The sequence below is a fragment of the Phaeobacter italicus genome (genome assembly GCF_019801785.1).
Classification (GTDB): Bacteria; Pseudomonadota; Alphaproteobacteria; order Rhodobacterales; family Rhodobacteraceae; genus Phaeobacter; species Phaeobacter italicus.
Map to the genome: position 1 here is coordinate 1 of NZ_JAHVIJ010000003.1, position 111248 is coordinate 111248.

The following is a 111248-nucleotide window of genomic DNA, read 5'->3' on the forward strand; positions in this document are numbered from 1 at the left end:
ACCTAGAAAAATCCTCAATACAATTCCAAAAACAACAAACACCGCGGGATGGAGCAGCCAGGTAGCTCGTCAGGCTCATAACCTGAAGGTCGTAGGTTCAAATCCTACTCCCGCAACCAATATACCACAAAATATCAATGCCCATAACCTCGCTTCCGCGGGGTTTGCCTGTTTGTGAAGGCCAACAAGGCGCACTCAACCCCCAAGACACGCAGCCTAATGGTCGAGCGCCGCACACAGCCAGGGGCGGACAGGGGCGAAGCTGCGCTCCTCTTTCTTAATTCATCGGGCTCTGCTAACGTAAACACAACAATAATGCCAAGGCAGGCAAAAGAGCAGATGGGAACGGGCTTTAACGGCACCTACGTGATTGCGTGGGCGCAGACCGAGGTGGATGGTCTGCGTGCGGCTTTGCCTTGCGCGCTGGCAGCTGGTGCCACTTGGCGTTGGACTGGCGAGGCGGTCCGGGTGGATGGCCCGAGTGACGTTCTTCAACTGGCACCTTCCGGCGATGCGCAGGCGTTGCGCAGACGTGCAGCACGATCCGTCAGGCGGCTGGTCGGCTTGGCAACTGCTGCGGAGGATCCGCGCACCGAGGAAGATGACACCGCGCCCTTGCGGGATCGCCATTTCGTCGTCACTGACGGGCTGAAAAATTTTATCGTCACCCTGATTGATGTGGGGGCAGGGAGCCGACCACTCCTGATGTTCGTAGACAGTGTCCCGCCGCGGAACCGGGATTTGTGGATCGCTGAGCTGCGTCTTGGCGGTGGGCCGGACATGGGCGCACCTGCTGAGGGTGGGGTGATCTGCTTCACGCCGGGCACGTTGCTGCGCACGCCATCGGGAGGGGTACCGGTTGAGATGCTCCAGGAAGGTGATTGGATCCAGACCCGCGATAGTGGCGCCCAGCAGATCCAGTGGATCGGGCGTCGACGGATGAGCGGCGCGCGCTTGTTTGTCATGCCGAAGTTGCGACCGATCCGGATCCGGGGGGGCGCATTGGGGATGGCACGCCCTGACGCGGATTTGCTGGTCTCCCCGAGCCATCGGATGCTGGTCGCTGGCAAGGCGGTGCAGAGCCTTTTCAACACACCGGAAGTTTTGGTGACAGCACGCGATCTGGTCGATGGTCACGGCGTCAGTGTGGATACATCGCTGCGGGAGGTCACCTATATTCATCTTCTGTTGGCAAACCATCAGGTCCTTTGGGCCAATGGCGTTGAGACAGAGAGTTTCCATCCGGCGCAGGCGGCTCTGGATGTGCTTGGAGCAGAGGATCGCAGCAGGCTTTTGGCCCTCTTGCCGGATCTGGCTGTCGACCCCATGCGCTATGGTGATTTTGCCCGTCGCAACCTCAGCATGCCGGAGGCTGCGATCCTCAGGCATGCTGCCTGAACTGGCCCAGATCTGACAGCCGGGCAGGATCCGGAATGGGCGTGAAAAATCGGTGTTGACTCCCCAAACCGCTCGTCTATACACGCGGCTTCATTGGTGTTGGTGGCCCCCGCAAGGGGATGCCTGTCGACTCGGTCAAACCCGGGGAGAGGACAACGCCCTTCGAAACCATATACGAAGGAGATCAGCCGTGACCAAACGCACGTCTGCCAAGTACAAAATTGACCGCCGTATGGGCGAAAACATCTGGGGTCGTCCGAAGTCCCCGGTGAACCGTCGTGAATATGGCCCCGGCCAGCACGGTCAGCGCCGTAAGGGCAAACTGTCCGATTTCGGTATCCAGCTGCGCGCCAAGCAGAAGCTCAAGGGCTACTACGGCGACCTGACCGAGAAGCAGTTCCGCCGCATCTATGGTGAAGCTGAGCGTGTTAAAGGCGATACCGGTGAAAACCTGATCGGCCTGCTGGAGCGCCGCCTGGACGCAGTCGTATACCGCGCCAAATTCGTTCCCACCGTTTTTGCTGCACGTCAGTTCGTGAACCACGGTCACGTTCTGGTCAACGGCAAGCGCGTGAACATCCCCTCCTACCGCGTGAAAGAGGGTGACGTGATCGAAGTTCGTGAGAAGTCCAAGCAAATGACCGCCCTGCTGGAAGCTGTTCAGCTCGCAGAGCGTGACGTGCCGGATTACATCGAAGCCGACCACTCCAAAATGACCGCAACTTTTGTTCGCGCACCCGGCCTGGCCGACGTGCCGTACCCGGTTGTCATGGAACCGAACCTGGTCGTCGAATTCTACGCCAAAAACTAAGTCCTTCCTTTTGGAAACGGATTTTCGGGGTCGCCATCTTGGCGGCCCTTTCTCGTTTATGGCTTGCCGAAGACGAGATGGGTTGGCGATGACCATGTGATCACTTTTTGCCCACGCCTGACTTTCCGTTTGTCATTGCAGCCGATTGCCACCTATCCTGCCGACAGACGCCCGTTCAGAGGCGAAGTTCAGGAAGGTAGACCCATGTCATTCACCCGTATTCTGGGGCTGGCCGCAGCAGCGGCGATCAGTCTTTCCGCAAGCGCTACGCTGTCGCTTGCAGCTCCTCTCCAGCTCAAGCCTGCGGATCCGCAGCCGAAGGGGCTGAAGCCGGGCCTGTCGGTGCGCTATGCCTATCCAAGTGATGTTAAGACGCTGCGCGCTGCAGCCAAGGCACTTGAGGCAGGCGCAGAGGCGGGCCCTCCTCTCAAGGGGTTGGACTACCGTGACACCAACATCGGGGAAAATGCGCTCACATCAAAGCAATCCGAAATGGTCGCGGCAGACATCCGTGGCTATGTCAAATTTGATGCGCCCGGCGTTTATACCATTGATTTCCTGACCAACGATGGGCTGCGCGCTACAATTGGCGGTCAGGTGGTTGGTAAGTTTGACGGGCGTCAGCCGTGCGAACCGACGTTCGCGGAAGAGGTCCAAGTGCCCAAGGCGGGCTGGTACCCGGTCCATATTCTGTATTTCCAACGGCTCAACACATCCTGCCTGCACATGCGCATGGCGCCAAAAGGCAGCCGTCCGACTTGGATGGCAAACAGAGCATTTGGTCGGTGAAAAGGCCGCAACCATGAAACGCGACGGGCGGACCTGCCGTTACAGCGGCAGAGGACGTCCCTCTGCTATCGCCTCCATCGCGAAATAGGACGTGACGCTGTCCAGCTCGACGCCCGAAATCAGGCGTTGATATACCCGATCATAGCTTGCCATATCTTCTGTCACGACCTTCAGCTGATAGTCGTAGTCGCCACCAATTCTGTGGAAATCGACGACCTCGGGAATTGTCAGAACATGGCGTCGGAACGTCTGCAGCCAATCGGCGGAATGGTGGCGGGTCCGCAACATCACAAAAACCACCAGATCCAGGCCGAGCTGTTTGCGGTCAAGCCGAACGGTAGAGCCTTGCAACAACCCGCTTTCGTTCAGCGCCTTCAATCTGCGCCAGCAAGCGTTTTGCGACAGTCCGACCTGTTCCGCGAGATCGCGCTGTGACAGGCTGGCATCTTTCTGCAGGGCGCGCAGGAGGGAAAGGTCGATCTGGTCTAGCTTATGGTTCATGAGCGCGATCATAGGCCGCGCTGAAAGCCAAGTTCAATGCACCTCTGTTGCGGTGCTGCACGATGGTCGTCGCTCGAAGCACTGGGGAGGGCGTCTTGTCGCTTTCCCATTTGATGCAGGGCGGTTATTACGATCCCGCATCAAGGAGCATATATCATGACCCACATCGCGCCGCAGCCAGGCATTATGGATATCGCCCTCTATGAGGGTGGGGCTGCCCATGTGAAGGGGATGAGCAATGTGACCAAGCTCTCCTCCAACGAAAACCCCCTCGGGCCGAGCCCCAAGGCGATTGAGGCGATGCAGGCTGCCGTCGCTCAGATGCACCGCTATCCGAGCTCAGATCATGCGTCCTTGCGCGGGGCGATTGGCGACGTTTATGGGCTTCCGGCCGAGCAGATTATTTGCGGGGCGGGCAGCGACGAGATCATCGCGTTTCTCTGCCAGGCTTATGCCGGTCCCGGCGATGAAGTGCTGTTCACCGAACACGGATTTGCGATGTACCGCATTAGCGCCTTGGCCGCGGGGGCTACTCCGGTCGAAGTGCGCGAAAGAGAGCGCGTGACCGATGTCGATGCCCTGATCGAGGGCTGCACGGACCGCACGCGGCTGGTGTTTATTGCAAACCCCAACAACCCGACCGGCACGATGATCAGCACGGCTGAACTTGCCCGCCTTGCGGATGGGATTCCGAAACAGGCGATCCTGGTTCTGGATGGGGCCTATGCCGAGTATGTAGAAGGCTACGACGCAGGCGCATCGCTTGTTGCAAGTCGCGACAATGTTGTGATGACGCGCACCTTTTCAAAGATCTACGGCCTTGGTGGTGCCCGCGTAGGGTGGGGATACGCCCCCAAGCCGATCATCGATGTGCTGAACCGAATTCGCGGCCCCTTTAACCTGTCATCGACCGCCTTGGCAGCTGCCGAAGCCGCGGTGCGTGACACGGCGTACACAGAACATTGCCGCAAGGAAAACGCGACCTGGCGGAGCTGGCTGGCGGAGGCGTTGGCCGAACTCGGCATTCCGTCGGACACGTCTTGCGCCAATTTCATTCTGGCCCGTTTCGCAAGCGCGCAAGAGGCTGAAAGCTGTGATGCCTATTTGCAGAGCCGTGGTTTGATCGTGCGGCGTGTGGCAGGCTACAAACTACCGGCGGCTCTTCGGATGACTGTCGGGGATGAGGCGTCCTGCCGCGCACTGGCGGCGGCCGTCAAGGATTTCAAGGACACTCATTCATGACCCAACCCGTTTATGACCGTATTGCGCTGATTGGTCTCGGCCTTATTGCCTCCTCGATGGCGCACGCCATCCGCCGCGGAAATCTGGCCGGAGAGATCACGGGCTATGCGCGCAGTGAAGCCACCCGCGAAACCGCCCGCCGGATCAACCTGTGTGATCGGATCTGCGATACCGCAGCGGACGCCGTAGAGGATGCAGATCTTGTCGTGCTTTGCGTGCCGGTCGGGGCGATGGGCCCGGTCATGGAAGAAATCGCCCCCAAGCTGAAGCCCGGCGCGACGGTTTCCGATGTGGGCTCTGTCAAACGCCATGTCATCGAGGCGGTTCAGCCCCATATTCCGCAGGGCGTGCATTTCGTACCCGCACACCCATTGGCAGGGACCGAGCATTCCGGCCCGGAGGCGGGTTTTGCTGAGCTTTATGACAACCGCTGGTGTCTGTTGGTCCCTGTGGAGGGAACGGATCCGGACGCGGTGGAGCGCCTGCGGACCCTTTGGGAAGGGATGGGCGCAAATGTCGATGAGATGGACGCAGACCACCATGATCTGGTGCTGGCTGTGACGTCTCATGCGCCGCACCTCATTGCCTATACAATGGTGGGTGTTGCGGATGATTTGCGCCGTGTCACAGATAGTGAGGTCATCAAGTACTCGGCCGCGGGTTTCAGGGATTTCACTCGAATTGCGGCGTCGGATCCGACCATGTGGCGGGATGTTTTCCTGACAAACAAGGATGCGACGCTCGAAATCCTCGGGCGTTTCACCGAAGAACTCTTTGCCCTGCAACGGGCGATCCGGACCGGTGACGGGGAACATCTGCACGACTATTTCACACGCACCCGTGCCATTCGGCGTGGCATCATCGAAGCGGGGCAGGATACTGCTGCGCCGAACTTTGGTCGCGGAACCAAGTCCTGATGCGCGGCCTGGGTGGAATGCGCGTGTTGGCCGGGGTGATCCTGACCTGTTTCGCCATCCCGGCGCTGGCAGATGCCCCCGCTCAGTCACTGCGCCCGGAAATCCGCCCTACGGCGGTGCTGGCTTCGGTGGTTGAACCGCTCCTTCGCCCACAGCTGCGTCCGCTGTCTGAACAGGGCATCGCACTGGCCGCGCTGGAACTGCCCGTTGGCAATGCCGGGCCTGATATCTCGCTGCGCCCTGTGGTCCGTCCCGAGGCTCTGGCAGAGCAGATTTTGTTCGGCAAACGCAAACTGCGCAAAACGTCCGTGTGTGGTGACATCGACATTCAAGGTGAAAAGGTCGGGACCGTGCCGGGGCGGCTGAAGGGCTGTGGTGCGAAAAATGCAGTTCGGGTCAAATCGATCGCGGGTGTAACGCTCAGCCAGCAGTCGGTCATGACTTGCGAAACGGCCAAGGCGCTCAAGAAATGGGTCGATCGGGATGTGATCAAGGCCTTTGGTCGACGCGATCAGGTGGTCAGCCTTCGGGTCGCCTCTCACTACTCTTGCAGGACACGCAACAATCTGCCCGGCGCGCGCATTTCCGAACACGGGCGGGGCAAGGCAATTGATATTTCCGGTTTCGTTCTAGAAAGCGGGCGCGTCGTCACTGTGCTGAATGGCTGGGGCGCACGTGACACCCGAAAGGGGCTGCGCAATATCTGGAAAGCGGCCTGCGGACCTTTTGGTACAGTTTTGGGCCCGCAATCAGATCGGTTCCACCGCGATCACTTTCACCTTGATGTGGCGCGCCATCGCGGCGGGGCCTATTGCCGCTAACCCCGATCAGCGCAGGACAAGGCGCGGAGCGGGGCCAATCGGCAGAGGGCCAAGCGCAACGTAGCCCGATTTGAACGTCAAAGGCAGGTCGAGATCCCGGTGATTGCCACCGAGGCCGGCAAAGACGCGCAGCACACGTTCGACGCCCGCGCGGGTTTGAGGGCCAAGCAACTGGGCGGCTTCGGCCATGTGCAGGATATCCTGCCAGTTTTCGATCTGCAGGGCGATATCCCCTTCGGGAATGCCGGTCTCGTCGATGCGCAGGCCGCCAGTGGCCTTGATCCGCATGGGGCCCCAGCGCGCTTCTGCAAGGTGAAGGGCAATGTTGCGCGGCTGCGGGCGACGCAGCTCAAGAGCCTTACGGTCCCAAGCCGTATCAAACTGGACATCCATATCAACGGCAACTGTGTCCAGACGCTGAGGGAGCCCGTCAGCTGCGGCCAGCTGCTGGCGCAGCACGGCACTGGGCAGGACGCCACTGGCCTCGGCGGTGATGGCGTAAGACGCCGGATCACCCTGCTGGCGCATTTCCAGATCAAGCGCGTGCCCCTCAAGCCAGGGGGTCTTGTCCAGATCAAGCTGCCAAGCAGCTGATGAAACCCCCAAATGCTCCAGCTGCAGCGCGAGACCCGGTGCGAGCTGTAGTGATGCCTCCAGCGCTTCGGCCTGCAAGGCAACGGTCTGGTCCAGATAGGAAACCCGCTGCGGCGTAGAGGGAAATGCCAAAGTCAGATCGCCGGGCCAAATTGCAGGGCTGATCAATTCCAGCCATTCAGCCCGCCACGCGGTTCCCGTGCCAGGATCAGCCAGCACAGGTGCCGTGATCCGATTGCGCAACTCCAGGGGAAAGCCGGTCGTTTCCAGATTGGCGAACTCAGCCTGCCAGCCCTGACGCCGTTGTTCCGCGAACCAGGCAGACACGCCCTGCCTGACGCCCCAGCTCGCTGTCAACCAATAAAGCGTCAGCGCAATGGCGGCGAGGAATGCGATTTTTGTACCGCGGATCATCATTCGGCCTCTTTTCTGGCGATCAGAATTGATGTTTATAGGCCGCGTTCAAAAAAGGGCCAGCGTCATGACCATGTGGGTATTCGGATATGGATCTTTGTTGTGGAACCCGGGCTTTCCGGTTGCCCGCCGCGAGGTCGCGACCTTGCCCGGCTACGCGCGTTCTTTTTGCATGAAATCCATCCATCACCGCGGCAGCGTCGAAAAGCCCGGGTTGGTGCTTGCATTGGATGCCATTGAAGGCGCTGCCTGCACCGGTCTTGCTCTGGCCGTCGAAACGGGCCACGAAGAGCAGACCCTGGACGAGTTGCGCGCCCGCGAGCTGATTTCCTCGGCTTACGTCGAACGCGATCTCACCGTATCGCTGGCCAGCGGCGGAGAGGTGACGGCAGTGACCTATGTCATCGACCCCGATCATGACCAGTATTGCGGTGGTCTCAGCCTGGAAACTCAGGCGCATATCATTGCAGGTGCGATTGGCGGGCGGGGGCCGAACCCGGAATATCTCTATAATACTGCCGATCACCTGGCCGAGATTGGTTTGCGTGACCCGGATCTTGACTGGCTGTCTGCCCGAGTGCGTGATTTGGCGTCATAAAGCCTTGGCTCTTTTGAGGTTTTGTCTATAGGCTGCTGTTCTGGAAGAACACCTTAACGTGTCAGGAGCCACAGAACATGGCGCAGCCAGACCGCGAGAGCAAACCGCAGTTTTCCCAACCGGTACGTCAGATCATTTTGATGCTGATTGCCCTTGGCCTCTCCGGGTTTGGTGCCTTTGTCGCGCTGCCGCGCGTGCTGCCGGTGTTCGAGGCAAATCCCTGGCTTAACGGGTTTATCCTGTTGGTGTTCGTGTTCGGCGTGCTGGCCTGTTTCTGGCAGGTTCTGCAGCTTATTGGTTCGGTGCGCTGGATCGAAGGTTTTGCCGCAGGGGTTACGCGCGAGGATGATCGCCCGCCCTCCATGCTGGCGCCACTTGCATCGCTGTTGCGTTCACGCGGGGCACGGATGCAGCTGGGGTCGTCTTCGACCCGCTCCATTCTCGACTCTGTCGCTACTCGGATCGATGAAGAGCGTGAAATCACACGCTATATCGTCAATCTGCTGATCTTTCTTGGCCTTCTAGGGACGTTCTACGGTCTGGCCACCACCGTGCCTGCCGTTGTTGACACCATTCGCAGCCTTGCCCCGCAAGAGGGAGAGGAAGGGATCGCCGTATTCAACCGCCTCATGACCGGGCTCGAGGCGCAGTTGGGGGGCATGGGCGTTGCTTTTGCGTCGTCGCTCCTTGGTCTCGCGGGCTCTCTGATTGTGGGTTTGCTCGAACTGTTCGCAGGGCACGGCCAAAACCGTTTTTATCGCGAGCTTGAGGAATGGCTGTCGTCATTTACCCGCGTCAGCCTGTCCTCGGAGGAAGGTGGCAGCGGCGAAACCGGGGCGATCTCCGGGGTGCTCGACACGATGACCGAACAGATGGACGCGTTGCAGGGCATGTTCGTGCAGTCTTCGCAGGCGCGCGCAGAGGTCGATCAGAAACTGTCTGCGCTGGTCGATGCGATCACTGATATGAACCAACGACAGGCCCAGTCCGAAGGTGTCACTGCAGCGCTGGAACGGGTAGCTGTTGGTCAGGAGGCACTGACAGAACTGATGCGCGCGCACGGCGATAGCGGTCTTGACGCTGAAAGCCGGATGCGACTGCGGTCCATCGATGTTCAGATGCTGCGGATCCTGGAAGAGATCTCAGCGGGCCGTCAGGAAAGTCTCGCGGAATTGCGCAAGGACATCGACCTGTTGGTCAAGGCCTTTGCACGCCCGCAAGGGCTCGGCCGGACGCCGCGCAGCGGCCACGAGGGCTAGGCCATGGCGCTTTCCCGTCGTACAGGTCAGCGTTTCCAGGCATCGATCTGGCCGGGATTTGTGGATGCGATGACGGGCCTTCTGCTCGTTTTGATGTTCCTGCTGACCATTTTCATGGTGGTGCAATTCGTGCTGCGGGAGACGATTTCCGGGCAGGAAAGTCAGCTGGACGAACTGGCAGCTGAAGTTGGTGCACTGGCTGATGCGCTTGGGCTTGAAGAACGGGAAAACAGTCAGCTGCAGGCTCGATTGGGGGCGCTGTCTGCCACTCTTGGCAGCACCCAGGATACGCTGGAACAGGCGCAGGCTGATCTGGTCGAAGCCCGCGGGCAGATCAGCGATTTCGAGGCCCAGGTCGCCAGTCTGCTTCAGCGCCAGCAGCAGGCAGAAGCCACGATCGCCGGTCTGACGACAGAACGCGATCAGCTGGCCGAAGAGCGCGCCACCCTGGAAGGTGAACGCGACAGTCTTTCGCAGGCGCTGGCGGCCAGCCGTGAAGAAATTGACGCACAAGTCGAAGCGGCGCGTCTTGCCGCCGCAAAGCGCGAGGCGCTGGAGGCGTTGATTGCGGATCTGGAAGCGGAGACCGAAGCACAGGCTGCGACGGTGGGCTCGCTTGAGGCTGAGTTGAGCGCGACCGAAGCGGAACGCCTGGCCGAAGCCGCTGCTGCAGAGGCACTGCGCAACCGGCTTCAGAATGCGGATGCCGAACTCACGGCGATGACCCTCGCGCTGGAAGAACAGCGGCAGGCGGCTGAGGACACATTGACGTTGCTCGCTGCAGCCGAGAGCGCAAAAACGCAGTTGGATGCCCGACTGGCAGAGGTATTGAACGCGCTTGACGCTGCCAAGGCCACAGCCCGCGATCGTGATGAGCTGGCCGAACGGCTGACCCGTGTTCTGGCGCAGATGGATGTGTCCGAGGCCGCGGCCAATGATCGGATCGCCACTTTGGAAGCAGAGCTTTCCGATCTGCAGCAGCAGCGTGATCAGGCGCAGTCTGCCCTGGATACCGTCACAGACGACAAGGCCGACACCGAAGAGAAACTGCTGGCCGCTCTTGAACAGCTTGAGCTTGCAAATGCTGCGGCTGCGGACAGGGATGTGCTGCAGCAGCGTCTCTTGGCGGCCCTGAGCGACAGGGAAGACGCCAGCGCAAAGGCGAGCGATCTCGCCTCATTGGCTGAACAGCGCGCCGCACTTCTGGCGCAGGCCCGAGAAAGCCTGAGCCAAGAGCAGGAAATTTCGCAGGAGGCGCAGCGCCAGACCGCTTTGCTGAACCAACAGGTTGCGGCCCTACGTGAACAGCTGGGCAGTTTGCAGGCCTTGCTGGATGACTACAAGGCGCGTGACGTTGCACAGCAGGTGCAGATGCAGAACCTTGGTCAGGATCTCAACGCAGCTCTTGCGCGGGCCGCCGCAGAGGAGCGCCGCCGCCGGATCCTTGAAGAGGAGGAGCGAAAGCGACTGGAGGCCGAGGCCGCGCAGCTGAGTGACAAGGCCCAGGATCTGGAACAATACCGGTCAGAATTCTTTGGGCGTCTGCGCGATGTCCTTGGCAATCAGGAAGGGGTCCGAATTGAAGGCGACCGTTTCGTCTTTGCCTCTGAGGTGTTGTTTGCGCCAGGCAGTGCAGATCTGTCGCCCGAGGGCCGTGCGGAAATCGCCAAGGTTGCCCGTATTCTGCAAACCGTCGCCGCCGCCATTCCGCAGGGGATCAACTGGATCATCCGGGTTGATGGGCACACCGATGACACGCCGCTTGGGGCTCATCCGAAGTTTGCCGATAACTGGGAGCTGAGCCAGGGAAGGGCATTGTCTGTCGTCCGCTATATGGTGCAGGCGCTGGGGATCCCGCCCGAGCGCCTGTCAGCCAATGGCTTTGGCGAATATCAGCCAGTCAACCCGGCGGAAACGCCGGAGGCGCGCGCTCAGAACCGCCGGATCGAGCTGAAATTCACCGAACGCTGACTGGTGCGGCCCAGCGAGGGCGCAGCCGGGATATCAGTGCCAGGGCCTCTTGCGGTGGCGCCTGTTCCCGACGCTGATAGTTGCTGCCATCCCGCTCGCGCTGCAGCAGCCCGCAAGAAATCATTGTTCGCCGTAGCGTCGCGGGATCTTCAAAGCTGTGCATCTCGTTCAGGCGTGTGTTGATGTCTTTCTCGCTTATTGCAGTAGCCGCAGGTATCCGTGACCACAGCACAAAGAGCGCAAGTGTCTGGACTGATCTGCGCGATGGCCATTGGCGCAGCCGTCCCGCATCGTCGAACTGGGCCAGGGTGCGCTCGATCAACCGTTGGTCCGTGGCATTTGTTTGCTCAGACGGTACAGCCGATTGGGCCAAACGTACGCCCGCTGCCGTGCTCGAGCGCAGGTGTTGATGGTTCTGGTAGCCACCCGCGCGGGCCAGCATATTCATCAAGGTCAGATGGGACGGGGCCGCATCGCCAAGTTGGCGAGAGAGGTGTCGGGTGAATTGAGACAGATCCCCGATGGTAAGCGGGAGAGGTGATTTCGTCATGCTGCATCCATTGCGGCGCCAGCCAATGTCGTTGGTCGCTGTCCTGACGACGGGCGCCTGTGCATGAGACACGGGAAACCAATCAGATCATGGCAGGTTTAGCATCCCCTGAAGAGGGGCAGCGACGCCTCGGTGTCTGCCGACCGTTCAAGCAACGTACCCCCAACCATGGCCGAGGCCAAGAGGGGCTTGGGCTTTACTCTACGATCATTTGCCGGGTTTCGCGATCAATCACTTCCCCTGCGCGGCTGAGTGTAGCAGTTGCGCTGTAGGTTCCTGCCGGTAGCCCGGTGCCGCGCATGCGCTTGCCCGTCGCACGAAACAGCTGGGCCTGACCTTTCTCAAGCAGGTCGGTCTGTTCAATGATGACCCCATCTGGCCCATCGATCCGCAATGTCATGCTGTCTCCACTGCGGCTGCCAAAGGCATAGACCCAGAAAACCAGCGCCGAGGATCCGGCAGGAAGGGGGGAAAGATCTGCCTCTCCGGCTTTGATGGCGCCGAATTTGGGGATCTGGTTGGAAAAGCCGCTGCCAAGAAATCCGCCTGCCTGATACGGGATCTGCTCCCGCCACAGGGCATCTGTGCCGCCCGAAGGGGCACATTTCGCGATCATGTCAGGGGTGAAGGGATCAACCGGCCTGCCGTCCAAGCGAACCGACAGGTGGAGGTGCGGAAACTGCGTGCTCCCCGAGAGGCCCACCTGGCCCAAAGGCGTTCCACTTTTGACCTTGTCACCTGTGGCGACCTGGATAGAGCCGTTTTTCATGTGGCAATATTGGGTTTCCCAGCCGCCGGGGTGGCGCAGCAATACCCCGTTGCCGCATTCACGCCCTGCAATCGCGGGATCGTCTCGACCGAGAGAGTAGCGATCCGTCATCCCGTCGCGCGCACCAACGACGGTGCCGTCCGCTGCTGCCAGAACAGACACGCCATCAACCATATCGCTGAGGTAGGGCAGGGCGATATCCGTGCCCTTGTGACCATCGTAGGTCAGCCCGTTGCAGGTATAATCCCGCATCGACGCGCCGGGGTCATGGTCGACGTATTGTTGGATGTGGCAGGTCTCGCCGAGCGTACAGCCCAGCGGCCAGTCCAGAACAAGTTCGCTCGCCGCGACGGGCGCGGCGAGCGATGTGGCAAATGCCAAAATAGGCAGTCGGTGCATTCCGGTTTTACTCAGCAGTCAAAAGCGGAGGTTTGTCGCCCGAAATCTGTGGCTTTCCGGGGCCTTCGATCCGTAGATCAAGCTTGCCGTCCTTGATGCCGACCTTGACGAGCCCGCCCTTGGACAGCTTGCCAAACAGCAGCTCCTCGGCCAGTGGCTTCTTGATGTGCTCCTGGATCACCCGGCCGAGTGGGCGGGCGCCCATGCGATCATCATAGCCCTTGTCTGCCAGCCACTCTGCCGCCTTGCGGGTCAGCTCGATAGAGACATTGCGATCCATCAGCTGTGCCTCAAGCTGCAGCACGAATTTCTCGACGACCTGCAGGATCACCTCTTTCGGCAGTGCACCGAAGGAGATCACCGCGTCCAGGCGGTTGCGGAATTCAGGGCTGAATGTCCGCTCGATTGCTGCCGTATCCTCGCCTTCGCGACGGTCGCGGCCAAAGCCGATGGCGGCCTTTGCCTGTTCCGACGCGCCGGCGTTGGAGGTCATGATCAGCACCACGTTGCGGAAATTGACAGTCCGGCCGTTGTGATCGGTCAGCTGGCCGTTGTCCATCACCTGCAACAGGATGTTGAACACGTCCGGGTGCGCCTTTTCGATCTCGTCCAGAAGCAGCACACAGTGAGGGTGCTGGTCGACACCATCCGTGAGCAGGCCACCCTGATCAAACCCGACATAGCCGGGAGGGGCGCCAATCAGGCGGGAAACGGCGTGTTTCTCCATGTATTCCGACATATCAAAACGCAGCAGTTCAACACCCAGTGTATCCGCCAACTGCTTGGCCACCTCGGTTTTGCCGACGCCGGTCGGGCCCGCAAAGAGATAGTTGCCGATTGGTTTTTCCGGTTCGCGCAGACCGGCACGGGCCAGTTTGATCGCACTGGACAGGGCTTCGATCGCGGCGTCCTGACCAAAGACCACCCGCTTGAGCGAGCGTTCCAGATCCTTCAGCACCTCTGCGTCGTCCTTGGAGACGTTTTTGGGCGGAATGCGGGCAATCTTGGCCACAACGGCTTCGATTTCTTTCACGCCGATGGTCTTGCGCCGTTTGCTTTCCGCGACGAGATGTTGGGCTGCACCTGCCTCGTCGATGACGTCGATCGCCTTGTCCGGGAGTTTGCGGTCATTGATGTAGCGCGCCGACAGCTCCACCGCGGATTTGATCGCATCCGAGGTGAACTTGATCCCGTGATGATCCTCGAAATAGGGCTTCAGGCCTTTCAGGATCTGGATCGAGTCCTCAACAGAAGGTTCGTTCACGTCGATTTTCTGGAACCGGCGCGACAAAGCGCGATCTTTTTCAAAGTGCTGGCGGAACTCCTTGTAGGTCGTGGAGCCCATGGTCCGCAGCTTGCCCCCCTGCAGCGCAGGCTTCAAAAGGTTCGATGCATCCATCGCACCGCCAGAGGTGGCGCCCGCACCGATCACGGTGTGGATTTCGTCGATGAACAGAACCGCGTCAGGGTGCTCTTCCAGTTCGGTGACTACGGCCTTCAGTCGTTCTTCAAAGTCACCGCGATAGCGGGTGCCGGCCAGCAGCGCGCCCATGTCGAGAGAGTAGATGGTGGTATTTGCAAGCACCTCTGGCGTTTCGCCAGCGACGATCTTGCGCGCCAGCCCTTCGGCAATCGCGGTTTTGCCCACACCAGGATCGCCAACCAGCAGCGGGTTGTTCTTGCGACGGCGGCACAGCACCTGGATGCAGCGTTCCACTTCGTGGCTGCGGCCGATCAGCGGGTCAATGTCGCCTTCTCGCGATTTTGCGTTCAGATCGACGCAGTACTTCGCAAGGGCACTCTCTTTCTTGTCGCCATCTGTTGTGGCCTGCTGCTCTTCCTCGATTTCGGGAGAGCCGGACACGTGACGTGTTTCGCCAAATGCGGGATCCTTCGCCACACCATGGGCGATGAAATTCACCGCGTCATAGCGGGTCATGTCCTGATCCTGCAGGAAGTACGCGGCATCGCTTTCGCGTTCGGCAAAGATTGCCACCAGAACGTTGGCGCCGGTTACTTCGGTGCGGCCAGAGGATTGAACGTGAATTGCAGCACGCTGAATGACGCGTTGAAAGGCCGCCGTTGGCACGGCTTCGGAGCCGTCAATATCCGTCACCAGATTGGCGAGGTCTTCGTCAATGAATTCTACCAGGGTTGCACGCAGTTCTGAAAGATCGACGCTGCAGGCGCGCATGACGCGTGCGGCTTCGGGCTCGTCCAGCAGGGCAAGCAGCAGATGCTCCAGAGTTGCGAATTCGTGACGCCGTTCATTTGCCAGCGCAAGCGCGGCGTGAATGGCCTGTTCCAAAGTGCTCGAGAATGAAGGCACGGGCGTGCTCCTCTTGGTCTTGGGTTGGCTGTGAGGCTGTGGTGGAATTGCCTTGCCGTCCACAGTCCAACCATGTCCTGATAGTATTAGAGTTTGGTTGATAGCTGCCCGGCTTCAAGTTCTTTCTTGCAATTTCATGTCACATTTATCGTGACTGTGCCGTGAAAAGGCAGCGCATCAGCTCAGAAGTTGTCCTTTCTGCTGCGGATTTCGGCAAAGACTTCCGCATCTTGCGCATGGGCCATTCCCAGCGCATTTTTCACCTCTGCCAGATCCGCACGCAGAAACGGGTTGGTGTCCTTTTCTTCCTGCAATGTAGAGGGCACGGTGGGCCGACCTTCGGCGCGCGCGTTGTCGATTGCGTTTGCCCGCAGACGAAGCGCCTTGTTATCGGGCTCAATCGTGATTGCAAAGCGGGCATTTGACTGGGTGTACTCGTGGCCGGAATAGACAGTGGTTTCGCTCGGCAGGGCCTTCAGTTTCTGCAGGCTGGCCCACATCTGTTCCGGGGTGCCCTCGAACAATCTGCCGCAGCCAAGCGCCATCAGACTGTCCGCGGTAAAAAGTGCCTTTTCGCTAGGCAGGTGAAAGGCGATGTGCCCGACGGTATGGCCTGACACATCAAGGACCTCCACCTCAGCCCCAAGGCAGTCAAACCGGTCTCCCTCGCTCACGGACAGATCCAGATCCGGGAGGCGATGGGCATCGGCGCTGGCTCCAACAACCTTTGCGCCAAAGGCGGCGCGCAGCGCATCGACGCCATCGACGTGGTCCCAGTGGTGGTGTGTGAGCAGGATCAGATCAAGCCCCCAGCCGCGCTTGTCCAGTTCGGCTTTGATCGCTGCCTCCTCTGGTGCGTCGACGAGTGCCGTCTGGCCGGTGTCGTCATTGTGCAGCAAAAAGGCATAGTTGTCAGACAGGCAGGGCAGGGTGATGATCTCAAGGGGCATGGTCATTCGCTTCTCGATGGGTAAACTGACGGCGACTGGCCTCAGATTGGCCCAAGCAACGGACGCCCGCAATGCATCTTGATGTTCAGGATCTGAGGAACTTTTACTACCGTAGCACGCTGGGGCGCGCTGCCCAGGCGTCGATCCGGGGGCGTTTGCGGGATCTTTGGCCGGAGGCCACAGGGCAGACCGTCGCGGGCTTCGGCTTTGCTGCGCCGCTTCTGCGACCCTATCTCAAGGATGCGCGCCGCGTCATGGCGCTGATGCCGGGCCCGCAGGGGGTGATGCAATGGCCTGCCGGAATGGCGAATGTCTCTGTCCTGTGCGAGGAAACGGCCTGGCCTATCGAGACGGGCCATGTGGATCGGTTGGTCCTGCTGCACGGGTTGGAGACATCTGATCGTCCTTCACATCTGCTGGAGGAGTGTTGGCGCGTTCTGGGCCCCGGCGGGCGGGCGGTTTTTGTTGTGCCCAATCGTTCGGGGCTCTGGGCGCGATCGGATGATACGCCGTTTGGCTTTGGGCGGCCCTATACACTGAGCCAGGTCGAGAACCAGCTGCGGCTTCATCAGTTCACCATCGAACGCCATTTGGGCGCGCTTTACCTGCCGCCGAGTCAACGTCGGTTCTGGCTGCGGGCGGGGCCGTTGTTCGAACGCTTGGGAGATCGTTTGCCTGCGATGCTTGGGGGCGGTGTCTTTTTGGTCGAGGTGAGCAAGCAGACCCACATTCAACGTGGTGAGATGACACGCCTCAAGCCGCCAAATCCGATCCGGGTGCTGGAAGGGCTTTCAAACCCCATGCCTGAGCCGGCCTGACCCACGCCAGAATTCGAGCTTCTTAAACTTGACCTCCGGCAGCGGGTGTTTGGTCTGTGGGTGCCCTCAGGTCATGATTCCCCGCCGATTGCTCAAATCCGCGCTTTCGGCGCTCATTTTCGACGGTTTCGCGGTTTTTGGGCCTCGCAGCGCCGTTTTTCACTGTTTTGGAATCGCAAAATTGACCCCTAAAGTTGGTTTTTTTGCCGCATGTTCTGCCTGTTCCCGGCGGAATATCGCCTACACCATTGAAATCAAACAATTGTTTGATTTCGACGCGGGTTTTCAAGGCAGTTGATAGGTTGCCATCCCTCTGCTACATCCACGCTGATTTTGACGCCCCACCGAATTGTGGGGAGACCTCACGCCCCCGGACGCAACTTAGCGGTCGCCAACCGGGGCCAATATCGGAAGGGTGGACGTGTCCGAACCAGCTTCGATTTCCGCAGGCATTGCTGCGCGCTATGCCACCGCGATCTTTGAGATCGCCGAAGAAAGCAAGGCGCTTGATAGCCTTGAATCCAGCATCAACGATCTGTCCGCCGCGCTGGCGGACAGCGAGGATCTCCGCGATCTGATCACGTCACCTGTGGTGTCGCGTGACGAGCAGGAGACCGCAATCAGCGCCGTTGCTGCCAAGATGGGTGTCGCACCCGTTCTGGCAAATTCCCTGGCTCTGATGGCGCAAAAGCGTCGCCTGTTCGTGCTGCCCGCGCTGATCGAAGCGCTGCGTGCACGCCTTGCAGAGACCCGCGGTGAGATCACTGCCGATGTCACATCGGCAAAAGCGCTGACCAAAACCCAGAGCGAAAAGCTGGCCAAGACCCTGGCAGAGCGCACTGGCAAGAAGGTCGTTATCAATGCAACCGTCGATGAGAGCATCATTGGCGGTCTTGTCGTTAAAGTGGGCTCGAAGATGATCGACAACTCGATCCGCTCCAAGCTCAACTCCCTACAGAACGCAATGAAAGAGGTCGGATAAATGGGTATCCAAGCAGCAGAGATTTCTGCGATCCTGAAAGACCAGATCAAGAATTTTGGTCAAGAAGCCGAGGTGGCAGAAATTGGCCGCGTGCTGTCCGTTGGTGACGGTATTGCCCGCGTCTATGGCCTCGACAACGTTCAGGCCGGTGAAATGGTTGAGTTCCCCGGCGGCATCATGGGTATGGCGCTGAACCTGGAAGCCGACAACGTTGGTGTTGTTATCTTCGGTTCCGACCGCGACATTAAAGAAGGTGACACTGTAAAGCGCACCAACTCGATCGTGGACGTTCCCGCTGGCCCCGAGCTGCTGGGTCGCGTTGTGGACGGTCTTGGCAACCCGCTGGACGGCAAAGGCCCGATCAACGCTGCCGAGCGTAAAGTGGCAGACGTCAAAGCGCCGGGCATCATCCCGCGTAAATCGGTTCACGAGCCGATGGCAACCGGCCTGAAGTCCGTTGACGCGATGATCCCGATCGGCCGTGGCCAGCGAGAGCTGATCATTGGCGACCGTCAGACCGGTAAAACAGCCGTTGCTCTGGACGCGATCCTGAACCAGAAAGTCTACAACGACGCAGCTGGCGACGACGACTCCAAGAAACTGTACTGCGTTTACGTTGCTGTTGGTCAGAAACGTTCGACCGTGGCACAGCTGGTGAAGAAGCTGGAAGAAACCGGCGCGATGGAATACTCCATCGTTGTTGCAGCAACCGCATCCGAGCCTGCACCGCTGCAGTTCCTGGCACCTTATGCCGCGACCGCAATGGCCGAGTACTTCCGCGACAGCGGCAAACACGCCCTGATCATCTATGATGACCTGTCCAAGCAGGCTGTTGCTTATCGTCAGATGTCCCTGCTGCTGCGTCGTCCGCCGGGCCGCGAAGCGTATCCTGGTGACGTTTTCTACCTGCACTCCCGTCTGCTGGAGCGTTCCGCGAAACTGAACGAAGAGTTCGGCGCGGGCTCCCTGACTGCTCTGCCGGTTATCGAAACCCAGGGCGGCGACGTTTCCGCGTTTATTCCGACCAACGTGATCTCGATCACCGACGGCCAGATCTTCCTGGAAACCGAACTGTTCTACCAGGGTATCCGTCCTGCTGTGAACACCGGTCTGTCGGTTTCGCGTGTGGGCTCCTCGGCTCAGACCAACGCAATGAAATCCGTTGCTGGTCCGGTTAAGCTGGAACTCGCTCAGTACCGCGAAATGGCTGCCTTTGCTCAGTTCGGCTCCGACCTTGATGCCGCAACCCAGCAGCTGCTGAACCGTGGTGCACGTCTGACCGAGCTGATGAAACAGCCGCAGTACGCACCGCTGACCAACGCTGAAATCGTCTGCGTGATCTTTGCGGGCACCAACGGCTACCTCGACAAAGTCGACGTTAAGGACGTTGGCCGCTACGAAGCTGGCCTGCTGGCGCACCTGCGTGGCAAGCACCAGGACCTGCTGGATTGGATCACCAACGAAGATCCGAAGATCAAAGGCGATGCCGCCGACAAGATCAAAGCAGCTCTGGACGCGTTCGCCGCTGACTTCGCTTAAGGGGGGACGAGGCGATGCCGAGTCTTAAGGACCTTAAAATCAGGATCGAGTCGGTCAAATCGACCCGCAAGATCACCAAAGCCATGCAGATGGTGGCCGCGGCGAAACTTCGCCGCGCCCAGGAAGCTGCCGAAGATGCGCGTCCCTACGCCGAGCGGTTCAATGCCGTGATGGCCGGTCTCGCCGCTTCTGTCGGTGGCAGCGATTCTGCACCCAAACTGCTTGCCGGCACCGGTAACGACCAGGTTCACCTCCTGGTCGTGATGACTGCCGAACGCGGGCTCTGCGGGGGCTTCAACTCCAACATCGCCAAGCTGGCCCGGGTGAAAGCCCAGGAGCTGGTCGCGGCAGGCAAGACCGTCAAGATCCTGACAGTCGGCAAAAAAGGCCGGGACGCGCTGAAGCGTGACCTGGGCGATCATTTTGTCGGTCACGTGGATCTGAGCGAAGTCAAGCGCGTGGGCTATGCCAACGCACAAGACATCGCCAAGGACGTGCTGGCCCGCTTCGACGGTGGGGAATTCGACGTTGCGACGATCTTCTACGCGAAGTTCGTGAACGTCGTGACCCAGGTTCCGACCGCCCAGCAGGTGATCCCGGCGTCCTTTGAGGCCGCGGAAGACGGTGCTGCATCTGGTACTGCTGACTACGACTACGAGCCCGGTGAAGAGGCCATCTTGGCTGACTTGCTGCCGCGTGGCGTTGCAACGCAGATCTTTGCAGCTCTGCTGGAGAATGGGGCTTCCGAACAGGGTGCCCGGATGAGCGCGATGGACAATGCGACCCGCAACGCGGGCGACATGATCGACAAGCTGACCATCGAGTTCAACCGCTCGCGTCAGGCCGTGATCACCAACGAGCTGATTGAAATTATTTCGGGCGCCGAGGCGCTCTAAGAGACAACCGGAGACGAAACATGGCACAAGCAAAAGGCAAGGTGACCCAGATCATCGGCGCCGTTGTGGACGTTCAATTCGACGACCACCTGCCCGCAATTCTGAACGCGCTGACCACCGACAACAACGGCAAGCAGCTGGTTCTGGAAGTTGCACAGCACCTGGGCGAAAACACCGTCCGTACCATCGCGATGGACGCGACCGAAGGTCTGGTTCGCGGTCAAGCCGTAGCCGACACCGGCGCGCCGATCTCGATCCCCGTCGGCAACGCGACCCTGGGCCGCATCCTGAACGTCGTGGGCGAGCCCGTTGACGAACAGGGCCCCGTCGTGGCCGCGGAAACCCGCGCAATCCACCAGCCTGCTCCGGAATTCAGCGACCAGTCGACTGAATCCGAAGTTCTGGTAACCGGCATCAAAGTTATCGACCTGCTGGCCCCCTACGCGAAGGGTGGTAAGATTGGTCTGTTCGGCGGTGCGGGCGTTGGTAAAACCGTTCTCATCATGGAACTCATCAACAACATCGCAAAAGTGCACTCGGGCTTCTCCGTGTTCGCTGGTGTTGGTGAACGGACCCGTGAAGGTAACGACCTCTACCACGAGATGATCGAATCCAACGTTATCAAGCCCGATAACCTGGAAGAATCGCAGGTTGCTCTGGTTTATGGCCAGATGAACGAGCCTCCGGGTGCGCGTGCACGCGTTGCTCTGACCGGTCTGACCCTCGCGGAGCAGTTCCGTGACCAGTCCGGTACCGACGTTCTGTTCTTCGTCGACAACATCTTCCGCTTCACTCAGGCGGGTTCCGAGGTGTCCGCTCTGCTCGGTCGTATTCCTTCGGCGGTGGGCTACCAGCCGACCCTGGCGACCGACATGGGTGCGATGCAGGAACGTATTACCTCCACCAAGAACGGCTCGATCACCTCGATCCAGGCTGTTTACGTTCCCGCGGACGACCTTACCGACCCCGCACCGGCAACCACCTTTGCTCACCTCGATGCGACCACCGTTCTGAACCGTGCGATCTCCGAGCTGGGCATCTACCCGGCGGTTGACCCGCTGGACTCCACTTCCCGCCTGATGGACCCGTCCATCGTGGGTGAGGAGCACTACAAGGTGGCATCCGACGTTCAGCAGATCCTTCAGCGCTACAAGTCGCTGCAAGACATCATCGCGATCCTCGGCATGGACGAACTGTCCGAAGAGGATAAGCTGACCGTGAGCCGCGCGCGTAAGATCCAGCGCTTCCTGTCCCAGCCGTTCGACGTTGCAAAGGTCTTCACCGGCGCAGACGGCAAACAGGTTCCGCTGGAAGACACCATCGCGTCGTTCAAAGCTGTTGTGGCTGGCGAATACGACCACCTGCCCGAAGGCGCCTTCTACATGGTTGGCGGCATCGATGAGGTGATCGCAAAAGCCGAGAAAATGGCTGCTGACGCGGCCTAAGGAGGGCCCTGATGGCTGATACGATGCAATTCGACCTCGTTAGCCCGGAGCGCCGCTTGGCGTCGCTCCCGGTGACGGCGGTAATGATCCCCGGCGCGGAAGGCGACATGACGGCAATGGCCAACCATGCGCCGACCATCACCACGCTGCGCCCGGGTGTCCTGCGGGTCGAGAGCCCCGAAGGCACATCCGAGTATCTGGTGACTGGTGGGTTTGCTGAAATCGGCGCTGACGGTCTGTCTGTCCTTGCTGAGAAGGCAATCCCGATGGATCAGATGACACGTGCTCATCTGGACGAGCTGATCGAGGAAGCCCGCACGACCTACAAAACCGTGCAGGAAACCGATCAACCGCATGGCCTGGTGGAAGATGCCGCCAAGCTGCTCGCTGATATGGAAGCCCTTGGCACCCATATGAGCCTCTGATCCAGACGGTCTCTACTGCTTTTGAAACCGGCCCCTTGCGGGCCGGTTTTGTTTTTTGGCATCCTGTGGTTGATCGGGGTCAGACCCGGACCAGAAAAGGGCGGCCATCGGTCGTAAAGCGCATGCAGCGGATAGACAGCCCTCGGATCGGGGTGGATCAGGGCGACATTGAGATTTTCTCCGAGTTCGAAGAGGGCGGCGCCATGTGGGCCGGTGATGGCCCGCGTGAGCGTCGGCGTCATGTCCGCTTTGGCGAAAGCTTCAGCGCGCCACCTGTTGTGCATATCTCGACCTCTCTCGTCGACATGGCGGCTGGCACGGCGTTTCGCAGCGAGCTGGTGGCCGAAGACATCACGGTCGATGGTTTCGACATTGTCTTCCGGACCTGGAACGACACCCGTGTCGCCCGCATCCGTGCGGCGTGGATGGCGATTGGCAATCTCCCCTTCGGAGATGACTGGGATGTGTCCTAAGGTGTCCTAAGGGTCCTGACGGTTCTTTGGGTAGCGGGTGGTCCCGGAGAAGGGTGGCAACCAGTCTTCCCGGCTCCTGCACCACAGCTCATAATCCGGCCTGAGCCCGTCGGAGCTGGCCATTGAGCCCAGATGGATTTCAATCTCTTCCCCGGTTTCGGCAAAGACGGAAGACCCACAGTTGGGGCAGAAATGGCGCCCGTTGTAATGGCTGGACGCACCGCTCACGCGCACGGCTGATGCAGGAAAGATCGCGGCGGCATAAAACAGCGCCCCGTGATGGCGCCGACAGTCCTTGCAGTGACATATTCCCACCCGAAGCGGGCTGCCCTCTGCGCGGAGGCGAATGGCTCCGCACAGGCAGGCTGCGTCGTAATGCTCTGCCATCTCTGACTCCTTCGGCTGCTGGTGCTTAACCTAGGGGAGTGCGCGCGCGTCTGTCCATCGCAGGACGAGATCGCAAAGAAAAACCCCCGCGACTTGCGCGAGGGTTTGAAAGGCAATCGGTACGCATCGATGTCTTGCGTATCGCGAACGCTCAACCGCCGTGGGTGAGCGACTCGTAGATCGGCAACAGGGTCTTGTCTTCAAACAGCGAGGACACAGATGTGCCGTGCCAAATGTTCAGGATCGCCTGCGTGAACAGGGGGGCCGTTGGCAGAATGCGGATATTCGGCGCGGCAAGAACGGCTTCGGTCGGCTGAATGGTATCGGTGAGAACCAGCGATTTCATGACCGAGTTGGTGACACGCTCAACCGCAGGGCCGCTCATGACGCCGTGTGTGATATAGGCGTGGACTTCACGTGCGCCATTATCCAACAGAACCTGTGCCGCCTTGCAAAGCGTGCCGGCGGTGTCGCACATGTCGTCAACGATAAGGCAGATCTTGTCGGTCACGTCACCAATCACGGTCATCTCGGCAACTTCACCGGGCTTCTCGCGGCGCTTGTCCACGATGGAGAGAGGCGCATTGATGCGTTTTGCCAATTCGCGAGCACGGGCAACGCCGCCGACGTCCGGCGAGACCACCATGATATCGCTGAGGCTGTCCTTGAATTGGTTTTTCACATCCAGCGCAAAGATCGGCGAGGCGTAGAGGTTGTCGACGGGAATGTCGAAGAACCCCTGGATCTGAGCGGCGTGCAGATCCATGGTCAGGATCCGCTCAATGCCGGCGCCGGTCAGCATGTTGGCGACCAGCTTTGCCGAAATCGGTGTCCGTGCCTTTGTGCGGCGGTCCTGGCGGGCGTAGCCGAAGTAGGGGATCACAGCGGTGATACGTTGGGCCGAGGAGCGACGCAGGGCATCGGCGATGATCAGCAGCTCCATCAGGTTGTCATTGGCCGGGTTCGAAGTCGGCTGAATGATGAACATGTCCTCGCCGCGGACGTTTTCATAGACTTCTACGAAAATCTCGCCGTCGTTGAAGCGTTCGACGCGGGCATCTACCAGCCCTTGATCGACGCCCCGGTGCATGGACATGCGGCGCGTAATGGATTGGGCGAGCGGAAGGTTGGCGTTCCCAGCGATCAGCTTGGGTTCGTTCAAGGTCGGCATTGGCTGTTATCCCCAGGCAGCAATGGCAGTGTGACAGATTCGTGATGGTGGCCTCCGCTTAACATGCACGTAACGTCGCGCATAGAATTAAAGCGGAAGATCTGCCCTGCTGTTGCGTTCACAAAACGACAAATTACAAGTGCTTGCATATCTGATGCAGGCATTTGGCAATCGAGAGGTCTTTCCTGGTGAATGAAATCATTGGCAATCTACCCCAGGGGGTTTTTGCCCGCAGCTTCGGCTCAGGGGCGCGTCCGGTGCTTGCGGTTCATTGTTCGCTTGCGCATTCCGGTGCTTGGCGGGCGCTTGGCGCAGAACTGGAGAGTGAGGCGACATTGCATGGCTTTGATCTCTTGTCTCACGGGCGCAGCCCCGACTGGGATGGCGAGGGTATCCTGCAGTTGCGCAACCGGGACGCGGGCTTGGCATTGATTGACGCGATGGGCCTTGCAGACCGCGGACCGATCGACCTTGTCGGGCATTCATTCGGCGCGACTGTCGCGCTCGCAATGGCACAGGCGCGCCCTGAGTTGGTACGCAGCCTCACCATGATCGAGCCGGTATTGTTCGCCTCTGCTGGCATGGACGACCCGGCGGCGCTAGAGGCGATGCGCGAGGCTCATCTTGAAGTGCGCTCGACCTTTGCCGCTGGGGATTTGGAGCAGGCAACACGTCTGTTCAACCGCGCCTGGGGAACGGGCCATCCGAAATGGGCTGATCTTCCTGAACAGAGCCGGGCGGCCATGATGCGCAGTTTTCCGGGCGTCATGGCGTGCGACAGTCAGGTCTATGATGACGAAGCCGGTCTGGTGGCCGAAGGCCAGTTGGAGAAACTCCAGATGCCGGTAATGGTGATTGACGGGAGCGAGACGCAGCCAATCATGCATGTCGTGAGCAAAGCGCTTAGCTCACGGATTGGCGATGTGACCTTCCACAGGATTGCGGGGGCAGAGCATATGGTGCCGATTACCCATGCACCGGACGTTGCGGACCTGCTGCGCGCATTCTGGAACTGATCCGAAAAGAAAAAGCGACGCGGCCGGGCTGCGTCGCTTTTGCGTCTGAACAGTGATCTGAAGGCTCAGAGAAGGTTGAGAAAACCCTCGATCTGATCGTCACCAATCGACCAGTCACAAACAAACCGCGCGGTGACAGTTTCATCCGCAGGGCCGTCAAGATCACCATCCCAAAGGTGATAGACGGCGCCCGCATCAAACAGTTTCTGATGGGTCGCGCGGGGAAGGGCGGCAAAGATCATGTTGGCCTGGGGGTCATGACTGAAGTCAGCCCCCGCCGCGCGCAGCCCCTCGGCGAGACGGGCCGCTTTCGTGTTGGCGGTGCGAGCGTTCCTCAGCCAGAGATCATCCGTCAGATAGGCCAGCATCTGCGCCGACAGGTAGCGATGTTTAGAGAACAAATGCGCGCCACGCTTGCGGCGGTATTCAAATTCCTGCGCTTTGCTCGGATCAAAGAAGATCACGGCCTCTACACCCATGCAGCCGTTTTTGGTGCCGCCAAAAGACACGGCATCCACGCCTGCTTTCCAAGTCATCTCTGCCGGTGTGCAGCCAAGGGAAACCAAGGCATTTGCAAAGCGTGCACCATCAAGATGAACTGGCAAACCATAGGATTTTGCGACGTCACACAGCGCGCGCAGCTCTTCCTGAGAATAGACCGTACCGAATTCAGTGACCTGAGTGATCGACACCGGCCCTCGCTGGGGGCCGTGAACGCCACGGGTCTCTTCCCCTTCGATCGCCGCGCGCAGCGACGCAGGTGTCATCTTGTCTTCCTTGGTGACCAGCGTGAGCTTGGCGCCCCCGGCATAGAATTCCGGTGCATTGCACTCATCCATGTTGATGTGCGCAGGGCCGGTGCAAAAGATGGTCTGCCAGGGCTGGGTCAGGGTCGACAGGGCAAGCACATTGGCCGCCGTTCCGGTTGCAACGAGATAGACTGCGGCCTCGGGCGCCTCAAAGATATCACGGATACGAGCGGTGACCTGGGCCATTTCATCATCGGCGCCATAGCCCATCGCGTAGCCACTGTTGGCAGCGCCGAGGGCGGCCAGGATTTCGGGGCTGGCTGGGCCGGAGTTGTCTGAGGCAAAATGCATTAAATCGGCTCCTCGATAATGTGGTCTTCCCAGTCTTCTTCCGGGGTTTCAAATTCGGACACTGTCCAGCCGCGCACCGAGACGCCAGCATCATGAACCGTTTCAGGATTGCCTGTCAGCAGGGGGTGCCATTGTGGCAATGGCTTGCCTTCCCACAGCAGGCGATACGCGCAGGTCTGCGGCATCCAATAGGCGTGGGTGTCGAGATTGTCTGGTTTCAGGACGATGCATTCAGGCACGAATTGATGCCGGATCTCATAGTGAACACAGCGGCAGGTCGCATCGTCCAGCAGCCGACAGGCCACACGCGTCAGCGCGACTTCGCCTGTGTCTTCATCTTCCAGTTTGTTCAGGCAGCATTTGCCGCAGCCATCACAGAGCGCTTCCCACTCTTTGTCATTCAGCTGGCTGAGCGGTTTCTTTTCCCAGAACCGCTTGGCGAGCCCCTTGCGATCAATGCCCTCGCTCATAGCGCGCTCAGGATATTGCGGGCCTTCACGCAGTCGGCCTCCATCTGGGCGAGCAACCCATCGAGCCCGTCAAACGTCATTTCCGGGCGCAGGTAATCGACCAGTCCGACAGAGAGTGTCGCCCCGTAAAGGTTGCCGGTGAAGTCAAAGAGAAAGGTCTCGATATTCGGGTGGCTGCCATCAAACATGGGCCGCACTCCGACGGAGGCTGCGCCGTGATAACTGCCCTTGTTGGGGCCATCCAGAACATCAACAAGCACGGCATAGACGCCAAAGGCAGGCTGGTGCAGGCCATCGATGGACATGTTTGCCGTCGGATAGCCCAATTCGCGGCCGCGTTGCTCTCCTCCGATCACTTCGCCTTCGATGCGATGCCAATGGCCGAGCATATTCGCCGCATCGCGCGGGCGGCCGTCGCTCAGGGCTCGGCGGATCGCGGTAGAAGAGACCGTGTCCTCGGAATATTCCATCAACGGCGCAATGGTCACGCCAAACCCCATCTCGGCACCAAAACGCTGCAGGTCTTCTGCGGTCCCTGCACGGCCCTTGCCAAAGCAAAAATCCGATCCCACCACCACATGGCGCAGGCCCAGGCCGTCAGCGATGACTTTGCGGGCAAAGCCCTCTGGCGAAAGGCCGGACAGCGCGGCATTGAAGTTCAATTGATACAGTCGCTCCACGCCCAGCTTTTCCAGCCGAGAGGCGCGGGCCTCCGCGGACATCAGTCGAAATGCCGGGGCGTCGGGGGCAAAGAACTCACGCGGGTGGGGTTCAAATGTCATCACGCCCAGCGGGGCATCTGGCACCGCGTTGCGGGCAAGGTCGATCACGGATTGATGGCCGCGGTGGACACCATCAAAGTTGCCGATGGCGGCAGAAGCACCACGGTCCTGCGGGTCGACGAACTGGAAGTCACGGATAATGCGCATGGGCCTTGCCTAGCGGCGCGAGCACCCTGTTGCAAGGGCCATGCTTGGTTGCGGCCAGGTGACCTAGTCGAACTTGCGCGACGGCGCCATGACCATGGCCTCGCCGACAAGAACCTTTTTGCCCTCGACCATGCAGCGGCAGTCCAGCTTTACCCGGCGTTTGTCGATTTCGATGCCTGTGACCTCTACCTCGGCCAGAACCAGATCACCTGGCCGCACCGGTGCGAGAAACTTCAGCGACTGGCTCATGTAGATCGTGCCGTGGCCGGGCAGCTGCTCCCCGATCACCGCCGAGATCAGACCCGCAGTCAGCATGCCGTGGGCGATGCGGCCCTGAAACATGGTGTCCTGTGCATAGGATTCGTCCAGGTGAACGGGGTTGTGGTCGGTGGATACCTCCGCGAACATCTCAATGTCCTTGTCGGTGATCTCTTTGCGCAGATACCGCACCATCCCCATCTCGATATCTTCGATGCAGATTGTGCCGCGTGGAAAGTTGTCCAACATGTGCTTCTCCCGATTGTAGGTCTCCGGGAGAAGCGGGATCATGCCGCAACAAAATCACCCCAGATAATCCATTGGGGTAATTTTATTACTTCGCAGCTGCAGAAAATCAAGTGTTTTCTGCGTTAGCGCAATTTGCCGATCGAATAGGTCGGTGCAGATTTTTCTTTTTCCAGATAAGCGCTTAGCGCGTCTGCATCTGGTTGGTGGTCGGTTTTGGTTTCTTTGGCCGCAAGTCCACCTGTGATGAAGAGTGAGTCCAGACCCTCTCCCATCGCTCCGGCGATGTCGGTGTGGGGGCCGTCTCCGATCGCCATGATCTCGCTGTCGGCAATCTCCTGGCCCAGTTCCGCGAGGCGCCGGCGTGCCAAGTCGTAGATCGGCGGATGCGGTTTTCCAAAGTAGAGGCTTTCTCCGCCCATTTCGGTGTAAAGCTTGGCCAGGGCCCCTGCACACCATTCCCGCACCTCGCCACGATCAACCACGATGTCCGGGTTCGCGCACAGGAGTTTCATGCCCATCTGTTTGGCATACAGAAAATCAGCACGATTGACGTCTGGATCGGCCATCGTGTCAAAGGGGCCGCAGCAGACGATGCCTTCGGCGTCCTTCAGCGGCACGCGGGTGATTTCCACAGGGTTTTCGATCACTTTCATGGGTTCAAAGAAACCAGCGTCACGCTCCCACTCTCCCATGAAATAAACCTTCTCGCCCACTGCACCGCTCAACATCGCCGCGCGCGCAGAGTCGCCTGAGGTCGCAATGGTGTCATAGGCATCGGCCGGAACGCCAAATTCACCCAATTGTGCCGCAACGCCGGCGCGGGGCTTGGGGGAGTTGGTGACCAGTACGACGATGCCGCCATTGGCGCGATAGCTCTGCAGGGCAGCGACCGCCTCGGGGTAGGCTGTGATGCCGTTGTGAACACAGCCCCAAAGATCAACGAACAGGGCTTTGTATTGATGAGAGACCTCGGCAAGGGAGGAAATGATCTGTGTCATGAGCCAGGCTTTCGCGTTGCGGATTGTTTGGCTCAGCTATGGCAGAGTGGGGTGGATTTGACCAGCAATCGCGGGGTTTTCGGAATTTTAACTCTTCGGGTGCAGAGTCGCCATATCTCAACCTTGGGGTGTGTATGTTATGTTTCGATCAATTTCGATCCGTGCCCGTTTTGTATTGTCGGGCGTTGTTTCAGTTGCGGCCATCCTGATCCTTGCCGCAATCGCAGTTTACAGTCTCTGGCAAAGCGAGCAGGAGTTGGAACGCCAGATACGGGTGACTGATGCCGTCCGTAAGGAGCTCTCTGTGTCTCTCCTTGCAGAACGCCTGCATGGCGGTGTCGCGCTATTGGTGGCCAGTGGCGGTGACATGATTGCCGTTCAACGGCAGGAGGTTCGCAATTCAGTTGACCAGGCGGGTCGGCAGCTAACACAAGCGCTGACTGATTTGCGGGCCGCTGAATTGCCTGCGCAGGCGGAGGGCCAATTGGCGGGCCTCGTCTCCCTCGTGGATAAGTTGGTTGCAGAAGCAAACGCCATTGCGGCTCTTGCCATCAATGATCCGGCCGCTGCGGAGGCAAGAATGGGTGCATTTGAGGCTGAGTATACAGCATTCAAGGAGCGCTATTTGCCAATTGGCAAGGATATCGAGGCGAATGCGGAGATAACGGCAAAGTCGGCCCGCGCCCATGACATGGTGCTGCTTTACATTCTGCTTGGTGTGTCTGGGGTTCTGGTCGTGACTTCGATCTACAACGCCCGGAAAATGATCCTCAATATTGTCAGGCCGGTCGCCCGCATGCGTGCCGCGCTGCATGAGGTTGCTGAAGGCGATCTCGGCTTGAAGGTCGCAGATCGGATGCGTTCAGATGAATTTGGCCTGATCGCCCGCGACGTGGATCGTGTTTCTGGCCGTGTCATGGAAGAACTGGAGCGCCAGAGCGCCCTGCGCGCCGAAAACGAACGGGTGATTGGCCGACTGAAGAGGGGATTGCGCCGCCTCGCAGAGGGGGATTTCAGTCATCGCATCGATGAACAGTTCGAAGGCGACTATGATCAGCTTCGGCAGAATTACAACGAAACCGTAGATCAGTTGAATGCGGTTCTGGCGCGGGTCGTGCAGGCAGCTGCGGCCATTGACGCGCAGTCTGGCGATATTCGCTCCGCCTCCGACGATATGTCGGGCCGCACTGAAAGCCAGGCGGCAACGCTTGAACAGACTGCCGCCGCCCTGGAGGAGATGACAGCGAGCGTGCGCACATCTGCCGGAAATGCGGAAAAGGTCGAAGAGGCCGTTGGCACCGCCCGCAAAGATGTTGAGCACAGCGGTCAGGTGGTCGAGGGAGCCATGGAGGCAATGACCGAGATAGAACGGTCCTCTGGTCAGATTTCCCAAATCATCGGGGTGATCGATGATATCGCCTTTCAAACCAATCTTTTGGCGCTGAATGCGGGTGTTGAAGCTGCCCGTGCGGGTGAGGTGGGGCGCGGGTTCGCGGTGGTGGCCTCTGAAGTGCGGGCCTTGGCTCAGCGGTCCTCGGATGCTGCCAACGAGATCAAGCAACTGATCAGCTCAAGTGTGAAAACCGTTGAGGAAGGCGTTGAAAAGGTTGGCAGCGTGGGAACCGCACTTACGCAGGTGGTCGAACAGGTCAACAGCATTGCAGAGCTGATTTCCGGCATCTCCAGCGAAGCAGCAGATCAGGCACAGGGATTGAACGAGATCAATGTCGGCGTGGCACAGCTAGATACCGTGACCCAGCAAAATGCCGCGATGGTCGAGGAGGCAAGCGGCGCCATCCGTAAAATGAATGGTGAAACTCGGGCTCTCAATCAGATTGTCGGCCAATTCGTCTTGCTTGATGCGCCCGCATCAATTGAGCCTGCGTCTCGTTCTGGGGGACCTATTGCAACTGCGTCGCTGGCTCAGCCCTCTGCATCGGACCTGCCTGACCCGTTGGAAGAGCCGCGCTGGGAAGACTTCAATGAAGAGGGGGTCAGCTGGCCATTCGATGACCAACTGCAAGCGACAGGTGTCGCATGAGCGTGATGGGGAAAAGGTCGGGCCGACATGGATGAACTGCGTCGGTTTGAACTGCCACGGGAACGGGGGGCCGGTGGCTGCCACCTGCAACAATCCTTAAGGCCAGGTGAGAGCAGCCCTGGGAGGGGGCAGGGGATGCGCCCTTTCAGAGAGAAATGAACCCACGGGTCAGGGCAAGCGCCAGCGCATGTTCCCGCGTGCTTGCCCCTAGCGCCTTGCGTGCATTTGCGAAATGTAGGGATACGGCCGCCTCGGACAGCCCAAGTGTTTCTGCGATCCGCGCTGTCATCATTCCTTCGGCCAGAAGCGATAGAACCTCCCGCTGGCGCTGGGTCAATGGACTGGGGCGTGCGGGCTGGTACCCGTTGCCCGGTGCAACTGTGTCACGCTCAATGGTGCTCGCCAGAAGCGCAGAGAACAGTTGCAGTTCTACCTGACTGGCGGGTTGGTCTTCGAGGTGATGACCGTCGTAGGCCAGGGTGACGAACCGGTCGTAGCCCGTCGCGTCCTTGTAACAGCTGCAAAAAAGCGAGCCGAAACCAGCGGCCTTTAGTCCGTGGTTCAGATCCCACTCACGTTTGTCTGACGCATCGCCGCGGTGCAGGACGCCGCAGTCAACGCTCATGTTGCCCTTTTGTTTTGACAGGTTCAGAACCGGTGGATCCACTTCGACATATCCACAGGCGAGATATTCTTCGATCCAATCGCTGGGCATGTCGGTGTTCATCCAGCGAATATCTCCCTGAATTCCGACGGCTTGCGCGACAAGAATGCTCTTTACTCCGATCTTGTCAGCTGCGCGCTGGGCGGCATGCCAGCGGTCCTGCTGATCCTGCGAAAAGAGCAGCGCATCCAGGGTGTCAATCAACCCGTTTTTCATCACATCACCAAAACCAAAAGCACAAGTAACAAACAGGCCGAGAGAGCGCACGCCTTGGTGGATCTCGGCGGCCTATCAATATCCCTAGGTTGGCTGATCCGGGGCCGTTGGGCAATCTTTTCCTGTGGACAGGGGCTTGGCCCGTGCCACCTCTGACAGGCGCTGGTTGGCGGTGTGAGTGTGTTGCCTCCCATTTCCGAGGCTTTAACGAGTGGGCCTTGTGTTGTCTCTGGGCCGCCCGGCGCCTGTCAGCAGGTCCGGAGAGTGTATTGGTAAAGAGGTCAAGAATGACGATTGAGTTTAGGCATGGTCTGAAGATGTGTTTGGTGGTGGCTGCAGTGTCTGCTCTGTCGACGCCAGCGATGTCGGCCGGTGGCAAGCCGAAAGGTGCCCAGCCGACCCCGCCACAGGAAATCATTTCGCTTTATCGCGGCATGACGTCGACTTGGAACAGTGGTGGTTCAGTGTACTGGGCGCCGGACGGCACCTTTCAGGGGATCAATCGGCGCGAAGATGCGGTTGGTGTCGGCAAGTGGTTCGTCACGTCCAAAAGCAAACTATGCGCCGAGGTTACATGGAATGCGGTTGTGGCGGGAAAGCCCAAAACACTGGATGATGAGCAATGCTGGCAGTTCGTTACTGCGCCGGATGGCACCATCTGGGAGCGTTACCTGTCTGGCGACGACAGGAAATGGTACCGCCACAAGCGGGAAAAACAGTCCAAGGGCAACAGCCGCAAGCGGCTGTTTCAAAAGATCAGCGCGCAACTGGGGCTCTAGGCTCAGGTTGATAAGTGACAGCAGGGGAGATGTACCATCTGACACATTGGCCGGGGACATGAAAAAAGGCGCCCGATGGGGCGCCTTTTTGCTGTGTCAATGCAAGGAAGATCAGACCTTGAGGTTGGGGATGATCTGCTTTTTGCGCGACATCACGCCGGGCAGAACGACGGTGTCGCCTTCGGCGTTTGCCTCAAAGCTCTTGGCTGCGACGGTTTTGACCAGATCGTTCGGAACCAGCAGGGTTGCCTCTTCTTTCAGGATGTCGACGACAAACAGCAGAACCTGGTCGACACCATCTTCGCTTGCGACAGTGGTCATGGTTTCCATCAAAGATGCCTTGCGGTCCAGAACCACGGCAGGGGCAGTGGTTTCCAGAACAGAAACGCGGAATTTCGTGCCGTCTACGGCGTATTCCTTGGAATCCATGCGCAGCAGTTCAGCGTCCGAGAATGCCGAGACATCAGATTTCGCGGCAAACATTTCTGACGCATACTCAGCAATGTCGACGCCCAGATCTTCGGCCAGGCTGTAAGCGACAGCTTTGTCTTCCTGCGTGGTGGTCGGAGACCGGAACTCGAGCGTGTCGCTCAGGATGCAGGTAAGCATTGCGCCTTTGATTTCGCGTGGTGCCTGGGCCAGGTCCGCGCCGATCATTTTCCACATGATGGTTGCGGTGCAGGCGACGGGCTCGATGCGGATGTTGATCGGGCCTTTGGTTTCCAGGCCGCCAACCAGCTTGTGGTGGTCGATGATCTCGCGGATATCGGCACCATTGATGTTCGCGGGCAGTTCGGCGGGGTTGTTGGTGTCAACAATCACAACCGGCTGATCATCCGCCACGTCGGAGATGATTTCTGGCTTGTCCAGACCCCAGTGTTTCAGCATGAAGGCCGCTTCGGTGTTGGGCTCACCCAAGAGTTTCGGAGCAGCGTCTTCGCCTTTGATCTGGTTCAGATACCAGGACCAGATGATGGCAGAGCCGGTGGAGTCGGTGTCAGGGGATTTGTGGCCAAAGACGAAGGTGGTCATGAAGCGTGTCCTATGCAGATGCCGGAATTTTGCGCGTCTTATAGGCATGGGCAGGGGCCTTGTCACCCCGGCCCGTTGTCTCATCAATGCGGCTATGTCGTTTGTGCAAAACTCTGCTTGGCTGCGGGGGCTGTTCGATATGCCTGCCGTCACAGCGAACGGCTTTTCCTTCGGTGCAGTCGGGGATAGCATCCAGCCATGGACCGCGAAGATCAGCTTTATCCCCCCATCAAGGCACTCCTGGAAAGTCAGGGCTACACCGTCAAGGGAGAGGTCGGCGCAGCGGATGTGGTGGCCATCCGGGGCGAGGAGCCACCGGTTATCGTTGAACTCAAACTGCGGTTTTCGCTGTCGTTGTTTCATCAGGCTGTCACCAGGCTTGCTCTCAGCGATCATGTCTATGTCGCCGTGCCCAAACCGACGGGCCGTCAGGCGCGACGCATGCTTAAGGACAATCTGGCGCTATGCCGCCGCCTTGGTCTTGGGCTGATTACGGTTTTGAGCGATGGCCGGGCAGAGGTGCAATGCGATCCGGGGCCCTTTACGCCGCGCAAGTCAAAAAAGAAGCAGGCCCGCCTGCTGCGCGAGTTTCAGCGCCTTCAAGGGGATCCAAATGCAGGCGGTGCGACACGACACGGTATTGTCACGGCCTATCGCCAGGACGCCCTGCGCTGTGCTGCCTTTTTGGCAGAGCATGGTGCCAGCAAGGGGGCGACGGTCGCCAAGGGCGCCGAGGTCCCCCGGGCCACGCGTCTGATGGCGGATAATCACTACGGGTGGTTTGAACGGGTGGAAAAGGGCATCTATCAGCTGACATCCGCCGGCCGGGATGGGCTGATCCACTGGGCCTATAGTTTTGAGCCCGCTGCCCCTATGTAAGGGCAGGGCACCCCTTTGGCTGAGGCGGCTGCTTGGCAGGCGTAAAAAACCTGCGAAATGAGGTCAAAAAATCTCAACGACCCTGTTGACTCACCCAAACACCCTGCCTAGCTATTTCGTCGTTAGCACTCGGCAGTGGTGAGTGCTAACACTCCCTGCCAAGGGTAGGGGGAGGAGACAACAACCTTTGAGCCTTTAAGGAGCTACAAAGATGGCATTGAAACCGCTTCACGACCGCGTGCTGGTGCGTCGCACCGAAAGCGAAGAAAAAACCGCCGGTGGCCTGATCATCCCCGATTCCGCCAAAGAAAAGCCGAGCGAAGGCGTCGTCGTCGCAACCGGTGAAGGCGCACGCAAAGACAGCGGCGAGCTGATCGCCATGGCCGTCAAAGAAGGTGACAAGATCCTGTTCGGCAAATGGTCCGGCACCGAAGTCACCGTCGACGGCGAAGAGCTGCTGATGATGAAAGAAAGCGACATCATGGGTGTGATCGTCTGAGCCTGACGCTCCGACACATTCATCTTCGCATAAACAAGTATTCTCAAGGAGAGTGAACAATGGCTGCTAAGGACGTCAAATTCGACACCGATGCCCGCAACCGCATGCTGAAAGGCGTCAACATTCTGGCCGACGCCGTGAAAGTGACCCTGGGCCCCAAAGGCCGCAACGTGGTTCTGGACAAATCCTTTGGCGCACCGCGCATCACCAAGGACGGTGTGTCCGTGGCGAAGGAAATCGAACTGGAAGACAAGTTCGAGAACATGGGCGCCCAGATGGTGAAGGAAGTTGCTTCCCGCACCAACGACGAAGCCGGTGACGGCACCACCACTGCAACCGTTCTGGCTCAGGCGATTGTCAAAGAAGGCCTCAAGCAGGTTGCAGCCGGCCTGAACCCGATGGACCTGAAGCGCGGCATCGACCTGGCAACTGCCAAGGTTGTGGAAGCGATCAAGGCATCTGCACGTGACGTAAAAGACAGCGACGAAGTTGCGCAGGTTGGCACCATCTCCGCCAACGGCGAAGCAGAAATCGGCCGTCAGATTGCAGACGCGATGCAGAAAGTCGGCAACGAAGGCGTTATCACCGTCGAAGAAAACAAGGGTCTGGAAACAGAGACCACTGTTGTCGAAGGTATGCAGTTCGACCGCGGCTACCTGTCCCCCTACTTTGTCACCAACCCTGACAAGATGATTGCAGAACTCGACGACTGCATGATCCTGCTGCACGAGAAGAAACTCTCCTCGCTGCAAGCAATGGTTCCGCTGCTGGAGCAGGTGATCCAGTCGCAGAAGCCGCTGCTGATCATCGCAGAAGATGTTGAAGGCGAAGCGCTGGCAACTCTGGTTGTCAACAAACTGCGCGGCGGCCTGAAAATTGCTGCTGTCAAGGCGCCGGGCTTCGGCGATCGCCGCAAAGCCATGCTGCAGGACATCGCCATCCTGACCGGCGGTCAGGTCATCTCCGAAGATCTGGGCATGAAGCTCGAGTCCGTCACCATGGACATGCTGGGCACCGCCAAGAAAATCGAGATCACCAAAGACGAAACCACCATCGTTGACGGTGCAGGCGAGAAGGCCGAGATCGAAGCACGTGTTGCTCAGATCCGTACCCAGATCGAAGAAACCTCTTCCGACTACGACCGTGAAAAGCTGCAAGAGCGCGTTGCCAAACTGGCAGGCGGTGTTGCTGTTATCCGCGTCGGCGGCATGACCGAAGTGGAAGTGAAAGAGCGCAAAGACCGCGTTGACGATGCTCTGAACGCAACCCGCGCAGCTGTGCAGGAAGGCGTCATCGTTGGTGGTGGTGTTGCTCTGGTTCAGGCTGGCAAGGCACTGGACGGCGTTGAGGGTGCAAACTCTGACCAGAACGCTGGTATCGCCATCGTCCGCAAAGCCATCGAAGCGCCGCTGCGCCAGATCGCTGAAAACGCAGGTGTCGACGGTGCTGTCGTTGCAGGCAAGATCCGCGAATCCGCAGACACGTCCTTCGGCTACAACGCTCAGACCGACGAATATGGCGACATGTTCTCCTTCGGCGTGATCGACCCGGCAAAAGTGACCCGTACCGCTCTGGAAGATGCGGCATCGGTTGCTGGCCTGCTGATCACCACCGAAGCCATGGTTGCCGACAAGCCCGCCAAAGAAGGCGCGGCAGCTGGCGGCATGCCCGACATGGGCGGCATGGGCGGCATGGGCGGCATGATGTAATCACAAATCCCTCTGGGATTTGCGATGAGGCAAAAGGCGGTTGGTCATTTTGGCCAACCTTCCGAGAGCCCGCCGTTCAATACTGCAAGATCTGGGGCTGCCTTTGGGCGGCCCCTTTTCGTTTTCGGTATTTCCAACATATCGACCGTGGCCCGATGACCGCGGTCGCATGCGACACAAAGAATTCACTGGCGTGACATTTGCGGGCGCGATAGCAGCGTGACATGCGTTTGTTTCTGCTTGTCTCCCTCACCATGGTGGCCTTTGCCGCGAACTCCATTCTTGGCCGGATGGCGATTGGCGCTGGCCATATGGAGGCCACCAGTTTCGGCCTGTTGCGCCTGTTTTCCGGTGCCGTGACGCTGACGGTGCTTTGTCTGCTGAGCAAACTCTCGCTGCGTCGCGATCTGCGCCAGACCCTTTGGGGCGGGCTTGCCTTGACCGTCTATATCATCGGTTTTTCCGTGGCTTATAAGGATCTCGACGCCGGTCTTGGCGCGCTGATCCTGTTTGGAGTGGTACAGGTGTCGATGTTCCTATGGGGGGCTTTGCGGGGCAGCGCGGTATCCCTTGGCCAGATCAGCGGCGCGGTGATCGCGCTTGCAGGTCTCGCTGTGGTGGTCTGGCCGACTGACGGGGCGTCGGCTGCGCCGCTTGGGGCTTCGCTTTTGATGGCATTGGGAGGCCTCGGCTGGGCGGGCTACAGCCTGCTGGGGCGAAGGGCCAAGGCGCCTCTTGCTGCGACGGCGGTGAACTTTGCTGCTGCGACCGTGATGATGGTCCCCGGTGTGATGATCTTTGGGGCAGAAATTGTGGTGTCGCCAACCGGTGTCATCCTTGCCATCCTGTCAGGCGCGGTCACTTCGGGTCTTGGCTATGCGCTGTGGTACTACGTGTTGCCCCAGCTCGCGCCCGCAGTTGCCGCGACAGTTCAGTTGTCGGTGCCGGTGATTGCGATCCTTGCGGGCGCGGCTCTCTTGGGGGAGGTGATCGGTTTGCGCCTGACCATCGGCTCTGTCGCTGTGCTGGGCGGGATTGCGGTTGTGGTGCTGTCGGCCCCGGGGCGCAATCTGCGCGGCGCGCTTGGCTCGGCGAAAAACAACTGAGGCGCCACGTCATTGCACGGCAGGCCCCATTGGCACTTCACCTGATCGCACAACGCCCCTATCTGCGCTTGCAGAGGTCATTTCAAAGGTTCAGCACTATCATGTTCCGTTCTCTTGTTCCCGTTGCTCTGGCTGCCGCCACGGCTGGCCTGACAGCAACTGCAGCGCGCGCTGATTGCGTTGTCCTGCTGCACGGGCTTGCGCGTAGCGAGATCTCGCTGGCGGTGATGGAGCAGGTGCTGGAGGCCCGCGGGATCAAGGTTGTCACCCCTGGCTATCCGTCAACGGATAAACCGGTTGCAACCTTGGCAGCCGAGACACTGCCGTCCGCGATCGCGCAATGTCAGGCACAGATTTCAGACCCAGAGCGCATCCATTTTGTCACCCATTCGATGGGGGGGATACTGTTGCGCCACTGGCTGCAGGACAATCGGCCAGAGGCACTTGGCCGGACCGTGATGTTGGCTCCGCCAAATCACGGCAGCGAATTGGTCGATGAGCTGGGCGACTGGGAGGTCTTCGGGCTTTTGAATGGTCCCGCTGGCCTGCAGCTGGGCACCGGTGCCGAAAGCGTGCCAAACCAGCTCCCCGCCGCCAGTTTCCCGGTTGGAGTGATTGCAGGCGACTTCTCTCTCAACCCGGTGTTTTCGGCAATTATTCCGGGGCCAGATGACGGAAAGGTCTCAGTCCGCAGCACCTATCTCGATGGTATGAGCGACCACATCGTGTTGCCCGTCACCCATACCTTCATGATGAACAACCCGCAGGTTATTGCACAGGCGCTGCATTTCCTCGACACGGGGCGCTTTGATCCTGACCTGACGTGGCTTGATTCCATCACAGGCGAAATCGCTGACGCCTGCGCTGGTGGTCGCTGCAGCAGCGAGGGGGAACAGCCGCAAGAGGAGACGCAGCCATGACCATGCTGGAACTGACACTGACCGGAGCAGATGTGCTGCGCCCAGATGGGCTGGAACGTGGTGGCGAGCTGTCCTTTGCAGCGGGCCAGATCCAGACGGACCGGGCCGGGCGTCAGATCGACCTGTCTGACTATCGCATCCTTCCGGGGATCATTGATCTTCACGGGGACGGTTTCGAACGCCACCTGGCGCCACGTCGTGGCGCGATGAAGCAGATGACCGAAGGGGTTATTGCCGCCGAAGCCGAACTCGCCGCCAATGGCATCACGACTGGCGTTCTGGCGCAGTTCTACTCATGGGAGGGCGGTCTGCGCGGTCCTGAGTTCGCCGCCCAGGTGTTTGAGGGGATCAAGGCTGCGCGCCCTGCTGTGGTGACGGATCTGATCCCGCAACTGCGTTTTGAAATCCACCTTCTGGAGGCCTACGACAATCTGCCTGCGCAGATCGCAGAGTGGCAGGTGCCCTATGTGGTCTTCAACGATCACCTTCCGCATGAACGCCTCGCACAAGGAAAGAAACCCCCTCGGCTCACCGGCCAGGCGCTCAAGGCAGGGCGCAACCCGGAGGTGCACTGGCAGATGCTCAAGGACATGCACGCCCGACGACCAGAGGTGCCCGCAGCCCTCGACAAGCTGGCAGCGGCCCTTGGCGCGGCTGGGGTCTGTCTTGGCAGTCACGACGATCACACGGAAGAAGATCGGGTGATCTGGCGCAATCGCGGCGCACTGATTTCGGAGTTTCCCGAGACGATGGAGGCGGCGGAAGCTGCAAAATCCGCAGGTGACCACGTGATCCTCGGCTCTCCCAATGTGGTGCGGGGCGGCTCGCACAAGGGCAATGCCTCCGCTGTCGAGCTGATCGCGATGGGGCTTTGCGATGCGCTGGCGTCCGACTATCACTACCCAAGCCCCCGCCGTGCAGCGCTGATGTTGGAAAAGACCGGGCTCATGGATTTGTCGGCGGCTTGGGCACTGTTGTCTGAGGGCCCGGCAAGGATTTTGGGTCTTGATGATCGCGGTCGACTGGAAAGCGGAAAGCGCGCCGACATTCTGGTGCTGGACAAGCAGACCGACCGCGTTGCGGCAACGATCTCCGGCGGGCAGGTCAGCTATATGTCGGGAGAGATTGCAGGCCGTTTCCTGGCTTAACGGAGGGGCGCCGCGCATCAGGCCGGATGGCCCTCTTTACGGCGCGTGAAACCGGCGGGCCGGTTCCACAGGGCACGACAGTGTCGTGCCGGTTGTTTCTTCTGGCCGGAAATATCCCGGGGTTTGGGGCAGAGCCCCAAGTCGGCAATGGCTCTGGGGGCAGCGCCCCCAGCCCAGTCAGCCCAGCCCCTAGGCCTAGGCCTGCGCTTTCACCACCCGGTTTATATGGCCCATCTTGCGGCCCGCCTTGGCCTCGGCCTTGCCGTAAAGGTGGATGGCGCAATCGGCCTCCTTTGCCAGCTCCGGGATACGGTCCACGTCATCGCCGATCAGGTTTTCCATCACCACATCGGAATGGCGCTGACCGTCGCCGAGCGGCCAGCCCACAACGGCGCGGATGTGCTGTTCGAACTGATCCACGGTGCACCCATTCTGGGTCCAGTGGCCGGAGTTGTGCACGCGCGGGGCGATCTCGTTGACGATTAGTCCCTGGGGCGTGACGAAGAGCTCGACGCCGAGAACGCCGACATATTCGAGCGCGTTCAGGATCTTGCCAGCCATCAGCACTGCATCCATGCGCTGGCCGGTGCTGAGGCGCGCAGGCACGGTGGTGGTGTGCAGGATGCCGTCGCGGTGGACGTTCTCACCAGGATCGAAACAAGCGATTTCGCCACTGGTACCGCGGGCGGCAATCACCGAGACCTCGTGGCTGAAATTGACAAAACCTTCGAGGATTGAGGGCGCGCCTGCCATCGCCGCAAGGGCTTCGCCTGCGTCTTCCGGCGTCTTGATGCGGGCCTGGCCCTTGCCGTCATAGCCAAAGCGGCGGGTTTTCAGGATCGAGGGGGCGCCGATCTCTGCCAGCGCGGCGTCCAGGCTGGCCTGATCGGTGATGTCTGCAAAAGGCGCGGTTTGCAGGCCGAGGTCTTGCAGGAAGGTTTTCTCTGTCAGCCGGTCCTGGCTGATGCGCAGCGCCTCGCGGCCCGGGCGGATCGGTTTTTGCGATTCCAGCAGGTCAAGCGCGGAGGTCGGGATGTTCTCGAACTCATAGGTGATCACGTCGACCGAGGCGGCGAAGGCGGCCAGCGCTTCGGCGTCCTCGTAACCTGCGGTGGTCACGCGGTCGGCGACGTGGCCTGCGGGTGGGGTCGCGCTTGGTTCAAAGATATGGGTCTTGAAGCCGAGGCGGGAGGCCGCAACCGAGAGCATCCGCCCCAGCTGGCCGCCGCCGAGGATGCCGATGGTCGAACCGGGGGCAAGCACGTCAGTCATCAGAAGGTTCCTCCGGGATGGAGGCCGAAAGCGCGTCGCGCCAATCATCCAGTCGCTGGGCGAGGTCTGGATCCTGCAGGGCAAGGATGCCTGCGGCCATCAGGCCCGCGTTGGCCGCGCCAGCTGCGCCGATGGCCATAGTGGCAACCGGAAAGCCCTTGGGCATCTGCACGATGGAATAAAGCGAGTCGACACCGGACAGCGCCCGTGTCTGGACCGGTACACCGACCACCGGCACCCGGGTTTTCGAGGCGACCATGCCGGGCAGATGCGCGGCGCCACCGGCCCCTGCGATGATCACCTGCAGGCCGCGCTCAGCGGCGCTTTTGCCGTAGCTCCACAGACGGTCCGGGGTGCGGTGGGCAGAAACGATCTTGGCCTCATAGGCAACGCCCAGTTCATCAAGGATCGTTGCGGCTTCCTTCATGGTGGGCCAGTCGGACTGGCTTCCCATGATGATGCCTACTTTGATGTCGGCACCGTTCGAGTCGGGCATGGCTGGTGGCTCCTGTCGCGGCTTGTCGAGCGCGCACTATAGGGAAATTCGGATTTTCCGCAATGCGGCGTGCTGTGCACATACCTGTGCAGCGTATGAGGTGAAAAAGGGAGAGCGCGCTGCGGGGCGCGCTCTCCTTCAGCGGCTGTTGGATCAATCCCGCTGTTTGGGCAGGATCAGGTTCAGCACCAGACCTGCAACCCCGGAGAGGCCGATGCCTGCGAGGGTGAAGCCTTCGCCGAACTGCAGTGTCAGACCGCCAAGGCCGATGATCAGAACGGTGGAGATGATGACCATGTTGCGTGCCTCAGACAGCGCGTCGCCCAACTTGGACAGGACGGACAGGCCAACGACGGTGACCATGCCGAACAGCAGGATCATGATACCGCCCATGACAGGCATCGGAATGGTCGAGAGGGCACCAGACAGTTTGCCGACAAAAGACAGCGCGATGGCAAAGAGGGCAGCCCATGTCATGATCGCCGGGTTGAAGGCGCGGGTCAGTGTGACGGCACCTGTCACCTCGGAATAGGTGGTGTTGGGTGGCCCACCCAAAAGGCCTGCAGCAGCTGTCGCCAGGCCATCACCCAGCATGGTGTTCTGAATGCCGGGTTTTTCCATGTAGTCCCGCTTGGTCACGTTGGAGATCGCCAGGATGTCGCCGAAGTGTTCAATCGCGGGCGCGATGGCGACCGGCAGGATGAACAGAATGGCGGCGAGGTTGAATTCCGGCGCGACAAAGTTCGGAACATCAAACCAGGGGGCGTCCGCGATTGCAGCAGTGCTGATCAGGCTTTCACCCGTGATGGCGCCAATCACCAACGCGGCGATATAGCCGGCGGCCACACCGACGAGGATCGGAACGATTCTCATGATGCCGCGCCCAAGGATGGCGGTCAGCATGGTGGTGCCCAGGGCAATCGCTGCCAAAAGCAGCGCGGTGTTGCGCGGCATGATCTGGGTGTCACCCGCGAGGCCTGTTGCCATGTTGACGGCAACCGGGGCCAGAGACAGGCCGATCACCATGATGACCGGGCCCACGACAACCGGCGGCAGCAGCTTGTGCAGAAAGCCGGAGCCAAAGGCGCGGATCGCAAAGCTAAGCACCACATAGAGGAGGCCAGCCGCTGCAAGGCCGCCCGTGGTCGCGGCCATACCCCAGGTTTGAACGCCGTAGATGATGGGGGCGATGAAGGCAAAGGAGGACGCGAGGAACACGGGCACCTGTCCACGGGTCACGATCTGGAAAATCAGTGTGCCAAGGCCTGCGGTGAACAGCGCAACACTTGGGTCAAGCCCAGTCAAAAGCGGCACAAGCACCAATGCGCCAAAGGCGACAAACAGCATCTGCGCACCAGTAAGCGCTTGTTTGATCGAAAAATTGTAGTCGGTCCCCTGCAGGCTGGGGTCCGGGGTCTGTTCCCTCGTTGCGGTCATGTCCAGGCTCGTCTCGTTGTGAAGTGGCTTGTCCCTGCCGTGCCCTGTCGGAGGCCGACCGGAAACAATTCGGGCGGTCCTAGCGGGTAATGCAGCGTTTGACCATGCGTCATGGCCCAGAAACCAATCACCGGACGGTCGATTTTTCAGTGATAGCGCAAACTTGGCCTCGCCATACCCGTTCGCGCACCGAAACCTGCGCGCAGATGAGAGGCCTGAACTGTTTTGCCGTTCAGGCGATGATGTCCGGGGTCAGGCGGTCTTCGATCAAGGCGATCTTGTCCTTGAGGATCAGTTTTTGCTTTTTCAGGCGCTGAATGGTCAACTGATCGCTGGTTCCACGTTCCTGCAGCGCAGAGATCGCCTCGTCCAGATCGCGGTGTTGGGTTTTGAACACTTCAAGCTCCACCTTCAAAACATCGTCGGTTTTCATGGAGATATCTGTAGGAGCGTTCATTGGCGACTCGTCGGCTGGCGGGTGAAACTGGCCGGAGATTACGCTTTTGGTGCCGTTTGCGCCAGCGCTCTGGCGCCTTGGGCTTGTGAATTCGCATAAAACACCCATATTCTTAGGAAGTTGGTCGCCATAATGGGGCCACTCGCAGACGTCGCTTTGGAATCAAGGACGAAAAACGTGTCTAAACTTACACTTGGCTCGTATCCGCACATGTTGGGATTTGAGCAACTTGAACGCCTTCTGGAACGCTCGGCCAAATCCGGCAACGAGGGCTATCCCCCTTACAATATCGAACAGACCTCTGATCATTCCTATCGCATCACGCTGGCGGTTGCCGGTTTTGGCGAAGAGGATCTGGCAATCACCGTAGAGGACCGTCAACTGGTCATCCGGGGTCGTCAGGGCGATGACAGCGAAGGTCGTGTCTTCCTGCATCGTGGCATTGCCGCCCGTCAGTTCCAGCGCATGTTTGTGTTGGCCGATGGGGTCGAGGTCGGCGAGGCGGTCATGGAAAATGGCCTGCTGCATGTCGATCTCACACGCGCCCGACCGGAAACCGTGGTTCAGACAATCAACATCAAGAAGGGGTAAAAGACATGCACACAGCATACCAGTTCGACAAGACGGACAGCCGCATCGTCTATGTCAAAGCCGTTGATGTAGCCGATCTCCCCGAAGAGGTGCAGGCTGGCGCAGCGGGGCAGAAACAGCTCTACGCCGTTCATGATTCTGCGGGAGAGCAGCTGGCCCTGGTCAGTGACCGACGCATGGCATTTGTGCTGGCGCGCCAGCATGACTACGCACCGGTGCCAGTGCACTGACAATTGCGCACTGACCGTGCAGACAGGGCATCCGCAAGGGTGCCCTGTTTTATTTCTAAGTGTGCGCCAGACAAAGGGTGCGCCCGGGGGGAGACGGCGGCTTGTAGTCGAATGCCTTTCACAAAATGCAGTGCCGCCCTTGCAGACTGGGTGTCTGCGTGGTCTTGCTAGGGTCTGTGTTTTGGCGGGAGGGCCGTTTGATGCAATTTGATTTTGACTGGGTGGATGCATTTTCCGCCCGTGCCTTTGGCGGAAATGGATGTGCGGTGGTGCATGGTGGGGCGCATCTGCCCGTGGATGTTTGCACGGCCTATGTACGAGAGACATCTTTGGTTGAGTGCACCTTCACCGGTCCGTCCGATGTTGCGGACGTTCATGTGCGCTATTTCCTCGCCTCAAGAGAGATCCCCTTTGCAGGTCACCCCACCATCGCAACTGTCGCGGCGTTGCGGGACCGTGGCTTGATGCAGGGGACAGCGATTACGCTGGAAACCGGCGCCGGTTTGGTTCGGGTTACGGTTGACGGTGACATGATCGAGATGACCCAGATTGCCCCGGAATTCGGGGTGAAGGCGGATCCGGATCTTGTGGCAGCGGCGCTATCTTTGCCATCTGATGCGATTGTCGGGACGCCCCAGAAGGTTTCGACCGGCTTGCCATTCTGCGTGACGGTTGTGCGCGATCGGGCCGCCCTTGAGGCGGCAAAGCTGGATCTTCCCGCCCTTGCAGCACTCGGCAAGACCCTGGGCGCGGATGGGATTGATATGCTGGAACCTTTCGTTGTGCATTTGGGCGGAGCAACAGACGCCGGGGATACGTTCTCGCGCTTGCTGATGGCGCCGCCGTGCCCGCCTGAAGATCCGTTCACAGGCTCCGCCACCGGGGCGATGGCCGCTTATCTCTGGCATCATGGATTGATGGAAAAAGACCGCTTTGTGGCAGAGCAGGGTCACGGGATGGGGCGGCCGGGCCAGGCCGTTGTCACCCGTGTCGGTGACCGGCAGGCTCCTGATGGTATTCGCGTGGCAGGGCAGGGCTTCGTGCTGATGCGCGGCACTGTTGATCTGCCAGAAACACTCTAAGAGACGGATATGACACGACCAGCCGCCATTGCCGTGGTGCCATATGGCACCAAACTCAACAAAGGTTTCGCAGACATTGCGCTTGATCAGCTGGCCTGGCCGTTGGGTCAGCCGGATGAGTTGCGCGGAAAGACCATTCGCGACCTCGACGAGCAGGATCATCTGATCCTTTACATCAAGCGGGCGATGCATATCACGAGGGCCCGCAATTGCCGGGCGCAGATCTCTGTCATGGTGGCAGAGCCCAAGATCATGTCAGCACTGCACCACCGATTGCTGCCTTGGACAGCACGGCGGTTTTTCCGGGTGTTCACCTATGACGAGGAGTTGCTGGCGCGGCTACCCAATGGCGTTTTTCTTCCGTTTGGGACCACTTGGGTTCCGGAATGGCAAACCCTTGAACTGAACAAACAGGAGGACTTGTCACTCATCGCCTCGGCAAAGCGGGATCATCCCGGTCATAAGCTGCGTCATCGGATTGTTGAGCATCTCCAATCCGCGCGCCCAGACGCCGCGATCCTTGGCAAAGGGTACCAGGCGTTTGACGCCAAAGCGGATGGGCTGGCGCCCTATCGCTATAGTGTCGTGATCGAAAACGTACAGGAGAGAAACTATTTCTCGGAAAAGTTGATCGACGCCATTCTGTGCGAGACAGTGCCGATCTACTGGGGCTGCCCCAATATCAGTGATTTTTTCGACCCGACCGGCATGATGATTTGCGAAACAGAGGCAGAGTTGCGGGCGGCCATCGCGATGATGTCACAAGGGGACTACGCTGCGCGACTGCCTGCGTTGCGGGCGATCAAAGCAGAAGCCGCGAGATACGGCGATTTGGAACGTCGCGTCGCAGAGGCATTGCTGGCCAGTCTTTGATGCTCTCGGCTCAAACGAAAAAGGCCGCCCATCGGGGCGGCCTTTTCCTGTCTTGGGTCCGGATCAACCAGCGATCAGACCCATGTTTTCCAGTTTCAGCAGGACCTGATGTGCGCAGTTGTCGACGTCGACATTCTCGGTTTCGACAGACAGTTCAGGGTTCACTGGCACGTCGTAAGGATCGGAAATGCCGGTGAATTCCTTGATCTTGCCTTCGCGCGCCAGTTTGTACAGGCCCTTGCGGTCGCGGCGCTCGCATTCCTCGATCGAGGTTGCAACATGCACTTCAACAAAGGCGCCATACTGCTCGATCTCTTCACGCACATGGCGGCGGGTTGCCGCGTAGGGCGCAATCGGTGCACAGATCGCGATACCACCGTTCTTGGTGATCTCAGAGGCCACATAGCCGATGCGTTTGATGTTCAGGTCGCGGTGCTCCTTGGAGAAGCCCAGCTCGCTGGACAGGTTCTTCCGCACGATGTCGCCATCCAGAAGCGTCACAGGACGGCCACCCATCTCCATCAGCTTGACCATCAGGGCGTTCGCAATGGTGGATTTGCCGGACCCGGAGAAGCCGGTGAAGAACACGGTGAAACCCTGCTGCGAGCGCGGCGGCTTGGTGCGGCGCAGTTCTTTCACAACCTCGGGGAAGGAGAACCACTCGGGGATTTCCAGGCCCTCGGCCAGACGGCGGCGCAGTTCGGTGCCAGAGATGTTGAGAATGGTCACATCATCCTTGTCAGCGATTTCATCCGCTGGCTCGTATTGGGCGCGCTCCTGCACATAGACCATGTGCTTAAAGTCGACCATTTTGATGCCGATTTCTTCTTCGTGCTCACGGAACAGGTCCTGAGCGTCGTAGGGGCCGTAGAAATCTTCACCAGCAGAGTTCTTGCCCGGGCCTGCATGGTCGCGGCCAACGATGAAGTGGGTGCAGCCGTGGTTCTTGCGGATCAGGCCGTGCCAGACCGCTTCGCGCGGGCCAGCCATGCGCATCGCCAGATTGAGCAGTGACATTGAGGTGGTGGCCGCAGGGTATTTGTCCAGTACCGCCTCGTAGCAGCGCACGCGGGTGAAATGGTCCACATCGCCCGGTTTGGTCATGCCGACAACCGGGTGGATCAGCAGGTTGGCCTGTGCTTCGCGCGCAGCGCGGAAGGTCAGCTCCTGGTGGGCGCGGTGCAGCGGGTTGCGGGTCTGGAAGGCAACAACCTTGCGCCAGCCCATCTTGCGGAAGTAGGCGCGCAGCTCGTTCGGGGTATCCCGACGACCACGGAAATCATAGTGCACGGGTTGCTGGATGCCGGTTACCGGACCACCAAGGTAGATCTTGCCAGCCTGGTTGTGCAGGTAGTTGACGGCAGGATGTGCGTCATCGTCGGCGCCAAAGACTTTCTCGGCCTCGCGGGATTTGTTCGGCTCCCAGCGGTCGGTCACGGTCATGGTGGCCAGGATTACGCCTTCCTGATCGCGCAGCGCGATGTCCTGACCGATTTCCAGCGAGCTGGCGAAATCTTCGGTGACGTCCAGCGTGATGGGCATCGGCCACAGGGTGCCGTCAGCCAGGCGCATGTTTTCAACGACGCCATTGTAGTCTTCTTCGCTGAGAAAGCCCTTGAGCGGGTTGAAGCCACCGTTCATCAGCAGTTCCAGATCGCAGATCTGACGCGGGCTCAGGTCATGGCTGACCAGATCGGCCGCTTCGACCTTCAGTTTCTGGGCAGAGTCGTAGGAGACATAAAGCTCTGGGATTGGGGCAAGATTGTTTTGCATCAACTTGGTCCTGTACTTGAAAGGGACGAGGCCACTGGTTGTGCCGGTAAGTTCAGCATGAAGCGCGTCATACTCTGCGAACTTGCGGGCGAGAAACTGATCGGTGAGCCGGTTCTTTTCGGCTGCACCACGGGTGGTGAGGGCGTAGGCAAAGCGCTGGCGCTTGTCGGGGCCTGCACGTTCGCTGACCTTGACGAAACCGGCCTCTGCGGCAGCCCGGAGTTGTGCGTTGAGACGGCCAAGCGAAATCCCCACAGCCGTCGCCGTTGCCCGCTGGGACGCATCAGGCGCCTTGTCGAGCTGGCTGAGGATGCGAAAGAGCAGGTCTTCGTCCTCAAGACTGGGATTGGCGGGGGCGGATGGCATTGGTCGACTCAAAGTGTGTTCACGGGTGAACGCATTTCATGCTTTGCTGTCGTAGCAAAGCCCAAACCACCTTGGCGTGTATGAAAAAGACCGCCGTTCCCAATTTGCAACGCAGGCGGAACAGGCGGTCTTGTCGGGATCCTGCAGGGGAACAGGAATTTGAGCTGTGCGAGGCTGAACAGGGCTCAGCCCTCCGCAAACCCCCACCCATCCGGGCGAAATCCGTGGTCGATCGCGACGCGGGTTGCCACCTCTTCGACCATCCAGATCGCTGACGCGGACAGGATCTGATCCGGCATGGTCGCAATGAGCGTTGCGGGGTCGTCGCCTTCGGCCTCTGCCCATTGGGTGTGAAAGCCCAGATCCGCGAGCGCTTCGGCCAGTGGCATCCAGTCGCTGGTCCCGTCGCTGGACACAAAGAACAGGTCCAGATCTGCTTCAAACGGCAGATCGCCTTCGGCCTGAAGGTCCGAAAAGGCCGAGAATGTCTCGGCCTTTTGCGTGTCGAAATCATGCGCCACGGCGCTTACTCCTGTTCCGCCAGGAAGCGCTCAGCGTCCAGCGCGGCCATGCAGCCCATGCCTGCCGAGGTGACAGCCTGACGATACTTGTGGTCGGTCAGGTCGCCCGCTGCAAAAATACCCGGGATTGATGTTTCGGTGGTGCCGGGGGTAACCGTCACATAGCCGCCGTTGTGGGTTTCCAGAACATCTTTCACCAGTTCATTGGCGGGGGCATGCCCAATGGCGACAAACACGCCCTTGCAGGGGATTTCAGTAATCTCGCCGGTCTTCACGTTCTTCACGCGGACACCTTCGACGCCAAGCGGGTTTTCGGTGCCAACGACCTCTTCCAATTCGTGGAACCACAGGGGTTCGATCTTTGGGTTTTTCATCAGGCGGTCTTGCAGGATCTTCTCGGCGCGCAGTTCGTCGCGGCGGTGGATCAGCGTGACCTTGGAGGCAAAGTTGGTCAGGAACAGCGCCTCTTCAACAGCGGTATTGCCGCCGCCGATGACCACGATTTCCTGGCCGCGGTAAAAGAAGCCATCGCAGGTTGCGCAGGCCGAGACGCCAAACCCCTTGAACTTCTCTTCTGACGGCAGGCCAAGCCATTTGGCGCGGGCGCCTGTCGCCAGGATCACGGCATCGGCGGTATAGGTCGTGCCACTGTCGCCTTTGGCCACGAAGGGGCGGCTGCTGGTATCCAGTGAGGTGATGATGTCGCCGATGATCTCGGTGCCCATTGCTTTGGCGTGGGCTTCCATGTTGACCATCAGATCAGGGCCCTGGATTTCGGTGTGACCCGGCCAGTTCTCGACCTCGGTTGTCGTGGTCAGCTGACCGCCAGGCTCGATGCCCTGAACCAGGATCGGCTCCAGCATCGCGCGGCTCGCATAGACGCCTGCGGTGTAGCCCGCGGGGCCGGAGCCGATGATCAGAACCTTGGTATGGCGCGTTTCGCTCATCTTGTTTCCCCAATCGATGTATTGGCGGTCTTGCCGCCGTCAGGCAAAGCATATAGCTGCACGCCAAGCTGTCTTAAAGCCCCTCGGTGGCCCAAGACCGCAGTCTCGCCATGCAGGGATGTCTGGCCGCATGCGGGGCAAAGCCGGTATCCCAAAGGTGTTTGGCAAAGATTGTTGCGCAGTTATGAAAGATTATTGCGCGCGCCGTGGATGCTGGTATAACAAACGCAATCTTTTCACAGGAGCTCTCATATGGTCACAACACGCCTTGATCCGATTGATCGCAAGATTTTGTCGGAATTACAGGCCGACGGTCGCATGACCAATGTTGAACTGGCCAAGCGCGTGGGGATATCTGCGCCGCCGTGCCTGCGCCGTGTGCGCTCGCTCGAGGAGGCGGGGCTGATCCGTGGCTACCATGCCGAGGTCAATTCGCGCGAACTGGGGTTTGAGGTTCAGGTCTTTGCGATGGTTGGTTTGGAAAGCCAGGCGGAAGCAGAGCTGAGCGCCTTTGAGGCCAAGTGCCGTGAGTGGCCGCTTGTGCGTGAATGTCACATGCTGAACGGTGAAGTGGATTTCATCCTGAAATGCGTCTCGCCCGACCTCAGCACGTTCCAGAGCTTTTTGACCAGCGATCTGCTGACCACGCCCAATGTCGCGAGCGTCAAGACCTCGCTGGTGATCCGCGGTGCCAAGGACGAACCGGGTGTGCCGTTTGATGTGCTGGAGCAGAGGCTCGCGCGCGAAGCGTGACGCAACGCATCTTTTACGCAAGAAACGCGAAAGGCGCCGTGCATCCGCAGGCGCCTTTTTGCTGTCTTGCCCCCAAGTGCAACGCCTAGTTCATGTCGGGCTGTCGGATTTCCGCCCGCGGATAGGCGAGCGGGCCGAAACCTGAAACTGAGTCAACATGCGAAAACAGGTTCAAATAGAGCGTGCGGATCGCGTGACTGACCAGTTTCAACGCATCCGGGCCGGGGTGGTATGTCTCAAACGGCAACCCACCGACCTTGATCACTGCGTGGCGGGGCAGGCAGAGGTGATAAAGATCCACCGCCGTTGGCGGCGCCGTTTCCACGATGCTCATGCCGTCCTGGTATTGCTGTACCGGGACAAGCGTTGCGCCATGTTCTAGGCGAATGCCCGGCAGCGGTGCGCGCTGTAGCAGGCGGGCAGCGGGGCCTGCAACAACAGTCCCCATCGGTTTGGCATCGCCTAGGCTGTCGGCGGTGAAGCTGGTCAGCTGATGGCTGCGACCGGCCTTGTCGCTGCGAGAGGGAACCAGGCTGGTGGATCCCTTCCAAAGCAGGGTTTCGGCTGCGCCGTCCATCGTGATCAGCTGGTCGCCGGGCAAAAGATCCTCAACCGCGATTGGCCCCTGTGTGGTTTCGACCAATGCGCCGCGGCAAAATGCTGTGAACGCATTCTCAAACAAGGGGAGGGACGGCGCCACATGGCGGGTCTCGGTAATTGTTCCGTCGCTTTGCAGGCTCATCACATCATAGCGCCGCAACTGCGGGCGGACCCCGCTGCGGAGAGCTGCGGGATCTTTCAGAAGGGCGTTGGCTTCGACGGCATTGGCAGCTGCGCGTCGCAGTGACTGTGGAATGGTCATGGCTACCGGGCCTCTTTCATAACAACACAGATACAATTCCGACGTTTCAGCGAGCAGCTGCTAAAAGCCGGGGTCTTGGGCCGCATCCAAAAAAACGGCAGATGCGGGGGAATTCATGTCAGCCTTGAAACGGGCTGGGTCAGGCTGTTTTGGCCTGTTGTGTGGCGGTGCGGTCCTGCTGGCGACGTTCGATCATGGCCTGGCGGTTGGCGCCTCTGCTCCAGGGCAGCTCGACCTCTTCGTCCTTGGCAGCTGCCACGATGGATTTGATGAAGCGCGACTTCGTTGGCATTGGCGTCTCCTGTCAGGGTGATCGACGTCCTGCCGATCAGCGCGGTGTTCTGACCTGTTTGACATGGCATTGCGCCACCAATGTGGCCGATCTGTGAAAATCGCCGCACCTCTGTCGAAATTGCAGTCCTAAAACGCAACAACCCGACCTTGGGTGGCCGGGTTATGGTGTCTGCACGGAACGGAGAGGTCAGAGCCGGATGCAGGAAATAAGCCTGCCGTAGTCGGCCTCTTTCAGGTGGGTGGTGCGCCGGTAAGAATAAAACCGCGCCGGGTCGCTGTAGGTGCAGTGCCCGGTCCACTGTGCGGCGCCGACACCTGCACTGCGCAACTTGTGCAACCCAAGCGACGGCAGGTCAAATAGGTAGCGGTCGCCTTCACCATTGGCAAAGAAACGAGCGTTTTCAGGGTCCTGGGCAATGAAGTCGTCAAAGAACTCTGGCCCGACCTCATAGGCGCGCTGAGAGATGGTCGGGCCGATCACCGCACTGGTATTTGCGCGATCCGCGCCAAGCGCTTCCATTGCGGCCAAAGTGGCTTCCAGAACGCCATCCAGAGCCCCGCGCCAGCCAGCATGAGCGGCGCCCACGACACCGGCTTTTGCATCTGCAAACAAAACGGGCTGGCAGTCCGCCGTCAGAATGGACAGGGCGATGCCCGGTACATTGGTCACCATGGCGTCTGCCTTTGCGCCGGCTTGCAGATCTGCCTGGTTTGCCTCGCTGACAGTCAGCACATCGGCAGAATGGACCTGATGAACCCGGCCCAGTGCCTCTGCCGGGACATCCATTGCCTCCGCCACACGTGCACGATTCATCGTGACCGCTTGCCGCTGGTCAGAAGATCCAAGGCCGCAGTTCAGTCCCTCGAATATGCCCGAGGAGGCCCCGCCCCGACGCGTGAAGAAACCGTGGCGGGTGTCGGCCAGCAGGTCAGATGTAAGAATTTCCAGCGTCATGCGTTCAATCCTGGTGGGGGTGTCATCTGTGCGGGATAAAGCGCCAGAACTTTGAACAGGTTTCCCATTTCCTCCGGGTGCGTCAACCGTCGATGTGCAGCAATCAGCTGGTCCAGCTGCTGGCCGCTCAAGCGGGCGGCAAGGGCTTGGGCGCGGGCGGTGATGCCAAGCCGCTCAAGGAACACGCCTTGTGGGGTCACACGGCTGAATTCCGCACCTGCCGATTTGGCAGCCAGCGCCAGCGCCTCAAAATCGACATGGGTCGTCAGATCCGCTTCGCCGGGCGACAGGAGCGGATCGCTGGGCGCATGAGAGCGCAGGGCCTGCAGGGTGTCGCCAAGCGAACGCCAGTCGCCATAGTCCACAATCAGGGCACAGCCGCCATATGCCGCAATGCGTTGCGCAAGAGTGCTGACAATCGGCTGCGCAGCTTCGCAAAGCTCGACCAGATCGTTGTCGGATGTGTCCTCAATCCGATGGGAAAGCGCGGGTTGCGGTGCGACCGGTCCCAGACCGAACTGCAGGGCGCCGTCCTCGGACAGCCCGACCGATTTTTCGCGCCAGCCCTCACCATCGCGCAGGAACTGGCGCACGGGCAGGGCGTCAAAGAATTCGTTGGCCACCAGAAACAGCGCCTGATCGGGAAGTTCCTCGATGGTGTCGTGCCAGGTGGCGGCATAGCCGGAAAGCGCTTCGGCCTGGCGTTTGCGCAAGGTTGGCGAGGCTTCCAGAAGCGAGATGCGCATCGCGGCATGAAAGCCCGGCACGGCCTTGGTCGCGCGAAGAACATCAGCCATCAATGTGCCGCGTCCAGGGCCAAGCTCGGCAAGGGTGAACGGGGTCGGGCTGCCTTGATCAATCCATGTCTGTGCCAGCGCCAGGCCGATCAGTTCTCCAAACATCTGGCTGATTTCGGGCGCGGTGGTGAAGTCACCGGAGGCCCCCAGCGGATCGCGGGTGGTATAATAGCCATAGGTTGGATGCAGCAGCGCCTCTGCCATGTAGTCAGCAACCGAGATCGGGCCATCAGTCCGGATGCGGGCTATGATGTGATCTTGCAGGCTCATGTCTTTGCCTCGCCATTTCGCTGGGCGCGCAGGATCAGGACCACGCCGATTGCGATCATCGGCAGTGACAGGATCTGGCCCATGGTCAAGCCGTAGCCACCGATATGAAAGGCCAGGCCAAGCGGGTTGTTTTCGGCGACAAATTGCGCGTCAGGCTGGCGGACGAACTCCACCGCAAACCGCGCAGCGCCGTATCCTGCAAGGAAAACCCCGGTCACATAGCCGGGCAGGCGCAAGGCGCCTTTTCGATAGGCCAGCCACAGCAGCACCGCGCCAAGCAAGAGCCCCTCAAGCACGGCTTCGTAAAGCTGAGAGGGGTGACGCGCGCAGATTTCACCCAAGGCTTGCCCGCAGGCTTGTGCGGCCTGTCCGGGGAACGCAAACCCCCAGGGGAGGTCTGTCGCGCGCCCCCATAGTTCGGCGTTGTTGAAATTTGCCAGCCGCCCCAGCAGCAGCCCCGGCGGAACGGTATGGGCCACCAAGTCAGCAATCTCGAGACGTGGGATATTGTGGCGCAGCGCATAGATCCATGTCGCAAAGATCACCCCAAGCAGCCCCCCGTGAAAAGCCATGCCCCCTTGCCAGATGCGGATCACCTCGGCTGGGTTCTGCAGATAATAACCGGGCTGATAGAACATGACGTAGCCAAGTCGGCCGCCAAGAATAACGCCAAGGATGATCCAGGTCAGCAGGTCTTCGACCTGTGCTGGCTTCATCGGAGGGCGCTGTTCAGGCCAGAGCGCTGGTCGTCGCAGCGCACCAACAGCCAAGCGCCAGGCAATCACGATGCCAACGATATAGGCCAGCGCGTACCAGCGCAGTGCAAAGCGAGAGCCAAACAGCTCTACTGCAAAGATTTCGGGGGACAGATCGGGAAAGGGGATGAAAAAAGCGTGCATATGCCGTGAATGCCTGTGCTGGATCAGGAGGTCAACGCCTTGCCGCCGCGCCTCATGTCGCCCATATAGGGAACAAGGCTCACATGGAGAAGACAATGCAGACGCGCAACAAGATCATGGACGACATTTCGCAGCTCATGACCAACGCCATGGGTGTTGCTCACGGTGCTCGGGAAGAGGCGGAAACCGCCATGAAAAGCCTGATTGATCGCTGGCTGGCTGATCGCGACTTTGTGACCCGCGAGGAATTTGATGCGGTGCGTGCAATGGCGCAAAAGGCCCGTGAAGAAAACGAGGCTCTCAAGGCCCGCTTGGATGCACTTGAGGCTGACAAATCCGCCTGATCGGCTGAACCGCTCTGGCTTGCTGCGCGCCCCGATGGGGTGCCGCCATGCTGGACAGTGCTGACAAGACCAGCGAAAAGGACCAGCGCCGCCCTTTGAGAGGCGGCGTTTTCTTTTGTGGTCGATGTGGTTCCTGCGTCCATGCGGCGGCGGCTTCCCAGCGGGTTTCCATGTGACAAAGGACGAATGCCGCAACATTGATCGAAGTTACGATATTTTGCGGGCGGTTTTCATTCGTCCACAACTTATTGCAGTTATCCCCAAATAAAGGGTTGCCAGATGCGTTCCGGGCGGCCACCATATCTAGTAGGAGAGGCGGAAAACCCCTCTCTTTCTTGAGCAGGCCGCTAGCAATTGGGGGTGCCAGACATCGCTTTTGCTAGAGAGCAGAGAGGTGGCATCATGGCTCTTTCCGAACAGTTTCTGGAAGACGAAATTCACCCTATCGACATTGTCGAACATCTGGCCTCCGATCACGATTGGGACTTTGACCGCATTGGCGATGACCAGATCGCCATGGCTGTCGAAGGGCAGTGGCGAACCTATTCGCTGACCCTCGCGTGGTCCGGCTATGAAGAAACCCTGCGAATGGTGTGCAGCTTTGAAATGGAGCCGCCAAAGGAAAAACTGCCCCAGCTGTATGAGCTGATCAACGAAATGAATGATCAGTGCTGGGCGGGTGGTTTCACCTTTTGGCCCGAACATAAGCTGATGTTGTTCCGCTATGGGCTGGTTCTGGCCGGTGGTCAGGTTGCCAGCGCTGAGCAGATCGACACGTTGATCAACGCGGCGGTGTCAAACTGCGAACGCTACTACCCGGCGATCCAGTTGATGGTGTGGGGCGGGCAGCCCCCGCGTGAGGCACTGCAGGTCGCCATTGCAGAGGCCTACGGGCGCGCGTAAACCTTCTCCCCAAACCGGATTTATCGAAGGGGAGGGGAAATGCAGGTATCCGAAATCGCATCGCGCGGTATTGCGTTGCTGGGCTGTGGGAAAATGGGGTCAGCCATGTTGGCAGGCTGGCTCGATCAGGGAGTATCCCCGGACGCAGTCTGGGTGATCGACCCCAATCCGTCCGATTGGTTGCGCCAGACCGGTGTGCAGATCAACGCCCCTCTGCCCGAGGGAGATAAAGCGCCCGGCATCGTGTTGATTGCGGTCAAGCCCCAGATGATGGGAGAGGCGCTGCCCCAGATGCAGTCGCTTGGGAATGGTCCGACCCTGTTCATTTCGGTTGCAGCAGGCACGTCCATCGCCACATTCGAAGACCTGCTGGGCTCGCAGACACCGTTGGTGCGGGCGATGCCCAATACACCAGCCGCCATCGGTCGCGGGATCACCGCGATCATTGGAAACACACAAGCCAGCAGTGCGGATCTGGACCGCGCAGAGGCGCTGCTGCAGGCGATTGGTCAGACCGTCCGGCTGGAAAGCGAAGGTCAGATCGATGCCGTCACAGGTGTCAGCGGCTCAGGGCCGGCTTACGTTTTTCACCTGATTGAAACGCTTGCCGCTGCAGGAGAGGCTGAGGGTTTGCCTGCCGATCTGGCCATGCAACTGGCCAAAGCCACGGTTGCAGGGGCCGGTGCCTTGGCAGAGGCAGCGGAGGAAACCCCCTCGCAGCTGCGCGTGAACGTGACCAGCCCCAATGGTACAACACAGGCTGCCCTTGAGGTCTTGATGAATGAAGCGGACGGTTTCCCGACGCTTTTGCGTCGTGCCGTCGGGGCCGCGACAGAGCGCTCGAGGGAGTTGTCCCGTGGCTGAGATTTCCTTTGATGACTTTCTGAAGGTCGATGTGCGGGTGGGTGAGGTCATTCGCGCGGAGGATTATCCCGAAGCCCGCAAGCCCGCGATCAAGATGTGGGTGGATTTTGGCGAAGAGATCGGCGTCAAGAAAACATCGGCGCAGGTGACCGCTCATTACAGCCCGGAAAAACTGGTGGGAAAACAGGTCATGGCTGTTGTGAACTTTCCCCCACGCCAGATCGGTAAATTCATGTCCGAGGTTCTTGTCCTTGGACTGCCGGATGAAAGCGGTGAGATTGTTCTGATCGGTCCGGATGGGCCGGTTCCAATTGGGGGGCGGATGCATTGAGCAACGTAAAACGCCCCAAACTGTGGATCACCCGCCCCATGACTGCCGCCGTTGAGGCGCGCGCAAGGGATGAGTTTGACGTCGAGATCCGGGCTGAGACCTCGCCCCTCACGCAGGAAGAGCGCAGACGCGCGCTGCGCGACTTTGACATTGTTGTTCCGACGCTGGGGGATGCCTTTGATGCGGCGACATTTGCCGATGTCCCAGAGCCGCGCTGTCGGCTTCTGGCGAATTTCGGTGTTGGCTTTAATCATATTGATGTTGCCGCAGCCAAAGCCGCAGGCATTGCAGTCAGCAACACGCCGGGTGCGGTGACGGATGCGACGGCCGATATTGCCATGACGTTGATGTTGATGACGGCCCGGCGCGCAGGAGAGGGCGAGCGTCTGGTGCGCTCGGGGGCGTGGCAGGGATGGCATCCTACCCAAATGCTTGGCCTTCATCTGACGGGCAAGCACGTGGGGATTGTCGGCTTTGGCCGTATTGGCGAGGCTATCGCGCGGCGCTGTCACTACGGGTTCGCGATGGAGGTGAGCTATCTGGCCCGCAGCAACAAGACGCCCGATTTCCCGGTCACACGTGCCAACAGCCTCGTGGAACTGGCGGCATCTGTTGATGTCTTGGTGCTGGCAGTGCCGGGTGGAGCCGAAACCAGGCATCTGATCACCGCCGAAGTGCTGGGTGCAATGCGCTCAACAGCGTTGCTGATCAATATTGCCCGCGGAGAAGTGGTTGATGAGGCCGCTTTGATTGCTGCGCTTGAACAGGGGCAGATCGCGGGGGCGGGGCTGGATGTCTATGAGTTTGAGCCCAACGTACCTGAAGCCTTGCGTCAGATGGATCAGGTGACACTGCTGCCGCATCTGGGTACCGCGACGGAGGAGGTGCGCAGCGACATGGGGCAGCTGGCGCTCGATAATGTCGCAGCCTTTGTGGCCGGTCAGCCCCTCGTGACCCCGGTCTGATCTATCCGGCTGATCCATCCGCTGGCCCTGACCAGCAAAAGGGCGGGATTGTCCCGCCCTGTCTATTGAGGTACCGATTGGGGGCACAGAAACCAGACGGGCTCAGACGTCTGGATTATCGCCCGTTGCCTCGCGCCAATGGCGTCGGCATAGCGAGACATAGGTCTCATTGCCCCCGATCTGCACCTGCTCTCCTTCGGTGATGGTGCGTCCGGTCTCGTCTTGACGGATGACCATTGTGGCCTTTTTTCCGCAGTGGCAGATCGTGCGCACCTCTCGCATTTCGTCTGCCAGCGCGAGAAGGGTCGCAGAGCCGGGGAACAGATTGCCCTGGAAATCGACGCGCAGCCCGTAGCACAGCACGGGAACCCGCAAGTCATCAACCACGCGGGCCAACTGCCAGACTTGTTTGGGGGACAGAAACTGCGCCTCATCCACAAAGATGGCCGCCAACGGCCCCTGCGCGAGGCGGGCAACCACGCGGGCAAACAGATCATCGTCTGAGACGAACATGTCCGCCTCGGCGCCGATTCCGATCCGCGAAGCGATGCGCCCCTGACCTGCGCGATCATCAATCGCAGCCGTCAGCAGATAGGTGTCCATATTGTTCTCGCGGTAGTTATGCGAGGCTTGCAACAACACCGTCGATTTGCCGGCGTTCATGGTGGAGTAGTTGAAATAGAGCTTGGCCATGGCGCTGATGTAGCCGGAGCGGGTCGCGGATGGAACGGTTTTTTCCGCTGGCCGTGACGGCATAGTGAAAGATGCAAACGGGATGTGGGGATTGATCAATTGGTCAAATAACGCGCACCCAGCCCATCGGCCATCAGACAGAGGCGGAACAACCCGAGAAAGGATCCTCAAGATCGCCGAGGGCAGGGTGCAGACTTGGGCAGAAAACGCCCCAGGCAGAGGCATACAGTACACGCCCCCGCCCGCTTCGCCAAAGTGCCGTTAAGGAACCCGGGGCGAAGTAATTCCCCAGATACCACGGGGATAGCCATAGCATCTCATTTCATCTAAAAGTCGGGAATGGGAAATTAACGCGTTTCTTCCCCAAAGGGGCAGGGGTCTTAACCAGGTAGAAATTGTATGGCAGACGTAGGTACTTATCTAAAAAAACACACAGAGGCATTGGTCAAGGATGTCGGGATCGAAGCGGCCTGCCAGATCACCGGGAAATCCAAGGCGACATTGGGCCGGTATTACTCTGACAATCCCGAACACGCGGATCGTTTCATGCCTGTTGATGCCGTTGCCAAGCTCGAGTCGGCAGCATCCTTCCCGCATGTGACCTCTGGTCTGGCGGATCTCAAGAACATCACGCTCTCTTATGCTGAATCCAGTTCAAGCGAGCGCAGTGGCGGGGTGAATTCTGACGTCATCGCGCTCAGCCAGCGGTTTGCGACCTTGATGAGCGAATATCAGGAAGCGATGGCCGATGGCATCATCACCATCAACGAAGCAAAGCGTCTGCTGCGCGAGACCGTGATGCTGCAACAGGTTCTGCTGGATATGAAACTGCACCTCGAAGAGGAAAGCGGTTGATCGCAATTGGTCAACCCGCTGACATGGAAAACCCCGCCAGACATACAATCTGGCGGGTTTTTTCTATGCAAGTGGGATGCGGATCAGCTGACGCGACGCAACACCACTGACCCAACCGAATAGCCTGCGCCAAACGAACAGATCAGGCCAAGATCTCCGTTCTGCAGATCATCGGAGTATTTCGAAAACGCGATGATGGAGCCCGCAGAGGAAGTGTTTGCGTATTCCTGCAGGATGTTGGGCTGTTCGCCGTCCTCTGGCGTGCGTCCCAGAACCTTTTTGCCGATGAAATCGTTCATCGTCTTGTTGGCCTGATGCAGCCACAGACGTTTCAGCTCATCACTGGTGATCCCCTCGGCGTCCATGTGGTCAGTGATGTGCTGGCTGACCATTGGCAGGACTTCTTTGAAGACCTTGCGCCCGTTTTGCATGAACTGCATGTCGCGGCGGTCCTGGACACCATCCGGACGCGAGCGGCGCAGGTAGCCGTTGTTATTGCGGATGTTGTTGGAAAATTCGGTCGCGCAGCGGGTCGAGAGAATCTCAAAATGAGGGCCGGTTGCGTTCTCTTCGCGTTCGATCAAGGTCGCTGTTGCCACATCGCCAAAGATAAAGTGGCAATCCCGGTCCCGCCACTCCAGATGGCCCGAGCAGATTTCAGGGTTCACCACCAGGGCCGAGCGGATAGAACCGGACCGCACCATGTCGGCGGCAGCCTGGATGCCGAACGTCGCCGAGGAGCAGGCGACATTCATGTCAAAGGCAAATCCCTGGATGCCAAGGAGCTGCTGGATCTCGATCGCAACTGCAGGATATGCGCGCTCCATATTGGATGCAGCACAGATAACCGCATCCACATCAGCGGCTGTCTTGCCCGCCTGTTCCAGCGCCTTCTTGGCCGCATCGACAGCCATCTCCGCCATGATCGAGGGTTCATCATCACTGCGTTGACGCAGCAGGGGATGCATGACCTCGGGATCCAGAACGCCGCTCTTGTCCATGACGTAACGCTGTTCGATGCCAGAGGCCTTCAGAATGAACTCTTCCGAGGAATGCTGAAGCGGCTCCATGTCACCCGCGGCAATCGCGTCGGCGTTTTCTGCATTGGTCTTGTCCGCATAAGCATTGAACGCCGCGACCAGCTCGGCGTTGGTGATCTTCTGTGACGGGGTGAAGACGCCCGTGCCGGTGATGGCGGGTGTGAACATGACGGAACCTTCGGGTGGTTTTCAGAGTGCCGCATATCTGGGCATTATCGTTGCACAAGGTCAAGATCCACAGCCCCAATGAGACCGCAGGCTGCACCTACGTCAGCCGCACGCATAAGAGATTTTACCTTCACTTCTTGAATGGTTCGAAATCCGAAATATATGCGCGAGGGTAACATGCCCGTGAGCACAGCCAGGCCATCCCGGTTCGAAAGGAAGCAACAGCCATGCCCAAGACAGCAAACTGCCCCGAAGTGACAGCTCTGCTTGGCGTCTTTGCGCTGTATTGGAAGGTGGATGCCTGCATCGACGATGCCCCGGAGGCGCCGGAATTGAACCGGATGGAATCACATCTGTTGATCGGCCTGGATGAGCCGCGCAGGATGGGGGAGCTCGCCCGCAGGATGCAGACCGTGCCCTCCACTGTCACCGCCGCAGCAGACAGTCTGGAGTTGCTTGGCCTCATCCGGAGGGAGCGCGACCCAAGGGATCGGCGGGCATGGCAACTGGTTCTTACCCCCGCAGGGCAGGTCCAGAGGGCGGCTCTGCAAAATGCCGCTGCAGAGCTGTTTCGCGAGGTTTCAGGACTGTCTGAAGAAGAAACCCAACAATTTGCGGCCCTGTCTGCAAAAATTCATGACAATATACTAGCGACGGAAACGAAACCGTCCGGGAAGGAGTGACGAGATGAAGGTTGGCGCAAAACTGCTGGCCGGGGTGCTGGGACTTGTGATGGGGGCGATGCCCGCCCTTGCACAGGATGTGGCAAAACCGGTGAAGCTGATGGAAGCTCAGGCTGGATCGAAACCGATCAAGCGGGAATTTTTCGGACAGGTGACAGCAAAGGAAACGGTCGATCTGGCCTTTCAGGTTGCCGGGCAGGTCGTCAAATTTCCGGTGACAGAAGGGGCGTTTGTCCCGCAAGGGGCCTTGATCGCCGAGCTGGATCTGGAACCTTTTGAGCTGAAGCTGGAACAGGCTCAGCTGCAAAAGGAGCAGGCAGATCGAACCGTTGCGCGTCTGGAAAAGCTCACAGGGACCGTAAGCCAGGTTTCAATCGACGATGCCGAAACACAGGCCGGGCTGACGGCGATCGCGTTGCGTGACGCATCATATGCATTGGAGCACGCGACCCTGAACGCCCCGTTCGATGCGCTGGTTTCCAGTCGTGAAGTGGCCCTTTTCAGCACTGTAGGCGCGGGCGCCCCGATCGTGCGATTGCATGACATGTCAGAACTGCACATCGAGGTCGATGTGCCAGAGGTTCTGTTCCAGCAGGAAGAAGAAACAGACGCGCTGACCATCACTGCGACCTTTCCCGGCAGTGATACACGTTATCCGCTGCAGATTCTTGAGTTTGATGCCGAAGCCAGCAGTGTCGGCCAGACCTACCGTGTCACCTTTCGCCTGAGCCCGCCGGAAGACCGCCAGGTCTTTCCCGGTGCATCTGCAACGGTTCAAGTCCAGGTTGATACCGGTGAAACCGGCGTCATCGTCCCCCCGTCAGCGATTGTGGCTTCGGCCAGCGGCGAGACCGGGGTCATGCTGTTCAGCCCGAATGGGGCGGACGAAGGAACCGTGTCTTGGGTCAAGGTTGAAACAAACCCCACTGACAATGGCCAGATCGAGATCCTCAGCGGCCTGGATGGCGGCGAGGAAATCGTTCTGACCGGGGGCAGTGCTCTTGTCGATGGTCAGGCGATTCGCCGCTTTACCGGCTTCAACAACTGAGAGGCAGACCATGGATATCGCACGCGGGTCGATAAATCGGCCGCTCTATACATGGATCATCATGCTCACTGCCCTCTTTGGGGGGATCTGGGGTTTTTTGAACCTCGGGCGGCTTGAGGATCCGGCCTTTACCATCAAACAGGCGGTTGTCATCACCCAATACCCCGGCGCGAGCGCAGAGCAGGTCGCGCTGGAAGTCACGGAACCGTTGGAATCCGCCATCCAGCAGATGGGCGAGGTGAAGGAAATCCGTTCCATGAATCAACCGGGATCATCCCGGATCGATGTGGAGATGAAAGACACATTCGACGGAACAGAGCTGCCCCAGCTCTGGACCAAGCTGCGCGCCAAGGTCGAAAACGCATCCCGCGGCCTGCCCGATGGCGTGGGAAAACCCTATGTCGATGATGGCTTTGGCGACGTGTTCGGTGTGTTCTACGCGGTCACCGCCGAAGGGTTCACCGATGCCGAGCGGCACGAATTGGCTACCTTTCTGCGCCGCGAGTTGCTGGCCGTTGATGGGGTTGCGGACGTTCAGGTCGCGGGCCTCCCAGAGGAAGCGATCTTTGTTGAGCCGAAGATGGCCATCACCGTCAATCAGAACATCCCCATCGGGGCAGTGGCCAACGCGCTGGCAACGGCCAACTCCGTCCGTCCGGCAGGCAGCCTGGACAGCGACGGGGTCGAAACCCGTCTGAGCGCACCGGAAGGGTCGGACTCCGTCTCTGAAATCGCGGGTCTGACTGTTGGATCGCAAGGTGAGGTCATCAATGTCGTCGATATGGCGGATGTCCATCGCGGTCGGGTCGATGACCCCGGTCAGATCATCCGTTTCGACGGGGTCGAGGCTTTCACCCTCGGGGTTGCGGGCCTGTCGAGCGAGAACATCGTGGAAGTCGGCAAACGGGTAGATGCCCGCCTTGCCGAACTCGACAATCAGATCCCCTATGGCGTGGAGCTGAAGCCGATCTACCAACAGCACGTGGTGGTGGAACAGGCCTCCAACGACTTTCTTGTGAACCTCGCCATGTCGGTCGCGATTGTGGTGGTTGTCCTTGCGATCTTCATGGGCTGGCGGGCCGCGGTGGTCGTGGGAACGACATTGCTGCTGACGGTCGTTGGCACGTTGATGTTCATGAACCTCTTCTCAATCGAGATGGAGCGGATTTCTCTTGGGGCACTGATCATCGCAATGGGTATGCTGGTGGACAACGCAATCGTTGTGGCTGAAGGCATGCAGATTGCGATGGCGCGTGGAAAGACCTCGCGCGAGGCCGCACATGAGGCCGCAGCCAAGACGCAAATCCCGCTTCTGGGTGCAACCGTGATCGGCATCATGGCCTTTGCCGGTATCGGTCTCAGCCCGGATTCCACAGGCGAGTTCATGTTCTCCCTGTTTGCGGTCATCGCCATCTCGCTCTTGCTGAGCTGGTTGCTGGCACTCACCGCGACACCGCTGCTTGGCCACTACTTCTTTAAGCAGGGCAGCGGCGACGAACTGGATTCCTATTCCGGTTTCCTTTTCCGGGGCTACGGTGCGCTGTTGCGTCTGTCGCTCAAGATGCGTTGGCTGGTTGTGCCGGGGCTGATTGCTGTAACCGTGCTGTGTTTCATCGGCTTTGGGCAGGTCAAACAGCAGTTCTTCCCCAACTCCAACACGCCGTTGTTCTTTGTGAACTACAAGCTGCCGCAGGGAAGTTCGATCCAGACCACATCTGCCCATATGCAGCAGGTAGAAGACTGGCTGTCCGACAGAGAAGAGGTCGCCTCGGTCGCGAGCTTCATCGGCAAGGGGGCGACCCGCTTCATGCTGACCTACGAGTCAGAGGATCCAAACCCGAGCTATGGCCATCTCATCATCCGGACCAACAGTCTGGAAGCGATCCCGGCGTTGCAAGAGGATCTGGAAGCCTTTGGCAAGGCGCAGTTCCCTGAAGGCGAGTTCCGCACCCAGAGGCTGGTTTTCGGCCCCGGTGGCGGCGCTCCGATCGAAGTACGCTTTGCCGGGCCTGACCCACGTGTGCTGCGCGCTTTGGGGGACGAGGCGATGCAGCGCCTGCGCGAAGGCTCTCCCAATATCCTGAGCGTCCGTCAGGACTGGCGCGAACAGGAAGTCACGCTAAAGCCGGTCTACGCAACAGATCGGGCCCAGACGGCAGGCGTGACCCGAGAGGCCATCGCCGATGCGCTGCAGTTCTCCACGGATGGTCTGACGGCTGGTGTCTTCCGCGAGCGGGAACGCTTGATCCCGATCATCATTCGCCGCCCGGCTGAGGGGGAATACAATCTGATGGATCAGCTTGTCTTCTCGGAATCCGCTGGCAGCTTTGTTCCGCTGGAGCAGATGATTGATGGGGTGAATGTCGTCGTAGAAAATACGCTGGTGCATCGCCGCGACCGTGTTGCGACCCTGACCGTCGGCGCAGACATCCCACCGGACCTGACCGCAGCGAGCGTGTTTGCCGAGATCCGTCAAACCATCGAAGCCATTGAAGTCCCGACAGGCTATACGATGGAATGGGGCGGCGAGCACGAGAACTCTAGTGATGCAAATGCGAGCCTGGGCAAGCAATTGCCCGTCACCATTCTCATCATGGTTCTGATCTCGGTTCTTCTGTTCAACGCAATCCGCCAGCCGATCATCATCTGGTTGCTGGTTCCCATGTCCGTAAACGGCGTGGTTATTGGCTTGCTGGGAACGGGTATGCCCTTCACCTTCACTGCGCTTCTTGGCCTGCTGTCCCTGTCTGGCATGCTGATCAAGAATGGTATCGTTCTGGTCGAGGAAATCGATCTGGTTCGGGCAGAGGGCAGACCGCTGCGCGAGGCGATTGTTGAGGCGTCCGTCTCGCGTCTGCGCCCGGTGATGCTGGCGGCTGTGACCACGATCCTCGGGATGGCACCGCTTCTGAGCGATGCGTTCTTTGTCTCGATGGCGATCACGATCATGGGCGGGCTTGCTTTCGCAACGATCCTGACCCTGGTTGCCGCGCCCGTGTTCTACCTGATCTTCTTTGGTCGGGATGAAAAACGCGAGGCCGCAGTCGCATAGGTCTGCGACCATAGCAAGACTGAGAGCCCCGGCAGTTACTGCCGGGGTTTTTTAGTAGGGAAATCACCTTATGCGTGTGTTTTGCAGTTGATGCGCTGCTCTTCATCCTGAGGTGTTCCATCCCTTACGCCGCAATCCAAAGGGCACCGTTCGCAAGGCGCACCCTGTTAAGGGATCGGCTCGGTTTCACCGACTCGGATCTTGCCCCAATCGCTTGAGGATATGGCCAACTCTTGCCTTAATCTGGCCGAAACCTTTCCCGGTTGGCCCCGAAAACACGGAAATCCGGGGAATTTCTTACCCAATTCCTTTCGGAAATAGCGCCGATTGTCAGGGCATTATTGGATAATTTTCACCAAATCGCTCAGGTCAGGTAAAGAAAATATGGCGCCTGCCAAGGCTGCCAAACGATGGGTGGCTTCACGTTAACCTTCTGTTAATCCTGTCATAATCTGTCCCTCTTTCTGACAGGTCCGCACAACTCCAGGCCGCATTCCGGCCCCAGCCCGCTCGCAGGATCAGGGTGTGGGAAAAAATGGAGTGGACCATGAAACGCTTACTTGCAGCCGTTGCGGCTGCCATAATCAGCGGCGCCTCGTTCGGGGCGCCGGCAGAGGCGCAATCGGCCCGTGTCAGTGCTGTTCCCGGGTGGGAGGCAGTTGGTCGTTTGAACATCTCGGGGCGCAACATGTGCACCGGCAGTCTGATTGCGCCCAACCTCGTGCTGACTGCAGCACATTGTCTCTACAACCCTCAGACGGGTCAGGCGGTAAACCCGCGCACCATTAAGTTTGAGGCAGGATTGAACGGTCGCAGAGCCAAGGCCGAGCGGCAGGTCGTCAAGGCGGTCATTCATCCGGGCTACAGACATCGCTGGTCAGACCGAAGTGAACCGGGAAGCGACATCGCGGTTCTGAGGTTGAACAAACCGATCAGCGCAAGCGAGGTGCGCCCCTTTGCGCTGGCCGCTGCCCCTTTGCCGGGTGATAGCGTGGATGTTCTGTCCTATTCGATGCAAACCTCGACCAGACCGGCCCGAGAGCGGGGATGTACCATCCTGTCGTCTCGTAGTGAGACGCTGATTACCTCCTGCAAGGTGGACTACGGGGCCTCTGGCTCTCCGGTCTTGCAGATCGTGCCGGGGCAAGCGCCAAGGCTGGTTTCGGTGATCTCGGCCAAGGCTCAGATGGGGCGAAGACCAGTGTCGCTTGCGACATCACTAGACGGATCGCTGTGGGCGCTGATGCGCCGCGCGGGCTGAGACCGGCCCGATACGCCTCCGCTCCGTTTCCCACAAGACGTCCGTGGGAGGCGGTCGGCCAGATCAGCAAGAGCCCCGAGGAATTTCCTCGGGGCTTTCTGCTTTCTCAGGACGGGGCAGGGCTTAAGCGTGGATGAAATGCAATCTGTCAAAGGTAGACCGCCAGGCCGCGACCTCGTCTTGAACGGTGTCCCCACGCAGTGCGCGCGCGATCAGGTCAGCCAGACGCGGAGCATCAGCCGCCGTCATTCCCCAACGAACCAACTCAGGTGTGCCGATCCGCAACCCGTTCAGATCGCCCGCCACAGTCGCGACTGGCAGGCCGATGCCGCAGGCCAGAAATCCGTTCTTGCGCAGTAGTTTTGAGGCTGCCTGGCCACCCCCATATGGGGCCGCGAGAACCGCAAACTGGTGCGACTGGGTGGCAATGCCCGCGCTTCCCTTGAAGGTCGTTATGCCGTGCTCGTCCAGCGCGGTGGCCAGAGCATTTGCCATGTCAATCATCTCGGCGGCATAGGCTTTCCCGAAATCCCGCCAATCCAAAAGCGTGACGGCAAGAGCCGCTGACTTGGCAACGTCGAAATTGGCGGTCATGCCAGGAAAGGCGATGCTATCCAGTATCTCTGCCAATCCGGCGTCGTTCGTGACGATCAAGCCGCCAGCGGGGCCACCGAGGCTCTTGTAGGTGCTCATGGTCATGAAATGAGCCCCTTCCGCCAGTGGATCAGACCAGGCCTTTCCAGCGATGATGCCGCATTGATGAGCCGCGTCAAACATCACCTTTGCCCCCACTTCATCGGCAATCGCGCGCACCGCGGCGACGGGATGTTCGAACAGGTTGAGGCTGCCCCCGATGGTGATCAGCTTAGGGTGCTCTTTTCGGGCCAAATCGCGCAAACCATCAAGGTCGACCGTATAGCCATCGGCCGCGACAGGGGCCTCCAGGCAGCGCAACCCAAACAGACCGGCGCATCCTGGTCCGTGATGTGTCACATGCCCGCCGATGCTGGCGGGCGGCGCGATGATGGTATCCCCCGGTTTGCAGGTCGCCATGAAGCCATAGAGGTTGGCCAGCGCCCCGGATCCGACGCGGATCTCGGCATATTTTGCGTCGAACACTTCTGCTGCGAGATCGGCTGCGATCACTTCGATCTCCTCGATCGCCTCCAGCCCCATTTCGTATTTGTCACCGGGATGGCCAAGCGAAGGCCGGGAGCCGAGACCGGACGCCAGCAGGGCTTCGGCCTTTGGGTTCATCACATTTGTTGCCGGATTGAGGTTGAAGCATTGCTCTTCGTGAATGACGCGATTTTCCTCACAGAGGGCGTGGATGCGCTGCAAGAGAGCGGCAGAATCCGCATCTTTTGTCGCGGAACTGATTGCCTCGATCCGGTCTGCAGAGGTTGCAGCCAGCCAGTGGCGGGGGGCTTGGGTCATCTCATCCTCCTTGGTTGCGGGCAGTCTGCGTCTCTTTGCGGTGACGTGGCAAATCAGATTTGCTATTTCTTGGGGTAGAAAAACTAAGCCTATGTGAGATGCCCATGCCCGTTGCTCCTCTGCGCCCCAAGGGGCCGCCACTGAATGCGATGCGTGCCTTTGAGACTGCGGCAAGGCGGGAGAGCTTTGTGGCCGCTGCAGAGGAATTGGGGGTGACACCGGGGGCTGTTTCTCAACAGGTGAAATCTCTGGAAGATTGGGCCGGAAGCGCGCTGTTCCGGCGTCATGCGCAGGGGGTGACCCTTACAGAGGCGGGGCAGGCGTTGCTGCCGACGTTTGTCGCAGCTTTTGACGCGCTGGGCGCTGCAACGCAGGCATTGCGATCGATCCGTCCGGTGCAAGAGCTTCATATTGCGGCACTGCCCTGTGTCGCGCAGCTTTGGCTTCCTGCGCGGCTGGAACGGCTGCGCGCCGCGTTTCCTGCGCTCAAGATTTCCGTAACAGCGATGGAAACCCCGCCGAACCTCAACCGTGAACTGTTTGATTTGGCGTTGTTTTACTACCCTGCGGATGACGCCCCAACGTATGCGCTGCCCCTTGCGCAGGATCGGGTCTTTCCGGTGTGCGCCCCCTGCATCGCAGCCCGTCTGACACAGGTTGCAGATATCAATGGCCAGGTGCTCTTGCAGGATCAGACATGGGCGCAGGATTGGGTGATCTGGAGCAGGGAAGCGGCCGTTTCCATCCAAGACCCTGAGAAAGGGCCGCAATACTCCCTCTACAGTCTGGCGCTGCAGGAAGCCGTCGCAGGGGCAGGGGTTCTGATGGGCCATGAGGCGCTGGTGGCTGATGCGCTGGAGGAGGGCCGTCTGATCCGTCCGTTTGCGACGCCAGTCGCGGACACTGGTCGCGTCCTGATGCTGACGCAGCCCCCGCATGGGCGCCGTGGGCCGGACCTTGGCGCAGTTGTGGATCAATTGCGCAGGGCCTAAAAGGCGTCCCCCAAATAGCAAAAGGCCCCGGACAGTTCGTGCCGGGGCCTTTTGTTTTTTCACAGCGTGGCGGATCAGCCCTGCAAGCTCTTCACTTCGACATCGCCCTCAGCCTGTGCCTTGATCGCGCGGGCGGCGGCGTTGGCACCTGCGGCCGTGGTGAAATAGGGGATCTTGTCGTAGAGCGCGACAGAGCGCATGTCCTTGCTGTCCTCAACCGCCTGAGCGCCCTCAGTGGTGTTGATCAGCAACTGCACATTGCCGTCCTTGAGCATGTCCACAACATGCGGACGGCCCTCATAGACCTTGTTCACGATTTCACAGGCCACACCGTGACCGTCGAGCCAGCTTTGGGTGCCCCGCGTCGCAACAAGGGTGAAGCCCTGACCAATCAGGATCTGCGCGGCCTCCAACATCAGGGCGCCCTTGTCGGCGTCCTTGATGGAGATAAAGGCACGTCCCTTGGAAGGCAGCACCATGCCAGCCCCCATCTGCGCCTTGAGGAAGGCACGGGCAAAGGAACGGTCCCACCCCATGACTTCGCCAGTGGAGCGCATTTCCGGGCCAAGCAGAATGTCGACACCGGGGAAGCGGGCGAAAGGCAACACAGCCTCCTTGACGGAGAACCACGGCATATCCGGGTCTGCAAGGGTCATCGGATCTGCCATCGGTGTGTTCACGTCATAGCCCGCATCCGGTTCGTAGGGCGCACGTTTGGGGAATGCAGAGAGCGGCTCGCCAGCCATCACGCGTGCGGCGATGGAGGCAATGGCGCTGTCGGTTGATTTTGCCACAAACGGGACGGTCCGCGAGGCGCGTGGGTTTACCTCGATCAGGAAGATCTCGTCCTTGCCTTCGTCATTGGCCTTGATCGCGAACTGAATGTTCATCAGACCCACCACGTTCAGCGCCTTGGCCAGCGCCTCGGTCTGGATCTTGATCTCTGCAATGATCTCCTTGGAGAGAGAGTAGGGCGGCAGGGAGCAGGCGCTGTCACCAGAGTGAACACCGGCCTCTTCGATGTGTTGCATGATGCCCGCAACGTGAACCTCGGTCCCGTCACAGATGGCATCCACGTCCAGTTCGACCGCACCGGCCAGGTAGCTGTCGAGCAGTACCGGGCTGTCGCCGGAAACCACCACGGCCTCTGCGATGTAGCGCTTCAGCTGGTCCATATCGCGGACGATTTCCATCGCGCGACCACCCAGCACGTAGGACGGGCGGATCACCAGCGGGAAACCGATCTCGCCTGCAATTTCCAGCGCCTGCGCGTCGGTGGAGGCGATGCCGTTTTTCGGCTGCTTCAGGCCCAGCTGGTTGACCAGTGCCTGGAACCGCTCGCGGTCTTCGGCCAGGTCGATGGCGTCGGGAGAGGTGCCGAGGATCGGGATGCCTTCCGCTTCCAGCGCGTTCGCGAGTTTCAGCGGGGTCTGGCCGCCGAACTGAACGATGACGCCGTGCAGCGTGCCGTTTTCCTGTTCCGTGGTCAGGATTTCCATCACGTGCTCAAACGTGAGCGGCTCGAAATACAGCCGGTCAGAGGTGTCATAGTCGGTCGACACCGTTTCCGGGTTGCAGTTGATCATGATGGTCTCGTAGCCCGCATCAGTCAGTGCAAAGCAGGCATGACAGCAGCAATAGTCAAACTCGATCCCCTGACCGATCCGGTTGGGGCCACCGCCCAGAATGACAACTTTCTTCTTGTCAGAGGGGCGCGCTTCACATTCCACGTCACCAAAGGCCGGTGCCTCATAGGTGGAGTACATGTAAGGGGTCTGGGCCTCGAACTCTGCCGCGCAGGTGTCGATCCGTTTGAAGACGGCATTGACCCCAAGACCGCGGCGCGCCTTGCGCACGTCGCTTTCGCTTTGGTCGGTGAGCTTTGCAAGGCGGGCGTCGGTGAACCCCAGCATCTTCAGCGCGCGCAGGCCTTCGCTGTCCCGCGGCAGGCCGTCAGCGCGGATTTTTGCTTCGGCATCGATGATTTCGCGGATGCGGGCCAGGAACCAGGGGTCAAACTTGGTCACGGCCTGGATTTCATCGTCGCTCAGACCGTGGCGCATGGCCTGCGCAATGGTGCGCATCCGGTCGGGGGTCTGCTTGCTGATTGCTTTGATGACCGCTGCCTTGCCGTCAGCGGTTTCGTCGGCGCCGGGGATTGCAACCTCGTCAAAGCCGGTCAGCCCGGTTTCCATAGAGGCCAGGGCCTTCTGCAGGCTTTCGTGGATGGTCCGGCCAATGGCCATCGCCTCACCCACAGATTTCATCGCGGTGGTCAGATAGGGCTCGGATCCTGCAAATTTCTCGAATGCAAAGCGCGGGATCTTGGTCACGACATAGTCGATTGTCGGCTCGAAGGAGGCCGGGGTGACACCGGTGATGTCATTGTCCAGCTCGTCCAGAGTGAAACCAACGGCCAGTTTGGCGGCAATCTTGGCAATCGGGAAGCCGGTTGCCTTGGACGCGAGCGCGGAAGAGCGCGACACGCGGGGGTTCATTTCGATGACAACCATACGGCCATCAGCCGGGTTCACCGCCCACTGCACGTTGGAGCCGCCAGTTTCCACGCCGATTTCTCGCAGAACCGCGATCGAGGCAGAGCGCATCATTTGGTATTCTTTGTCGGTCAGGGTCAGTGCAGGCGCGACGGTGATCGAATCGCCTGTGTGCACGCCCATCGGGTCCACGTTTTCGATGGAGCAGACGATGATGGCGTTGTCAGCGGTGTCGCGCACCACTTCCATTTCATATTCTTTCCAGCCCAGAAGGCTCTCATCCACGAGGATCTGATTGACCGGAGACGCATCCATGCCGGAGCGGCAGTAGTGGATGTAGTCTTCGCGGTTGTAGGCAACACCACCGCCTGTTCCGCCCAGTGTAAACGCGGGCCGGATGATCGCAGGCAGGCCGATGTCTTCCAGCTCGTCCAGCGCCATCTGAACACCTGCATCAAGGTCCGCAGACCCATCTGCCTTGTTCGGCGCGGTGATGATTGTGGCGCGCGGGTTTTCCAGGCCAAGGCGGTCCATCGCTTCGCGGAACAGCTTGCGGTCTTCAGCCATTTCAATGGCTTCGCGCTTGGCACCGATCATTTCGACGTCGAATTTTTCGAGGACGCCCATCTCTTCCAGAGCCAGTGCCGTGTTCAGGCCGGTCTGTCCGCCCATGGTCGGCAAAAGCGCATCGGGGCGTTCTTTTTCGATGATCTTTGCAACCACTTCGGGGGTGATCGGTTCGATGTAGGTCGCATCGGCCAGACCGGGGTCGGTCATGATGGTGGCGGGGTTGGAGTTCACCAGAATGACCCGGTAGCCTTCCTCGCGCAGCGCTTTACAGGCTTGGGCGCCCGAGTAGTCGAATTCGCAGGCTTGGCCAATGATAATCGGCCCCGCACCAATGATCATGATCGATTGGATGTCGGTTCTTTTCGGCATGGCCTGAATCCCTCTGATATGCGCGAGTCATGGGCACCACCATGCGCCCAAATTGTCCTGCGTTATAGGGACCGCGGCGAAAGGTTCAAGAGGGATCGGAAACGGAATTGGAAATGCCGCATCCCTCCCTTTTGTTCGCATAGCGTACGGCTATATATCGGCGCAGGACGAAAACGGAGCAACCACCGGTGCGGATTCGCTTTGACAAGGGGCCTTTGGGGGCCGGGACATGTTTTGACCAGCCGTCGCGCATTATCCGCGCCGACGACGCAAGTGAGGTGCCTGCAGCCCTCGCCGCGCTGGATGCTGCGCGTGGGGCAGGGTACTGGCTTGCGGGCTATGCGTCTTATGAACTGGGCTATGCGCTGGAACCAAAGCTGGCGGCGTTGATGCCGCAAGAGCGACGCCTGCCTCTGATCTGCTTTGGTGTTTATGAAGCGCCGTCCGTTTCTGGCTCGGCGGGCTGCACGCATCCGCAGGCGGAAAACGAAGCAGGTTTGGAAGGCATCACACCGCGCTGGACTTTTGAACGCTACGCAGAAGCCTTCACCGAGGTGAACCGCAATATCGGCAAGGGTGACATCTATCAGGCCAACCTGACCTTTCCGATTGATGCACAGGCCTATGGCAGCGCTGAGGAGCTTTATGGCGCGCTGCAACACAGGCAGACGGTCGGCTACGGCGTGCTGGTCCAGCAGGACGGGCTGCCCGATCTTCTGTCGCGCTCGCCAGAGCTGTTCTTTCGCACCGACGCGGATGGGACCATTGAAACGCGGCCCATGAAGGGAACCCAGCCCCGCAGCCCGGACCCGCGGGAAGATGCCCGTCGTCGTGACTTTCTGCGTCAGGATGAAAAGAACAGGGCAGAGAACCTCATGATCGTGGATCTCTTGCGCAATGACATTTCCCGGGTCGCCCAAACAGGGTCGGTGCATGTGCCAGAGCTCTTTTGTGTCGAGAGCTATGCAACCGTGCATCAGATGGTTTCTCTGGTGCGGGCAAAGTTGCGGCCAGATGCCGGGCTGGCGGATATCTTTGCTGCGCTGTTTCCCTGTGGCTCAATCACCGGGGCCCCAAAAATCCGGTCGATGCAGATCCTTGCAGAGCTGGAGCCCTGGGCACGCGACATCTATTGCGGCACCATCGGCTGGGCCGGACCAGATGGCGCGTCGGAATTCAATGTCGCAATCCGAACCGTGATGCAGCAAGACGGCAGGGCCACGCTCAACGTTGGTGGTGGTGTCGTCTGGGACAGCACCGCAGAGTCCGAATATGAGGAAGCCCTATGGAAAGCCCGCTTTGCCCAGGTGACACCATCCAGAACGATCCCGCTTTCCGCCTGATCGAGACACTGGGCTGGCGTCCCGACGAGGGCTTTCGCAACAGGGAAGGGCATCTGACCCGCATGGCTCGCAGCGCCGGCGCATTGGGCCTGCGCTTCAACCGCCAAGGCGCAGAGCGGATGCTGGACGAGGTGCAGGGCGCAACACCGCTGAGGTGCCGCCTGACGATGGATGCCACCGGCAGTTTTGATTTGACGACCGCGCCACTGACCGGCGCGCCGCCTCTCTGGCGCATCGCCCTGGCAGAGGTGCGGCTTGATCCGGATGACGTCTGGCTGCGGCACAAAACCACCCGCCGCGCGGTCTATGATCGGGCCCGCGCCGAATTGCGCGAGGGTGTCGACGAGCTGCTGTTTCTCAACACCCGCTCAGAGCTGTGCGAGGGCACAATCACCAATGTGTTCGTGACCACCCGCGATGGCAGGATGCTGACCCCGTCTCTTGGGTGCGGGCTGCTTCCCGGCGTGCTGCGCCAGCATCTGTTGGACAGCGGGCAGGCACAGGAAGCGGTGCTGACAATTGCGGATCTGGAACAGGCAGCCGCGCTTCATATGGGCAATTCCCTGCGGGGGCTGATCCCGGTCCAACTGGCCTGATCTGTGGCCCACGCACGCCCAGCAGCGCTTTTGCACGTCTGACGGGGGCGATTTCGTCCAGTTCGCTTGACAAGCGCGCTGCAACCTTGTGTACCACCGCGGATGAATTCCGCGCCATCTTGGGCGCATCCTCCGATTTGACGGCCCGCCCGGCCTGATGTGCCGGTAGAATGAAAGGTCACCTCATGCACGCTTATCGCAGCCATACCTGCGCCGAACTGAACAAATCCCACGTCGGTGAAACCGTCCGCCTGTCGGGCTGGGTCCACCGCGTGCGCGACCACGGCGGCCTCTTGTTCATCGACCTGCGCGACCACTACGGTGTGACCCAGGTGATGGCGGATCCCGACAGCCCGGTCTTTGCCGAGATCGAAAAGGTCCGCTCTGAATGGTGTATCCGCATCGACGGCACCGTTAAGGCCCGTGACGAAAGCCTCGTGAACCCGAAAATCCCGACCGGCGAAATCGAAGTCTTCATCCGCGACATCGAGTTCCTCGGCCAATCCGAAGAGCTGCCGCTGATGGTCTTTGGCGAGCAGGAATACCCGGAAGAAACCCGCCTGCGCTATCGCTACCTCGATCTGCGCCGCGAGAAGATGCAGAACAACATGCTGCTGCGTTCGAACATGATCCGTTCGATCCGCAACCGGATGTGGGATCAGGGGTTCAACGAATACCAGACCCCGATCATCACCGCCTCGTCTCCCGAAGGCGCGCGCGACTTCCTGGTGCCGTCGCGTCTGCACCCGGGCAAGTTCTATGCGCTGCCGCAGGCGCCGCAGCAGTTCAAGCAGCTGATGATGGTTTCGGGCTTTGACAAGTACTTCCAGATCGCGCCCTGTTTCCGGGACGAAGATCCGCGCGCTGACCGGTCGCCGACCGATTTCTACCAGCTCGACATGGAAATGTCCTTTGTCACTCAGCAGGATGTCTTTGACACGATTGCGCCGGTGATCGCGGGCGTGTTCGAGGAATTCGGCAAGGGCCGCAAGGTCGACGCCGCAGACGAGTGGCCGCAGATCTCTTACAAGGATGCAGCGCTGTGGTACGGCTCTGACAAACCGGATCTGCGCAACCCGATCAAGATGCAGGTGGTCTCGGAACATTTCGCAGGCTCCGGTTTTGCGATCTTTGCCAAGCTGCTGGAGCAGGAAGGCACAGAGATCCGTGCGATCCCGGCACCCACAGGCGGCTCCCGCAAGTTCTGCGACCGTATGAACAAATTTGCCCAAGGCGAAGGCCTGCCGGGCATGGGCTATATCTTCTGGCGTGAAGGTGCGGATGGTATGGAAGCCGCCGGTCCTCTGGCCAAGAACATCGGCCCCGAGCGCACCGAGGCAATCCGCCAGCAGCTGGGTCTGGGGGTCGGCGATGCGGCCTTCTTCCTCGGCGGCAAGCCGAAGTCGTTCGAGGCCGTCGCAGGCCGCGCGCGCAACGTCATTGGCGAAGAGCTGGGCCTGATCGACAAGGACCGCTTTGCCTTTGCCTGGATCGTGGATTTCCCGATCTACGAGAAGGACGAAGAAACCGGCAAGATCGACTTCGAGCACAACCCGTTCTCCATGCCTCAGGGTGGTATGGACGCGCTGCTGGCGGATCCGCTGGCGGTCAAGGGCTACCAGTATGATCTGGCTTGTAACGGTTACGAGCTGGTGTCGGGTGCGATCCGGAACCACAAGCCTGAGATCATGTTCAAGGCCTTTGAAATTGCGGGCTACGGCAAGGAAGAAGTCGAAAAACGCTTTGGCGGCATGGTCAACGCTTTCCAGTACGGCGCCCCGCCGCACGGTGGCTGCGCAGCCGGTATCGACCGTATGGTGATGCTGCTGGCAGATGAGGCCAACATCCGCGAGGTCATCATGTTCCCGATGAACCAGCGTGCCGAAGACCTGATGATGTCGGCACCAAGCGAGCCGATGAATGACCAGCTGATGGAACTTGGCCTGCGCGTCATTCCGCAAGACCAGTAAGGCGGCGAAATCTGCAGCCAGCAATGGCGATCACAGGGCCCGGACATTTGTCCGGGCCTTTTTTCATGGGTGACATCCTGGCCATCACTCTCCTTGCGACGGAGATGGCGGAGTTCTGCGTATAACCCGGATAGGGCCTGTGGAGGTGGTGCGATATGCACTAGGATCGGGCCAGGACATCAGAGGATGAGCACGGCAATGCGCTTTGACGGAGAATTGGCTGAAATCCGCTTTGGCTGTGGCTTGTCGCCAAATCACGCGCTTGCAACTGGTCCAGAGGATGTCCTGTCACAACTGGCCGCGCCAGATCTTGCCGCGCAGGCGTGGCCTATCCCGGATTTTGATGGCGCGATGGCAGAGGCGCGCGCCTACATTTCCCTGCGCCAAGAACAGAGAGAAGCGGTTGGTACAGAGGCCTTTGAAGCCAGGAATGTCGCGCTGACAGAACAGCGTGCCCGTCTGCGCGACCTGAGAGCGGACTGGTTCCGCTCTCGGTTGCTGCGGTGCGCCACAAGTGCGCAGCCCTTTCGTGAGCGGCTGACGCTGTTTTGGGCCGACCATTTCACCGCGCAGGGCAAGGTGCCTGCGCTGCGCTATGCGGCGAGCCCCTATGTCGAAAGCTCCATTCGTCCCAATGTGTCGGGACTGTTCGAGGATCTGCTGATCGCGGCTGTTACCGGCCCGTTGATGCTGCATTATCTGGACCAGCATCGCTCGACCGGGCCCAACAGCCCCCGCGCCAAACGCGTGTCAGACCGTCGGGGTCAGGATATCGGGCTCAATGAAAATCTGGCCCGCGAGGTGCTGGAACTTCACACGCTTGGGGTTGATGGGCCCTACACCCAGCAGGACGTCCGCGAGCTGGCAGAGCTGTTCACCGGACTGGGCTATTCGCTGAAGGATGGCTTTACCTTTCGCCCCGGCTGGGCCGAGCCGGGTGCCGAAACCGTTCTGGGGCAGAGCTATGGAGGCGACAGTCCACAACTCGAACCCATCCTGAATGCGCTGCGTGATCTGGCCCGCCATCCTGCCACCGCTCAGCACATATCCCGCAAACTGGCGGTGCACTTCGTGTCAGACGCACCAGACCGCCATCTGGTGGCCTATATGGCTGGCCGCTATCAGGAAACCGGTGGTGATCTTATGGCGGTCTATGCCGCGATGCTGGATCATCCAGAGGCCTGGCAACCTCAGCTTGCGAATGTCAAACCACCGTTTTCCTATCTCGCCTCTGCCTGCCGGGCGCTTGCAATCCCGCCTGCGGCGCTAGGTGGCCTCAGCCGTGGCCAGATCAACCGCTTTTTCCTGAGGCCGATGCAGGCGATGGGACAGCGATGGGAGTTCGCGGGCGGGCCAGACGGCTGGGCAGAGGCGGATGCGGCCTGGATCACACCGCAGGCGCTGGCGGAGCGGATCCGTTGGTCACTGGACGTGCCTGCGCGATTGCTGAGCACACTTCCAGATCCGCAGCAGGCGGCAGATCAGGCTTTGGGCGCGCGGCAGGATGCAAGGCTGAGGTTCGTCGTCTCTGCTGCGGAAACCGAACGCGAGGCGCTTGGCCTCATCCTGACATCACCAGCATTTCAGCGGCGCTGAGACGGGGGCGGAGATGAACCAACATAGATCAGACCAAGAGGCGCCAATGGCTGCGCGAACCTACAGCAGGCGAGCGTTTCTTGCCCGCAGTGGCCTCATTGGCTGTTCGCTGGCCGCCAGCCCATTGCTGACGCCGGTCAGCTTTGCCGCCGCGCCGTGGGACAACCGGCTGGTGGTGATCATTCTGCGCGGTGGCATGGATGCGCTGGACGTGATCCAGCCCTATGGGGATCCTGCCTATGCCGGGTTGCGCCCCAATCTTGCGGGCGGGCCGGGCAACGGGGGGCTGGATCTTGACGGGTATTTCTCCCTTCATCCCGCTCTTGCCCCGCTGATGCCGCTTTGGCAGGCGGGGGAGCTGGGCTTTGTGCACGCGGTTTCCACGCCCTATCGGAACAAGCGCAGCCATTTTGATGGGCAGGATCTGCTGGAAGCAGGCACCCCTGGCTTGCACCAGCGTCGCGATGGCTGGTTGAACCGGTTGCTGCAAGTTACGCAGGGCGTGGAGGCGCGCACCGCATTTGCAATCGGGCAGGGCGAGATGAAGCTGCTGCAGGGCCCGGCGCCGGTGTCGGACTGGTCACCGGATGCGCAACTGGCGCTTAGCCCGCAGGCAGAACGGCTGGCCAGCCTGATGATGGAAGATGATCCACTGTTTCACGCCGCGCTGTCAGAAGCGCTGGATCTTGCCCGGGATGGTGCGCCCTCACAGTTGGGCGGGGAAAAACGTCCTGCCGCGCATCGGCGGATCGCAGATTACGCAGCGCAGCAGCTGCAACAGGATAGCCGCATCGCGGCCTTTTCGATCAATGGCTGGGATACCCACAACCGGCAGTTCGGGGCATTGCGCCGCAGTCTTGGTCGGCTGTCAGATACGATCCTGACCCTGCAGGCTGGGCTTGGCACGGCGATTTGGCGCAAGACCACGATTGTTGCGATGACCGAGTTCGGCCGCACCGTGCGCGAGAACGGAACTGGGGGGACGGACCATGGCACCGGCGGCGCTATGGTTCTGGCTGGAGGGGCCATTGCAGGTGGCCGCGTCCTGGGCCAGTGGCCCGGCCTTGACGAGGCGGCGCTGTTTGATCGCCGCGATCTCATGCCGACCGGGGATGTGCGTGCCTATATGGGCTGGATCCTGAATGCGATGGCCCAGACCAACCGTGCAGATATTCGCGATGTGATCTTTCCGGGCGTGGATCTTGGCAGAGATCCGGGCATCATCCGTGCTTAGATCATGCCGCTGTTGCGGAGAACGTGGTGATCAGGGCTGAATGGCCAGCCCCGTCAGCGATCCGCACGGTCCAGAATGACCAATGTGGTGCCATCACGCTCGCGGTTGCGGCGAATTTCGCGCGCCGAAAACCGGGCCTGCACATAAAGAACAATCCCCAAGGTGGCCGAGGCGACCAGCAGAGCTTCTATCATTTAGATGGCAACTTTCTGTTTCAGACGTTCCTGCACGAGCCCGGCGATACGTGCTGTCACAGCGGCGACCGGGCGGCCCGTGCTGCGGGCATCTGCCAGCTCGTCTGCCGCTCCCGCGAGGCTGCTGTCACCGACACTGCGGGCGACCCCGCCGAGGAACTGGGCAACATAATCAAGCGTCTTGGTGTCCTCTGCCTCGTTCAGCACTTCTGCGGCATGGGACATGTCGTCCTGAAAGGCGAGGAGATCAGGCTCGATCACCTCATCGCTCAACTCGCGCGGGCCAGACATTTGGCGATCGGCAGGCAGGCGCGACAGGATGGCGGACTGGAATTCGGCAAGGGATGTGATGGGCTTGGGCAGGAAGCCATCGGCGCCAGCCTCCATCGCCATGGCTTCGGCGTTTTCATCACCCGAAGTCCCCAGGATCACGCCAACCCGGGGGCTGCTCTCGGCGACGGCGCGGATCAGATCGGCCCCCGACCCATCCGGCAGGCCAAGATCGGCAATGACAACAGAGGGGCGATAGACCTTCAGGTGGCGATAGGCTGACTTCAGGCAGTCGGCGCGTCGGATGCGGGCACCACTGCGCAGGCACAACAGGCGCATCGCCTCACAGGCGTAGCGACTGTCTTCCACAACAAGGATCGTCAGCCCCAATAATGGCCGCTTGGTGGTGGGCAAGCGGTGGGCGGCAGCGAAAAGTTCCGAATCGTCCATGGCTAAGGCTCCTACTGGATAGGCCTCAACGCTATGGAATCGAGGCTAACACGTGGTTAACAGTGCGAACGCGCGTTTCGGCCCCTGTTTCTCAGTGCTCTGATGTCCGCAGCGTCATGGGATCCGCGCGGATTGGCGCACTTGCCCGAGCAAGGGGGCTGGCTGATAACATCGGCAAAACACATCAACAGGAGAGACCTCACATGATTGGCCGCCTCAACCACGTTGCCATTGCCGTGCCGGATCTGGATGCCGCATCCGCCCAGTACAAGAACACTCTTGGCGCCAATGTCGGCGCCCCTCAGGATGAGCCCGATCATGGCGTAACAGTTGTCTTTATCGAACTGCCCAACACCAAGATCGAACTGCTCTACCCCTTGGGCGACAATTCTCCGATTGCAGGGTTCCTGGAAAAGAACCCCGCCGGCGGCATCCATCACATTTGTTACGAGGTCGACGACATCCTGGCTGCTCGTGACAAACTGAAGGCAGAGGGCGCCCGTGTTCTGGGGTCCGGTGAGCCCAAGATCGGCGCACATGGAAAACCGGTTCTTTTCCTTCATCCGAAGGATTTCAACGGCTGCCTGGTGGAATTGGAGCAGGTTTAACTCTATCTGCATGTCCAAGGCCCGGACGCATTTGTCCGGGCAGGACTGACGGCACGATCCAAGAGGGCGAGAGACATGGGCGTTACATCCGGTTTGGTACTTTATGCAGTGATCTGGTTCATGACCTTCCTGATCGTGATCCCGATCCGTCTGGAAACCCAGGGCGACCGGGGTGAGATCGTGCCGGGCACCCATGCTGGCGCGCCAGAGCACCATTATCTGAAGCAAAAGGCCTGGATCACGACGCTGGCGGCAGCCGTCATCTGGGGCATCCTTGCCACCATCATCCTGGGCGGCTGGATCACGGTGAATGACTTTGACTGGTTTGACCGTTTGCCTGATCCTGAGTGATCTGCAGCTATGAGACATGAAAAAGGCGGGCCCGATGCCCGCCTTTTTTGTTGTCACGACCCGCTTGGGCCATTCGCTCACGCCGCGCGGGCAGCCAGCCTGTGGCACAGATGGGTGAAGGTCGCCGCGCCAATGATCGGAATCACCAGGTTCACAAGGGGGATCGACAGGGGCATCGCCATCAGCACCCCCGCCAGCCAGACCGAGCCCATATGTTTGCGGCGCAGGCGGCGCGCTTCTGGCATGCCGACCCGGCGTGCCGCCGCAAGAGTGAAATATTCCCGGCCGAGCAAAAACCCGTTCAAGCCCCAGAAGATGAACAGCGCAAAGGGCGGCAGAGCCAGATACAGCACCAGCGCCAGGATGTTGGCGCCAATCAGAACGCCGAGGAAATTCACCGTATCGCGCACCCCATCCCAAAAGGCTGTTTTCTGCGCAGGGGGCAGGGCGGGGTAATGCCGGTCCTCAACGGCCTGGGCCACGTCATCAAGAAACAGCGACGTCATCGTCGAGGCCACAGGGACCATCAGGAACACTGACAGCCCCATCATCAGGAAGACAGAGGCCACTGACAGGATGTTGTCCACCCAAGTGACTTGCCCGATCAGGGGCAGCGTCATTTCCGGCCCAACCAGCCATTGAACCAGCACCACAACCAGCACATAGGCGGCCACCAGCAGGCCGAACGTCAGACCGATCCCGCGAAACAGCACCTGACGAAAGCGTGGATCGCCCGTCTGGCCGAGCGCCTTGAAAAAATCGTTCAGGATCATGTTTCTACCCATGTTGTTATGGCGGCTAGATCAGGGCGGGGCCGCTCTGGCGGCACGCTGCCTTCGGTTGCGATATGGATCAGTCCCGCGATGCGTTCATTTTCGGCCAGATCAAAAGCCTCGCGGCAGAAAATCGGGTCGTGGCTGGCCCAGCCGGACAGCCAGTTTGCCCCCCAGCCCGCGGCCAATGCGGCATTCAAGAGCGCCAGACAGACCGCGCCCGCAGAATAGCTTTGTTCGATGGGGGGGATCTTGGGGCTGTCTTTCTGAATTTCGACCACCACCACCGCAAGCTGGCCCAGTTCAAATTGCGTGCGCGCCTTGGCAATGTCCTCTGGCGATTTCTGCAGACGCTCCCCGGTCTTGGTGGTGAGATCGGCAAGGCGCGCCATTGCGCCACGTTCGACGACGATAAAGCGCCAGGGCTCCAACTTGCCATGATCCGGCGTGCGCGCTGCAGCCTGTAGCAGCGGCATCAGCTCGTCGCGGCTTGGCGCCGGGGCAATCAGCGTTTTTGCAGGCCGAGAGCGGCGGGACTGAAGAAAGGCAAGAGCGGCGTCGTTGCGTTCGGGCATATGTGAAACCTTTTTACATCACGTTCCCTATCTCGGAGGGAAGCAGCGGTTTTTCAAGTGGAGCCAACCAAAATGGCCGGTCTCGTGCTGGCTGGGTCAGCCCTTGTCAGGGATCAGCGGGCAAAGTCGGAAAGGGGGATATCCTGCACTGGGGCCGAAAGTCTATGGATTTCCGGGGGCGCTTCGGCCAATAGGCAGGGATGGGGAAGCCAAAACAGAAAGACCTGCCCGATCTCAGCGACCTTGCCGAGGCGGGCAAGGACATCCTGGTCCGTGTGACGCCAAAGGCGGCGCGCGACAGTGTCCAGCGCACCAGTGGTGACAGCGGCGAAATGGTGCTGAAGATCACCACCACAACCGCGCCGGAGAATGGCAAGGCAACCGAGGCTGTGCGCAAACTGCTCGCAACAGCCATGAGGGTGGCGCCTCGGGATCTTGTGCTGCTGCGCGGAGCGACCTCGCGGGAAAAGCTCTTTGGCTACCGGCCTTGACGACGCGGTCGCTTGGTTTCGCTGTCAGCTGCCGGGTTTTACCTCTTCCCCGCCTTCGCCGTCGCGAGCAAATCGGTAGACCCCCTCAGGAAGGTCAAGCGCAGCGGCAAGATCGCGGATCTGGTTGTGCGACAGGGTGATCATCTGGACCTCATCGGTGCGGGGGTCCAACTGTTCAACCGTGACGCATTCTGCAAAAACATTGATGGAGACATCTTCCATCAACAGCTCGGCCTCGTCATCAACAAGCGTGATCACCGTGGCGTCGAATTCATGTTCGATGGTAAACATATCCCCAGCTTGCACCCCATTTCGACGGCTGGCAAGAGGGCAACGGCTTCACGCGAACTTGTGCCGCTGCGCCGGGGATCATCTGCCATGTGATTGATCCTGCGCCGTTGTGGCGCATATTATGGGACAAACCACGTCGAGGAGACATCATGCGCAAGCTGTTGCTGTTGTTGGGATTTGCCGTTGCGGGCTGTAACATGTCGGTTGATACCGGGCCGGTATCCGCGCCGCCGGTCCGCTCTGGTCCGGTAGAGGGAATGTCTCCGGCGGAGGCCAACAGCGCCTTTGCCGCCGTCACCCGGGCTGTCGAACCTGTTTCAGAGCAGGAATGCCGCGCCCGCACACAGGGTTTGAACTGTGATTTCCTGATCCGCATTGATCCCGATCCGAACGCGCCTCCCAATGCGTATCAGAGCCTCAACCGGTCCGGGCGGCCCGTGATCACCTTTACCCGCGCCATGTTGGGGCAGATTGCAAACCGGGATGAGCTGGCGTTTGTCATGTCCCATGAAGCCGCCCATCACATCCGCGGGCATCTGGCGCGCAAACAGCAAAGCGCTGTCGCGGGCTCTATCCTGCTGGCTGGTCTGGCCAGCGCGACCGGGGCAAGCAATGCAGGCATTGCCCGCGCGCAGGATATCGGGGCCATTGTCGGCGCGCGCACCTATTCCAAGGATTTCGAGCTTGAGGCGGACGAGTTGGGCACGATCATCACCCACAAGGCGGGCTATCGTCCCAGTGTTGGTGTGCGTTTCTTCAACCGTTTGCCGGATCCCGGCGATCGCTTCCTTGGCTCACACCCCGCCAATCCGGACCGGGTGCGCATCGTAAATGAAACGATCAGACGGTATAATCTCAATTGACCCGAACTCCTGATGAGGCCGTCGCCTCGCTCCGCCAGATGGGTGTGATCCTCACTGACCGGGGATCGCGCTATGCGGTCAGTGGCGCGCAGGTCACCAGCCGCGAGGAGGTTGACGCGGTGCTCGCCGCGCTCAAGACCGACCGCGCCTATGCCAAAGCCACCCACAACACCTGGGCCGCTCAGCTGCCAACCGGCGGGCTGAAGGCTGACGATGGAGAGAGCGGCGCCGGCATGGTGATCCTGCGGATGATGGAGCGGGACGGGCTGAAAGATCATGTGATCATCGTGACCCGCTGGTATGGCGGCAAAAAGCTGGGCGGCGACCGGTTCCGCCGCGTCCAGGATGCCGTCCGCGCTTATGTCGATGAAATTAAAAAATAATTCCTGGTGCCCCTGGTTGCCCTAAGGGCATTTGATCTGTGTCAATTTCGGTGATGTCTCACACGTCTAAGCTGCACCTGGAATAAATGATTCTGGGGAAAGCGCGATGACCACTCAGGCAACACTCAAAACCCATGCGGCCCTGTTTGATCAGATGGCCCAGACCGTGGGGCTTGATCTGCAGGAAGAGGCAATCTCTGGCAATTTGCGCTTTGATGAGATCAGCGAGGCGGTTCTGCGTTGCACCCGATGTGGTGGCGTCGGTGCCTGCCGCAAGTGGATGGAGCAAGGCGCGCGACCTGGGGCCGAGGCTCCGGATTTCTGCCGCAATCGCGATCTTCTGTCCTTTCTGAACGAAGGCCAGTCCTGAGGGCCCGCGTGGCTTTCCAGAATCGCCAAGGAGATTTGACATGCAAACATTGGGGGATCCCCTCCGACATCTGCGGCTGATGGCGCGGATGGGAAAGGTCGTTGGCGCCGATCTGAGCGCTTCTTTCGCGGCCGGAGATTTTGACCAACAGGACTGGGCTGCGATGATCACCCGCTGCCGTGGGTGTAGTGAAGTGCACCGCTGCGAGCGGTTTCTGACCGCTCATGAGCAGACAGACAGCCCAGGCAGCATGGCCCCGATGGAAGGGTGCCGAAACGCGGCAAGGCTCATGGCTCTGCGGGACCGCGTGGCATGAAAGACCTCGCTTATGAGAGCGAGCATCTCGGTGATCTTTTCCGGCATCTGTGGCTGTTGCAGACCGTGGCAAAGGCTGCAGGCATCGACCTCAGCGCGGCCCTTCGCAGCGGAGAGTTGAGCCATCTCGATTATGCCAAGCTGGTGACGCGCTGCCGCAGTGGCGGTTGCAGCAATGCCTGCGCGCTGTGGTCATCGGCGCGCAAGCCGGGGGAGGGGCCAGCAGTCCCCGACTTCTGCCCAAGTGCGCAGACCCTGAAACGTCTCATGCCTTGATCCAGACGGGCATTCCACACATTACACACTGACAGGCGCTCCTTGCAGGGGCGCCTGTTTTTGTCTCATCCTTGCCGCCTGATCCGCCGCAGGTGCCAACGATAAAGCAGGGGCGCAAGCAGATGGTCATAGACCAGCGTTGCCAGCTGGCGCAGCCCCGGCAGGCCGACAATCCGCCCCAGCCATCGATAACCCGGCATTTGGGACCACAGGACAAGAAAAGCGGGGATGCCGCTCAGGACTTCGCCCTTGTGCCGCACATGAAGCCGCCGCGCCGCCTGATCGGCATCCACACCCCATCGGGCCAGATCGCAGGCGTTCAGATCGTCAAATCGCACTGGCAGGTCCCGCCGTTGCGACAGCCGCGCATAATGGTCGATTTCGATGCTGCACACCGGGCAGTCGCCATTGTACAGCACATCTGTCTGCTCTTGCTGATCGGCCACGGTGGTGTTCCTGCTTTTGGCGCTAGAGGGATGCATGGCTGCCGTCGCAGAGCGGCGCCTTGTCAGTGTGCTTGCAACCGCAGAAGAAAGCTTTGCCGTCCTTCTCTGCAGTGTATTTCACCGGCGCAAACCCCGTCCCCGCATGAGAGCCATCGCAGAACGGCTGGCGCGAAGATTTACCGCAGGAACACCAGAAATAGGTCTTTCCCTCCCTCACCTCGACGGGGAAGGGGGCTTTCTGCGCGATGTCCGGAGTGTCTGTCTTGTCGCTTGGCATGGCTGGGTGCTCCCCCTGGCTGGTTGCGGTTGAGGGAGAAGATAGGAGGGATTTGGCGCGAGGGGAGGGGCAGATAGCCGCAAGCCCGCGCAAAACAAGCCCCGCGCAAAGCGCGGGCAGCTCACGACCCTCCCGTCAAACCGTAGGTTTGCCTCCCGCAAAACAGAAGGGCGGTTCGCACCCACCCAGGGTCAGGTGGGGAGAATTGTTCGCTATCTGGCTTCTTCTCGCTTTTCCAAGTTCATTATCATGCCGCCTTCGAACTCGCGAAGAGTTCCTGAAAGAGTATTCGCCCACTTTTCAAGGCTGCGTTTGAATGCTTGTTCTTGACATTGGCTTATTTCGTTCTCGGCGCTTTCGTAGGACCAATCAGGCAGATTTCGCCACCCGCCTCCCAGATGCTCCGGGATCTGGTCGCATCCGTTTGAAAATCTTGCATAGCCGAAGCAATGCCCTATCGCGCTGTGAAGAAGAAGCCATTCTCCTGGAGTAGTTAGTTTACTGTTCTCGTTTTTTTGTCGTGATGAAAAAACTTGGTGGAGTGCCAAGATTGCCGCGAGCCATCGAATGGAAATTGGGTCGGCGTGTTCGATTACCTCCTTCAGGGTGTTGATCGAACCCAACCCGACCATAGGAACTTCCCGTACATGCGTCGGATTGACCGAAGCTAGCGCACCGTATTTTGCGAAGGCACTAAATTCCACTAAAGCCACCGAGAGCGTTGCCCTTGCAGCCCTAAGCTTGGCGCTATTTCTCTGATTTTCTAGTTCCTGAACTTGATTGATTTGAGCGCGAGCACTTTGAAGTGCGGCCCAGCCTGCGAAAATACCTGTGAGAAGGGTTCCTACTAGGATTGTCCAAGTGCCCCAAGCCTCTCGGAGGCGAGAATCGTAGACTTGGTCAAATATCAATACGGAAGACAGAACTACAGCTCCCCCAATTAGAAGACCAAGTAGGAAAGGAGTGTAGTGACCTCTGCGAATGAAATTCAAAGATGTAGTCCAGAAAGAGAATGCGTGTTTCTAGACTATAGTAGGCACCTACCGGTCGAGCAACGGGGCGGGTACTTTTGCTCCCTTCCCTCGGTCCTGGCTGGAGCTTGAGACGGGGAAGGGGGGCTGAGCTGGTAGGTCAGGGTTCCGCCTGTAACTCGGGAAACGATCCCCGGATCGTTTCTTTACCCGAGTTTCCCCCACAAGTCATACTCCCCAGCCTCATCAACTTCAACGGTTACCAAGTCGCCAACCTGCAACCCTTCCGTTCCCTCGTCAATGAACAGGTTGCCGTCGATTTCCGGCGCGTCGGCTTTGGTGCGGCAGGTGGCGATGCCGTCCTCGTCGATGTCATCGACGATCACTTGCATGGTCTGGCCGACCTTGGCCTCCAGCTTGGCCTCGGAAATCGCCTGCGCCTTTTCCATGAACCGCTCCCAGCGCTCTTGCTTCACTTCTTCCGGCACATGGTCTGGCAGGTCGTTTGAGCGTGCGCCGTCGACGTTTTCGTATTTGAAACAGCCCACACGGTCCAGCTGTGCCTCGTCCATCCAGTCGAGGAGATGCTGGAACTCCGCCTCCGTCTCGCCGGGGTAGCCAACGATAAAGGTAGAGCGCAGCGTGATGTCCGGGCAGGTCGCGCGCCAGGCGTTGATTTCGTCCAGTGTCTTGGCGGCCGCAGCCGGGCGGGCCATGCGGCGCAGCACATCGGGGTGGGCGTGCTGGAACGGAATATCCAGATAGGGCAAGAGCGCGTTGTCCGGATCCGCCATCAGCGGGATCAGCTCGCGCACATGCGGGTAGGGGTAGACATAATGCAGCCGCACCCACAGCTCATCCGCGGGGGCCAGCTTGCCCAATTCGCGGCTGAGATCCTGGATATGGCTGCGCACCTCACCGTCTTTCCAGGGGTTCACATCGTATTTGCGATCCAGCCCGTAGGCAGAGGTGTCCTGCGAAATCACCAACAGCTCGCGCACGCCTGCGTCCACCAGCTTCTCGGCCTCCCGCAGAACGGCATGGGCCGGGCGCGAGGCGAGTTTGCCGCGCATGTCGGGGATGATGCAGAACTTGCACTTGTGATTGCAGCCCTCCGAAATCTTCAGATAGCTGAAGTGGCGGGGCGTGAGCTTTACCCCCGCTGCAGGCAGCAGATCCACGTATGGGTTGGGGCTGGGCGGCACGGCAGCATGGACCGCATCCAGTACCTGCTCGTACTGGTGGGGGCCGGTCACGGCCAGAATGCGGGGGTGGTGTTCGCGGATATAATCCGGCTCTGCACCCAGACAGCCGGTCACGATCACCTTGCCGTTTTCCTTCAGCGCCTCACCGATGGCTTCAAGGCTTTCGGCCTTGGCACTGTCAAGGAAGCCACAGGTGTTCACAATCACCGCATCAGCCCCGGAGTAATCCGGCGACACGCCATAGCCCTCGGCGCGCAGGCGCGTCAGGATACGTTCGCTGTCCACCAATGCCTTGGGGCAGCCAAGCGATACCATGCCGAGGGTGGGCTGCCCGTCACGGGGCGCCTCACCAAGCCGGGGCTTGGGCGCGAGATCAGGTCGAAGGCTGGGCGGATTGGTGGAACCGGGTGTCTGTGTCATGCGCGCGCATATACCCTGCGCTGGGGTCTTTGGGAATAATGGAATTTGCAACCCTGCTGCTCCCCTTTGGGAGGACTGTGAGGGCCGGTTGGGGATTCTCGTGTCAGTGATGGCGATTCGGATGCCGCATTGCTGGCGCAGATTTGTGAAAACCGACATTTGTTGGCTCATCACGCCATTTTTTGATCCGTTATTTAAGTTTTTGGTTTACGCAGCCCCCGTATCCTTGGCAGAGTTTCGCCACGAATGGGGCTGAGAGGGTCAAGAATACCCCCGGTTCCCGGTACTGAGCCTGCCGACAGGCGTGATGCGGCGAGGGCGATCCGAACGTGACCAGGACCGGCAATATGCCCGGCCAGATGTCGCAAGGGTGGCTGATTGTGTCGCAATGCGGTAAGGCTTAGCGTGTCAAACCGGTGGGGGCCTTGGCCGCCTGCCAACTCGAAAACAACAGGGAATACATCATGAAACTTCTTTCGTCGCTCTCGACACTCGCGATCGTGGCCTCGGCCAGCATGGCTGCTGCGGATTGCAGCGAAGTGGTCTTCTCCGATGTGGGTTGGACGGACATCACCGCCACCACGGCGGCGACAACCACCGTATTGGAAGCGCTCGGCTATGAGACCGACATCAAGATCCTGTCCGTGCCGGTGACCTATACCTCCATGGCAAACGGTGACATCGACGTGTTCCTGGGCAACTGGATGCCGACGATGGAAGGCGACATCGCCCCCTACCGCGAAGCAGGCACCGTCGACACCGTGCGTGCAAACCTTGAAGGTGCGAAATACACGCTCGCGGTCAACAGCGCCGCAACCGAGCTGGGCATCAAGGATTTCGCCGACATCGCCGCCCATGCGGACGCGCTTGAGGGCAAGATCTACGGCATCGAGCCGGGCAACGACGGCAACCGTCTGATCCAGTCGATGATCGACGGCGGCTCCTTTGGTCTGAACGGCTTTGAAGTGGTCGAAAGCTCCGAGCAGGGCATGTTGGCTCAGGTCGAACGCGCCTCCCGCAAGGGCGAGCCGGTTGTCTTCCTTGGTTGGGAACCGCACCCGATGAACGCCAACTTCGAGATGGGCTACCTCACCGGTGGTGACGAATTCTTTGGTCCGAATTTCGGTGGTGCGACTGTCTTTACCAACACCCGCAAAGGGTATGTCGAAGAATGCCCGAACGTCGGCAAGCTGCTCGCGAACCTCGAATTCTCCCTCGCGATGGAGAATGAGATCATGGGTGCAATCCTGAACGACGGCGAAGACCCCGCAGATGCGGCCAGCGCCTGGCTCAAGGCCAACCCGGATGCGTTCATGGGCTGGCTCGACGGTGTGACCACCAAAGACGGCGGCGATGCAACCGCAGCAGTAAAGGCGTCTCTGGGTCTGTGATCTGACGCATGAATGCCCTCCACCACAGCCTTGTGGTGGAGGGTTTTTTTTGACCTGAATTCGCCCTTTGTGCGAATTCCGACCACTTCTCATCGAAAGGCAGGCGCATGGACTGGCTTACCGACACAAAAATCCCAGTCGGGAAAACGGCAAAGGCTGTTTTCGAATGGTTGCAGGACATTGGAGAGCCCTTCTTTGACTGGCTGTCCTGGCTTCTGGAGCTGTTGATCGACGGCATCCTCTGGGTGTTGCAGACCCCGCATCCGTTCATCACCGTTGGTGTCTTTGTCGCCATCACTTGGCTGTTGCAGCGCAACTGGAAGATCTGCGTTTTTGTTGCGCTTGGATTCCTGTTCATTCTCAATCAGGGCTACTGGGAAGAAACCACAGAAAGCCTGACACTGGTTCTGTCGGCCTGTCTGGTCTGTATGGCCATTGGTGTGCCCATCGGTATTGCGGCGGCCCATCGCCCGCGTCTGTTTGTGGCCATGCGACCGGTGCTGGACCTGATGCAGACGCTGCCAACCTTCGTGTATCTGATCCCGGCGATTGTGTTCTTTGGCATCGGGATGGTGCCCGGGCTCATTGCGACGGTGATCTTTGTCCTGCCTGCGCCGATCCGCTTGACCCATCTTGGGGTGTCGTCCACTCCCAAACCCCTGCTGGAGGCCGCTGAGGCCTTTGGGGCCACCAAATCCCAGACGCTCTGGAAGGTGGAGTTGCCCTATGCCCTGCCGCAGATCATGACCGGTCTGAACCAGACCATCATGCTGTCGCTGTCGATGGTGGTCATCGCCGCGCTGGTGGGGGCTGATGGTCTCGGCGTGCCGGTGGTCCGGGCTCTGAACCAGGTCAACACTGCGCTTGGGTTTGAATCGGGTTTCGTCATCGTTGTTGTGGCGATCATCCTTGACCGTGTCCTCAGAGTGGAGCGCTGATCCATGACGGCTGTTGAATTTGACAATGTCTCCATCGTCTTTGGGGAAAAACCGCAAAAGGCCCTGCCGTTCATGGACGAGGGCATGGACCGTGCAACCGTCAAGAACAAAAGCGGGCAGGTCTTGGGCGTTCACAATTGCACGCTCACCGTGGAAGAGGGCGAGACGCTTGTTCTCATGGGGCTTTCGGGCTCAGGCAAATCGACCCTTCTTCGGGCCATCAACGGGCTGAACCCGGTGGTGCGCGGGGCGGTGCGGGTGTCTGACGGCGCGCAAATGGTGGATATCACCAACGCCGATGGCGCGACCCTGCGCCGGATGCGCCAGAACCACATCGCGATGGTGTTCCAGCAGTTTGGCCTGCTGCCCTGGCGCACGGTGCGTGAAAACGTCTGGCTGGGGCTTGAACTGGCGGGGCTCTCCAAGGCCGAGCGGACCCGCCGCGCCAACGAGCAGCTGGAACTGGTGGGGCTGTCGGACTGGGCGGATCGCAAAGTCGGAGAGCTGTCAGGCGGTATGCAACAGCGGGTTGGTCTGGCGCGTGCCTTCTCGACCGAAGCACCGATCCTGTTGATGGACGAGCCCTTCTCTGCGCTTGACCCGCTCATTCGTACCAAGCTCCAGGATGAGCTGCTGCGCCTTCAGGAAAAGCTGAAACGCACCATCATCTTTGTGTCCCATGACCTGGACGAAGCCTTCAAGATCGGCAATCGGATCGCCATCATGGAAGGGGGGCGTATCGTCCAATGCGGCACCCCGTCCGAGATCTATTCCAAACCGGAAGACGAATATGTCGCCGATTTTGTGGCGCATATGAACCCGCTTGGGGTGCTCTCGGCCAAGGATCTGATGGGGCCTGCAACTGGCGCACTGTCCACAAGCGTCGATGCAGAAACCAGCATCCGCGATGTGATCCACCGCTTTGCGGAAACGGATTCTCCCATCGGGGTGACGGAAAATGGCCAGCTGATCGGGCAGGTGACCAAGGACCGGGTTCTTGCCAAATTGGTGGACCCGCTTGGGCAGGGCTGATCGGCACATGATCTAGAAAGCGGGGGGGCGGCAATCGCTCCCCTTTTTCGTTTCAATATGCCTGCGTGATCACCAACCAGTCCCTGCCAGACCTCAGCCCGTCGCATCTGCCTTTGCCTGCGACCCGCAAAGAGGTAAGCTCTGCCCAGACCCCGGAAAACCGGGGCTGCAAGGCAAGAGGGTTGGGCTGATGAAGCTGATTTTGCGCAGCGTGATGGCGCTGCTGATTGCGGTCGTGTTGCTGGTTGGGGTGCTCTTGGTGTTGCCGGGCGAGAAACTGGCGAAACTTGCAGCGGATCAAATCGAGGCGCAGACAGGTCGGACGGTCACATTTGGCGGGCGTGTCGGCTATACGCTGTGGCCGACATTGGGGGTTAAGGCAGACCGCGTGGCCCTTTCCAACGCCTCTTGGGCTGGTCCTGAACCGATGCTGACGGCAGAGCGCCTGACCATCGGCATTGCCGCTGCGGATCTGATCGCGGGCAAGGTGCGGGTGACAGAGCTCTCAGCGGTTCTGCCGCAGCTCAACCTCAGCACCCGTGAAGATGGAACCGGCAACTGGGTGCTGGAACGGCCGACCGCGGCAGATGTTCAAACACCCGCATCTTCGTCGGGGGCGTTTGACAGCCTGCCGGTCAGTATCGAGGCGCTGAACCTGACCGGGGCCACCCTGCGCTATGCCCCATTCGGAGAGGCACCGGTGGAAATGCGCCAGGTCGACGTGGCGCTGGCATGGCCGGATCCCACCGGGACCGTCGATATGGATGTCACCCTACGCCCTGCCGGTGCGCCCGTCCGTGTGGTTGGTGAAATCGGCACATTTGCGGCCTTTTTGGCAGGGGAGGTCTCTTCGATTGGGGCGAGCATCACAGCCAAGGACACCGAGCTGCGGTTTGATGGCCGCGCAGAGCTGACAGGTGCTGCGAGTGGCCGCCTGACCGGGCGCAGCACTGATCTTGGCGCGACATTGGCGGCGTTCGGGGTCGCACCAGGCACAGAGCTGCCAAAGGTCGGCGAGTGGCTCGTCGGGGCGGATGCAACCTATACCTCTGACGGTCGGCTGGCGCTCAGGGATCTTTCGCTTTCGGCGGATGAAAACCGCATCAAAGGCGGCGCGGATATCACGTTGGCAGGCAAACCCACCATCACCGCACAGCTGAGCGCCGGCGCGCTTGACCTCGCCCCGCTGCTGCCGGGCGACAAGGGTGATCTGCCTGCCTCTGCCGCGGCGGGCGAGGGGGATGACCCCGTCAGCGATGGCTGGTCACGCGATGTGATCGACATGGGGTGGCTTGCAGGATTTGACGCGAATATCGCACTGGACGTCCAAGCCGTGGACACTGGCTCGCTCCGCCTGGGAGAGAGCAAACTGGACTTTTCGCTCGACAATTCCCGCGCCGTGCTGAAGTTCCTGCCAGCCGCTCTGTTTGGGGGGCAGGTCCAGGGCCAGGTGGTGGCCAACAATCGCAACGGCCTTTCTGTCGGCGGCAAGCTGAGCTTTCAGGGGGTGCGGATCGAACAGATGCTGGGCCAGACCGCAGGATATGATCGCCTGAACGGCGAAGCACTGGGCGAGTTGGAATATCTCGGTGTCGGCAACTCTCTGGCGCAGATCATGGCCTCTCTCAGCGGTAAGGGCTGGCTGGAAGTGGGCAAAGGGTTTTTCACGGGCTTTGATCTTGAACAGCTGATGCGCAGCGGCAGCGGCAATGGGGGCAGCACGGTGTTTGATCAGCTCACAGGCAGCTACACGATCGAAAACGGCAACCTCCTGAACAAGGATCTGCTGCTGACGCTCAAGGGGCTTCGTGCCGTTGGTGAGGGGCGCGTTGGCCTTGGCGCACAGGATATCGATTATCTGTTTACCCCCAGCCTGCAACGTGGGGACGGGGCATCTGCACTATCCATCCCGGTCGCGATTACGGGCCGCTGGAGTGACCCGAAAATTCGCCCCGATCTGAAACGCGCGCTTCAACCCGAAATCGATGCGGTTGAAGAACAGGCCAAGGAGCGGCTGCGCGAAAAACTGAGCGAAGAACTGGATACCGAACTGGCGCCGGAACAGGATCTGAACGAGGCCATTCGGGACCGTATCGAACAGGAGGCAAAGGAACAGTTGCTGCGCCTGCTGGGCGGCAACTGAGTGTCCCCTTCGGAAACGAGAACGCCCGCCAATTGGCGGGCGTATTTCTTGGAAGAGCTGCGGGGTGGCCTCAGAATGTCTGGTCGTAGTCCCCAACCAGCGGCTCCGTGCGGATGACCGCATCAATCTCGGCAAAGATTTCGCGCAGCTCTGCCTCGCTTTCACTGCTTTCGCAGACGACAACAAGGTTCGGCGTATTGGAGGAGGCCCGCACAAGGCCCCAGGACCCATTATCCAGGATCACGCGGGCCCCATTCACAGTCACCACCTCTTTGATGGCGCGACCGGCAAGGGTGTCGCCAGCCTCTGCCTTGGCAGCCAGCTTTTCGACCAGGCGTTCCAGCACCGTGTATTTTTCGGTGTCGGCGCAATAGGGCGACATGGTCGGGGTCGACCAGGTTTTGGGCAACGCCTTGCGCAGATCGGACATGCTCTTGTCGGGGTTGCGGTCCATCAGCTTGCAGATTTCCACTGCAACCCGCATGCCGCAGTCGTAGCCACGGCCCACGGGTTCGGCGAGGAAATAGTGGCCGGATTTCTCAAACCCTGCCAATGCGCCAATTTCCTTTACCCGTCGTTTCATGTGGCTATGGCCGGTCTTCCAATAGTCCGCAGTCACGCCATTGGCCTTGAGCTCGGGATCGGATGCAAACAGTCCGGTGGATTTCACATCCGCCACAAAGGTCGCATTGGGGTGCAACTTGGACAGATCGCGCGCCATGATGACGCCGACCTTGTCGGCAAAGATTTCTTCGCCTTCATCGTCCACCACACCGCAGCGGTCGCCGTCGCCATCAAACCCCAGCGCCATATCCGCTCCAGAGGCCTTTACGCTATCGGACATGTCATGGAGCATCTCCATGGCCTCGGGGTTGGGGTTGTAGTGGGGAAACGTGTAATCAAGCTCATTGTGGCTCTCGACCACTTCGACGCCCATGCGCTTGAACAGCTCCGGCGCAAAGGCCGAGGCGGTGCCATTGCCGGTGGCGCAGACGACTTTCAGCGGGCGGGACATTTTGAAATCCCCGACCAGATCGTCGAGATAGGCCTCTTTCACGCCATCCACAAATTCATAAGACCCGCCGGGACGTGCAACGCCATCGCCATTCAGGACGATATCGCGCAGTTCGGCCATCTCGTCGGGGCCGTGGGTCAGCGGGCGCTCAAAGCCCATCTTGACCCCGGTCCAGCCGTTGGGGTTGTGGCTGGCGGTGACCATGGCCACGGCGGGAACGTCGAGGTGGAACTGGGCAAAGTAAGCCATCGGAGACAGGGCAGGGCCGATATCCTTGACCTGAATGCCAGCCTGCATCAGGCCAAGGATCAGCGCCTGTTTGATCGACAGCGAATAGTCGCGGTAGTCATTGGCCACTGCAATGACAGGTTCAATTCCGCGCTTGTGGATCTGGGTGCCAAGCCCCAGGCCCAAAGCGGTCATGCCCGGCAGGTTGATTTCCTCCGGGTATTTCCAGCGCGCGTCATATTCGCGAAACCCGGTCGGGGTAATCATCGGATCGCGCAGGAAATTCCAGGTGTTGGGGCTGACCTCGGGCAGGGGTTTGGTCATCGTAAAATCACTTTCCTCAATCAAATGCGAATTGGGTCGGCCTTCGCCAGCGCGTCAAAGCGCATCAGCGTCTCGATCAGCTTTGGCATCTGGTCGAGATAAATCATGTTTGGCCCGTCGCAGGGCGCATTGTCGGGGTCTTCGTGGGTTTCGGTGAAAACAGCCGCGATGCCGGTGGCGACAGCCGCCCTTGCAAGAACCGGGGCAAATTCTCTCTGTCCACCGGACGCACCGCCCAGGCCGCCGGGTTGCGCGACAGCATGGGTTGCATCCATCACAACCGGGTAACCCGTCCGTGCCATTTCAGGCAGGGATTGCATGTCGACGACAAGCCGGTTGTAGCCAAATGAAACGCCACGCTCTGTCAGAAGAATACGGTCATTTCCCGTGCTCTCGATCTTGGTCACAACATTTGGCATGTCCCAGGGCGCCAAGAACTGCCCCTTTTTGACGTTGATTGCGGCACCGGTTTTGCCTGCAGCAAGCAAAAGCGCGGTCTGCCTGCACAAGAAAGCGGGGATCTGCATGATGTCTACAACTGCAGCGACCGGCTCACATTGCTCTTTTTCATGGATGTCGGTGATGACAGGAACACCAATCTGTTTCTTGACGGAGTCCAAGACCTTGAGCCCCTCGTCCAGCCCCAAAGCAGGTTTCGCATTCAAAGAGGTCCGGTTCGCTTTGTCGAATGACCCTTTGAACACGAATTGAGCGCCTGCCTTGTCACAGGCTTCCTTCAATTTGCCGGCAACCATTTGTGCATGGTCTGCGCTTTCCAGCTGGCAGGGGCCGGCAATGAGTGTCAGCGGACAGTCATTGCCGATGGTGAGGTCGGCGACGGAGATGTGTTTCATGGCTTATGAAGATACCTGTTCTCGGAGGATGGACGCTGTGAGCGAGCACATCAGGTAGATACCGGAAAAGATGAGGAATGCCAAAATCGTATTTTCAAATCGGCGGGGATACGTCGGTTCCTGACTTGGCACCGGTTCGACGGCGGTGGTCAGATAGCGCACCTGCCTGTTTGCCTCCATCCGGGTGGTTTCAACCTGTTGCAGCGCGGATTGCAGCATCATGTCCCGCGTTGCCAGATCTGCCTGCGCCATCTGGATTTCAACCGTCAGGCTGGCGAGAGAGTTCTCTCCCGCAGAGGCGTTGATCATCTTGTCGTTCAGACGTTGGATCAGGCTGTCGAGACGGGCGATATCGGCGCGCGCGCCTGCCACCTTGGCCTCGTTAGGGCGGGTGTTGTCCAGCAGCGCAGCCAGTTCCAGCTCGCGTTCCTGACGCTGGACCTCAAAGGTGCTAATCTGCGAGCGCAGCGACAGGATGACCCCCTCAGGATCCAGCACCGTGCCGCGCTGTTGCAACCGCACCAGACGTTCCTGCGCATTGCGGCGCTTTTCCTCGGCCAGATCCAGCGCGGCTTCCGCTTCGCCCACCTGATCGGAACGCTTCTGCTCGGACAGCTGGTTCACCTTTTCCTGTGCATAGCCGATCAGGCGACGAGAGAATTCAGCCGAGAGTTCAGGGTCCGCAGCCGAGACCTCCATCCGGATAACACCTTCGGTCGGGTCATAGCCGATCTTCACGTTGCGCGAATAGATCTTGTAGGCCTCTTCGTTGGTGGGGTCGGTGGTCAGGCGCTGAATGGGATCGATCCACTCCTGGGTGAAATGGCTCTTGAAACCGGCCTCCCGGTCAAGCCGCAGCATTGCTTCCTTGGATTGGAGGTAGCTTTGCACCGCGATAGAGTCCTGACTGGTCGCGAATTGCGTCCCGCTCAACAGGCCGCCCAGACCGCCGCCACCGGCGCTGTCTGCCTTCAGAACCAGAAACTCGGACTTTGCCGCGTACATCGGCGTCGCCACGGCAAAGAAATAGTACCCTGCAAGAATCGTCGGCAGCATCACAAAGAACGCAAGCCGTGCTCCGAGAAGAGCCAGCTTGCGCCGCCGACGGCGCGCGATATCGCGTTGGATTTCCTGAATTTCCCGATTGCGTCGCTCTGCGGGGCTCAGCTCGGTTGCGGGCAGGGCGATTTTGTCTGGCGCGACTGTCTGGGGCAGCTGCACGCTGCCGGGGGCGCGCGGCGATCCCTCGGGCTGGGCGGTGTTGGGCTGGACCACCAGTTCCAGCATGTTGGCGCGCTCAAACGGGTCGATCCCGCGCAACCGTAACTGGCGCACGGCGTCAAAGTCGGAGGTGGCTGGCAGGTTGTGTTTCTGTGCGAGCCGTCGCGCCATGCGCAGCTGCCGCCCGGTGAGCCCTTCCTTGCGGATCTCATCCAGATCGGTAGAGGCTTGGGCCGTGGTCTGCTGGCCCGGCTGGGGCGATGGGCTGGCCGCGCCTGCCGCAGGTGCCGGGCGGGTCGATCCCTGCATATCCGGCTGGGCGGCAGCGGGCTGCGGGCTGGTATCTGCCGGTCTGGCAGATGTGTCAGCCGAGGCCGTGTTTTCCGGGCCGGGCACGGGTTTTGCCGCAGCGCTTTGCGTGGCGCCCGTCTTGCGGATGCGAAACTTCTTAGCCTTGGGTTTGGTAGTCATAAAGCTGCTTTGCCTCTTCCAAGGTGTCAAACATGTGCAGATGTCCATCCAGCAGCACCGCTGCCGAGCGAACAAATTTCTCCAGCGTCTTCGGCTGGTGGGACACCATGATGATCGTGGTGGTCTCAAGCCTTTCCTGCAGGATTGAGCCAGCCTTCTTGTTGAACTCCACGTCGGTGGTGCTGGGCATCCCCTCGTCAATGAGGAAGATATCAAAATCCAGCGCCAGCATCAGTGCAAAACTGAACCGCGCCCGCATTCCCGACGAATAGGTGCCAAGGGGCTGATCGAAATACTCCCCCAACCCGCAAAGCCAACGGCAGTAGGCTTCGACATAATCGGGATCGAGACCGTAGAGATTGGCGATGTAGCGGGCATTGTCCATCGCTGACAGCCTGCTGATGACCCCGCCCATGAACCCCAGCGGAAAGGAAATGCGGCACCCCCTGCGGATCTCGCCTTCATCCGGCTTTTCCAGCCCGGCCATCATGTTGATCAGCGTCGTCTTGCCGGTGCCGTTTGGGGCCAAAATGCCCATGGACCTGCCCAGATCCACGCGAAAAGACACCCTATCAAGAATGACCTTGCGCTGGGTGCCGGTCCAGAAGGACTTGCTCACGTTTTCAAACTCTAGCATCGCGGGTTCCGGTGCTGCTCATCCCCGTTTGGGGTCTCATGGTCGTTTGGCGCCAGCAGGACGGCTGGCGCGCACGACCTTATGATTGGTCTAACACGTATGTGTTAATGATCTAGGCGGTCATTTGGACCATATTATGTCCAATTGTGACAGGCATTATCAACGGCCCGTTACTCCCTGAGGTGAGAAGGGGCAACCCGGATTGACCCCAACTGTCCAAATCGGCCCGAAGGAGGCGCGCAACATGACCAAGGTGGAGGGGCTGGAGCAGGACATCCGCGCCTGTCGGCTTTGCGCCGAACGGTTCGCCGCAACCGCCACCGGTCACAGGCCGCGACCGGTTACCTGGTTTCGTTCCTCTGCGCGGATCTTGATTGCGGGGCAGGCACCGGGGGCGCGCGTCCATGAAAGTGGCAAACCCTTTACCGATCCCTCGGGCGATCGTCTGCGCGACTGGCTGGGCCTGAGTGAGGCGCAGTTTTATGACAGGGATCTGGTCGCGATCGTGCCGATGGCATTCTGCTTCCCCGGCTATTCTGCAAAAAAGGCAGACCTGCCGCCGCCCGCGATCTGTCGCAGCACCTGGCATGATCGCCTGATGCCCGAACTCTCTCGCCTGCAGCTGCGCATTCTGGTTGGTGGCTATGCACATGGCTATCACCTCGGCGGCAAAACCTCTGTTCAGGCGCGGGTCGCGCAATGGCGAGACCACGCGCCGCAGGACTTTCCCTTGCCACATCCGTCCTGGCGCAATACCGCATGGCTGAAACGAAACCCCTGGTTCGAGGCGGAGCTGCTGCCGGTTCTGCGCGCCCGGGTGCAAGAGGTGATCGCATGACGCAAGAGACCCCATTGGATACCAGCCACGCCGCCATGGAGGCCGCACCGCAGGACGACGCTGCACGCCTGCGATTTTATGAACGGCTGGCGGACAGTGAACTGTTCCTGATGCTGGAGAAGGAAGCCGAGGGCGACACCATTTCGCCTGCGCTGTTTGAAACACCCGACGGCACCTTTGCGCTGGTGTTCGACCGCGAAGACAGGCTGGCTGAATTTGCAGGCCAGATCGTCCCCTACGCGGCGCTGTCCGGTCGGATGGTGGTGCAGATGCTTGCAGGTCAGAACATCGGTCTGGGGGTCAATCTGGATGTTGCCCCCTCCGCAATCCTGATCCCGGCGGACGCCGTCACCTGGCTGCAACAGACCCTTGGTCAGGCTCCGGCGGAGGTTGATGCCGAAATCGAAAGCGTGACCGCGCCGCGCGGCCTCCCCGAAGTGCTGATTTCCTCGCTTGATACCAAACTTGCCACCGCCGTTGGCCTGGCGCGGTCTGCCTATCTGGTGGGTCTCACCTATCAAGGTGGCGGTCAGGGGCATATGCTTGGGTTTGTGGATGCCGTTGAAGGGGCCGAACCCGCACTTGCCAAGGCGGTTGGCGAGGCGCTGACCTTTTCGGGCATCGAGGCCGGGGCGCTCGACGTGGGCTTTTTCGCCGCAAGCGACGCCATGGCGGGTCGGTTGGCGCGGGCCGGGCTGCGTTTTGATTTGCCACAACCTGACCCAGCCGGTCTGGCAGGGCAGGGGACGTCAGCGCCAGGGCGTGATCCAGATCGCCCCCCGCGCCTGAAGTGAACATCTAGCGCCGCGCAGCCGACCAGGGGCCCTTGGCAATGTTACAAAAAGCCCCGCAGACCCATTCGGTCGCGGGGCTTTGTTTCAGTCTGGCAGATTTGGGGGCAGTCGTAGGGCGCGCCCAAATCCCTGGGTCAATCAGGCGGATTCGCTTTCGCCTTGCAGCTTGTCTTGCGTCTTGGTCTCGAAATCAGAGGCATCATGACGTTCGTGCAGCTGGGTGTGCAATTCACCAAAGGCGCGGTTCACCATCCGGCCGCGTGATACGGCCGGGCGGGCGTCGATCTCTTTTGCCCAGCGCACCACATGGGTGTAGCTTTCGACGTCCAGGAACTCGGCAGCGCTGTAAAGCCGCCCCAGAACCAGCTGGCCGTACCAGGCCCAAATCGCCATATCCGCGATGCTGTACTCTTCGCCCGCGATATAGCGGTTTTCGGCCAGCTGACGATCCAGAACATCCAGCTGACGCTTGGTTTCCATGGCAAATCGGTTGATGGGATATTCGAACTTTTCAGGCGCATAGGCATAGAAATGGCCAAAGCCGCCGCCCAGGTAGGGGGCGCTGCCCATCTGCCAGAACAGCCAGCTCATGACCTCGGTGCGCGCTGCGCCTTCTTTGGGCAGGAAGGCTCCGAATTTTTCGGCCAGATGCACCAGGATCGATCCGGATTCAAAGACACGCACCGGTTTGTCGCCGCTATGATCCATCAGCGCAGGGATCTTGGAGTTCGGGTTCACATCAACAAACCCCGAGCCGAACTGATCGCCATCACCGATATTGATCAGCCAAGCGTCATATTCGGCGTCGGTGTGTCCGGCAGCCAGCAGTTCTTCCAGCATCACGGTGACTTTGACGCCATTGGGTGTTGCCAGCGAATAAAGCTGCAGCGGGTGCTTGCCCACCGGCAGTTCCTTGTCATGGGTGGCCCCGGCAATGGGGCGGTTGATAGAGGCAAACTGCCCGCCGTTTTCCTGTTCCCAGGTCCAGACTTTAGGGGGGGTATAGCTGGTATCGCTCATCTCTAGGCCTTTGTGTCTAGTGTGTTTTCGGCGCCGTCCTTAGGCCGGGCCAGTCAAAAGCTCCTGCATGAACTCAGGAACCGAAGTGCCGCGTTGACTGAGAACATAAGGGGCGAATCCGAAATTCCAATGACTGGAAGGTCTGGGCCGCACACTTTTTCTTGACCTCTGGCTGCTATCCCCCGCGATGCAGGTTGGCCTGGTTGCGCGGTTCCTTCACGCCGCGATCACATCGCCTCCGTTCTGGACACAGGGCCGTGAGCCCCCCTTCGCAAGGCGACCGATCTGCATATTGTTGAGACAAGCCGCCCGATTGGGTTGGTGTTTTTACAAATGGGGCGTCTCCTGCCGGGATGTTCCGCTCTCTTAGGCCCACGCGACAAAAAGGATTGCCTATGAAACGTGTTATCTTCGCTGCCATCGCTGCCGCATCATTCGGACTGCCCGCATTTGCCGGTGACCAATATGTCGATGGGACCGGCTTTGCCGTCTCTGGCTACGACGTTGTCGCCTACCGCGATCTGGCTCAGGCGCCCGTAGGCTCAGCCCAGCCCGAAGCCGTGCCAGGAAAAGCGTCCTACACTGCTGAATACAACGGTGCGAAATTTGCCTTCTCCTCCGCCGAGAACCGCGACAAATTCACCGCCAACCCCGAATATTATGCGCCGCAATACGATGGCCACTGCGCTTATGGTGTCTCCAAGGGCGGCAAGGTTCCGGGCAACCCCAACCTGTGGCGCATCGTTGACGACAAGCTCTACCTCAACATCACCAAGAACGTGGTCGGCTTCTGGGAAGAGGACATCCCCGGCAACATCAACCTGGCGGAAGGCAACTGGCCGGGCATCGAGCCGGACGCCGCCTCTGACCGGGTGATCCCGAACTTCACCTCCACCGCGCCCAACAAGGGCTGATTGCGAGAGCGGCCAACCAAAATCGGGGCCAGCCAACGGGGATAGCCGCAGTCCAAAACCGTCATCCCGGATCAATCTGGCCAGACCGGAGCCCGAGCTGGTCTGGCCACAGCGCCCCCACGAAACCGAGTTGGCCAAAAGAAACAGCGCCGCGGAGCAATCCGGGCGCTGTTTTCAAAACTATCGCCTTCGCCGCGCCAGATGTGATCCGGAGAGGCGATGAATGTATCCGCTTAGCGTTTGCGGTCGCGTCGTGCGCTCATCGGCTGGAAGGCCACGCCGACATGGGCTTCGCAATAGGGTTTACCCTGTTGCACCGGCAGGCCACAGAACCAGAAGTCCTCGGTTGCCGGGTCGCCCACAGGCCATTTGCAGGTGCGTTCGGTCAGCTCCATCAGGCCCAGTTTCTTGGCCTTCTTTTCGACCTCGTTCACCTTCGCCAGCGCCTCTGGGCTGATTTCGTTGGCCGAGGGCTGCGGTGGCAGTGGCTGACCAGCCGGGATGATCTGGCGGCGCGCCGGGGTGGCGGGCCGTGCATCCGCTGACGCAGGCTCCGGTGTGACCGGGCGGGCCGGTTCGGTCTTTGGCTGCGGTTTGGGTTTTGGTGCGGCGGCTGCGGGTTTTGGCGCGGCTGCAGGCTTTTCCTTCGGCTCAGCGGCAGGCTTGCTGGTGCCACTGTTGCGGTTGGACAGCCCCAGGCGATGGACCTTGCCGATCACGGCATTGCGGGTCACGCCGCCCAGTTCTTTGGCGATCTGGCTGGCAGATTGCCCTTCGCCCCACATTTTCTTGAGCAGTTCGACGCGCTCGTCTGTCCAGGACATCTGTTGCCTTTCCAAGCTAAAAGCGGCCCCAGGAACCTGCGGCCGCCATCGAATTCCGTAGTGATCTCCTATTTTAATCACTGCGGAGGGAGTTACAAGAGCGTCTTGCCATATGGGCGGCCACTTGGGTCAGTCTACATACACGGAACTGGCACAGGATTGGCACGGGACTGGCGCGAGACTTGCAAGGGGCCGTCGCCTGCGAAACCCGCTTGCCCCCGCTTCCGGCCCGTGGTTTGACAGGCGGCAATCGCAGTGATGCCAGTCTGCAAGCCCACCAATACAGCAGGAGATCCCAAGATGCCCCGCGATACTGCCCCCATTGCCCTTGGCGAACGTCGCTTTGGTCAGGTGAACTGGCTGGGGCTCGCCACGCTTGCCCGGCGCGAAATCACCCGCTTTCTGGTGGTCTGGACGCAGACGCTGATGGCGCCAATGGTGACGGCGGCGCTGTTCCTGATGATCTTCAATATCGCCATCGGCCCCAGCAGGGGAGAGGTGATGGGCGTTCCGTTTATCGTGTTTTTGGCGCCCGGCATCATGATGATGACGGTGATCCAGAACGCATTTGCCAATACCTCCTCGTCCATCGTGATCACCAAGGTGCAGGGCAATATCGTCGATACGCTGATGCCGCCGCTCTCCGGGCTTGAGATTTTGCTCGGTTATCTGGCGGGTGCAGTGGCGCGGGGCGTTCTGGTTGCTTTGGGGATCGGCACAGGCATCATGCTGGTCCTTGGTGTGGTGCCCGAACACCCGATGATCGCCCTGATCTTTGTGGTTCTGGGGGCGCTGTTTCTTGGGGCCTTGGGGATCGTGGCCGGGGTGTTTGCGGAAAAGTTCGACCAGATGGCAGCGATCACCAATTTCATCGTCACGCCGCTCGCCTTTCTGTCGGGCACGTTCTATTCGGTTGAGGCACTGCCACCGGTTCTGCGCATCGCGTCGCATCTGAACCCGGTGTTCTACCTGATCGACGGGGTGCGATTCGGTGTTATCGGCACCTCCGACAGCTCTCCGCTTTTGGGGCTTGCGGTCTGCAGTGTGTCCAGCTTTGCCATCGGTCTTCTGGCCTGGGTGATGCTGCGCAGCGGCTACCGGCTGAAATCCTGATCACCGCCGCTCGGTGGCTGGGCTGAGGGGCGCTGGCGTCCCTCCCGCCAGGCAAGAAGCGCGGCGCCTGCTAGAATGACCCCCGCCCCAGACACGGTGATCCAGTCAGGCGCCATCGCAAAGAACAGCAGATCATAAACCGTGGCAAAGATCAGCGTTGCATAGCTGAATGGCGCGACAAATGACGCATCCGCCCGCGCCATCCCGTTGATGAAACACCCTTGCGCGCAGGCCATCAGCAGACCCAAAGCTGCCAGCAATCCCCATTGCGCCACTGTTGGTGTCTGCCAGACCGCCAGCGCCGCAACGCTGGCAATTCCACATCCCAGCATGTTGTTGAACCACAGGATCTGCAGGGGGCGTTCTCGCCCGGCAAGCCGCTTGATAAAGATCAGCTCCAAGCCCATCACCATCGCCGCAGCCAGCGCAAGCAAGCTTGCGGGCTGAAAACTCGCAGGGGTCGGGCGCAACAGGATCATCGCCCCGACCAGCGCAATCGCGGCGGCAGCCCACCGCCAGGGGCCGACGCGCTCTCCCAGCAGCGGTATGGCCAGCAACATGCCAAACACCGGATTGAGAAAGGTGATCGCCGTCGCATCTGCGAGCGGAATATAGGCGACAGATGCAAACATCAGCGTCACCCCCAACCAACCAAAGCTGGTCCGCCCCAGATGCAGCCCCCAATGGGGGGACGCAAATCGCGGTCTGCGGATGGCAACCACCGCGGTGATCGCAACAAAGGCAAAGAGAAACCGCCCAAAGCTGATCTGCAACGGATGCAGCGCAGGCCCGGCCGCAACGGTGCCAAGCGCCTTGGCGATCAGGGTCGTTGCCGCGATGAAGACTGTGGCCAGCAAAATAAGAGCCGCCGCCAATGCGGGGTTCTGAGGCGTGTTGAGAAGGGCGCGCGTTGTCATGAATGCAGCGTTGCCCTGCCGTTGCGGCCTTTGCAAGCAGGCAATGTGGCAGCCGCCGTGAACAGGGCCAGGCGGTGGTGCCTGTCAGAACGGGCATCACTCTGCCAAAGTGGCGCATGGATCTGGGCAAAATGGAATGCCGATCACCCATTCTGTTGGTTTGCGGTGGTGAATTTGGCTTTTCTTTCGCTGCTTCCTCCGTTATGGAGCCACTCATGATCACCTTTGCACATATCACCCAGCTGCGACGCCGACGTCTGCGCGCCTAAGTGTTCGACCGGACAGGCTCCGGTACGCCGATGTCTTTTGTGATCACCGCCCCTCTGTGGCCCCTCTTTCTCTCTCGTTCCAAAACCGTTGACCCGGGCCTGTTGCTGCGTCACTGCTTGGCCCACCATTGTTAAAAGGAGGATCCAGATGATCCCGTCCGTTCTGCCGACCTATAACCGCGCGCCCCTCAGCTTTGTGAAGGGCGAGGGCGCCTGGCTGATCGAGGCCGATGGGCGACGTTTTCTGGATCTTGCTGCGGGAATTGCCGTCAATGCGCTCGGCCATGCCCATCCGGCGCTGGTCAAGGCGCTGAGCGAGCAGGCTGAAAACCTCTGGCATGTCTCCAATCTCTATCACATCCCCCAGCAACAGGCGCTGGCGGACCGGCTGGTAGAACACAGCTTTGCCGACACCGTGTTCTTCACCAACTCCGGCACCGAATCCTGCGAACTCGCCGTGAAGATGGCGCGGAAATATTTCTACGAAAAGGACCAGCCAGAGCGGGTGGAAATCATCACGTTTTCAGGCTCTTTCCACGGTCGCTCCTCTGCCGGGATCTCAGCGGCCGGTTCGGAAAAGATGACCAAGGGCTTTGGCCCCATGTTGCCCGGTTTCGTGCATCTCACCTTCGGGGATCTTGATGGCGTGACCAATGCCATCTCTGACAAGACTGCCGCAATCCTGATCGAGCCGGTGCAGGGCGAGGGTGGCATTCGCCCGGTGCCGGATGCCGAACTCAAGGCGCTGCGCCAGATCTGCGATGCACATGGTCTGCTCTTGATCCTGGACGAGGTCCAATGCGGTGTTGGGCGCACGGGCAAACTGTTTGCTCATGAATGGGCGGGCATTACCCCCGACATCATGATGGTTGCGAAAGGCATCGGTGGCGGCTTCCCGCTGGGCGCTGTGCTGGCAACAGAAGAGGCCGCGAGCGGTATGACCGCAGGCACCCACGGCTCCACCTATGGCGGCAACCCGTTGGGCTGCGCGGTCGGCTGTGCCGTGATGGATCACGTCAGCGACCCGGCCTTTCTTGGCGAGGTGAACCGCAAGGCAGGCCTGCTGCGCCAGAAACTCGAGGGTCTTGTGGCCTCCCACCCCGAGGTGTTCGAAGAGGTACGTGGCACCGGCCTCATGCTGGGTCTGAAATGCGTGGCGCCCAATATCGATGTGGTCAATGCAGGCTATGACAACGAAGTGGTCACCGTCCCGGCTGCGGATAATGTCATCCGCCTGCTGCCGCCACTGACGCTCACCGATGATGACATCGACGAGGCCTATGCCCGTCTGGATCGCGCCGCGACGGCTGTTGCGGCCAATGCCTGAGCATCATCTTTCCCCAAATACTCCGGGGGTGCGGGGGCTGGCCCCCGCCATAGCCGGAGACGGGCAGGGCCGTTGGGGCCTGCCAGGACAACCGAAAGCGATATCCGACATGAACCATTTTCTCGATATTCACAAAACCGACGCCGCTGATCTGCGCGCCATCATCGATCAGGCCCGGATCACCAAGGACGCCCGCCAGGGGCGCCCAAAGGCCGCTCTGGATGACGAACAGCCGCTCAAGGACCGCATGGTCGCGCTGATTTTTGAAAAACCCTCGACCCGGACGCGCGTTTCCTTTGATGTTGGTGTGCGCCAGATGGGGGGGCAGACGATGGTGCTGTCGGGCAATGACATGCAGCTGGGGCACGGCGAAACCATCGCTGACACTGCGCGCGTGCTGTCGCGCTATGTCGACATGATCATGATCCGGACCTTTGACGAAACCGTGCTGACCGAAATGGCCGAATACGCCAGCGTGCCGGTCATCAACGGGCTGACCGACCGTACCCACCCCTGCCAGATCATGGCAGATGTGCTCACCTACGAAGAACATCGCGGCTCCATCAAGGGCAAGAAGGTGGTCTGGTGTGGCGATGGCAACAATGTCTGTGCCTCCTTCATCCACGCCGCTGGTCAGTTTGGATTTGATCTGACCTTCACGGGCCCCGCGCAACTTGACCCCGAAGAGGAATTCGTTGGCCTCGCCCGCAAGGCAGGCTCGCAGATCATCATTGAACGCGACGTGAACAAGGCCGTCGAGGGGGCCGATCTCGTGGTGGCGGACACTTGGGTTTCCATGCACGACAGCCAGTCCTCCAAGGAGCGCCGCCACAACATGCTGCGCAGCTATCAGGTGAACGAGGCGCTGATGGTGCAGGCCAAGCCGGATGCGCTGTTCATGCACTGCCTGCCAGCCCACCGCGAGGAAGAAGTGACAAGCGCCGTGATGGACGGGCCGCAGTCGGTGATCTTTGACGAGGCGGAAAACCGTTTGCATGCGCAAAAGGCGATCATGCGCTACTGCCTCGGCAGCTAAGCCACCAGGCGCTCCTGTCCCGACATGAAAGGGGCAGGGCCGCCCCTCCACAGGCCGCCCCTCAATCAACGCACAAAAAACCGCCGCATCGGGGTGATGCGGCGGTTTTTCGTTGTTTCGCTCTGGCAGAGATCAGAGCGCGATTGCGCTCAGCACCAGGAACACGCAGCCAGACAGCAGGGCCGCAGCAGGCACCGTGATGACCCAGGCGGCCACAATGGTCATGAAATGGCTGCGGCGCACCAGCTTGCGGCGGCGGCGCTCTTCCGGCGCAATCCGTTTTTCCGCAGGGCGGCTGGCAGAGGTCCGCTTCAGGCGGCGTTCCATATGCCATTCCCGGAAGAAGCCGACGCCAAACACCGCGCCCACCGCGATATGGGTCGATGACACGGGCAGGCCCAGCCAGCTTGCCACGATCACGGTGATGGCAGCAGAAAGCGACACGCAGTAAGCGCGCATCGGGTTTAGCTTGGTGATCTGGCTGCCCACCATGCGGATCAGCTTGGGGCCGAACAGGAACAGGCCAAAGGAGATCCCGAAGGCGCCGATCACCATCACCCAGGTCGGGATGGTGACTTTGGCTGCGATGTCACCAAACTGGGCAGTGTGGACAATTGCCGCCAGCGGACCAACCGCATTGGCCACATCATTTGCGCCATGCGCAAAGGACAGCAGCGTTGCGGAAATGACAAGCGGCAGGGCAAACAGCGCCTTGAGCGACTTGTTGCGGTTTTCCATGCCTTCCGACTGGCGCTTGATCAGCGGTGCGGTGATCACATAGCTCAGGCCCCCCACGGTTGCGCCGATCAGCAGGGCAATCTCCAGGTCGATCTTGACGATTTTCTTCAGGCCCTTGAGCGCGAGATAGGTCGCAAAGGCACCCGCCATGATCCCCACCAGCACCGGCACCCAGCGGCGCGCAGCTGCGATCTTGTCGTCCTGATAGATGATCTTGGCCTTGATAAAGGCGAGAAAGGCGGCAGCGATCACGCCGCCCAGAACGGGCGAGATCACCCAGCTGGCAGCGATCTTGCTCATCGTGGGCCAATTCACCGCGCCAAAGCCCGCAGCCGCGATGCCCGCGCCCATGACGCCGCCCACAACCGAGTGGGTGGTCGAAACCGGGGCGCCAACCCAGGTTGCGAGGTTCACCCAAAGTGCCGAGGAAATCAGCGCCGCCATCATTGCCCAGATAAAGATCTCCGCGCTGGAGACGCCCGAGGGGTCGATGATGCCTTTGGAAATGGTCGAGACCACATCGCCACCGGCCAGCAGCGCGCCTGCGCTTTCGGCGAGGGCTGCGATCACGATGGCGCCGCCCATGGTCAGCGCATTGGCGCCCACGGCAGGGCCCATGTTGTTGGCCACATCGTTTGCGCCGATGTTCAGCGCCATGTAGGCGCCAAAGGCTGCGGCAGCCACAACGACGAAATTGGTGGGTGCAGACCCCAGGAAGACGGCCGCGCCGACGCCTGCCAGCACGATAAAGACCAGCGCGATGCCCGGCGCCACCAAGGGGCGCGAAACATAGGCCGTTGCCAGTTCCAGTTGAGAGATCCGGTTCAGATCCCGGTCAAGAGTTTTCCATTGCGGTCGCTCAGGTGCGTCGCTCATTGTCTCAGTCCCGATTCTAGAATTGAGCACGCGCCTAATGGTCCCTTGCGCAATACGCAAGGGTTTCGTCATGAAACTGCCGTCAAACCGTTACAATGCGCGCAGCAACGCGCTCAGTTCCGGTTCGGCCACAAGGTCGGCCGCCTTTTCGGGCGACATCCATTCCCGGATGCGCTCGTCGCGCTCGGGGTAGTTCTTGGCAAGCTCGCGCACACGCACCTTGTAGACGAGGGTTTCCACCATCTCGCCTGTGCCATTGTCACGCTGCTTGAGATAATCATAGCTGCCGGTTGGTTCGTCTTCGACCTGCGCCTTGATCACGCCTGCTTCTTCCCAGGCTTCCTGCAGCGCAGATTGGGATCCGGTCTTGCCCTTGATCGGCCAGCCTTTGGGAACGATCCAGCGGCCGGTGCCGCGGCTGGTGATCATCAACACCTCTTTGCCCGCCTCACCCTGGCGATAGCACAGGGCTGCGACCTGCAATCTCTTGGGTCGTAAAATCATAGGTCTGAGGAACTCTTCCCAGGCGGAAGACAGAAGGGGTTTCATTACTGCTCGGCTTTCCGGGCCATGAAAACTGGCCACTCGCTAATCAAGCCTATTATCTTGCGGCTCCCGAGTGAAATTCAAGAGGGTCTACCCACAAAAATCGAT

General features: G+C 60.0%; 114 protein-coding genes and 1 tRNA gene. 66 read left to right on the top strand and 49 right to left on the bottom strand.

Annotated elements, in window-relative coordinates:
- The first annotated feature begins 42 nt into the window (after positions 1-42).
- From KUV39_RS07530 to KUV39_RS07545, 4 genes are all read left to right on the top strand, one after another.
- Positions 43-119, top strand: a tRNA-Met gene (locus KUV39_RS07530).
- Positions 120-339: 220 nt separating this feature from the next.
- Entirely contained in the window at positions 340-1398 is a 1059-nt protein-coding gene (locus tag KUV39_RS07535) for a Hint domain-containing protein (RefSeq protein ID WP_222459420.1), read from the top strand.
- 190 nt (positions 1399-1588) lie between these two features.
- Positions 1589-2209, top strand: coding sequence for a 30S ribosomal protein S4 (rpsD, locus tag KUV39_RS07540; protein ID WP_008560453.1), 621 nt, complete (start codon positions 1589-1591; stop codon positions 2207-2209).
- Positions 2210-2413: 204 nt separating this feature from the next.
- Positions 2414-2998, top strand: coding sequence for a PA14 domain-containing protein (locus KUV39_RS07545; protein WP_222459421.1), 585 nt, complete (start codon positions 2414-2416; stop codon positions 2996-2998).
- A 39-nt stretch (positions 2999-3037) separates the two neighbouring features.
- Here KUV39_RS07545 and KUV39_RS07550 read toward each other — a convergent pair whose 3' ends face one another.
- Positions 3038-3499 (bottom strand): Lrp/AsnC family transcriptional regulator, encoded by a 462-nt coding sequence (locus KUV39_RS07550; RefSeq protein WP_037302719.1) that lies wholly within the window; start codon positions 3497-3499, stop codon positions 3038-3040.
- Positions 3500-3655: 156 nt separating this feature from the next.
- Here KUV39_RS07550 and hisC point away from each other — a divergent pair, with 156 nt between their 5' ends.
- Genes hisC through KUV39_RS07565 form a run of 3 tightly spaced genes read left to right on the top strand, consistent with a single transcriptional unit; the run spans position 3656 to position 6479 of the window.
- Positions 3656-4741 (top strand): histidinol-phosphate transaminase, encoded by a 1086-nt coding sequence (gene hisC, locus KUV39_RS07555; RefSeq protein WP_046211198.1) that lies wholly within the window; start codon positions 3656-3658, stop codon positions 4739-4741.
- On the top strand, positions 4738-5658 hold the full coding sequence (locus KUV39_RS07560; RefSeq protein ID WP_008560724.1) for a prephenate/arogenate dehydrogenase family protein: 921 nt from the start codon (positions 4738-4740) through the stop codon (positions 5656-5658). The genes hisC and KUV39_RS07560 overlap by 4 nt, the downstream gene beginning before the upstream one ends.
- Positions 5658-6479, top strand: coding sequence for an extensin-like domain-containing protein (locus KUV39_RS07565; protein WP_222459422.1), 822 nt, complete (start codon positions 5658-5660; stop codon positions 6477-6479). Before KUV39_RS07560 ends, KUV39_RS07565 begins: the two co-directional genes overlap by 1 nt.
- Positions 6480-6485: 6 nt before the next feature.
- Here KUV39_RS07565 and KUV39_RS07570 read toward each other — a convergent pair whose 3' ends face one another.
- Positions 6486-7487 carry a DUF2125 domain-containing protein gene (locus KUV39_RS07570; RefSeq protein WP_419555531.1) on the bottom strand — a complete coding sequence of 334 codons (1002 nt, stop codon included), beginning with the start codon at positions 7485-7487 and terminating at the stop codon, positions 6486-6488.
- A 67-nt stretch (positions 7488-7554) separates the two neighbouring features.
- Here KUV39_RS07570 and KUV39_RS07575 point away from each other — a divergent pair, with 67 nt between their 5' ends.
- The 3 genes from KUV39_RS07575 (at position 7555) to KUV39_RS07585 (ending at position 11315) form a co-directional block, all read left to right on the top strand.
- Positions 7555-8085: a gamma-glutamylcyclotransferase gene (locus tag KUV39_RS07575; RefSeq protein WP_008559794.1), complete on the top strand. Its 531-nt coding sequence runs from the start codon at positions 7555-7557 to the stop codon at positions 8083-8085.
- A 77-nt stretch (positions 8086-8162) separates the two neighbouring features.
- Positions 8163-9344 carry a MotA/TolQ/ExbB proton channel family protein gene (locus KUV39_RS07580; RefSeq protein ID WP_008560741.1) on the top strand — a complete coding sequence of 394 codons (1182 nt, stop codon included), beginning with the start codon at positions 8163-8165 and terminating at the stop codon, positions 9342-9344.
- Between the two features lie 3 nt (positions 9345-9347).
- Positions 9348-11315, top strand: coding sequence for a peptidoglycan -binding protein (locus tag KUV39_RS07585; RefSeq protein WP_222459424.1), 1968 nt, complete (start codon positions 9348-9350; stop codon positions 11313-11315).
- Here KUV39_RS07585 and KUV39_RS07590 read toward each other — a convergent pair.
- The 4 genes from KUV39_RS07590 to gloB all read right to left on the bottom strand — a co-directional run bounded on the left by KUV39_RS07590 (position 11302) and on the right by gloB (position 16318).
- Positions 11302-11865, bottom strand: coding sequence for a DUF2087 domain-containing protein (locus KUV39_RS07590; RefSeq protein WP_222459425.1), 564 nt, complete (start codon positions 11863-11865; stop codon positions 11302-11304). The genes KUV39_RS07585 and KUV39_RS07590 overlap by 14 nt on opposite strands.
- A 196-nt stretch (positions 11866-12061) precedes the next feature.
- Positions 12062-13033, bottom strand: a complete 972-nt coding sequence (locus KUV39_RS07595) for a M23 family metallopeptidase (RefSeq protein ID WP_222459426.1) — start codon at positions 13031-13033, stop codon at positions 12062-12064.
- A 7-nt stretch (positions 13034-13040) separates the two neighbouring features.
- Positions 13041-15362 (bottom strand): ATP-dependent Clp protease ATP-binding subunit ClpA, encoded by a 2322-nt coding sequence (clpA, locus tag KUV39_RS07600; protein ID WP_008559113.1) that lies wholly within the window; start codon positions 15360-15362, stop codon positions 13041-13043.
- A gap of 182 nt (positions 15363-15544) precedes the next feature.
- The gene (gloB, locus tag KUV39_RS07605; RefSeq protein WP_222459427.1) at positions 15545-16318 is read right to left on the bottom strand and encodes a hydroxyacylglutathione hydrolase; all 774 of its coding nucleotides are present in this window, start codon (positions 16316-16318) and stop codon (positions 15545-15547) included.
- Between the two features lie 65 nt (positions 16319-16383).
- Here gloB and KUV39_RS07610 point away from each other — a divergent pair, with 65 nt between their 5' ends.
- The 8 genes from KUV39_RS07610 to KUV39_RS07645 all read left to right on the top strand — a co-directional run bounded on the left by KUV39_RS07610 (position 16384) and on the right by KUV39_RS07645 (position 22890).
- Positions 16384-17130: a class I SAM-dependent methyltransferase gene (locus tag KUV39_RS07610; protein ID WP_008560330.1), complete on the top strand. Its 747-nt coding sequence runs from the start codon at positions 16384-16386 to the stop codon at positions 17128-17130.
- A 73-nt stretch (positions 17131-17203) separates the two neighbouring features.
- Complete coding sequence (locus tag KUV39_RS07615; protein ID WP_222459428.1) at positions 17204-17428, top strand: hypothetical protein; 225 nt, start codon at positions 17204-17206, stop codon at positions 17426-17428.
- A gap of 123 nt (positions 17429-17551) precedes the next feature.
- Positions 17552-18112: a F0F1 ATP synthase subunit delta gene (locus KUV39_RS07620; protein WP_037302115.1), complete on the top strand. Its 561-nt coding sequence runs from the start codon at positions 17552-17554 to the stop codon at positions 18110-18112.
- Entirely contained in the window at positions 18113-19651 is a 1539-nt protein-coding gene (atpA, locus tag KUV39_RS07625) for a F0F1 ATP synthase subunit alpha (RefSeq protein WP_008559350.1), read from the top strand. It begins immediately after the preceding gene.
- 14 nt (positions 19652-19665) lie between these two features.
- Complete coding sequence (locus tag KUV39_RS07630) at positions 19666-20547, top strand: F0F1 ATP synthase subunit gamma (RefSeq protein ID WP_008562903.1); 882 nt, start codon at positions 19666-19668, stop codon at positions 20545-20547.
- A gap of 20 nt (positions 20548-20567) precedes the next feature.
- The gene (gene atpD / locus KUV39_RS07635; RefSeq protein WP_008561134.1) at positions 20568-21992 is read left to right on the top strand and encodes a F0F1 ATP synthase subunit beta; all 1425 of its coding nucleotides are present in this window, start codon (positions 20568-20570) and stop codon (positions 21990-21992) included.
- 11 nt (positions 21993-22003) lie between these two features.
- Positions 22004-22417, top strand: coding sequence for a F0F1 ATP synthase subunit epsilon (locus KUV39_RS07640; protein ID WP_008561257.1), 414 nt, complete (start codon positions 22004-22006; stop codon positions 22415-22417).
- A 122-nt stretch (positions 22418-22539) separates the two neighbouring features.
- The gene (locus KUV39_RS07645; protein WP_037302720.1) at positions 22540-22890 is read left to right on the top strand and encodes an H-type lectin domain-containing protein; all 351 of its coding nucleotides are present in this window, start codon (positions 22540-22542) and stop codon (positions 22888-22890) included.
- Positions 22891-22896: 6 nt separating this feature from the next.
- Here the strand turns inward: KUV39_RS07645 and KUV39_RS07650 are convergent, their stop codons facing one another.
- Both KUV39_RS07650 and KUV39_RS07655 read right to left on the bottom strand, forming a co-directional pair.
- Positions 22897-23277: a GFA family protein gene (locus KUV39_RS07650; RefSeq protein WP_222459429.1), complete on the bottom strand. Its 381-nt coding sequence runs from the start codon at positions 23275-23277 to the stop codon at positions 22897-22899.
- Between the two features lie 151 nt (positions 23278-23428).
- Positions 23429-24448, bottom strand: coding sequence for a ribose-phosphate pyrophosphokinase (locus tag KUV39_RS07655; protein WP_008562810.1), 1020 nt, complete (start codon positions 24446-24448; stop codon positions 23429-23431).
- Positions 24449-24636: 188 nt separating this feature from the next.
- On the opposite strand from KUV39_RS07655, the gene KUV39_RS07660 reads away from it, so the two are divergent.
- Positions 24637-25464 carry an alpha/beta fold hydrolase gene (locus KUV39_RS07660; protein WP_222459430.1) on the top strand — a complete coding sequence of 276 codons (828 nt, stop codon included), beginning with the start codon at positions 24637-24639 and terminating at the stop codon, positions 25462-25464.
- A gap of 65 nt (positions 25465-25529) precedes the next feature.
- Here the strand turns inward: KUV39_RS07660 and KUV39_RS07665 are convergent, their stop codons facing one another.
- The 5 genes from KUV39_RS07665 to KUV39_RS07685 all read right to left on the bottom strand — a co-directional run bounded on the left by KUV39_RS07665 (position 25530) and on the right by KUV39_RS07685 (position 29468).
- Positions 25530-26564: a threonine aldolase family protein gene (locus tag KUV39_RS07665; protein WP_222459431.1), complete on the bottom strand. Its 1035-nt coding sequence runs from the start codon at positions 26562-26564 to the stop codon at positions 25530-25532.
- A complete protein-coding gene (locus KUV39_RS07670) occupies positions 26564-27034 on the bottom strand; it encodes a YcgN family cysteine cluster protein (RefSeq protein WP_008560214.1) in 471 nt (156 codons plus the stop codon). Before KUV39_RS07670 ends, KUV39_RS07665 begins: the two co-directional genes overlap by 1 nt.
- Complete coding sequence (locus tag KUV39_RS07675) at positions 27031-27963, bottom strand: bifunctional riboflavin kinase/FAD synthetase (RefSeq protein ID WP_222459432.1); 933 nt, start codon at positions 27961-27963, stop codon at positions 27031-27033. Before KUV39_RS07675 ends, KUV39_RS07670 begins: the two co-directional genes overlap by 4 nt.
- A 63-nt stretch (positions 27964-28026) precedes the next feature.
- The gene (locus tag KUV39_RS07680; protein WP_008559397.1) at positions 28027-28470 is read right to left on the bottom strand and encodes a MaoC family dehydratase; all 444 of its coding nucleotides are present in this window, start codon (positions 28468-28470) and stop codon (positions 28027-28029) included.
- A 122-nt stretch (positions 28471-28592) separates the two neighbouring features.
- Positions 28593-29468, bottom strand: a complete 876-nt coding sequence (locus KUV39_RS07685; protein WP_046211186.1) for a TIGR01459 family HAD-type hydrolase — start codon at positions 29466-29468, stop codon at positions 28593-28595.
- Between the two features lie 763 nt (positions 29469-30231).
- Between KUV39_RS07685 and KUV39_RS07690 the strand changes: the two genes are divergently transcribed.
- Positions 30232-31509 carry a methyl-accepting chemotaxis protein gene (locus KUV39_RS07690; protein ID WP_419555532.1) on the top strand — a complete coding sequence of 426 codons (1278 nt, stop codon included), beginning with the start codon at positions 30232-30234 and terminating at the stop codon, positions 31507-31509.
- Positions 31510-31654: 145 nt separating this feature from the next.
- On the opposite strand, the gene KUV39_RS07695 is transcribed toward KUV39_RS07690, so the two are convergent.
- Complete coding sequence (locus KUV39_RS07695) at positions 31655-32389, bottom strand: helix-turn-helix transcriptional regulator (RefSeq protein ID WP_222459434.1); 735 nt, start codon at positions 32387-32389, stop codon at positions 31655-31657.
- A 287-nt stretch (positions 32390-32676) separates the two neighbouring features.
- Here KUV39_RS07695 and KUV39_RS07700 point away from each other — a divergent pair, with 287 nt between their 5' ends.
- Positions 32677-33168 carry a DUF995 domain-containing protein gene (locus KUV39_RS07700; protein WP_008559517.1) on the top strand — a complete coding sequence of 164 codons (492 nt, stop codon included), beginning with the start codon at positions 32677-32679 and terminating at the stop codon, positions 33166-33168.
- A gap of 111 nt (positions 33169-33279) precedes the next feature.
- Here KUV39_RS07700 and KUV39_RS07705 read toward each other — a convergent pair whose 3' ends face one another.
- Positions 33280-34200, bottom strand: coding sequence for a manganese-dependent inorganic pyrophosphatase (locus tag KUV39_RS07705; protein ID WP_222459435.1), 921 nt, complete (start codon positions 34198-34200; stop codon positions 33280-33282).
- Positions 34201-34398: 198 nt separating this feature from the next.
- Here KUV39_RS07705 and KUV39_RS07710 point away from each other — a divergent pair, with 198 nt between their 5' ends.
- The 6 genes from KUV39_RS07710 to KUV39_RS07735 all read left to right on the top strand — a co-directional run bounded on the left by KUV39_RS07710 (position 34399) and on the right by KUV39_RS07735 (position 40461).
- The gene (locus KUV39_RS07710; RefSeq protein WP_222459436.1) at positions 34399-35079 is read left to right on the top strand and encodes a DUF2161 domain-containing phosphodiesterase; all 681 of its coding nucleotides are present in this window, start codon (positions 34399-34401) and stop codon (positions 35077-35079) included.
- Between the two features lie 211 nt (positions 35080-35290).
- Positions 35291-35578 carry a co-chaperone GroES gene (locus tag KUV39_RS07715; RefSeq protein ID WP_008562278.1) on the top strand — a complete coding sequence of 96 codons (288 nt, stop codon included), beginning with the start codon at positions 35291-35293 and terminating at the stop codon, positions 35576-35578.
- Positions 35579-35637: 59 nt separating this feature from the next.
- On the top strand, positions 35638-37287 hold the full coding sequence (gene groL, locus KUV39_RS07720) for a chaperonin GroEL (protein WP_008563258.1): 1650 nt from the start codon (positions 35638-35640) through the stop codon (positions 37285-37287).
- 224 nt (positions 37288-37511) lie between these two features.
- Positions 37512-38393 carry a DMT family transporter gene (locus tag KUV39_RS07725; protein WP_222459437.1) on the top strand — a complete coding sequence of 294 codons (882 nt, stop codon included), beginning with the start codon at positions 37512-37514 and terminating at the stop codon, positions 38391-38393.
- A 101-nt stretch (positions 38394-38494) separates the two neighbouring features.
- On the top strand, positions 38495-39313 hold the full coding sequence (locus tag KUV39_RS07730) for an alpha/beta fold hydrolase (protein WP_222459438.1): 819 nt from the start codon (positions 38495-38497) through the stop codon (positions 39311-39313).
- Positions 39310-40461, top strand: coding sequence for an alpha-D-ribose 1-methylphosphonate 5-triphosphate diphosphatase (locus KUV39_RS07735; protein ID WP_222459439.1), 1152 nt, complete (start codon positions 39310-39312; stop codon positions 40459-40461). Before KUV39_RS07730 ends, KUV39_RS07735 begins: the two co-directional genes overlap by 4 nt.
- 195 nt (positions 40462-40656) lie before the next feature.
- Here the strand turns inward: KUV39_RS07735 and KUV39_RS07740 are convergent, their stop codons facing one another.
- The 4 genes from KUV39_RS07740 to KUV39_RS07755 all read right to left on the bottom strand — a co-directional run bounded on the left by KUV39_RS07740 (position 40657) and on the right by KUV39_RS07755 (position 44123).
- Positions 40657-41733 (bottom strand): 5-(carboxyamino)imidazole ribonucleotide synthase, encoded by a 1077-nt coding sequence (locus tag KUV39_RS07740; RefSeq protein WP_222459440.1) that lies wholly within the window; start codon positions 41731-41733, stop codon positions 40657-40659.
- Positions 41726-42229 carry a 5-(carboxyamino)imidazole ribonucleotide mutase gene (gene purE, locus KUV39_RS07745; protein WP_222459441.1) on the bottom strand — a complete coding sequence of 168 codons (504 nt, stop codon included), beginning with the start codon at positions 42227-42229 and terminating at the stop codon, positions 41726-41728. The genes KUV39_RS07740 and purE overlap by 8 nt, the downstream gene beginning before the upstream one ends.
- A 153-nt stretch (positions 42230-42382) precedes the next feature.
- Positions 42383-43666: a uracil-xanthine permease family protein gene (locus KUV39_RS07750; RefSeq protein ID WP_050673701.1), complete on the bottom strand. Its 1284-nt coding sequence runs from the start codon at positions 43664-43666 to the stop codon at positions 42383-42385.
- A 232-nt stretch (positions 43667-43898) separates the two neighbouring features.
- Complete coding sequence (locus tag KUV39_RS07755) at positions 43899-44123, bottom strand: YdcH family protein (RefSeq protein WP_008560933.1); 225 nt, start codon at positions 44121-44123, stop codon at positions 43899-43901.
- Positions 44124-44300: 177 nt separating this feature from the next.
- Between KUV39_RS07755 and KUV39_RS07760 the strand changes: the two genes are divergently transcribed.
- The 4 genes from KUV39_RS07760 (at position 44301) to KUV39_RS07775 (ending at position 46899) form a co-directional block, all read left to right on the top strand.
- The gene (locus KUV39_RS07760; RefSeq protein ID WP_074964292.1) at positions 44301-44714 is read left to right on the top strand and encodes an Hsp20 family protein; all 414 of its coding nucleotides are present in this window, start codon (positions 44301-44303) and stop codon (positions 44712-44714) included.
- 5 nt (positions 44715-44719) lie between these two features.
- Entirely contained in the window at positions 44720-44944 is a 225-nt protein-coding gene (locus KUV39_RS07765; protein WP_008562203.1) for a DUF1150 family protein, read from the top strand.
- Between the two features lie 200 nt (positions 44945-45144).
- Positions 45145-46026 (top strand): PhzF family phenazine biosynthesis protein, encoded by an 882-nt coding sequence (locus tag KUV39_RS07770; RefSeq protein WP_222459442.1) that lies wholly within the window; start codon positions 45145-45147, stop codon positions 46024-46026.
- Between the two features lie 9 nt (positions 46027-46035).
- Positions 46036-46899 (top strand): hypothetical protein, encoded by an 864-nt coding sequence (locus KUV39_RS07775; RefSeq protein WP_222459443.1) that lies wholly within the window; start codon positions 46036-46038, stop codon positions 46897-46899.
- Between the two features lie 63 nt (positions 46900-46962).
- On the opposite strand, the gene KUV39_RS07780 is transcribed toward KUV39_RS07775, so the two are convergent.
- From KUV39_RS07780 to trxB, 3 genes are all read right to left on the bottom strand, one after another.
- Positions 46963-49038 (bottom strand): bifunctional sulfate adenylyltransferase/adenylylsulfate kinase, encoded by a 2076-nt coding sequence (locus KUV39_RS07780; RefSeq protein ID WP_008561991.1) that lies wholly within the window; start codon positions 49036-49038, stop codon positions 46963-46965.
- A gap of 185 nt (positions 49039-49223) precedes the next feature.
- On the bottom strand, positions 49224-49559 hold the full coding sequence (locus KUV39_RS07785; RefSeq protein WP_046211171.1) for a ribonuclease E inhibitor RraB: 336 nt from the start codon (positions 49557-49559) through the stop codon (positions 49224-49226).
- Between the two features lie 5 nt (positions 49560-49564).
- Positions 49565-50506 (bottom strand): thioredoxin-disulfide reductase, encoded by a 942-nt coding sequence (trxB, locus tag KUV39_RS07790; RefSeq protein WP_008560462.1) that lies wholly within the window; start codon positions 50504-50506, stop codon positions 49565-49567.
- A gap of 252 nt (positions 50507-50758) precedes the next feature.
- Between trxB and KUV39_RS07795 the strand changes: the two genes are divergently transcribed.
- Positions 50759-51259, top strand: coding sequence for an Lrp/AsnC family transcriptional regulator (locus KUV39_RS07795; RefSeq protein WP_008560294.1), 501 nt, complete (start codon positions 50759-50761; stop codon positions 51257-51259).
- A gap of 85 nt (positions 51260-51344) precedes the next feature.
- Here the strand turns inward: KUV39_RS07795 and KUV39_RS07800 are convergent, their stop codons facing one another.
- The 5 genes from KUV39_RS07800 to lgt all read right to left on the bottom strand — a co-directional run bounded on the left by KUV39_RS07800 (position 51345) and on the right by lgt (position 55336).
- Positions 51345-52121: a Hint domain-containing protein gene (locus KUV39_RS07800; protein WP_222459444.1), complete on the bottom strand. Its 777-nt coding sequence runs from the start codon at positions 52119-52121 to the stop codon at positions 51345-51347.
- Between the two features lie 139 nt (positions 52122-52260).
- Entirely contained in the window at positions 52261-52413 is a 153-nt protein-coding gene (locus KUV39_RS07805) for a hypothetical protein (RefSeq protein ID WP_222459445.1), read from the bottom strand.
- A 189-nt stretch (positions 52414-52602) separates the two neighbouring features.
- The gene (gene pgeF, locus KUV39_RS07810; protein ID WP_008561704.1) at positions 52603-53370 is read right to left on the bottom strand and encodes a peptidoglycan editing factor PgeF; all 768 of its coding nucleotides are present in this window, start codon (positions 53368-53370) and stop codon (positions 52603-52605) included.
- Entirely contained in the window at positions 53367-54437 is a 1071-nt protein-coding gene (locus tag KUV39_RS07815; RefSeq protein WP_222459446.1) for a class I SAM-dependent methyltransferase, read from the bottom strand. Before KUV39_RS07815 ends, pgeF begins: the two co-directional genes overlap by 4 nt.
- On the bottom strand, positions 54434-55336 hold the full coding sequence (gene lgt / locus KUV39_RS07820; protein WP_222459447.1) for a prolipoprotein diacylglyceryl transferase: 903 nt from the start codon (positions 55334-55336) through the stop codon (positions 54434-54436). The genes KUV39_RS07815 and lgt overlap by 4 nt, the downstream gene beginning before the upstream one ends.
- A gap of 95 nt (positions 55337-55431) precedes the next feature.
- Here lgt and KUV39_RS07825 point away from each other — a divergent pair, with 95 nt between their 5' ends.
- The 5 genes from KUV39_RS07825 (at position 55432) to KUV39_RS07845 (ending at position 58743) form a co-directional block, all read left to right on the top strand.
- Positions 55432-55680: an accessory factor UbiK family protein gene (locus KUV39_RS07825; RefSeq protein WP_008562912.1), complete on the top strand. Its 249-nt coding sequence runs from the start codon at positions 55432-55434 to the stop codon at positions 55678-55680.
- Positions 55681-56082: 402 nt separating this feature from the next.
- A complete protein-coding gene (locus tag KUV39_RS07830) occupies positions 56083-56583 on the top strand; it encodes a type III secretion system chaperone family protein (RefSeq protein ID WP_008561419.1) in 501 nt (166 codons plus the stop codon).
- 39 nt (positions 56584-56622) lie between these two features.
- Positions 56623-57447: a pyrroline-5-carboxylate reductase gene (proC, locus tag KUV39_RS07835; protein ID WP_222459448.1), complete on the top strand. Its 825-nt coding sequence runs from the start codon at positions 56623-56625 to the stop codon at positions 57445-57447.
- Complete coding sequence (locus KUV39_RS07840) at positions 57440-57778, top strand: tRNA-binding protein (RefSeq protein WP_046211165.1); 339 nt, start codon at positions 57440-57442, stop codon at positions 57776-57778. Before proC ends, KUV39_RS07840 begins: the two co-directional genes overlap by 8 nt.
- Positions 57779-57816: 38 nt before the next feature.
- A complete protein-coding gene (locus KUV39_RS07845) occupies positions 57817-58743 on the top strand; it encodes a 2-hydroxyacid dehydrogenase (protein ID WP_222459697.1) in 927 nt (308 codons plus the stop codon).
- A gap of 102 nt (positions 58744-58845) precedes the next feature.
- Here the strand turns inward: KUV39_RS07845 and KUV39_RS07850 are convergent, their stop codons facing one another.
- Positions 58846-59436 carry a thymidine kinase gene (locus tag KUV39_RS07850; RefSeq protein WP_037302721.1) on the bottom strand — a complete coding sequence of 197 codons (591 nt, stop codon included), beginning with the start codon at positions 59434-59436 and terminating at the stop codon, positions 58846-58848.
- A gap of 399 nt (positions 59437-59835) precedes the next feature.
- On the opposite strand from KUV39_RS07850, the gene KUV39_RS07855 reads away from it, so the two are divergent.
- Positions 59836-60291: a hypothetical protein gene (locus KUV39_RS07855; protein ID WP_008559006.1), complete on the top strand. Its 456-nt coding sequence runs from the start codon at positions 59836-59838 to the stop codon at positions 60289-60291.
- 83 nt (positions 60292-60374) lie between these two features.
- Here KUV39_RS07855 and KUV39_RS07860 read toward each other — a convergent pair whose 3' ends face one another.
- Positions 60375-61499, bottom strand: a complete 1125-nt coding sequence (locus tag KUV39_RS07860) for a beta-ketoacyl-ACP synthase III (protein ID WP_222459449.1) — start codon at positions 61497-61499, stop codon at positions 60375-60377.
- Between the two features lie 227 nt (positions 61500-61726).
- Here KUV39_RS07860 and KUV39_RS07865 point away from each other — a divergent pair, with 227 nt between their 5' ends.
- From KUV39_RS07865 to KUV39_RS07880, 4 genes are all read left to right on the top strand, one after another.
- Complete coding sequence (locus KUV39_RS07865) at positions 61727-62182, top strand: MarR family winged helix-turn-helix transcriptional regulator (RefSeq protein WP_008559207.1); 456 nt, start codon at positions 61727-61729, stop codon at positions 62180-62182.
- 4 nt (positions 62183-62186) lie between these two features.
- Positions 62187-63230, top strand: coding sequence for an efflux RND transporter periplasmic adaptor subunit (locus tag KUV39_RS07870; protein WP_222459450.1), 1044 nt, complete (start codon positions 62187-62189; stop codon positions 63228-63230).
- 10 nt (positions 63231-63240) lie between these two features.
- Positions 63241-66282 carry an efflux RND transporter permease subunit gene (locus tag KUV39_RS07875; protein WP_046211163.1) on the top strand — a complete coding sequence of 1014 codons (3042 nt, stop codon included), beginning with the start codon at positions 63241-63243 and terminating at the stop codon, positions 66280-66282.
- 547 nt (positions 66283-66829) lie between these two features.
- Positions 66830-67543 carry a trypsin-like serine peptidase gene (locus KUV39_RS07880; RefSeq protein WP_082095555.1) on the top strand — a complete coding sequence of 238 codons (714 nt, stop codon included), beginning with the start codon at positions 66830-66832 and terminating at the stop codon, positions 67541-67543.
- A gap of 123 nt (positions 67544-67666) precedes the next feature.
- On the opposite strand, the gene KUV39_RS07885 is transcribed toward KUV39_RS07880, so the two are convergent.
- A complete protein-coding gene (locus tag KUV39_RS07885) occupies positions 67667-68980 on the bottom strand; it encodes a serine hydroxymethyltransferase (protein WP_222459451.1) in 1314 nt (437 codons plus the stop codon).
- 104 nt (positions 68981-69084) lie between these two features.
- On the opposite strand from KUV39_RS07885, the gene KUV39_RS07890 reads away from it, so the two are divergent.
- Positions 69085-69972, top strand: a complete 888-nt coding sequence (locus KUV39_RS07890) for a LysR family transcriptional regulator (RefSeq protein ID WP_222459452.1) — start codon at positions 69085-69087, stop codon at positions 69970-69972.
- 74 nt (positions 69973-70046) lie between these two features.
- Here the strand turns inward: KUV39_RS07890 and carB are convergent, their stop codons facing one another.
- Positions 70047-73406 carry a carbamoyl-phosphate synthase large subunit gene (gene carB, locus KUV39_RS07895; RefSeq protein ID WP_222459453.1) on the bottom strand — a complete coding sequence of 1120 codons (3360 nt, stop codon included), beginning with the start codon at positions 73404-73406 and terminating at the stop codon, positions 70047-70049.
- A gap of 188 nt (positions 73407-73594) precedes the next feature.
- On the opposite strand from carB, the gene KUV39_RS07900 reads away from it, so the two are divergent.
- The 5 genes from KUV39_RS07900 (at position 73595) to KUV39_RS07920 (ending at position 80145) form a co-directional block, all read left to right on the top strand.
- Positions 73595-74749 carry an aminodeoxychorismate synthase component I gene (locus KUV39_RS07900; RefSeq protein ID WP_222459454.1) on the top strand — a complete coding sequence of 385 codons (1155 nt, stop codon included), beginning with the start codon at positions 73595-73597 and terminating at the stop codon, positions 74747-74749.
- The gene (locus KUV39_RS07905) at positions 74692-75345 is read left to right on the top strand and encodes an aminotransferase class IV family protein (protein ID WP_222459455.1); all 654 of its coding nucleotides are present in this window, start codon (positions 74692-74694) and stop codon (positions 75343-75345) included. The genes KUV39_RS07900 and KUV39_RS07905 overlap by 58 nt, the downstream gene beginning before the upstream one ends.
- Before the next feature lie 185 nt (positions 75346-75530).
- Entirely contained in the window at positions 75531-77315 is a 1785-nt protein-coding gene (aspS, locus tag KUV39_RS07910) for an aspartate--tRNA ligase (RefSeq protein WP_008560782.1), read from the top strand.
- 198 nt (positions 77316-77513) lie between these two features.
- A complete protein-coding gene (locus tag KUV39_RS07915; RefSeq protein ID WP_222459698.1) occupies positions 77514-78911 on the top strand; it encodes a DUF1800 domain-containing protein in 1398 nt (465 codons plus the stop codon).
- A 46-nt stretch (positions 78912-78957) separates the two neighbouring features.
- Positions 78958-80145, top strand: a complete 1188-nt coding sequence (locus KUV39_RS07920; RefSeq protein ID WP_222459456.1) for a DUF1501 domain-containing protein — start codon at positions 78958-78960, stop codon at positions 80143-80145.
- A 53-nt stretch (positions 80146-80198) separates the two neighbouring features.
- On the opposite strand, the gene KUV39_RS07925 is transcribed toward KUV39_RS07920, so the two are convergent.
- Complete coding sequence (locus tag KUV39_RS07925; RefSeq protein ID WP_165589934.1) at positions 80199-80339, bottom strand: hypothetical protein; 141 nt, start codon at positions 80337-80339, stop codon at positions 80199-80201.
- A complete protein-coding gene (locus KUV39_RS07930) occupies positions 80340-81059 on the bottom strand; it encodes a response regulator (RefSeq protein WP_046211156.1) in 720 nt (239 codons plus the stop codon).
- A gap of 203 nt (positions 81060-81262) precedes the next feature.
- Between KUV39_RS07930 and mce the strand changes: the two genes are divergently transcribed.
- Both mce and KUV39_RS07940 read left to right on the top strand, forming a co-directional pair.
- The gene (mce, locus tag KUV39_RS07935; protein ID WP_008560974.1) at positions 81263-81667 is read left to right on the top strand and encodes a methylmalonyl-CoA epimerase; all 405 of its coding nucleotides are present in this window, start codon (positions 81263-81265) and stop codon (positions 81665-81667) included.
- Positions 81668-81742: 75 nt separating this feature from the next.
- Positions 81743-82018, top strand: coding sequence for a DUF1467 family protein (locus KUV39_RS07940; RefSeq protein WP_008561927.1), 276 nt, complete (start codon positions 81743-81745; stop codon positions 82016-82018).
- Positions 82019-82095: 77 nt separating this feature from the next.
- Here the strand turns inward: KUV39_RS07940 and KUV39_RS07945 are convergent, their stop codons facing one another.
- A complete protein-coding gene (locus KUV39_RS07945; protein WP_222459457.1) occupies positions 82096-82791 on the bottom strand; it encodes an EI24 domain-containing protein in 696 nt (231 codons plus the stop codon).
- A complete protein-coding gene (locus KUV39_RS07950; protein ID WP_046211154.1) occupies positions 82788-83366 on the bottom strand; it encodes a nitroreductase family protein in 579 nt (192 codons plus the stop codon). The genes KUV39_RS07945 and KUV39_RS07950 overlap by 4 nt, the downstream gene beginning before the upstream one ends.
- A gap of 200 nt (positions 83367-83566) precedes the next feature.
- Between KUV39_RS07950 and KUV39_RS07955 the strand changes: the two genes are divergently transcribed.
- Positions 83567-83857 (top strand): DUF167 domain-containing protein, encoded by a 291-nt coding sequence (locus tag KUV39_RS07955; RefSeq protein WP_222459458.1) that lies wholly within the window; start codon positions 83567-83569, stop codon positions 83855-83857.
- Between the two features lie 24 nt (positions 83858-83881).
- On the opposite strand, the gene KUV39_RS07960 is transcribed toward KUV39_RS07955, so the two are convergent.
- A complete protein-coding gene (locus KUV39_RS07960; protein WP_008559699.1) occupies positions 83882-84148 on the bottom strand; it encodes a hypothetical protein in 267 nt (88 codons plus the stop codon).
- A 149-nt stretch (positions 84149-84297) separates the two neighbouring features.
- On the opposite strand from KUV39_RS07960, the gene KUV39_RS07965 reads away from it, so the two are divergent.
- From KUV39_RS07965 to KUV39_RS07985, 5 genes are all read left to right on the top strand, one after another.
- Entirely contained in the window at positions 84298-85011 is a 714-nt protein-coding gene (locus KUV39_RS07965) for a M48 family metalloprotease (RefSeq protein WP_008561203.1), read from the top strand.
- A gap of 38 nt (positions 85012-85049) precedes the next feature.
- A complete protein-coding gene (locus KUV39_RS07970; RefSeq protein ID WP_008562351.1) occupies positions 85050-85394 on the top strand; it encodes a YigZ family protein in 345 nt (114 codons plus the stop codon).
- A gap of 106 nt (positions 85395-85500) precedes the next feature.
- Positions 85501-85764 carry a DUF6455 family protein gene (locus KUV39_RS07975; RefSeq protein ID WP_008559230.1) on the top strand — a complete coding sequence of 88 codons (264 nt, stop codon included), beginning with the start codon at positions 85501-85503 and terminating at the stop codon, positions 85762-85764.
- Between the two features lie 40 nt (positions 85765-85804).
- On the top strand, positions 85805-86080 hold the full coding sequence (locus tag KUV39_RS07980; protein ID WP_222459459.1) for a DUF6455 family protein: 276 nt from the start codon (positions 85805-85807) through the stop codon (positions 86078-86080).
- Entirely contained in the window at positions 86077-86355 is a 279-nt protein-coding gene (locus KUV39_RS07985) for a DUF6455 family protein (protein ID WP_008558849.1), read from the top strand. Before KUV39_RS07980 ends, KUV39_RS07985 begins: the two co-directional genes overlap by 4 nt.
- 65 nt (positions 86356-86420) lie before the next feature.
- Here the strand turns inward: KUV39_RS07985 and KUV39_RS07990 are convergent, their stop codons facing one another.
- From KUV39_RS07990 to rimO, 4 genes are all read right to left on the bottom strand, one after another.
- The gene (locus KUV39_RS07990; protein WP_317961856.1) at positions 86421-86801 is read right to left on the bottom strand and encodes a thiol-disulfide oxidoreductase DCC family protein; all 381 of its coding nucleotides are present in this window, start codon (positions 86799-86801) and stop codon (positions 86421-86423) included.
- Positions 86802-86823: 22 nt separating this feature from the next.
- Positions 86824-87078, bottom strand: a complete 255-nt coding sequence (locus KUV39_RS07995; RefSeq protein ID WP_222459461.1) for a CDGSH iron-sulfur domain-containing protein — start codon at positions 87076-87078, stop codon at positions 86824-86826.
- A 212-nt stretch (positions 87079-87290) separates the two neighbouring features.
- On the bottom strand, positions 87291-88070 hold the full coding sequence (locus KUV39_RS08000) for a hypothetical protein (RefSeq protein ID WP_222459462.1): 780 nt from the start codon (positions 88068-88070) through the stop codon (positions 87291-87293).
- A gap of 185 nt (positions 88071-88255) precedes the next feature.
- On the bottom strand, positions 88256-89674 hold the full coding sequence (gene rimO, locus KUV39_RS08005) for a 30S ribosomal protein S12 methylthiotransferase RimO (protein WP_222459463.1): 1419 nt from the start codon (positions 89672-89674) through the stop codon (positions 88256-88258).
- A gap of 464 nt (positions 89675-90138) precedes the next feature.
- Between rimO and KUV39_RS08010 the strand changes: the two genes are divergently transcribed.
- The 4 genes from KUV39_RS08010 to KUV39_RS08025 all read left to right on the top strand — a co-directional run bounded on the left by KUV39_RS08010 (position 90139) and on the right by KUV39_RS08025 (position 95178).
- On the top strand, positions 90139-91065 hold the full coding sequence (locus KUV39_RS08010; RefSeq protein ID WP_222459464.1) for a choline ABC transporter substrate-binding protein: 927 nt from the start codon (positions 90139-90141) through the stop codon (positions 91063-91065).
- 107 nt (positions 91066-91172) lie between these two features.
- Positions 91173-92003 carry a choline ABC transporter permease subunit gene (choW, locus tag KUV39_RS08015; protein WP_008559977.1) on the top strand — a complete coding sequence of 277 codons (831 nt, stop codon included), beginning with the start codon at positions 91173-91175 and terminating at the stop codon, positions 92001-92003.
- A gap of 3 nt (positions 92004-92006) precedes the next feature.
- Positions 92007-93035, top strand: a complete 1029-nt coding sequence (gene choV, locus KUV39_RS08020; protein WP_222459465.1) for a choline ABC transporter ATP-binding protein — start codon at positions 92007-92009, stop codon at positions 93033-93035.
- Between the two features lie 190 nt (positions 93036-93225).
- Positions 93226-95178, top strand: coding sequence for an AsmA family protein (locus KUV39_RS08025; protein ID WP_222459466.1), 1953 nt, complete (start codon positions 93226-93228; stop codon positions 95176-95178).
- 70 nt (positions 95179-95248) lie between these two features.
- Here the strand turns inward: KUV39_RS08025 and KUV39_RS08030 are convergent, their stop codons facing one another.
- From KUV39_RS08030 to KUV39_RS08045, 4 genes are read right to left on the bottom strand one after another with little or no spacing between them, the layout of a single operon-like run.
- Complete coding sequence (locus KUV39_RS08030) at positions 95249-96745, bottom strand: phosphomannomutase/phosphoglucomutase (RefSeq protein WP_046211145.1); 1497 nt, start codon at positions 96743-96745, stop codon at positions 95249-95251.
- Between the two features lie 20 nt (positions 96746-96765).
- Positions 96766-97599 carry a 3-deoxy-8-phosphooctulonate synthase gene (kdsA, locus tag KUV39_RS08035; protein WP_008562184.1) on the bottom strand — a complete coding sequence of 278 codons (834 nt, stop codon included), beginning with the start codon at positions 97597-97599 and terminating at the stop codon, positions 96766-96768.
- Between the two features lie 3 nt (positions 97600-97602).
- Positions 97603-99291: a KpsE/RkpR family capsule polysaccharide export protein gene (locus tag KUV39_RS08040; RefSeq protein ID WP_222459467.1), complete on the bottom strand. Its 1689-nt coding sequence runs from the start codon at positions 99289-99291 to the stop codon at positions 97603-97605.
- On the bottom strand, positions 99269-99928 hold the full coding sequence (locus tag KUV39_RS08045; RefSeq protein ID WP_008560239.1) for an ABC transporter ATP-binding protein: 660 nt from the start codon (positions 99926-99928) through the stop codon (positions 99269-99271). Before KUV39_RS08045 ends, KUV39_RS08040 begins: the two co-directional genes overlap by 23 nt.
- A 244-nt stretch (positions 99929-100172) precedes the next feature.
- Between KUV39_RS08045 and KUV39_RS08050 the strand changes: the two genes are divergently transcribed.
- Entirely contained in the window at positions 100173-100766 is a 594-nt protein-coding gene (locus KUV39_RS08050) for a uracil-DNA glycosylase family protein (RefSeq protein WP_008562997.1), read from the top strand.
- Positions 100763-101560 (top strand): SseB family protein, encoded by a 798-nt coding sequence (locus tag KUV39_RS08055; RefSeq protein ID WP_222459468.1) that lies wholly within the window; start codon positions 100763-100765, stop codon positions 101558-101560. Before KUV39_RS08050 ends, KUV39_RS08055 begins: the two co-directional genes overlap by 4 nt.
- A gap of 138 nt (positions 101561-101698) precedes the next feature.
- Here the strand turns inward: KUV39_RS08055 and yghU are convergent, their stop codons facing one another.
- The gene (gene yghU, locus KUV39_RS08060) at positions 101699-102580 is read right to left on the bottom strand and encodes a glutathione-dependent disulfide-bond oxidoreductase (protein ID WP_222459469.1); all 882 of its coding nucleotides are present in this window, start codon (positions 102578-102580) and stop codon (positions 101699-101701) included.
- Positions 102581-102975: 395 nt separating this feature from the next.
- Between yghU and KUV39_RS08065 the strand changes: the two genes are divergently transcribed.
- Complete coding sequence (locus KUV39_RS08065) at positions 102976-103494, top strand: YHS domain-containing (seleno)protein (RefSeq protein ID WP_222459470.1); 519 nt, start codon at positions 102976-102978, stop codon at positions 103492-103494.
- Between the two features lie 233 nt (positions 103495-103727).
- Here KUV39_RS08065 and KUV39_RS08070 read toward each other — a convergent pair whose 3' ends face one another.
- Positions 103728-104318, bottom strand: coding sequence for a GcrA family cell cycle regulator (locus tag KUV39_RS08070; protein WP_008560477.1), 591 nt, complete (start codon positions 104316-104318; stop codon positions 103728-103730).
- 300 nt (positions 104319-104618) lie between these two features.
- Here KUV39_RS08070 and KUV39_RS08075 point away from each other — a divergent pair, with 300 nt between their 5' ends.
- Positions 104619-105431, top strand: a complete 813-nt coding sequence (locus tag KUV39_RS08075; protein WP_046211247.1) for an ABC transporter permease — start codon at positions 104619-104621, stop codon at positions 105429-105431.
- On the opposite strand, the gene KUV39_RS08080 is transcribed toward KUV39_RS08075, so the two are convergent.
- Positions 105413-106348: a DMT family transporter gene (locus tag KUV39_RS08080; protein WP_222459471.1), complete on the bottom strand. Its 936-nt coding sequence runs from the start codon at positions 106346-106348 to the stop codon at positions 105413-105415. The genes KUV39_RS08075 and KUV39_RS08080 overlap by 19 nt on opposite strands.
- Before the next feature lie 417 nt (positions 106349-106765).
- On the opposite strand from KUV39_RS08080, the gene KUV39_RS08085 reads away from it, so the two are divergent.
- Both KUV39_RS08085 and argF read left to right on the top strand, forming a co-directional pair.
- On the top strand, positions 106766-107944 hold the full coding sequence (locus tag KUV39_RS08085; RefSeq protein WP_222459472.1) for an aspartate aminotransferase family protein: 1179 nt from the start codon (positions 106766-106768) through the stop codon (positions 107942-107944).
- A 109-nt stretch (positions 107945-108053) separates the two neighbouring features.
- Positions 108054-108980, top strand: coding sequence for an ornithine carbamoyltransferase (argF, locus tag KUV39_RS08090; protein ID WP_222459473.1), 927 nt, complete (start codon positions 108054-108056; stop codon positions 108978-108980).
- 132 nt (positions 108981-109112) lie between these two features.
- Here argF and KUV39_RS08095 read toward each other — a convergent pair whose 3' ends face one another.
- Positions 109113-110594, bottom strand: coding sequence for an inorganic phosphate transporter (locus KUV39_RS08095; RefSeq protein WP_008560429.1), 1482 nt, complete (start codon positions 110592-110594; stop codon positions 109113-109115).
- Between the two features lie 90 nt (positions 110595-110684).
- Positions 110685-111143 carry an NUDIX hydrolase gene (locus KUV39_RS08100; RefSeq protein ID WP_046211140.1) on the bottom strand — a complete coding sequence of 153 codons (459 nt, stop codon included), beginning with the start codon at positions 111141-111143 and terminating at the stop codon, positions 110685-110687.
- Positions 111144-111248: the final 105 nt, after the last annotated feature.

Excerpts from the sequence above, each read along its gene's own strand:
- KUV39_RS07595 (WP_222459426.1), bottom strand. The coding sequence starts at position 13,033 with ATGCACCGACTGCCTATTTTGGCATTTGCCACATCGCTCGCCGCGCCC.
- gloB (WP_222459427.1), bottom strand. The coding sequence starts at position 16,318 with ATGACCATGCCCCTTGAGATCATCACCCTGCCCTGCCTGTCTGACAAC.
- KUV39_RS07905 (WP_222459455.1), top strand. The coding sequence starts at position 74,692 with ATGGAAAGCCCGCTTTGCCCAGGTGACACCATCCAGAACGATCCCGCT.
- KUV39_RS07645 (WP_037302720.1), top strand. The coding sequence starts at position 22,540 with ATGCAGCGGATAGACAGCCCTCGGATCGGGGTGGATCAGGGCGACATT.
- groL (WP_008563258.1), top strand. The coding sequence starts at position 35,638 with ATGGCTGCTAAGGACGTCAAATTCGACACCGATGCCCGCAACCGCATG.
- KUV39_RS07850 (WP_037302721.1), bottom strand. The coding sequence starts at position 59,436 with ATGGCCAAGCTCTATTTCAACTACTCCACCATGAACGCCGGCAAATCG.
- KUV39_RS07945 (WP_222459457.1), bottom strand. The coding sequence starts at position 82,791 with ATGATCCTGAACGATTTTTTCAAGGCGCTCGGCCAGACGGGCGATCCA.
- KUV39_RS07920 (WP_222459456.1), top strand. The coding sequence starts at position 78,958 with ATGGCTGCGCGAACCTACAGCAGGCGAGCGTTTCTTGCCCGCAGTGGC.
- KUV39_RS07670 (WP_008560214.1), bottom strand. The coding sequence starts at position 27,034 with ATGAGCGAGGGCATTGATCGCAAGGGGCTCGCCAAGCGGTTCTGGGAA.
- KUV39_RS08055 (WP_222459468.1), top strand. The coding sequence starts at position 100,763 with ATGACGCAAGAGACCCCATTGGATACCAGCCACGCCGCCATGGAGGCC.
- KUV39_RS07775 (WP_222459443.1), top strand. The coding sequence starts at position 46,036 with ATGACACGACCAGCCGCCATTGCCGTGGTGCCATATGGCACCAAACTC.
- KUV39_RS08050 (WP_008562997.1), top strand. The coding sequence starts at position 100,173 with ATGACCAAGGTGGAGGGGCTGGAGCAGGACATCCGCGCCTGTCGGCTT.
- trxB (WP_008560462.1), bottom strand. The coding sequence starts at position 50,506 with ATGAGCGAAACGCGCCATACCAAGGTTCTGATCATCGGCTCCGGCCCC.
- kdsA (WP_008562184.1), bottom strand. The coding sequence starts at position 97,599 with ATGAAACACATCTCCGTCGCCGACCTCACCATCGGCAATGACTGTCCG.
- lgt (WP_222459447.1), bottom strand. The coding sequence starts at position 55,336 with ATGCACGCTTTTTTCATCCCCTTTCCCGATCTGTCCCCCGAAATCTTT.
- KUV39_RS07545 (WP_222459421.1), top strand. The coding sequence starts at position 2,414 with ATGTCATTCACCCGTATTCTGGGGCTGGCCGCAGCAGCGGCGATCAGT.
- KUV39_RS07875 (WP_046211163.1), top strand. The coding sequence starts at position 63,241 with ATGGATATCGCACGCGGGTCGATAAATCGGCCGCTCTATACATGGATC.
- KUV39_RS07955 (WP_222459458.1), top strand. The coding sequence starts at position 83,567 with ATGGGGAAGCCAAAACAGAAAGACCTGCCCGATCTCAGCGACCTTGCC.
- KUV39_RS07995 (WP_222459461.1), bottom strand. The coding sequence starts at position 87,078 with ATGCCAAGCGACAAGACAGACACTCCGGACATCGCGCAGAAAGCCCCC.
- KUV39_RS07710 (WP_222459436.1), top strand. The coding sequence starts at position 34,399 with ATGGACCGCGAAGATCAGCTTTATCCCCCCATCAAGGCACTCCTGGAA.
- KUV39_RS08045 (WP_008560239.1), bottom strand. The coding sequence starts at position 99,928 with ATGCTAGAGTTTGAAAACGTGAGCAAGTCCTTCTGGACCGGCACCCAG.
- KUV39_RS07535 (WP_222459420.1), top strand. The coding sequence starts at position 340 with ATGGGAACGGGCTTTAACGGCACCTACGTGATTGCGTGGGCGCAGACC.
- KUV39_RS07885 (WP_222459451.1), bottom strand. The coding sequence starts at position 68,980 with ATGACCCAAGCCCCCCGCCACTGGCTGGCTGCAACCTCTGCAGACCGG.
- KUV39_RS07890 (WP_222459452.1), top strand. The coding sequence starts at position 69,085 with ATGCCCGTTGCTCCTCTGCGCCCCAAGGGGCCGCCACTGAATGCGATG.
- purE (WP_222459441.1), bottom strand. The coding sequence starts at position 42,229 with ATGCCCGACTCGAACGGTGCCGACATCAAAGTAGGCATCATCATGGGA.
- KUV39_RS07700 (WP_008559517.1), top strand. The coding sequence starts at position 32,677 with ATGACGATTGAGTTTAGGCATGGTCTGAAGATGTGTTTGGTGGTGGCT.
- KUV39_RS07985 (WP_008558849.1), top strand. The coding sequence starts at position 86,077 with ATGAAAGACCTCGCTTATGAGAGCGAGCATCTCGGTGATCTTTTCCGG.
- KUV39_RS08075 (WP_046211247.1), top strand. The coding sequence starts at position 104,619 with ATGCCCCGCGATACTGCCCCCATTGCCCTTGGCGAACGTCGCTTTGGT.
- hisC (WP_046211198.1), top strand. The coding sequence starts at position 3,656 with ATGACCCACATCGCGCCGCAGCCAGGCATTATGGATATCGCCCTCTAT.
- KUV39_RS07845 (WP_222459697.1), top strand. The coding sequence starts at position 57,817 with ATGACTGCCGCCGTTGAGGCGCGCGCAAGGGATGAGTTTGACGTCGAG.
- KUV39_RS07630 (WP_008562903.1), top strand. The coding sequence starts at position 19,666 with ATGCCGAGTCTTAAGGACCTTAAAATCAGGATCGAGTCGGTCAAATCG.
- KUV39_RS07585 (WP_222459424.1), top strand. The coding sequence starts at position 9,348 with ATGGCGCTTTCCCGTCGTACAGGTCAGCGTTTCCAGGCATCGATCTGG.
- pgeF (WP_008561704.1), bottom strand. The coding sequence starts at position 53,370 with ATGACGCTGGAAATTCTTACATCTGACCTGCTGGCCGACACCCGCCAC.
- KUV39_RS07575 (WP_008559794.1), top strand. The coding sequence starts at position 7,555 with ATGACCATGTGGGTATTCGGATATGGATCTTTGTTGTGGAACCCGGGC.
- yghU (WP_222459469.1), bottom strand. The coding sequence starts at position 102,580 with ATGAGCGATACCAGCTATACCCCCCCTAAAGTCTGGACCTGGGAACAG.
- KUV39_RS07565 (WP_222459422.1), top strand. The coding sequence starts at position 5,658 with ATGCGCGGCCTGGGTGGAATGCGCGTGTTGGCCGGGGTGATCCTGACC.
- KUV39_RS07730 (WP_222459438.1), top strand. The coding sequence starts at position 38,495 with ATGTTCCGTTCTCTTGTTCCCGTTGCTCTGGCTGCCGCCACGGCTGGC.
- KUV39_RS07965 (WP_008561203.1), top strand. The coding sequence starts at position 84,298 with ATGCGCAAGCTGTTGCTGTTGTTGGGATTTGCCGTTGCGGGCTGTAAC.
- KUV39_RS07665 (WP_222459431.1), bottom strand. The coding sequence starts at position 26,564 with ATGCATTTTGCCTCAGACAACTCCGGCCCAGCCAGCCCCGAAATCCTG.
- atpD (WP_008561134.1), top strand. The coding sequence starts at position 20,568 with ATGGCACAAGCAAAAGGCAAGGTGACCCAGATCATCGGCGCCGTTGTG.
- KUV39_RS07865 (WP_008559207.1), top strand. The coding sequence starts at position 61,727 with ATGCCCAAGACAGCAAACTGCCCCGAAGTGACAGCTCTGCTTGGCGTC.
- KUV39_RS07580 (WP_008560741.1), top strand. The coding sequence starts at position 8,163 with ATGGCGCAGCCAGACCGCGAGAGCAAACCGCAGTTTTCCCAACCGGTA.
- KUV39_RS07815 (WP_222459446.1), bottom strand. The coding sequence starts at position 54,437 with ATGAGCCTGCAAGATCACATCATAGCCCGCATCCGGACTGATGGCCCG.
- KUV39_RS08080 (WP_222459471.1), bottom strand. The coding sequence starts at position 106,348 with ATGACAACGCGCGCCCTTCTCAACACGCCTCAGAACCCCGCATTGGCG.
- KUV39_RS07655 (WP_008562810.1), bottom strand. The coding sequence starts at position 24,448 with ATGCCGACCTTGAACGAACCCAAGCTGATCGCTGGGAACGCCAACCTT.
- KUV39_RS07860 (WP_222459449.1), bottom strand. The coding sequence starts at position 61,499 with ATGTTCACACCCGCCATCACCGGCACGGGCGTCTTCACCCCGTCACAG.
- KUV39_RS08065 (WP_222459470.1), top strand. The coding sequence starts at position 102,976 with ATGAAACGTGTTATCTTCGCTGCCATCGCTGCCGCATCATTCGGACTG.
- KUV39_RS07755 (WP_008560933.1), bottom strand. The coding sequence starts at position 44,123 with ATGAACGCTCCTACAGATATCTCCATGAAAACCGACGATGTTTTGAAG.
- KUV39_RS07725 (WP_222459437.1), top strand. The coding sequence starts at position 37,512 with ATGCGTTTGTTTCTGCTTGTCTCCCTCACCATGGTGGCCTTTGCCGCG.
- KUV39_RS07960 (WP_008559699.1), bottom strand. The coding sequence starts at position 84,148 with ATGTTTACCATCGAACATGAATTCGACGCCACGGTGATCACGCTTGTT.
- KUV39_RS07560 (WP_008560724.1), top strand. The coding sequence starts at position 4,738 with ATGACCCAACCCGTTTATGACCGTATTGCGCTGATTGGTCTCGGCCTT.
- KUV39_RS07940 (WP_008561927.1), top strand. The coding sequence starts at position 81,743 with ATGGGCGTTACATCCGGTTTGGTACTTTATGCAGTGATCTGGTTCATG.
- KUV39_RS07930 (WP_046211156.1), bottom strand. The coding sequence starts at position 81,059 with ATGGACGATTCGGAACTTTTCGCTGCCGCCCACCGCTTGCCCACCACC.
- KUV39_RS07610 (WP_008560330.1), top strand. The coding sequence starts at position 16,384 with ATGCATCTTGATGTTCAGGATCTGAGGAACTTTTACTACCGTAGCACG.
- proC (WP_222459448.1), top strand. The coding sequence starts at position 56,623 with ATGCAGGTATCCGAAATCGCATCGCGCGGTATTGCGTTGCTGGGCTGT.
- KUV39_RS07880 (WP_082095555.1), top strand. The coding sequence starts at position 66,830 with ATGAAACGCTTACTTGCAGCCGTTGCGGCTGCCATAATCAGCGGCGCC.
- KUV39_RS08030 (WP_046211145.1), bottom strand. The coding sequence starts at position 96,745 with ATGACCAAACCCCTGCCCGAGGTCAGCCCCAACACCTGGAATTTCCTG.
- KUV39_RS07970 (WP_008562351.1), top strand. The coding sequence starts at position 85,050 with ATGGGTGTGATCCTCACTGACCGGGGATCGCGCTATGCGGTCAGTGGC.
- KUV39_RS07780 (WP_008561991.1), bottom strand. The coding sequence starts at position 49,038 with ATGCCATCCGCCCCCGCCAATCCCAGTCTTGAGGACGAAGACCTGCTC.
- KUV39_RS08040 (WP_222459467.1), bottom strand. The coding sequence starts at position 99,291 with ATGACTACCAAACCCAAGGCTAAGAAGTTTCGCATCCGCAAGACGGGC.
- KUV39_RS07715 (WP_008562278.1), top strand. The coding sequence starts at position 35,291 with ATGGCATTGAAACCGCTTCACGACCGCGTGCTGGTGCGTCGCACCGAA.
- choV (WP_222459465.1), top strand. The coding sequence starts at position 92,007 with ATGACGGCTGTTGAATTTGACAATGTCTCCATCGTCTTTGGGGAAAAA.
- KUV39_RS07855 (WP_008559006.1), top strand. The coding sequence starts at position 59,836 with ATGGCAGACGTAGGTACTTATCTAAAAAAACACACAGAGGCATTGGTC.
- KUV39_RS07640 (WP_008561257.1), top strand. The coding sequence starts at position 22,004 with ATGGCTGATACGATGCAATTCGACCTCGTTAGCCCGGAGCGCCGCTTG.
- carB (WP_222459453.1), bottom strand. The coding sequence starts at position 73,406 with ATGCCGAAAAGAACCGACATCCAATCGATCATGATCATTGGTGCGGGG.
- KUV39_RS07550 (WP_037302719.1), bottom strand. The coding sequence starts at position 3,499 with ATGAACCATAAGCTAGACCAGATCGACCTTTCCCTCCTGCGCGCCCTG.
- KUV39_RS07830 (WP_008561419.1), top strand. The coding sequence starts at position 56,083 with ATGGCTCTTTCCGAACAGTTTCTGGAAGACGAAATTCACCCTATCGAC.
- KUV39_RS08025 (WP_222459466.1), top strand. The coding sequence starts at position 93,226 with ATGAAGCTGATTTTGCGCAGCGTGATGGCGCTGCTGATTGCGGTCGTG.
- KUV39_RS08010 (WP_222459464.1), top strand. The coding sequence starts at position 90,139 with ATGAAACTTCTTTCGTCGCTCTCGACACTCGCGATCGTGGCCTCGGCC.
- atpA (WP_008559350.1), top strand. The coding sequence starts at position 18,113 with ATGGGTATCCAAGCAGCAGAGATTTCTGCGATCCTGAAAGACCAGATC.
- KUV39_RS07975 (WP_008559230.1), top strand. The coding sequence starts at position 85,501 with ATGACCACTCAGGCAACACTCAAAACCCATGCGGCCCTGTTTGATCAG.
- KUV39_RS07695 (WP_222459434.1), bottom strand. The coding sequence starts at position 32,389 with ATGAAAAACGGGTTGATTGACACCCTGGATGCGCTGCTCTTTTCGCAG.
- KUV39_RS07765 (WP_008562203.1), top strand. The coding sequence starts at position 44,720 with ATGCACACAGCATACCAGTTCGACAAGACGGACAGCCGCATCGTCTAT.
- KUV39_RS07980 (WP_222459459.1), top strand. The coding sequence starts at position 85,805 with ATGCAAACATTGGGGGATCCCCTCCGACATCTGCGGCTGATGGCGCGG.
- KUV39_RS08085 (WP_222459472.1), top strand. The coding sequence starts at position 106,766 with ATGATCCCGTCCGTTCTGCCGACCTATAACCGCGCGCCCCTCAGCTTT.
- rimO (WP_222459463.1), bottom strand. The coding sequence starts at position 89,674 with ATGACACAGACACCCGGTTCCACCAATCCGCCCAGCCTTCGACCTGAT.
- KUV39_RS07680 (WP_008559397.1), bottom strand. The coding sequence starts at position 28,470 with ATGTTGGACAACTTTCCACGCGGCACAATCTGCATCGAAGATATCGAG.
- KUV39_RS07795 (WP_008560294.1), top strand. The coding sequence starts at position 50,759 with ATGGTCACAACACGCCTTGATCCGATTGATCGCAAGATTTTGTCGGAA.
- KUV39_RS07915 (WP_222459698.1), top strand. The coding sequence starts at position 77,514 with ATGCGCTTTGACGGAGAATTGGCTGAAATCCGCTTTGGCTGTGGCTTG.
- KUV39_RS07590 (WP_222459425.1), bottom strand. The coding sequence starts at position 11,865 with ATGACGAAATCACCTCTCCCGCTTACCATCGGGGATCTGTCTCAATTC.
- KUV39_RS07690 (WP_419555532.1), top strand. The coding sequence starts at position 30,232 with ATGATCCTCAATATTGTCAGGCCGGTCGCCCGCATGCGTGCCGCGCTG.
- KUV39_RS07870 (WP_222459450.1), top strand. The coding sequence starts at position 62,187 with ATGAAGGTTGGCGCAAAACTGCTGGCCGGGGTGCTGGGACTTGTGATG.
- KUV39_RS07750 (WP_050673701.1), bottom strand. The coding sequence starts at position 43,666 with ATGACCGCAACGAGGGAACAGACCCCGGACCCCAGCCTGCAGGGGACC.
- KUV39_RS07740 (WP_222459440.1), bottom strand. The coding sequence starts at position 41,733 with ATGACTGACGTGCTTGCCCCCGGTTCGACCATCGGCATCCTCGGCGGC.
- KUV39_RS07705 (WP_222459435.1), bottom strand. The coding sequence starts at position 34,200 with ATGACCACCTTCGTCTTTGGCCACAAATCCCCTGACACCGACTCCACC.
- KUV39_RS07800 (WP_222459444.1), bottom strand. The coding sequence starts at position 52,121 with ATGACCATTCCACAGTCACTGCGACGCGCAGCTGCCAATGCCGTCGAA.
- choW (WP_008559977.1), top strand. The coding sequence starts at position 91,173 with ATGGACTGGCTTACCGACACAAAAATCCCAGTCGGGAAAACGGCAAAG.
- KUV39_RS08100 (WP_046211140.1), bottom strand. The coding sequence starts at position 111,143 with ATGAAACCCCTTCTGTCTTCCGCCTGGGAAGAGTTCCTCAGACCTATG.
- KUV39_RS08070 (WP_008560477.1), bottom strand. The coding sequence starts at position 104,318 with ATGTCCTGGACAGACGAGCGCGTCGAACTGCTCAAGAAAATGTGGGGC.
- mce (WP_008560974.1), top strand. The coding sequence starts at position 81,263 with ATGATTGGCCGCCTCAACCACGTTGCCATTGCCGTGCCGGATCTGGAT.
- KUV39_RS08095 (WP_008560429.1), bottom strand. The coding sequence starts at position 110,594 with ATGAGCGACGCACCTGAGCGACCGCAATGGAAAACTCTTGACCGGGAT.
- argF (WP_222459473.1), top strand. The coding sequence starts at position 108,054 with ATGAACCATTTTCTCGATATTCACAAAACCGACGCCGCTGATCTGCGC.
- KUV39_RS07805 (WP_222459445.1), bottom strand. The coding sequence starts at position 52,413 with ATGCCAACGAAGTCGCGCTTCATCAAATCCATCGTGGCAGCTGCCAAG.
- KUV39_RS07615 (WP_222459428.1), top strand. The coding sequence starts at position 17,204 with ATGATTCCCCGCCGATTGCTCAAATCCGCGCTTTCGGCGCTCATTTTC.
- KUV39_RS07825 (WP_008562912.1), top strand. The coding sequence starts at position 55,432 with ATGCAGACGCGCAACAAGATCATGGACGACATTTCGCAGCTCATGACC.
- KUV39_RS07735 (WP_222459439.1), top strand. The coding sequence starts at position 39,310 with ATGACCATGCTGGAACTGACACTGACCGGAGCAGATGTGCTGCGCCCA.
- KUV39_RS07685 (WP_046211186.1), bottom strand. The coding sequence starts at position 29,468 with ATGACACAGATCATTTCCTCCCTTGCCGAGGTCTCTCATCAATACAAA.
- aspS (WP_008560782.1), top strand. The coding sequence starts at position 75,531 with ATGCACGCTTATCGCAGCCATACCTGCGCCGAACTGAACAAATCCCAC.
- KUV39_RS07770 (WP_222459442.1), top strand. The coding sequence starts at position 45,145 with ATGCAATTTGATTTTGACTGGGTGGATGCATTTTCCGCCCGTGCCTTT.
- KUV39_RS07675 (WP_222459432.1), bottom strand. The coding sequence starts at position 27,963 with ATGCGCATTATCCGTGACTTCCAGTTCGTCGACCCGCAGGACCGTGGT.
- KUV39_RS07570 (WP_419555531.1), bottom strand. The coding sequence starts at position 7,487 with ATGATCCGCGGTACAAAAATCGCATTCCTCGCCGCCATTGCGCTGACG.
- KUV39_RS07950 (WP_046211154.1), bottom strand. The coding sequence starts at position 83,366 with ATGCCCGAACGCAACGACGCCGCTCTTGCCTTTCTTCAGTCCCGCCGC.
- KUV39_RS07925 (WP_165589934.1), bottom strand. The coding sequence starts at position 80,339 with ATGATAGAAGCTCTGCTGGTCGCCTCGGCCACCTTGGGGATTGTTCTT.
- KUV39_RS07650 (WP_222459429.1), bottom strand. The coding sequence starts at position 23,277 with ATGGCAGAGCATTACGACGCAGCCTGCCTGTGCGGAGCCATTCGCCTC.